Below are 114,296 nucleotides of genomic sequence, written 5' to 3'. Positions count from 1 at the left end.
CAGCGCCAGGTCGTTACCGATGACTTGGAACGCCACCTGGTTAACGGCTTCCGGGATCACCGGGTTGACCTTGCCGGGCATGATCGAGCTGCCTGGCTGACGCGCTGGCAGGTTGATTTCGTTGATGCCGGTGCGTGGGCCGCTGGACAGCAGGCGCAGATCGTTGCAGATCTTCGACAGCTTGACTGCGGTGCGCTTGAGCATGCCGGAGAACAGCACGAAGGCGCCCATGTCGGAAGTCGCTTCGATCAGGTCGGCCGCCGGCACTACCGGTTGACCGCTGATCAGGGCCAGACGCTGTACCGCCAGCGCTTGATAACGCGGGTCGGCGTTGATGCCGGTACCGATCGCGGTGCCGCCCAGGTTCACTTCAGTCAGCAGTTCCGGGGCCAGCGACTTCAGACGCGCCAGGTCTTCGCCCATGGTGGTGGCGAACGCGCGGAATTCCTGGCCGAGGGTCATCGGCACGGCGTCTTGCAGCTGGGTACGGCCCATTTTCAGGACGTGATCGAATTCTTTGCCCTTGGCCGCGAACGCCTGAATCAGGCTGTCGAGGCTGGCCAGCAGGGTGTCGTGACCGAGCAGCAGACCCAGGCGGATCGCCGTTGGGTAGGCGTCGTTGGTCGACTGCGCCATGTTGACGTCGTCGTTCGGGTGCAGGTACTGGTACTCGCCTTTCTGGTGACCCATTGCTTCGAGCGCAATGTTGGCGATCACTTCGTTGGCGTTCATGTTGGTGGAAGTACCGGCGCCACCTTGAATCATGTCGACCACGAACTCTTCGTGGAAATCACCGCGGATCAATCGGGCACAGGCTTCGCTGATGGCAGCGTGCTTGGCTTCGCTCAGGTGACCCAACTCGCGGTTGGCGTCAGCGGCGGCCTGTTTGACCATCGCCAGGCCGACAACCAGTTTCGGGTAATGCGAAATCGGAACGCCGGAGAGACGGAAGTTGTTCACCGCTCGCAGGGTCTGGATGCCGTAATACGCTTGAGCCGGTACTTCGAGGGCGCCAAGCAGGTCGTTTTCTGTGCGGAAAGATGCAGCGGAGGACATGATAGAAATCATCTCGATATGGACCCGGTCTGTGCCGGAACGCTGCGAATGCTAGGCTTGTGGGAAATTTTGGGCCAATGCTGTTCAGCACTGCCCTATGCACATTCGGCATAATGCCCGTGTGACGCCGCGTGCGCGGCAGACGTGTGACCTGTTTTGGTGCGTGTCCTGGAGGACGTGATGAATCTGGAAAGCAAATGGCTCGAGGACTTCAGTGCTCTGGCCGCCACCCGCAGCTTTTCGCAGGCGGCCGAACGGCGCTTCGTTACCCAGCCGGCGTTCAGCCGACGGATTCGCAGTCTGGAGGCTGCGCTGGGGCTGACCTTGGTCAATCGCTCGCGTACGCCGGTTGAACTGACGGCGGCGGGGCAGTTGTTTCTGGTGACCGCGCGCACCGTGGTCGAACAGCTCGGTGAAGTGCTGCGCCATCTGCATCATCTGGAAGGCGGGCAGGGCGAAGTGATGCAGGTCGCTGCCGCTCACTCCTTGGCGCTGGGTTTCTTCCCGCGCTGGATCGCTCAGTTGCGTAATGAAGGGCTGAACATCGCCACCCGATTGGTTGCAACCAACGTCGGCGATGCGGTGCATGCGTTGCGCGAAGGTGGCTGTGATTTGATGCTGGCGTTCTACGATCCGGATGCGGCAATGCAGATGGACCCGGAGATTTTCCCTTCATTGCATTTGGGCCAGACGGAAATGCTCCCTGTGTGTGCGGCGGATGCCGAGGGCAAGCCCCTGTTCGATCTCGAAGGTGATGCGAGCGTGCCGTTGCTGGCGTATAGCGCCGGTGCGTTTCTCGGGCGTTCGGTGAATGGTTTGCTGCGTCAGCGTCAGCTGCGTTTCACCACTATTTACGAAACCGCTATGGCCGACAGCCTGAAAAGCATGGCGCTAGAGGGGTTGGGCATCGCCTGGGTGCCGCAGCTGAGTGTGCGCGCCGAACTGGCTCGCGGCGAACTGGTGGTTTGCGGCGGCCCGCAATGGCATGTGCCGCTGGAAATTCGCCTGTATCGCTGCGCACTGGTGCGCAAAGCCAACGTGCGCCTGCTTTGGCGAAAACTAGAAGGCGGCGCCGCACAAGGTACGACCGTAACCTGAGGTTGATGAAAAACCCTGTGGGAGCTGGCTTGCCAGCGATGGCGGTGGGTCAGACACCGACTCTGTTTGCTGATGCGACGCCATCGCTGGCAAGCCAGCTCCCACAGGGATCGTGGGATGTCTATGCTCTGACCTTCAGGTCAATAAAACCGGGCCTTTCGCTCATTTGACAGATGGTCGTTTCGGGGGCTGTTTATTGCTTTCTTTGCGGTATACTGCGCGGCCTTCGGCCGGCACGTCCGGCCATTTTTCGTACAATCAAGCCACGCAACCTGCGTGGCTTGTTGTTTTATGACGCGCCTGCGGGCGCTCCAGAGAGAAGAGGCGCGACGATGAGTGCACTGGTTGGCGTGATCATGGGCTCCAAGTCCGATTGGTCCACCCTTAGCCACACCGCCGATATGCTGGAAAAGCTCGGCATCCCGTACGAGGTCAAAGTGGTCTCTGCCCACCGCACCCCGGATCTGCTGTTCCAGTACGCCGAAGAGGCTGAAGGTCGTGGCATCGAGGTGATCATCGCCGGTGCCGGTGGCGCAGCCCACTTGCCAGGCATGTGTGCGGCCAAGACCCACCTGCCGGTGCTGGGTGTGCCGGTGCAGTCGGCCATGCTCTCGGGCGTTGACTCGCTGCTGTCGATCGTGCAGATGCCAGCGGGCATTCCGGTCGCCACCCTGGCCATCGGCAAGGCCGGCGCGATCAACGCTGCCCTGCTCTCGGCGAGCATCCTCGGCGCCAAGCATCCGCAGTTCCACGCGGTACTGAAAACCTTCCGTGCCGAGCAGACAGACAGCGTCCTGGACAATCCAGACCCACGTATTGCCTGAGGTTGTTGAGATGAAGATCGGTGTAATCGGTGGCGGCCAGTTGGGTCGCATGTTGGCTCTGGCGGGTACGCCGCTGGGCATGAACTTCGCTTTTCTCGACCCTGCGCCGGACGCTTGTGCCGCTGCGCTGGGCGAACACCTGCGGGCCGATTACGGCGATCAGGATCATCTGCGCCAACTCGCCGATGAAGTCGATCTGGTGACCTTCGAGTTCGAAAGCGTCCCGGCCGAAACCGTGGCATTCCTGTCGCAATTCGTTCCGGTCTACCCGAGCGCCGAAGCCCTGCGCATCGCGCGCGACCGCTGGTTCGAAAAGAGCATGTTCAAGGATCTGGGCATCCCGACTCCGGCTTTCGCTGACATTCAGTCGCAAGCCGATCTGGACGCTGCGGTGGCTTCGATCGGTCTGCCGGCCGTGCTGAAAACCCGCACCCTGGGTTACGACGGCAAGGGCCAGAAAGTCCTGCGCAAGCCGGAAGACGTGGCTGGCACTTTCGCCGAACTGGGCAGCGTCGCCTGCCTGCTGGAAGGCTTCGTGCCGTTCACCGGTGAGGTCTCGCTGATCGCCGTGCGCGCTCGCGATGGCGAAACCAAGTTCTATCCGTTGGTGCACAACACCCACGACAGCGGCATTCTCAAGCTGTCGGTTGCCAGCACCGATCACCCGTTGCAGGCGCTGGCCGAAGACTACTCCAGCCGTGTGCTGAAGCAGCTCGACTATGTGGGCGTCATGGCGTTCGAGTTCTTTGAAGTCGACGGTGGCCTCAAGGCCAACGAAATCGCCCCGCGCGTGCACAACTCCGGGCACTGGACCACTGAAGGCGCCGAGTGCAGTCAGTTCGAAAACCATCTGCGCGCCGTTGCCGGCCTGCCGCTGGGTTCGACGGCCAAAGTCGGCGAGAGCGCGATGCTTAACTTCATCGGTGTTGTACCGCCGGTTGAGAAAGTCATCGCTATCGAAGACTGCCATCTGCATCACTACGGCAAGGCCTTCAAGGCCGGGCGCAAGGTCGGTCACGCCAATCTGCGTTGCGCCGACATGGCTACGCTGCAGGCGCAGATCGTCAAGGTCGAAGCGCTGATCGCCGAGTAACGACAGTTTCATTTGGCAGCGGCGGAACCATTCAGGGGCCGCCGTTCTCTGATTGCAGGATGCCAAAGTCTGACTAGGCTTCGCATATCTACTATTCAGAGGGAAATGCCATGGGAATTATCGGAACCATCTTTATCGGCTTGATCGTCGGCCTGCTGGCGCGGTTCCTGAAACCGGGCGATGACAGCATGGGCTGGATCATGACCATCCTGCTCGGTATCGGCGGTTCGCTGGCAGCCACCTACGGCGGCCAGGCTCTGGGCATCTATCACGCAGGCGAGGGCGCAGGTTTCATCGGCGCACTGGTCGGCGCTATCGTGTTGCTGGTGATCTACGGCCTGATCAAAAAGAACTGATCCAAAGCGACAAAGCCCTCTCTGCCAAAGTGGCCGGGAGGGCTAGAATGCTCGGCGATTTACTGTTCTTTCCTTTCTATACCGAGCACCTTCATGCGCCGTCTTCTGTTGACTCTCCTTTTCCTGGGCAGCGGTTTGGCCCACGCCGGCGAACTGCCGGAAACCGACTGGCTCGAATTGATGCCCAAGTCGGACCAAAAGGCCCTCGAGGCCATGCCTGAAATCGACCACAACTCCCCGGAAGCCACCGGTACCTTCACTGAGAAGGGCGGGATGAAGCAGGCCAAAGGTCTGCCGGCGGTGATGTATTCGACCAAAACCGTGGCGTCGATGAACGACAAGCACATCCGCATCGGTGGTTACCCGGTGCCGCTGGAATCCGACGCCAAGGGTCGCAGCACGCTGTTCTTCCTCGTGCCGTATCCGGGCGCATGTATCCACGTGCCGCCACCGCCGCCGAATCAACTGGTGCTGGTGCGTTATCCGAAAGGCTTGAAGCTGGATGATATCTACACACCGCTGTGGGTGACCGGCACGCTGAAGGTCGAGAAGGTCAGCAATGATCTGGCCGATGCGGCGTATGCGCTGGAAGCCGACAAGGTGCGGGTGGTGCAGGAGTCCGATCTCTAACAATCACCACGAAGCAACTGTGGGAGCGAGCCTGCTCGCGAAAGCGGTGTATCAGACATTTGAATGTTGACTGATACAACGCCTTCGCGAGCAGGCTCGCTCCCACATTTTGTATTGCGGTGCTGGTTAGAGCGGTTTGCTGGCGACGCTGACGCCCATGGTATGGCTCGCCCCCGGCGCCAGCGTGACGATGTCATCCATCACATTCGCCGTCTCAATGCACAGCATGCGCTGCCAGCCATCGTTATCCATGTCGGCCAGCGCGGCGGCGCGGTCGATCCACGGGTTCCAGATCACCGCCGTGCGTGAGCCGGTAGCCGTCAGCACAATGCGTCGTTCCCAGGCCGGGTCGATGATGCTCAGTTGTGGTGGAGCATCGAGATAGATGCGGTCGGTTTCACCGGCAAAATGCAGGTCGCCTTGCTGACTGTGGGTTTTCCAGTCGTCCAGCGTCTCGATGTAATTCAAACCATCCACGCCATCGACATGCACATTGCGCACGTCACTGACCGCGAAGTAAGTGTGCAGCGCCTGGCTCAGGCTGACACTGTCACTGCCACGGTTATGGCTGGTCAGGCTGAAACTCAGTTGCTCGGACAAATGCAGGGTCAGGGTCAGATCGACCTGATGCGGCCAGCCCGGCAGGCCACCTTCGGGGTAAGGCAGCTTGAATTCGACCTTGACGCCGTCAGCCTCTGATTCGATGCCGCCCAGCTCCCAATCCATCGCCCGCACCAGACCGTGCGCGGGTGCCGGTTGCTCACCGGTATACATGGCCTGCACGCTCTGCGGGTTGCGCTCGAACTTGCCGAACCACGGCCAGCACACCGGTACACCGGCGCGGATGCTTTTGCCGGTCTTGAACTCGGCCTTGTCGTTGAGCCAGATGATCGGCGGCTGGCCATCGATCTGATAACTGAGGATGTGCGCGCCTTGCTGGGCCACCAGCACTTCGGCCTGACCGTGGCGGATGCGCCAGCAGTTCAGTTCATCCAGTTTCACGGCTTCAACGTTGGGCGTGTTCATGGGACAGCTCTCGATCAGTAACAAGGACAACTATCGACCGTAAAACGGCGACGATGTTTAACGCGCGCGTGGTGGAACCGAGCGAGTGCGGCCGCTGCCGTCGATGGCGACGAAGACGAAGACCGCTTCGGTGACTTTACGCCACTCGCTGGACAACGGGTCGTCGCTCCACACTTCGACCATCATCTGGATCGAGCTGCGGCCGATTTCCAGGGTCTGGGTATAAAAGGACAATTGCGCGCCGACAGCCACAGGCACAAGGAACGCCATGCGGTCGATGGCGACGGTGGCGACGCGTCCGCCAGCGACACGGCTGGCCATTGCGGTGCCGGCCAAATCCATCTGTGCTACCAGCCAACCGCCGAAAATATCGCCAAAGCCGTTGGTTTCGCGAGGGAGTGCGGTGATTTGCAGGGCCAGGTCGCCTTGCGGGATTGGATCTTCTTGTTCGAGCTCTATCATGCCGGGGGTGCCTCTGACCCGTGACTCTTCGTTGGTATTGCTGGTGGTAGCCGTCTTCGGGAAAAACGATTCAGCACCGAACATACTACGTTCGTCACGTTTTCCATCAGGCGCCTAAGGAGAAACTCTGCGAAACCGGCTAATCCCGAGCAAAGGCCGGGCCAACGACGTTTTCGCACAGCAACCCCCTACAAACCGGAGCAGGTTGCGAGTATATCGGTCGGTAGACTCCACGACGACCATCCGGTTCTGATTTTGACCGTCAAATACGCACCTCTATGTGCTTTTTCGAACAATTTGCTATGGTGCCGAACCTGCCCAAGCCACCGCCAGCGTTGTTGTGGCGGCAGATCCGACTATAAGAGAAGCCCTTGCCATGACCACAGCGCCTTCGAGCCTCGCGCAGCCCGAGCAACCCGCACGACCGTTGACCCGCAATGACTACAAGACTCTATCGCTGTCCGCCCTTGGCGGCGCGCTGGAATTCTACGATTTCATCATCTTCGTCTTCTTCGCCACTGTGGTCGGCAAGCTGTTCTTCCCCGCCGACATGCCCGAGTGGCTGCGCCTGATGCAGACCTTCGGCATTTTCGCCGCCGGCTATCTGGCGCGACCGCTGGGCGGCATCGTCATGGCGCACTTCGGCGACCTGCTGGGGCGCAAGAAGATGTTCACCCTGAGCATTTTCATGATGGCCGTGCCGACCCTGATCATGGGTCTGCTGCCAACCTACGCGCAGATCGGCCTGTGGGCGCCAATCCTTCTTCTATTGATGCGGGTGATTCAAGGCGCGGCAATTGGCGGTGAAGTGCCGGGCGCGTGGGTCTTCGTTTCCGAACACGTACCGCAAAAGCACATGGGTTACGCCTGTGGCACCCTCACCAGCGGCCTGACCGCCGGCATTTTGCTCGGCTCGCTGGTCGCCACCGCGATCAACAGCATTTATACGCCTGTCGAGGTTGCCGATTACGCGTGGCGGATCCCGTTCCTGCTCGGTGGCGTGTTCGGCCTGTTCTCGGTCTACCTGCGTCGCTGGCTGCACGAAACCCCGGTGTTCGCCGAACTGCAATTGCGCAAGGCGCTGGCCGAAGAAGTACCGCTGCGCGCGGTGCTGCGTGATCATCGCGGCGCGATTGCGATTTCAATGCTGCTGACCTGGTTGCTGTCGGCCGGCATCGTTGTGGTGATCCTGATGACCCCGACCGTGCTGCAAACGGTCTATCACTTCACGCCGACCGAGTCGTTGCAATCGAACAGTCTGGCGATTGTGTTCCTGAGCATCGGCTGCATCATTTCCGGTGCACTGGCGGATCGCTTTGGTGCCGGTCGCGTGTTTGTGTTTGGCTGCCTGGGCTTGCTGATCAGCTCGTGGACCTTCTATCACAGCCTTGCCGATCACCCGAACTGGTTGTTCCCGCTGTACGCGTTGACCGGTTTTCTGGTCGGCACCATCGGTGCGGTGCCATATGTGATGGTTAAAGCGTTTCCACCGGTGGTGCGTTTCAGCGGATTGTCGTTCTCGTACAACGTGGCTTATGCGATTTTCGGTGGGTTGACGCCGATGGTGGTGAGTCTGCTGCTGAAAGAAAGCGCGATGGGCCCGGCCTACTACGTGGCAGTGCTGTGTGCGATGGGGATTCTGGTCGGGGCGTGGCTCTGGAAGAAGGGGCGCTGATTTTCTCTCCCGCCTGATCGTTCCCACGCTCCGCGTGGGAATGCATCCTGTGACGCTCCGCGTCACCTCTCAAATGCGGACGCAGAGCGTCCATGGCGGCGTTCCCACGCAGAGCGTGGGAACGATCTGTCGCGACATGCTGGCCTTTCATCCAATTGTCATATTTCAGCCATAGAGTGTTCACACGGCCTGCTGATACTTGGCCCCGACTTAACACACCCTATCTGCTAGGAGTAAGGCATGAAACTGAAGCGTTTGATGGCGGCAATGACTTTTGTCGCTGCTGGCGTTGCGACTGCCAACGCGTTCGCCGCTGTTGACCCTGCTATCCCGAGCTACACCAAGACCACTGGTGTGTCGGGCAACCTGTCCAGCGTCGGCTCCGATACCCTGGCCAACCTCATGACCCTGTGGGCTGAGAACTACAAAAAAGAATACCCGAACGTAAACATCCAGATTCAGGCCGCTGGCTCCGCCACTGCGCCACCTGCGCTGACTGAAGGCACCTCCAACCTGGGCCCGATGAGCCGCAAGATGAAGGACACCGAACTGGCGGCCTTCGAGCAGAAGTACGGCTACAAGCCAACCGCTATCCCGGTTGCCGTGGACGCCCTGGCTGTGTTCGTGCACAAGGACAACCCGATCCAGCACCTGACCATGGAACAGGTTGATGCGATCTTCTCGTCCACCCGTCTGTGCGGCGCCAAAGCCGACGTGAAAACCTGGGGTGACCTGGGCGTGACCGGCGACCTGGCCAACAAGCCAGTACAACTGTTCGGTCGTAACTCGGTATCCGGCACCTATGGCTACTTCAAAGAAGAAGCCCTGTGCAAAGGCGACTACAAACCAAACGTCAACGAACAACCAGGTTCGGCGTCGGTGGTGCAGTCGATCAGCTCCTCGCTGAACGGCATCGGTTACTCGGGTATCGGTTACAAGACCGCCAGCGTGAAAACCGTGCCATTGGCCAAGAAAGGCAGCACTGACTTCATCGAAGACACCGAAGAAAACGCCCTGAACGGCAAGTACCCGCTGTCGCGTTTCCTCTACGTTTACGTCAACAAAGCCCCGAACAAGCCTCTGGCTCCGCTGGAAGCTGAGTTCGTGAAGCTGGTGCTGTCGAAACAGGGCCAGGAAGTTGTGGTGAAAGACGGTTACATCCCGTTGCCAGCCAAGGTTGCTGCAAAAGCACTGGCTGACCTGGGTCTGCAGGAAGGCGGCGCTGTCGCAAAGAAGTAACAAATTGAGTCCAGGGTGAACCCCACCGGACTCAGGTAAAAGGCCGGACCTGCGCGCAGGCCGGCCTTTTCCACACCTCAAATTTTTGATCCTCTGCCAGTCCCGCTGGCGGTGGATTTGCTGCGTCACTGCATTGTCATCTTTCTGTCATACAGGATCGCTAGGGTGAGCGCATGAATGATCTGGCCAATTCCCAAATGACTACTAATCCTCCCAAGCGCATTGACTTCAATACGCCTGAGCTGCAACGCAAGCGCCGCATTCGTGCGCTCAAGGATCGCTTCACCCGCTGGTACGTCCTCGTTGGCGGTCTCGCGGTGCTGGCAGCCATTACCCTGATCTTTTTCTTCCTCGCCTACGTGGTCGCGCCGCTGTTTCAGGGTGCCGACCTCACCGCGAAAGACTCGATCACCCCGGCCTGGATGCAGGACGCCGGCAAGCCACTGATGATTTCGCTCGAAGAGCAGAATCAGGTGGCCATGCGCGTTTCCGACAAAGGCCAGGCATTGTTCTTTGATATCGACAGTGGCGCTGAACTGAAGCGCGTCGATCTGCCAGTGCCTGCCGGCGCAACCGTGACCTCGATTGGTGAAGACCAGCCGGGCCATCCACTGGTGGCCGTGGGTCTGTCCAACGGTCAGGCGCTGGTGTTCCGTCACACCTATAAAGTCAGCTACCCCGATGGCAAGAAAACCATCAGCCCGGCCATCGAGTATCCGTATGGCGAGACGCCGATCGCGCTGAACGAAGCCGGCGGCGCGCTGGAGCATGTCAGCCTGAACGCCACCGACACGACGTTGATGCTGGTCGGTTCGACCGGTTCGCAACTCAATGTGCTGTCGCTGACCAGCGAAGAAAACATGATGACTGGCGAAGTCACCAACGAGCAGAAGCGTATCGATCTGCCGCAAATGACTGAGCCGGTGAAAAACATCTTCGTCGACCCGCGCCAGCAGTGGCTGTACGTGGTCAACGGTCGCGCTCAGGCCGATGTGTTCAGCCTGCGCGACAAGAGCCTCAACGGTCGCTACAAACTGCTGGAAAACGCTGACGCCGAAGTCACCGCGACCACGCAACTGGTCGGTGGTATCTCGCTGATCGTCGGTGACTCCAAGGGTGGTCTGGCCCAGTGGTTCATGGCCCGTGACACCGATGGTGAGCTGCGCCTGAAGCAGATCCGCACTTTCCAGATGGGCACCACGCCGATCGTTGAAATCACCGCCGAAGAGCGTCGCAAGGGCTTCCTTGCTCTGGATGCTAGCGGCAAGCTTGGCGTGTTCCACAGCACCGCGCATCGCACCTTGCTGGTCGATCAAGTGGTAGAAGGCCAGGGCGTGTTCGGTCTTTCGCCACGTGCCAACCGTGTCATCGTCGAAGCCGACGGCAAGCTGCAACCGCTTCTGCTCGACAACCCGCACCCGGAAGTTTCCTGGAGCGCGCTGTGGAGCAAGGTCTGGTACGAGAACTACGACGAGCCAAAATACGTCTGGCAATCGACCGCCGCCAACACCGATTTCGAACCGAAACTGAGCCTGTCGCCACTGACCTTCGGCACTCTGAAAGCTGCGTTCTACGCCATGCTGCTCGCTGCTCCACTGGCCGTTGCCGCTGCGATCTACACCGCGTACTTCATGGCCCCGGGCATGCGCCGCAAGGTCAAGCCGGTGATCGAGCTGATGGAAGCGATGCCGACGGTGATCCTCGGTTTCTTCGCCGGTCTGTTCCTCGCGCCTTATGTAGAAGGGCATCTGCCGGGCATCTTCAGCCTGCTGATGTTACTGCCGATCGGCATCCTGGTCGCCGGCTTCACCTTCAGCCGCCTGCCTGAATCGATCCGTCTGAAAGTCCCGGATGGCTGGGAAAGTGCGCTGCTGATTCCGGTGATCCTGTTTGTGGGCTGGTTGTCGCTGTACATGAGCCCGTTCATGGAGAACTGGTTCTTCGGCGGTGACATGCGCATGTGGATCTCTCACGACCTGGGCATTACCTACGACCAGCGCAACGCTCTGGTGGTCGGTCTGGCCATGGGTTTCGCGGTGATCCCGAACATCTACTCGATCGCTGAAGACGCCGTGTTCAGTGTGCCGCGTGGCCTGACCCTCGGCTCGCTGGCGCTGGGTGCCACGCCGTGGCAGACCATGACCCGCGTGGTGATCCTGACCGCCAGCCCGGGGATCTTCTCGGCGCTGATGATCGGCATGGGCCGTGCGGTCGGCGAAACCATGATCGTGCTGATGGCCACCGGTAACACCCCGGTCATGGAAATGAACCTGTTCGAAGGCCTGCGCACCCTGGCAGCCAACGTCGCGGTGGAAATGCCCGAGTCGGAAGTCGGCGGCAGCCACTACCGCGTGCTGTTCCTCTCGGCGCTGGTGTTGCTGTTGTTCACCTTCGTCATGAACACCCTGGCAGAGCTGATTCGTCAGCGTCTGCGCAAGAAATACTCGTCGCTTTAAGCAAAGGTAGAAGTCTGTGAAACAGAACTCCCTGAAAGGATGGTTCAAGAGCGGCGCCCCGGGCGTCTGGATCAGCGGTGGCGCGGTGTCCATCGCGGTCATCATGACCATTGGCCTGCTGGCGGTGATTGCCGTGCGCGGTCTGGGTCACTTCTGGCCGGCGGATCTGGTGCATGCCAGCTACGACGTGCCGGGCCAGGCCCAGCATCTTGTGGTCGGCGAAGTGGTACAGAAAGAAGAAGTGCCGCGTGCTCGCCTGAAGAGCGCCGGATTGCCGGTGCCTGACGTCGGCCCGGAATTCATGACCCGCGAGCTGATCAAGGTCGGCAACCGGGATCTGAATGGCAACGACTTCACCTGGGTCGTCGGTGAGTGGCTGACCAACCAGACTACGCCGCCCGAGTTGATGGCGATCGAACGTCGCGAGTGGGGCAACTTCTACGGCTATCTGGTCAACGTCAAACAGGACGGCAAGGTCATCGCCGAAGGCGAGGCTGCGTGGCCAGAGCTGCAAGCGCGGATCAACCGTGTGAACGGTCTGGCGGCGCAACTGAAGTCGCTGGAAAAGACCGACATCGGTGCAATCAACGCAGGGCTGGAGCGCATCCGTCTGCACGGTCGCAAACTGGAACTGGAAGGCAAGCTCGACGCCACCGCGCAAGCGGACATGGAATCTGAGCGTGCCGAGCTGAATGCGCGTTATCAGGACATCGAAGCGCGTCTTGCCGATCTGCATGCACAGTTCAATCGCGATGCCTTGACCGCTCGCGATGCCAACGGCAAAGAGATTGAAATCGGTCTGGGCAAAGTGGTTCACGCCTACCAGCCAAACGCGATGAGCACCTTCACCAAGGTCGGTTTCTACTTCAGCAAGATCTGGGAATTCCTTTCGGACGACCCGCGTGAAGCCAACACCGAAGGCGGGATTTTCCCGGCGATCTTTGGCACCGTGATGATGACGCTGATCATGGCGATGATCGTCACCCCGTTCGGTGTGCTGGCGGCGGTGTACCTGCGTGAATACGCCAAACAGAACACCCTGACGCGGATCATCCGTATCGCGGTGAACAACCTCGCTGGCGTTCCGGCGATCGTTTACGGCGTGTTCGGTCTGGGCTTCTTCGTTTACGTACTCGGTGGTTCGGTCGACCGCTTGTTCTTCCCCGAAGCACTGCCGGCACCGACCTTCGGTACACCGGGTCTGCTCTGGGCCTCGCTGACGCTGGCGCTGCTGGCGGTGCCGGTAGTGATCGTCGCGACTGAAGAAGGTCTGGCACGTATTCCGCGCACCGTGCGTGAAGGTTCGCTGGCACTGGGCGCGACCAAGGCTGAAACCTTGTGGAAGATCGTCATCCCGATGGCCAGCCCGGCAATGATGACTGGCATGATCCTCGCCGTGGCCCGCGCCGCCGGTGAAGTGGCGCCGCTGATGCTGGTGGGTGTGGTGAAACTGGCGCCGTCGCTGCCGGTGGACGGCAACTACCCGTACCTGCACCTGGATCAGAAGATCATGCACTTGGGCTTCCACATCTATGACGTCGGCTTCCAGAGCCCGAACGTCGAAGCGGCGCGTCCGCTGGTGTACGCCACGGCGCTGTTGCTGGTGCTGGTGATCGCGACGTTGAACCTGTCGGCGGTGTATATCCGTAACCACCTGCGCGAAAAATACAAAGCTTTGGACAGTTAACACAAACCCTGTGGGAGCTGGCTTGCCAGCGATGCAGGCGACGCGGTGTTTCAGTTACACCGCAGTGATGCCATCGCTGGCAAGCCAGCTCCCACAGGGACCGCGACAAAAACTGAATTTGCGTTACCCGCTGGTTTGGCCAGCGGTTCAACAAACCGAATTTGTTAGCACAGGGAGCCTCCCATGCAGCACGAAACACATACCCACGGCATCAACATGTCCGCCCTGGGCCGCGACAAGCAGAGCCTCAATCTGGCGCAGGAAACCGTGGCCATCGAAGTACCCGGCCTGAGCCTGTACTACGGCGAGAAACAAGCGCTGTTCGACGTCAGCATGAACATCCCGAAGCAGCGCGTGACCGCGTTCATCGGCCCGTCCGGCTGCGGTAAGTCGACCTTGCTGCGCACTTTCAACCGCATGAACGACCTGGTTGACGGCTGCCGCGTAGAAGGCGCGATCAACCTGTATGGCAACAACATCTATCGCAAGGGCGAAGACGTTGCCGAGCTGCGTCGTCGCGTCGGCATGGTGTTCCAGAAGCCCAACCCGTTCCCGAAGACCATCTACGAAAACGTCGTTTACGGTCTGCGCATCCAGGGCATCAACAAGAAGCGCGTCCTCGACGAAGCGGTCGAGTGGGCGTTGAAGGGCGCGGCGTTGTGGGACGAAGTCAAAGACCGCCTGCATGAATCGGCACTCGGCCTGTCCGGTGGTCAGCAGCAGCGTCTGGTCATCGCCCGCACCATCGCGGTTGAGCCGGAAGTGCTGCTGCTCGACGAACCGTGCTCGGCCCTCGACCCGATCTCGACGCTGAAAGTCGAAGAGCTGATCTACGAGCTGAAGTCCAAGTTCACCATCGTTATCGTTACGCACAACATGCAACAGGCCGCGCGGGTGTCCGACTACACGGCGTTCATGTACATGGGCAAACTGGTGGAATTTGGCGACACCGATACCCTGTTCACCAATCCGGCGAAGAAGCAGACCGAAGACTACATCACCGGTCGTTATGGCTGACAGTTGCGGGTTATTCACAGAATTGACGCTGCGGCCCACCGCACCTTACCGGACGCTCCAAGGACGCCAACATGATTAGTAAAGAAGGCCTTACCCACCACATCTCCGCGCAGTTCAACGCTGAGCTTGAGGAAGTGCGCAGCCACCTCCTGGCCATGGGCGGGCTGGTCGAGAAGCAGGTCAACGACGCGGTCACCGCACTGATCGAAGCCGACTCCGGTCTGGCTCAGCAAGTGCGCGAGATCGATGACCAGATCAACCAGATGGAGCGCAACATCGACGAAGAATGCCTGCGCATTCTCGCCCGTCGTCAGCCGGCGGCGTCCGACTTGCGTTTGATCATCAGCATTTCCAAGTCGGTGATCGACCTGGAGCGCATCGGTGATGAAGCGACCAAGATCGCTCGCCGCGCCATTCAGCTGTGCGAAGAAGGTGAAGCGCCGCGTGGTTACGTCGAGGTTCGCCACATCGGCGACCAGGTGCGCAACATGGTCCGCGATGCGCTGGACGCGTTTGCCCGTTTCGACGCTGATCTGGCGTTGTCGGTGGCGCAGTACGACAAGATCATCGACCGCGAATACAAGACCGCCCTGCGTGAGCTGGCGACCTACATGATGGAAGACCCGCGCTCTATCTCGCGGGTCTTGAGCATTATCTGGGTGCTGCGTTCGCTGGAACGCATCGGCGATCACGCGCGCAACATCTCCGAACTGGTCATCTACCTGGTGCGCGGCACCGACGTGCGCCACATGGGCCTCAAGCGCATGAAAGAAGAAGTTGAAGGCACAAGCGGCGAAACCGCTAATGTTCCGGGCAATGCTGACGATAAGTAAGATTGCCTGAGAAAAGCGCCCGGCCCTTTGGCCGGGCGTTTTTGTTTGTGCTTTTCATGGGCAGATTCGATTAAAAAGCAGCACCCGCGAACGAAAAGTCCCGGCGTGACTGAAGAGTTTTGGCAATGTGCCATCAGCCAGCGTTATGCTTGCCGGGATTTTAATAGGGGTGTTGGATGAGCAAGATCAGTGTGTTGGTCGTGGACGATGCTTCGTTCATTCGTGACCTGGTGAAAAAGTGCCTGCGTAATTACTTCCCGGGGATCCGCACCGAGGACGCCGTCAACGGTAAAAAGGCTCAGGCTATGCTGGCCAGGGAAGCATTCGACCTAGTCCTGTGCGACTGGGAAATGCCGGAAATGTCCGGGCTCGAACTGCTGACCTGGTGCCGCGAGCAAGACAACCTCAAGACCATGCCATTCGTCATGGTCACCAGCCGTGGCGACAAGGAAAACGTCGTGCAGGCGATTCAGGCCGGCGTTTCCGGCTACGTCAGCAAGCCGTTCACCAACGAGCAACTGCTGACCAAGGTCAAACAGGCGCTGAACAAGGTCGGCAAGCTCGACACCCTGATGAACAGCGCGCCAACCAAAATGAACTCGGCGTTCGGCAACGATTCCCTCAGCGCCTTGACCGGTGGCAAGCCTGCCGTGGTAGGCGGCGCCCCGGCAGCTGCGGCGGTCAACCCGTTCGCCAAACCGGCTGCTGCCGCACCAGCGCCGGCTGCTGCGCCATCCCGTGGCCTGCTCAACAGCCCTCCGGTCAAGGCTCCAGCCGCCGCATCCGCTCCGGCCAGTGGTCGCGGTCAGGGCCAATTGCGTCTGCCAAGCGGTACTCAGCAATGCGTGATCAAGGCTCTGAGCATCAAGGAAGCGTTGTTGGTGGTGAAACGCACCGACACCCTGCCGCAGATCCTCGACAGCGCCGTGCTCGATCTGGAGCAGGGTGACAACGCTGAAATCGCCCGTCTCAATGGCTATTTGCACGCGGTTGTCGCTTTTGAGCCGAAACCGGACAGCGACTGGCTGCAACTGACCTTCCGTTTCGTCGATCAGGACGCGCAGAAACTCGACTACATCTCGCGCCTGATCGCCCGCGGCACGGCGCAGAAGCACTTCGTTCCCGGCGCGTGATCACAGCTTTACACTGATCGTTCCCACGCTCTGCGTGGGAATGCCTCAACCGGACGCTCCGCGTCCTCTCGCATGGGACGCAGAGCGTCCCGGGCTGCATTCCCACGCAGAGCGTGGGGACGATCATTTGAAACATCTGTCGACTAGCCTGGTCTGCTTCACCTGCTAGGCTCATTCCCAGGCCTTACTTCGACAGACTCTTGCCCATGCTCGCACGCCTGCTGTTTTTCTGTGGTCTCTTCGTGGCCTCCACATCGGCTGTGGCCATGACCATTTACAAATCCACCGATGCCAACGGCGTGGTCTCCTACAGTGACCGGCCGAGCAAAGGCGCGCAGGTGTTCGTCTTTCAAGACCGCATGGTCGAGCGCCTGGAGCGGCAGGTGTACCTCGACATCAAGAAGCAGAAGGGCACTGACGTGGTCTTCGTGCGCAACGATCTGTATGCGCCGGTCAAAATTGCCTTGGCATTCACCGGGCTGAGTAATGTGCGCGGTGCGCCGGCGCAAACCATCCACCGGGTGCTGCCGGCGCGTAGCAACACGCGGTTGGCGTTGCTGACGGCGATATCCGGCAAGCAGCCGCTGGTGTATACGCCGCAGTTCCATTACTCCCTCGGCGACCCCACAGGCATCGCGCAGGGCTATCGCTATCCACTGCCATGGCGTGGCGGGCCGTTTCGTCTGAGTCAGGGCGCCAACGGTCAGTACAGTCACTATGGGCCGAAGAATCGCTATGCGATGGACATCGCCATGCCGGTGGGCACGCCGATCATTGCCGCGCGGGCCGGGGTGGTGGTGAAGACCGAAAACTCGCAGAGCGGGCGCGGTTCGGATGCGTCCGGCAATTTCGTGCGCGTGCTGCATGACGACGGCACCATGGGCGTGTACCTGCACCTCAAGCAAGGCTCGGTGAGCGTACGCGAAGGGCAACGGGTGGCGGTGGGCAGTTCGCTGGCCTTGTCGGGCAACACCGGCAACAGCAGCGGCCCGCACCTGCACTTTGTGGTGCAGCGCAATACTAGCGAGGGGCTGGTGTCGATTCCGTATCAGTTCATCCAGCCGCTGGGGGCGTTGCCCAACTTTGCGTTGGGCAAGCAATAAGCCTCTAAAAGCAAAAGATCGCAGCCTGCGGCAGCTCCTACAGGGGGTTCACATTCCCATGTAGGAGCTGCCGCAGGCTGCGATCTTTTAGCAGGCAACGCGGTTTCCCGCATTGCACTCAATCCAGCATCAACACCTTCGCCAGCACAATCTTCGGCCCTTTCATCTTCTTGATGATGATGCGCAGGCCTTCGACTTCCAGCACTTCTTCCTCTTCCGGCACCCGTTTCAGGGTTTCGTAGACCAGCCCGGCGAGGGTTTCCGCTTCGATGTGATCAAGGTCGATGCCCAGCAGGCGTTCCACCTTGAACAGCGGCGTGTCACCACGCACCAAGAGCTTGCCCGGCTGATAGGCGAGGATCCCGCGCTCAGCCTTGCGGTGTTCGTCCTGAATGTCGCCGACCAGCACTTCCAGCACGTCTTCCATGGTCAGGTAGCCGATGATGTTGCCGTCAGCCTCCTCGACCACGGCGAAGTGCGAGCCGCCCTTGCGGAACTGCTCCAGCAACTGCGACAGCGGCATGTGCCGCGACACGCGCTCCAGGGGACGGGTCAGCTCAGCCAGGTTGAACGACTCGGGAATGTGGTCCAGCGCCGCCAGTTCCAGCAGCAGATCCTTGATGTGCAGCAGGCCGACGAACTCCTGGCGCTCGCTGTCGTACACCGGATAACGGCTGAACTTGTGGCGACGGAACATCGCGAGGATTTCTTTCAGCGGCGCGTTGAATTCAAGCGTGATCAGGTCTTCGCGGGAGTTGGCCCAGTCGACCACTTCCAGCTCGCCCATTTCCACCGCCGACGCCAGAACGCGCATGCCCTGATCGCTCGGATCCTGGCCACGGCTGGAGTGCAGGATCAGTTTCAGTTCTTCGCGGCTGTAATGGTGTTCATGGTGCGGACCGGGTTCGCCTTGCCCTGCGATACGCAGAATCGCGTTGGCGCTGGCGTTGAGCAGGTAAATCGCCGGGTACATCGCCCAGTAGAACAGGTACAGCGGCACCGCCGTCCACAGCGACAGCAACTCGGGTTTGCGGATCGCCCACGACTTCGGGGCCAGCTCACCGACCACGATGTGCAGGTACGAAATGATGAAGAACGCGGTGAAGAACGACACGCCTTTGACAATCTCAGGCGACTGCACGCCGACCGCGCTCAGCAGCGGCTCGAGAATGTGCGCGAAGGCCGGCTCACCGACCCAGCCCAGGCCAAGGGAGGCGAGGGTAATACCGAGCTGACACGCCGAGAGATACGCATCGAGCTGACTGTGTACGGTGCGCAGGATGTGCCCGCGCCAGCCGTTCTGATCAGCGATGGCCTCGACCCGGGTCGAGCGCAGTTTGACCATGGCAAATTCCGCCGCAACGAAAAAGCCGTTGAGCAAAACCAGGATCAGAGCGAAAAGGATCATGCCGAAGTCGGCGAAAATTGTAGCGAGGGACAAGCCAGGGGAAGGGTCCATGATGGAGTTTTGCGGGTTCCGTGTGATTCAAAAGAGAGAAAAGTCGCGCCTGAAAGGCAGGCACAAGTCAGCCAATGTAGCGGCTGACATGGCGATTGCCTAGTGGCGAGTGCCGGTCGGTCTTACTCGGCGGCGCTGATGGCTCGCGCCTGAGCCACCTGAGCCGGGGCGAAATGGCAGGTGAACGTGCTGCCGTGACCGGGCACGCTGCTGATCTCCATGCGCGCGCGGTGGCGCAGCAACACGTGTTTGACGATGGCCAGGCCAAGCCCGGTGCCGCCGGTATTGGAGTTGCGGCTGGAGTCGACGCGGTAGAAACGTTCGGTCAGGCGCGGCAGGTGTTTGCTGTCGATGCCGATGCCGGAATCCTGCACGCTCAGGTGTGCGCCTTGATCGTCACCCCACCAGCGAATGCGGATGTTGCCCTCGGCCGGGGTGTACTTCACCGCGTTGAACACCAGATTGGAAAACGCACTGCGCAACTCCGCCTCGCTGCCCTTGAGCAACAGGCCGGCATCGGCTTCGAGGCTGATGCGCTGGTTCTTCGCGCCGGACAATTGCTGCGCATCGCTCTTGATCGATTGCAGCAGGGTGTCGATCTGCACTGGCTGGTTGTCCGACGGGTAATCGGTGGCTTCGAGTTTCGCCAGCAACAACAAATCATTGAGCAGCGTCTGCATGCGTCCGCCCTGTTGCTGCATCTGCTGCAGCGCGCGACTCCAGCGCGGATTCACTTCCTCGACGTTGTCGAGCAGGGTTTCCAGGTAGCCGCAGATCACTGTCAGCGGCGTGCGCAATTCGTGGGAGACGTTGGCAATGAAATCTTTGCGCATCTGTTCCAGCTGATGGATACGCGTGACGTCGCGCACCAGCATCAAGTGTTCGTTGTTGCCGTAGCGGGTCAGGTACAGCTGAATGCGCACGCGATCGTTGGTTGGCGAGGGGATTTCCAGCGGCTCGGCGTAGCTGTCCTGCTCGAAGTACTCCTTGAAACGCGGATGGCGCACCAGGTTGGTCACCGGTTGGCCGCTGTCCTGGGGGGTCTTGAGGCCAAGCAAGGTTTCGGCGGCGCGGTTCCACCATTCCAGATTGCCGTCGCTGTCGAGCATGATCACCGCGTCTTTCAGCGCAGCGGTGGATTCCTGCACCCGGTCGATCACCGCTTGCAGGCGCCCGCGCACGCGCTGATCGCGGCGTTGCAAATGGTAGATGCTGTCGAACACTTCGCCCCACAGGCCATAGCCATCGGGCGGTGCTTCGTCGGGTTGATGCTGGCGCAGCCATTCGTGCAGACGCAGCAATTGCTTGAGCGTCCAGGCCAGATAAATCCCCAGGCCCGCGGCGAGGCTCCAGCCGTAATAGCCGGTGATCAGGCCGATCACCAGGCAGGCGGTGACCAACAGCAGCATGTGGCGAATCAGGGTGCCATGCCAGTTTTGATTCACGGAAAATACGGTCCTTGTCAGCGAGTCTGGCGGTCGGATCAGGCCTTGGTGGAAAACCGGTAGCCGGTGCCGCGCACGGTTTGTACCAGATTTTCGTAGGCGTCGCCGAGCGCCTTGCGCAGGCGCCGGATGTGCACGTCGACGGTGCGCTCTTCAACATAGACGTTGCCGCCCCAGACCTGATCCAGCAACTGGCCACGGGTGTAGGCGCGTTCCTGGTGGGTCATGAAGAATTGCAGCAGACGGTATTCGGTCGGACCCATTTCGGCGGGTTTGCCGTCGATGGTCACGCGGTGGCTGATCGGGTCGAGCAGCAGGCCGCCGACTTCGATCGGCGCTTCGCCGTCGGTCGGGCCGGCGCGGCGCAACACGGCTTTGAGGCGGGCGACCAGTTCGCGCGGGGAAAACGGTTTGGTGATGTAGTCGTCGGCGCCGACTTCAAGACCCTGGATCTTGTTGTCCTCTTCGCCCTTGGCGGTGAGCATGATGATCGGGATGTCCCCGGTCAGCTCGTCACGCTTGAGACGACGGGCCAGTTCGATGCCGGAGGTGCCGGGCAGCATCCAGTCGAGCAGGATCAGGTCCGGCTTGCGGTCGACGATGATGGCGTGGGCCTGCTGCGAGTTCTCTGCCTCGAGGCAGTCATAGCCGGCCATTTCCAACGCAACGGCGATCATTTCGCGAATGGGCGCTTCGTCGTCGACGATCAGAATGCTCCTGCCAACCATGCCTTAATCCTCTTGTCATTTAACTGTCTTGCGCCGCATTAGATAACGGAATTATTGCAGTCGTGTGACAGTATTTTAGTCCGGCGGCGATTGTGCAAATCCTCAACTAAGCTCTAAGTCCGAATCCTGACAACCACAAAAGAAGGTTTCCATGACTCAAATGACTGTTTCTTTCAAAGCCATGCTGATGGCTGCTGCCCTGACTCTGCCTGGATTTGTACTGGCCGCGGATCCTGCGATGGAGAAGGACGGCATGTACACCGATCACAAGGGCATGACTCTGTACACCTTCGCCAAGGACTCGGGCGGCAAGTCGATGTGCAACGACAAATGCGCAACGAACTGGCCTCCGTTGATGGCGACGGCGGGTGACAAGTCGATGGGTGACTGGACTGTCATCAAGCGCGACGACGGCTCAATGCAGTGGGCCTATCAAGGCATGCCGCTGTACACCTTCGTGATGGACAAGAAGGCCGGTGACATGACCGGTGACGGCAAAATGGACGGCGCCTGGAAAGTCGCCAAAGCCAAATAAACGCGGTCCCTTGTAGGAGTGAGCCTGCTCGCGATAGCGGTGTATCAGTCGGCATTTTCGTTAACTGATACACCGCTATCGCGAGCAGGCTCACTCCTACATTGATTTGCGTTTAGCGCAACGCGTAATCCAGCACGATCCCGACGAAAATCGCCAATCCAGCCCAATGGTTGTGCAAAAACGCCTTGAAACAACGCATGCGGTCGCGATCGCGGGTGTACCAGAACTCCCACGCATAACAGCCCGCAGCCACCAGCAAGCCAAGATGGAACCAGATTCCCAGCTCAAATTTGGATCCCGCCAGCATCAGGCAGCCCAGCGACAATGCCTGCAAACTCAGGATGATCACCCGGTCCGCCTCGCCAAACAGAATCGCCGTGGATTTCACGCCAATCTTCAAATCGTCATCGCGATCGGTCATCGCGTAATAGGTGTCGTAACCCACCGTCCACAGCAGGTTGGCGATCCACAGCAGCCACGCTGCCGCCGGCAGTTCACCGGTCTCGGCCGTGAACGCCATCGGCATGCCCCACGAAAACGCCGCGCCCAGCACCACTTGCGGGTAATAGGTGTAGCGCTTCATGAACGGATAAGTGAAGGCCAACGCCAGACCACCGAGCGACAGCCAGATCGTCGGTGCATTGGTGCACAGCACCAGCAGAAAACTCACGCCCATCAACAGGGCGAAGAACACCAGCGCTTCTTTCGAACTGATCTTGCCGCTGGCCAGCGGTCGTTGTGCGGTGCGTTTGACGTGGCCGTCGACCTTGCGGTCGGCCCAGTCGTTGATCACGCAACCGCCGGCGCGGGTCAGTACCACGCCGAGGACGAAAATCACCACGTTGGCCAGCGACGGCGAGCCTTTGCCGGCAATCCACAGGGCCCAAAGGGTTGGCCACAGCAGCAGATAAATGCCGATCGGCTTGTCCATCCGGGTCAACTGAATGAAGTCCCACGCGCGCGGGTTCAAGCGGTGCAGCGACTTGAGCAGGCTCTGATACATCAGCAGTTCTCCGGATGGGCGCGAGCGGTGCGCCACAGGCTCGGCAGGAAGATTTCCGCGACCAGTACGCTCAAAGCGCCACGGTCGAAACGCGAACGCCGACCCCACAGCTCAGGCGCCTTCACGTCTGGCGGCAACCATTGTTCAGGGTAGTGACAAACTTCGAGGGCGCGACGCTGGAACGCCTGATCGCAAAACAGCAATTCGCCCAGCGAACGGCTACCCAGTTCATCCATGTGCAAGCCGTCGCCTTGCAAGGCGGCGCGCGACGCGACGCTGCGGGCAAACACCCACGCCTCGCCGTGACCGCGCAAATACACCTCGCGCACCCAGCCTTCGCTGCTCTCGGCCAGATCCAGCGCCGCGCATTCATCGGCGCGCAGAGTGTCCCAGCCTTCGAACAACGGCGTGACGCTGAAGCCATCATCGGACAGCCGGGTCAGTCGGCGGGTGAGGGAGCCTTCGTCGAACAGCCAGTCGAGGGTCAACGAATCGGGGAGGGGCGTCAGTCGGCTTTGAGTCAGCCAGAGCGGGGCCGGGCAGGCATTTGAATGTTGCACAATGAGTCATTATTGGCCGCAAATGAGGCGGCGAGCTTAACATGGTGGCCGCCGATATTGATTGATCCGGGTCGCCGTTGCGCCGAACAGGCTTGCATCTGCCCGGCTCCATCAGTACAAAACGCCCTGAGCCGGATGGCAGCGCAACACCCATCGACCGTCCGCGCCGGCACCACGCCTGAACCCTGAGGAAGTACCTGAATGAAAAAGTGGCAATGCATCGTCTGTGGCCTGATCTACAACGAAGCCGAGGGTTGGCCGGATGACGGCATTGCGCCGGGCACCGCTTGGCAGGATGTACCGGCAGACTGGCTGTGCCCGGACTGCGGCGTCGGCAAGACGGACTTCGAAATGATCGAAATCAACTAAGCAAGAAAAACAAAGGAGTAAGGCATGAGCGCACCTGTCGTCATCGTTGGCACTGGCCTGGCGGGCTACAACCTGGCCCGCGAGTTTCGCAAGCTCGACAGCGAAACCCCGTTGCTGCTGATCACCGCTGATGACGGCCGCTCTTACTCCAAGCCGATGCTCTCCACCGGTTTCGGCAAGAACAAGGACGCCGACGGCCTGAGCATGGCCGAGCCGGGCACCATGGCCGAGCAGTTGAAGGCCGAAGTGCGCACACACACGCGCATCAGCGGCATCGACGCTGGCCACAAGCGCCTGTGGATTGGCGAGGAGGCGGTCAGCTATCGCGACCTGATTCTCGCCTGGGGCGCGGAAACCGTGCGTGTGCCGATTGAAGGCGATGGCAGCGATCTGGTGTTCCCGATCAATGATCTCGAAGACTATGCGCGTTTCCGCGCCGCTGCGGCGGGCAAGCGTCGGGTGCTACTGCTCGGCGCTGGCCTGATCGGCTGTGAGTTTGCCAACGACCTGATACTTGGCGGCTACGAAGTGCAACTGGTTGCACCCTGTGAACAAGTCATGCCGATGCTGCTGCACCCGGCCGCTGCGGCGGCGGTGCGGGCCGGGCTGGAAAGCCTCGGTGCGAAATTCCACCTCGGCCCGGTACTGACCCGCCTGCAAAAAGTCGCCGACGGCCTGGAAGCGCACCTGTCCGACGGCCAGGTCATTCCTTGCGACGTAGTGGTTTCGGCCATCGGCTTGCGCCCGCGCATCGATCTGGCGGCGGCCGCTGGCGTACAGGTCAACCGCGGCGTCGTGGTCGATCGCCATCTGAAAACCTCCCACGCCAATATTTACGCCTTGGGCGACTGCGCTGAAGTCGACGGGCTGAACCTGCTGTACGTGATGCCCCTGATGAGTTGTGCGCGAGCACTGGCACAAACCCTCGCCGGAAACCCGACCGCCGTGAGCTACGGCCCGATGCCGATCACCGTGAAAACCCCGGTGTGCCCGCTGGTGGTTTCGCCGCCACCACGGGGCAGCGAAGGTGTCTGGACCGTCGAAGGCCAGGGCGCCGACATCAAGGCGCTGTGCCACAGCGCCGACGGCCAATTGCTCGGTTACGCGCTAACCGGTGCAGCCGTGATGGAAAAACTCGCCCTCAACAAACAGCTTCCGGCCCTGCTGGCGTAAATACCGGTCGTTCTGTCGGAATCACCCCGCTTTTGCCCCTACAAAGGTCGCGTGGAGACTGGCGCCGCCGGTATCCGCGTGCCATTCTCACTCCCGTCTGCCGCAGAGTAGAGCCTGCGGCGCCTTGGGCGCTGTTCCAACGAGAACAGCACGGACATAACAACAAAAAACCGTCAAAGGGGCTTCACTAATGCGTAAACCAGAACTCGCCGCTGCAATCGCTGAAAAAGCAGATCTGACCAAAGAACAGGCCAACCGCGTACTCAACGCCGTTCTCGAAGAAATCACCGGCGCTCTGCACCGCAAGGACAGCGTGACGCTGGTCGGCTTCGGCACCTTCCTGCAACGCCACCGCGGCGCCCGCACCGGCAAAAACCCGCAAACCGGCGAGCCGGTTAAAATCAAGGCCAGCAACACTGTTGCGTTCAAGCCAGGCAAATCGTTGAAAGACAGCGTAAATCCTTAATTGCGGCGAACTCCTCGAATAACGGGGAGAACCGCTGAAAAAATGGGCACACCGATTGCGGTCGGGTGCCCATTTTTTATGCCTGCCTATTTGTTATGCACTGCAGCAATAATAAAGCCACGTAACCAATTGCATTGGTTGGCGATCGATCTGCCTCACACTTAAATCAATACCCTATATATAAAAGCCATCATAGTGATGGCACTTTTGCCATTGTTGGTTGTCTCGCTGTGAATTGTTGAAACAACACTGAAATCTTTCGGAATCATCCTACATCCGTTTTTTTCAAAACCCGTCATGCTCCGCGCCATTGTCGTCGGCCCCGGTTTTCGGTGATCACGGCAGATTGGAACGATCGCTCTAAATCAGGGTTTTCAGGTGTTTCGTGCGGCTGCGTATATATGAAGACGGCATCGGGGATTCCCTGACTAAATATAGGGAAACCTCCTACAACAAACAAAGAACAGTTCGTCTTGTTGTTTAATCAGATGCTTGCTAGTGGCCATCATAGTGATTACGATGCGCCCACTTGAAAGAGCACATCTCAATTGGATGAGTCGCTTCACCGCTCTTCGATACTGTCCCGCGCCGCGGTAACTCCAATAGGCGCCTGACTGTAATCCTTAATAAAGGCCATGGATGTCCTACTCAAGCAAACTTTCCGCCCATTACCTCGAACTCGCTAAAGTCTCTGTTTCCAAAGAGAATTTCGCGGGCGAAGACGTTCGTTTTTCGAGCGAATTCGAGGCCTTGGAAAGTGAGCTCGCCAAAGCCTCGTCGATGCACGAAAGCGGGCAGATCGACTGGCTGAAAATTCGCGAAAACAGCGAAAATCTGCTGCGTACCCAATCCAAGGATTTACGTGTCGGCGCCTGGCTGACCTGGTCGCTGTACCAGCGCGAATCCTTCCCCGGGCTGCTGGCCGGTCTCGGTCTGCTGCACCATCTGTCGGAAAACAACTGGGCCGACGTTCACCCGCTCAAACCCCGTACTCGTGCCGCCGCCATCGGCTGGCTGGTACCGCGTCTCGAGCAAGTCATCACCGAAAACATTGCGATCAAAGAGCAGTTGCCGATGTTCCGGCAGCTCTCCGAGCACCTGTCCGGCCTTGAAGCGGCGTGTGCTGAGCACCTGGGCGATGATTCGCCATTGCTGCTGCCGATCTCCCGTCGCCTGAAAACCATGATCCAGCGCGCGGCCGACAATCAGCCGGCCCCCGGTGTGGTCGGTGCGGCGGTGGCGCAGGTCAAGCAGGCGGCGAGCCAGTTGCTCACCCCCGGCGCACCGATCGACAACGAACGAGATGCACACAAAGCCCTGCGCGCCCAACAGGAAAGCGCGCGCCCGCTGTGCGCCTGGTGGCTCAAGCAGAAGGCTACTGACCTGCGCGCCCTGCGCCTGAATCGCACGTTGCTGTGGATGACCATCGACGCAGTACCCGAGCGCAACGCCGAACAGATCACCGTGTTGCGCGGCCTGCCACTGGAAAAACTCAAGCTCTACCAAGACCGTTTCGATCAAGGCAAATACGCTGACCTGCTGGTGGAACTGGAGGCGAGCCTGGCGAAGGCGCCGTTCTGGTTCGATGGCCAGAGGATGGTCTGGGAGTGTCTCCAGAACCTCAACGCCGAGTTGGCAATGCGCGAAGTGGAAATCCACTTCGCGCTTTTGATTCAACGGCTGCCCGGCATTGTCGAGTTGCGCTTCCATGACGGCGCGCCGTTTGCCGATCCGTCCACCAGGGCGTGGATCGCCGCCAATGTCATGCCGCACCTGCAAAGCGCCAGCGCGCCGCGCAAGGTCGAAAGCGAAAACGTCGAAACCCAGCCAGCCTGGGAAAAAGCCCTCGAAGAAGTTCTGCCGCTGCTGCGCAAGGAAGGCCTGAAGCCTGCCGTGCAGACGCTCAAGCAAGGTTTGCAATCGGCCCATGGCGGGCGCGAACGTTTCTTCTGGCAGTTCGCCCTCGCGCGGCTGTGCTTCATGGCCAAGAAATACGAACTGGCCAAGAACCAGCTGGAAACCCTCGATCAGACATTACAGGACTCAGGCCTGCACGCCTGGGAGCCCGATCTTGCATTGGAAGTGCTGCACCTGCTGCACAGTTGCTGCGAGTTGTTGCCGCAGAACCATGCCGTACGTGAACGCAAGGAAGAGATTTATCGCAGGCTGTGCCACCTCGACCTCGAAGTGGTACTCGAATAGGCCCCAGGGCCACAACCGCAAGGAGAAAAGCCATGGCCAAAGAAGGCTCGGTAGCCCCCAAGGAACGCATCAACGTCACCTTCAAACCCGCCACCGGCGGTGCTCAGGAAGAGATTGAACTGCCGCTGAAGCTGCTGGCAATCGGTGACTACACCCACCGCAAGGACGATCGCAAAATCGAAGATCGCAAGCCGATCAGCATCGACAAGATGACCTTCGACGAAGTGTTGGCCAAGCAAGAACTGGGTCTGACGCTGAGCGTGCCGAACCGTCTGCAGGAAGATGGCGAGGCCGACGAGCTGGCTGTGCAACTGCGCGTCAATTCGATGAAGGACTTCAACCCGGCCAGCCTGGTCGAGCAAGTGCCTGAGCTGAAAAAACTGATGGAACTGCGCGATGCGCTGGTGGCCCTCAAAGGCCCGCTGGGTAACGCACCTGCGTTCCGTAAAGCGATCGAAGGCGTGCTCGCCGACGACGAATCCCGCGGTCGCGTACTCGGTGAGCTGGGCCTGAACGCCGCAGCCCCGGACGCCTGAGACTCCAGCCAAGGAAGCCAACACAATGAGCACTAGCGCAGCACAAGAGAAGAGCGCCGCCAGCGGCGAATACAGCATTCTCGACAGCATCATCGCCGAAACCCGTCTGACTCCGGACGACGAAGCCTACGACATCGCCAAGCGCGGTGTGTCGGCCTTCATCGAAGAACTGCTCAAGCCGCAGAACAACGGTGAGCCGGTCAAGAAGGCCATGGTTGACCGCATGATCGCCGAGATCGATGCCAAGCTCAGCCGTCAGATGGACGAGATCCTGCACCACCCGGACTTCCAGGCTCTGGAGTCGTCGTGGCGTGGCCTGCAGTTGCTGGTCGACCGCACCAACTTCCGCGAAAACATCAAAATCGAAATCCTCAACGTCTCGAAAGAAGACCTGCTGGACGATTTCGAAGACTCGCCGGAAGTCATGCAGTCGGGCCTGTACAAGCACATCTACACTGCTGAATACGGCCAGTTCGGTGGTCAGCCTGTGGGCGCGATCATCGCTAACTACTACATGTCGCCAAGCTCGCCAGACGTCAAGCTGATGCAGTACGTGGCCAGCGTTTCGTGCATGTCGCACGCGCCGTTCATCGCTGCCGCCGGCCCGAAATTCTTCGGTCTGGAAAGCTTCACCGGCCTGCCGGATCTGAAAGATCTGAAAGACCACTTCGAAGGCCCGCAATTCGCCAAATGGCAGAGCTTCCGTACTTCGGAAGACTCTCGTTATGTTGGCCTGACCGTGCCGCGTTTCCTGCTGCGTAACCCGTACGATCCGGAAGAAAACCCGGTCAAATCGTTCGTGTACAAGGAAACCGTTGCCAACAGCCACGAGCACTACCTGTGGGGCAACACGGCTTACGCGTTCGGCACCAAGCTGACCGACAGCTTCGCCAAATTCCGCTGGTGCCCGAACATCATCGGCCCGCAGAGCGGTGGCGCGGTTGAAGACCTGCCGTTGCACCATTTCGAAAGCATGGGCGAAATCGAAACCAAGATCCCTACTGAGGTTCTGGTTTCCGACCGTCGTGAATACGAACTGGCCGAGGAAGGCTTCATCTCCCTGACCATGCGTAAAGGCTCCGACAACGCGGCGTTCTTCTCCGCAAGCTCAGTGCAGAAGCCGAAGTTCTTCGGCATCAGCGCAGAAGGCAAGGCCGCAGAGCTGAACTACAAGCTCGGCACCCAACTGCCGTACATGATGATCGTCAACCGCCTGGCTCACTACTTGAAAGTGCTGCAGCGCGAGCAACTCGGTTCGTGGAAAGAGCGTACCGACCTCGAGCTGGAACTGAACAAGTGGATCCGTCAGTACGTTGCCGACCAGGAAAACCCGAGCGCCGAAGTGCGTGGCCGTCGTCCACTGCGCGCTGCGCAAGTGATCGTCAGCGACGTTGAAGGCGAGCCGGGCTGGTACCGCGTGAGCTTGAACGTGCGTCCGCACTTCAAGTACATGGGTGCTGATTTCACCCTGTCGCTGGTTGGCAAGCTGGACAAAGAGTAAGAGCGACTCATGGACGGATACGGTAGCCTGTTCGAACGCCTCAACGGCGACGCGCAACTACGCAAGGGCAACAGCCTTGAGGCTTGCGCCATGGCGTCAGTGGCTGCCCATCTGGCCAAAATGCTCAGCACCCGGGCCGGCAGCGTGCAAACGCTGGCCGACTACGGGTTGCCCGATCTCAATGACATGCGTCTGAGCCTGCACGACTCCCTGAGTCAGGCCCGTCTGGCCATCGAAAACTTCATCGAAGCCTACGAGCCGCGCCTGAGCAACGTGCGTGTCATTTCCCTGCCGCGTGACCACGATCAACTGCGCCTGGCCTTCAGCATCGAAGGCCTGCTGGAAGTTGAAGGGTTCAAGCGTCAGGTCAGTTTTTCCGCGCGCCTGGATGGCAGCGGACAAGTGAAGGTCACCTAAGGAGATCCCCGATGTCTGGCAAACCAGCAGCACGCGTATCCGACCCCACCGCTTGCCCACTTCCAGGCCACGGTACCAACCCGATCGCCGCCGGTTCCGGCGACGTATTCTTCGACGGCCTCGCGGCCGCCCGCCAAGGCGATGCCTCGGCGTGTGGTGGTGCGATGGTCGGCGATCTGGCGACCACGGTTTTGATCAATGGCAAACCGGCCGCGACCGTGGGTTCGGTTGGTATTCACGGAAACAAGGTCACGGCAGGTTCCGGGACGGTGATTATCGGCAATTCGCCAGGGTCGAGCTGATGACTAAGAAACACCTGAGTGGCGTTGTTCGTTCATGGATAGTCGATAGCGGGGCGTTCTGTCCATGAAGCACATGTTCGGGTCGGCTCAATGAAACACAGAGCCTGGCAATGTCTTGTGGCTTTTCTCAGCTCGGTTGGTTTGCTGGCGATTTTGGTCGGCTTGACGCTGCTGCTGCGGATGGAAAGCTCGACCGAACCAAAGCTGTTCGCTCATCCCCACGCGTTGTGGATTGGCGCCGAGGATGGGGGGGTATTCGTCGAGATTACTAAGCACGAAGCGCCGGACTATTACGTGGAAATTCGTCACGAAAGTGGAGGGATGTGGACTGAAGGCTGGGTTCGATATGGCACCAGGGACAGCCATCCACTCAGCGCTGCGGCAATTGGTGGCTACGGCGGTGAAGAGCTCTATGTCTATACGGGTGTCGCGATCACGGCGCAAAAACAGGGAGTTGCGCAGCGATGAATAAATATGTGCCAGCGACCCCGGGGCAGGAGACGGACGCATGACCGACTCAGGTCGCTTCGCAATGATTTGGCTGCAGCGCTTGCTACTCGTGGTGGGAGCGTTCGCCTGCATGCTCTATTTTGCTGCGCACGCGCTTTCCAACGCTTTTATGTTGCTGATGGACCGCGAAAATTTTATCCCTGCGCAGTCGTCCATCTGGACATTCGAACCTTACGAAATCAATCAAGGCTCTTCGTCTTACTGGCTCTACGGTGAGGACAGGGACAACTATTACTTTTTTGCGTACGTCCCTGAACATTCATATCGCGTGATCGCAAAAGACAATGGGTGCGCAGGCTTCGACAAGCGCGATGTCCGCACATGGTGCATGGATCACGCTGTGGAGGTTCGCAGATGACCGACTCATCAAGCGAGATGCTTATGCTCAGTCGCACGCAACTGAGCTTCTTCATGGCTGCATTGTGGTGGCCATTGCTGGCGGTGTTGGCGATCAGTTCCTATGACCTGTGGAGTGGCGAGTATTCAACACCCGAGTCGTCCGGGATTTATTGGCAGTACCTGTTGTGGTGGGGAATTCCCGGGCTTTTGGGTTTTTCGCTATGGATGTCCCGATCGGCGCAGAGCCGCAACGAGCAGCAGGCATTGCGGATGGTTTGGTGGGCGCCGGTGAAGTTCATCCCGTTCTATGCCGTGCCATGGATGCTGTATGGCTTGCTCAGTCTGGCCGTCGGTCAGCTCAGTGATGCCTACATGGCGTACGGCTGGATCTCGATTGTGCCGTTTCTCCTGATTGGCGGTTACGTCTGTGCCGGCGTGACGGTCGCGCTCTACAGGATATTTTTTTGATGAGTTCCACTACCAGGCAGGTAACCCGTGTCATTTAACCACTACTACCAAAGCGAACTCACCGCACTGCGCCAACTCGGTCGCCGTTTCGCCGAGCGTAGTCCGGCGTTGGCGCCGTATCTGGGCCAGGCAGGGCGGGATCCGGATGTGGAGCGGTTGCTCGAAGGCTTTGCGTTTCTGACCGGGCGTCTGCGCCAGAAGCTCGATGACGAGCTGCCGGAACTCAGCCATTCGCTGATGCAGCTGCTGTGGCCGAACTATATGCGCCCGCTGCCGGCGTTCAGCATTTTGCAGTTCGATCCGCTCAAGCGTTCCGGGCCGGCGTTGCGCGTCGAGCGTGATACGCCGATTGAAAGCAAGCCGATCGAAGACGTGCGTTGCCGCTTCCGCACCTGCTACCCGACCGAAGTGTTGCCGCTGGATCTGGCCGCGCTGAATTACTCGGTGAAGGGCGACGGCTCGCTGCTCAGCCTGCGTCTGGAAATGAGTGCCGATGGCCACCTCGGTGAGCTGGAACTGAGCAAGCTGCGTTTGCACTTTGCCGGTGAGCGCTACATCAGCCAGATGCTCTACCTGAGCCTGCTGCGCAACCTCGAAGGCATCGAACTGATCCCGCTCGACGGTGCCGGCAAACCGATCGATGGCGTCAGCGGCAAGCCGATGGCGTTCAAGATTCCCGGTGATCGGGTCAAACCGGTGGGCTTTGCCGAAGAAGAAGCGTTGATCCCGTATCCGCTGAACACCTTCCGCGGCTATCGCTACCTGCAGGAATACTTCGCCTTCCAGGACAAGTTCCTGTTCGTCGACGTCAACGGCCTGGACATCATCAACGCGCTGCCGGAAGACACCCTCAAGCAGATGCGTGGCATCGAATTGCGCTTCGATATTCGCAAGAGCGGCATCATGCGCATGCGTCCGACCTTGGATAACGTGAAGCTGTTCTGCACGCCGATTGCCAACCTGTTCGCCCACGACGCACTGCCGATTCGCCTCGACGGCAAGCAGGATGAATACCTGTTGCTGCCGGCGGAATACGATCTGGAAAACTGCGGTGTGTTCTCGGTGGAAACCGTGACCGGCTGGAAGCCCGGCGGCCTCGGTTATCAGGAGTACGTGCCGTTCGAATCCTTCGAGCACGACCCGAGTTTCGACGTGCCCAACAGCCGTCCGCATTACAGCATCCGCCAGCGTTCGTCCTTGCTGCACGACGGCCTCGACACCTACCTGAGCTTCGGTATTCGCCATACCGAAGCCCACGAAACCCTGTCGATCGAGCTGATGTGCACCAACCAGAACCTGCCGCGCAAGCTCAAGCTCGGCGACATCTGCATGGCCAGTGAAGAGACGCCGGAGTTCTTGAGCTTCCGCAACATTACCCCGGCCACTTCCAGCTTCGCGCCACCGCTGAACCGTGACTTCCTGTGGAAACTGATCAGCAACATGTCGCTTAACTATCTGTCGCTGGCCGACGTCAATGCGTTGAAGGTGATTCTCGAAACCTACGACTTGCCGCGCTACTACGACCAGCACGCGGAGAAGGTCAGCAAACGCTTGCTCGGCGGCCTCAAGCACATCAAGCATCACCACGTCGACCGCTTGCACCGTGGGTTGCCGGTGCGCGGTTTGCGCACCGAACTGACCATCGACCCGGAAGGGTACATCGGCGAAGGCGACCTGTTCGTCTTCGCTTCGGTTCTTAACGAGTTTTTCGCGCTTTACGCCAGTCTCAATTCATTCCATGAGCTGCGCGTAAAAAGCACACAGGGAGAGGTGTACCAATGGACACCACGTATGGGCCTGCAGCCCCTGCTTTAAGCGGGCTGACCAAGGTAATACGCGAGTACTCGCTGTTTCAGGCCGTGCTGCTGGTGATCGACCGGCTGCGCGAAGCACACCCGTACCTGAGCGAAGACGATCTGTACGACCACGTGGAGTTCCAGGCCAACCCGAGCCTGGGCTTTCCGCGCAGCGACGTCGATCGCGTCGAGTTTTTCGAAGAGCACGGGCAGATGCGCGCGCGCATGCGTTTCAACCTGATCGGCCTGGTCGGTTCCGGCTCGCCGCTGCCGGCGTTCTATGGCGAACAAGCCCTGGGCGACAGCGAGGACGGCAACCCGACGCGCAATTTCCTCGACCTCTTTCACCATCGCCTGCAACGGCTGATGCTGCCGATCTGGCGCAAATATCGTTACCGCGCAAGCTTCCAGAGCGGCGCGATTGACCCGTTCTCCTCGCAGCTATTCGCCCTGATCGGTCTGGGCGGCGACGAGATCCGCAAGGCCAAGGAACTCAACTGGAAACGCCTGCTGCCGTACCTCGGCCTGCTCAGCTTGCGGGCGCACTCGGCGGCGCTGATCGAAGCCGTACTGCGTTACTACTTCAAGCACGAAGACCTGGTCATCGAGCAGTGCATCGAGCGCCGCGTAGAAATTCTCGAAGAGCAGCGCAATCGTTTGGGTCGTGCCAACAGCATGCTCGGTGAAGACCTGGTGCTCGGCGAACACGTGCGCGACCGCAGCGGCAAATTCCGCATTCACATCACCGAACTCGACTGGCAGCGATTCCATGAATTCCTGCCGATCGGTTTCGGTTACCAGCCGCTCTGCGCGCTGGTGCGGTTCACCCTGCGTGACCCGCTCGATTACGACATTCGCCTGGTCCTGCGCCAGGAAGAAATCCGCGAACTGCGCATCGGTGAGCAGAACGCCTGTCGCCTCGGTTGGACCAGTTGGCTGGGCCGCGAGAAAGCGGACGGCGTGGTGACCCTGGGCAGCAAAATTCATTAAGGACGTGAGCCATGATCAACGTAGACCTGCAACAACTCATCCAGGCGCTGGACGCCGAAACCCGTCGTGATCTGGAACGTTCTGCCGAGCGTTGCGTGGCCCGTGGCGGCAGCAAGATCCTCGTCGAAGACTTGATGCTCGGCCTGCTCGAGCGTCCGAACGGTTTGCTGTCGCGCGCACTGCAGGATGCCGACGTCGACGCCGGTGAACTCAGCGCCGCGCTGCAATCGCGGGTCGAACACAGCGCCTCTCGTAACCCGGTGTTCGCCCCGGAACTGGTGCAGTGGCTGCAAGACGCGCTGCTGGTAGCCAACCTCGAACTGGGCCAGACCCAGGTCGAAGACGCGGCGCTGATCCTCGCGCTGCTGCGCAATCCGATGCGCTACGCCGGCAGCCGTTATCAGCCGCTGCTCGCCAAGCTGAACATCGATCGCCTGAAGGAATTTGCCCTGTCGCAACAGGAGCAACCGGCGGCCAACGGCAAACCAGCGGCGCAGGGCGAATCGCTGCTGCAGCGCTTCACCCACAACCTGACCCAACAGGCCCGCGACGGCAAACTCGACCCGGTGCTGTGCCGTGACGGCGCGATTCGGCAGATGGTCGACATCCTCGCCCGTCGCCGCAAGAACAACCCGATCGTCGTCGGTGAGGCCGGTGTCGGCAAGACCGCCATCGTCGAAGGTCTGGCGTCGCGAATCGCCGCCGGTGAAGTGCCGCAAGTGCTCAAAGGCGTAGAACTGCTGTCGCTGGACATGGGCCTGCTGCAGGCTGGCGCCAGCGTCAAAGGTGAGTTCGAACGTCGTCTTAAAGGCGTGATCGACGAAGTCAAAGCCTCGCCAAAACCGATCATTCTGTTCATCGACGAAGCCCACACCCTGATCGGCGCGGGCGGCAACGCTGGCGGTTCCGATGCGGCCAACCTGCTGAAACCGGCACTGGCCCGTGGCGAACTGCGCACCATCGCTGCGACCACCTGGGCCGAGTACAAGAAATACTTCGAGAAAGACCCGGCGCTGGCCCGTCGTTTCCAACCGGTGCAACTGCACGAACCGACCGTCAGTGAAGCGGTGACCATCCTTCGTGGTCTGGCCCAGGTTTACGAGAAGAGCCACGGCATTTACCTGCGCGATGACGCGGTGGTTTCGGCGGCTGAATTGTCCGCACGTTATCTGGCCGGTCGGCAGCTGCCGGACAAAGCTGTCGATGTGCTCGACACCGCTTGCGCCCGCGTACGCATCAGCCTCGCCGCCGCCCCGGAAAGCCTTGAGCGCCTGCGTGGCGAACTGGCTGAAGGTGGCCGCCAGCGTCAGGCCCTGCGCCGCGATGCCGAAGCCGGTCTGCTGATCGACCACGAAGCGCTGGATGCATTGGAAGCGCGTCTCGACGAAGCCGAAACTGAAATGGTCGCGCTGGAAACCCTGTGGACTGAACAGAAGCAACTGGCCGAGCGCCTGCTGGAACTGCGTCAGCAACTGGCCAAGGCCCGCGAAGCTGCTGCGGTCGAGCCAGTGGTCACCGTTGAAGAAGACGCCGAAGGCACCGTGATCGAAACCGTCTCCGCTGAGGTTGAAGAAGGCCAAAGCGTCGAAGCGCTGGAAGCCCAGCTCAACGAAACCCACAGCGCCCTGACCGCCGCCCAAGTCAAAGAGCGTCTGGTCAGCTTCGAAGTCTGCCCGCGTCTGGTCGCCGAAGTGATCAGCGCCTGGACCGGCGTGCCATTGGCGCAACTGGCCCGTGAGCACAACGCCAAAGTCGCCAGTTTCGCCACTGACCTGCGCACGCGCATCCGTGGTCAGGAACAGGCCGTGCACGCACTGGATCGCTCGATGCGCGCCACCGCTGCCGGTCTGAACAAGCCTGACGCGCCGGTCGGTGTGTTCCTGCTGGTCGGCCCGAGCGGCGTCGGTAAAACCGAAACCGCGCTGGCCCTGGCTGACTTGCTGTACGGCGGTGATCGTTTCATCACCACCATCAACATGTCCGAGTTCCAGGAGAAGCACACCGTCTCCCGTCTGATCGGCGCACCACCAGGCTACGTCGGTTACGGCGAGGGCGGCATGCTCACCGAAGCCGTACGCCAGAAACCGTACTCGGTGGTGTTGCTCGATGAAGTCGAAAAGGCTGACCCGGACGTGCTCAACCTGTTCTACCAAATCTTCGACAAAGGCGTGGCCAACGACGGCGAGGGTCGCGAGATCGACTTCCGCAATACGTTGATCCTGATGACCTCGAACCTCGGTAGCGACAAGATCAGCGACCTCTGCGAAAACGGCGCACGCCCGACCGCTGAAGTCCTCGAAGAAACCATTCGCCCGGTACTCAGCAAACACTTTAAACCGGCGCTGCTGGCGCGGATGAAAGTGGTGCCGTACTACCCGGTCGGCGGCCCGGTATTGCGCGAGCTGATCGAGATCAAACTCGGTCGTCTCGGCGAGCGCCTCAACCGTCGTCAGCTGGATTTCAGCTGGTGCCAGAACCTCGTCGATCACCTGTCCGAGCGTTGCACGCAAAGCGAAAGCGGTGCGCGCCTGATCGACCATTTGCTCGACCAGCACGTTTTGCCGCTGGTTGCGGATCGTCTGCTCGACGCCATGGCCACCGGTGAAAGCCTCAAGCGTGTGCATGCCACGCTCGACGGCGAGTCCAGCGTGACGTGCGAGTTCGCCTGAGGTGGGTGTGATGTTCACTCAGGTGCCGCAGCCACTGGTCTATGCCGAAGCGTTGCTGGCGCAGTTCGCCAGTCTGTCGCGGGCGGCGGACGGTGCTGCGTTGCTGGGTGACTTCGTGCGTGGGTTGGCCGAGTTGAGCGGTTGCGAATTGACGCAGCTGTATCTGCTCGACGCCACCCACACGTGCCTGGGGATGAATGCCGAATACCTCGACGGCGCCTTGCAACCGCGTGAAGCGGCGAGCCTGCCGGCGGATTACAACGGTGAGCAACTGCTGCAATTCGCCCTGTGCCAGAACCGCGTGGTGTGCCTCGACGACTTGAGCGGCAGCCTGCACGAAACCAGTTTCCTGCCAGCGGCGACCTCGCCGTGGCAGTCGCTGTTGTGCGTGCCACTGGTCAATCAGCACAAAGCTGTTGAAGGTTTGCTGTTGTGCGCCAGCCGTCGTCGTACCAACCTGCAAGGCTTCGCCGATTCCCTCGGCCAGCTCGGCTCGTTCGTGCTTGGCCAATTGCATTTGTTGCAACGCCTGCGTCAACCGCTGGCGGAATCGGCAACAGTGGCGCGCAGCGTGCCGAGCATCAGTGGTTATGGTTTGATCGGCAAAAGCGCGGCGATGCGTCAGACCCATTCGCTGATCAGCAAAGTCCTGCACAGCCCGTACACCGTGTTGTTGCGCGGCGAAACCGGCACCGGCAAGGAAGTCGTTGCGCGGGCGATTCACGATTGCGGCCCGCGCCGTTCCCAGGCGTTTATCGTGCAGAACTGCGCGGCGGTTCCGGAAAATCTGCTGGAAAGCGAGCTGTTCGGCTATCGCAAAGGCGCGTTCACCGGTGCCGATCGCGACCGCGCCGGCCTGTTCGATGCGGCCAATGGCGGCACGTTGTTGCTCGACGAGATCGGCGACATGCCGTTGTCGTTGCAGGCGAAGATCTTGCGCGTGTTGCAGGAAGGCGAGATCCGTCCGCTGGGCTCCAACGACACGCACAAAATCGATGTACGCATCATCGCCGCAACGCACCGCGATCTGTCGACGCTGGTCAGCGAAGGCAAATTCCGCGAGGACTTGTACTACCGCCTCGCGCAATTCCCGATCGAGCTGCCGGCGCTGCGTCAGCGTGAAGGCGACATCCTCGAACTGGCCCAGCACTTCGCCGAGAAGACCTGCACGTATTTGCAACGCGATCCGGTGCGCTGGTCGAGTGCGGCGCTGGAACACCTGTCCGGCTACAACTTCCCCGGCAACGTGCGTGAACTCAAGGCATTGGTCGAACGTGCGGTGCTGTTGTGCGAAGGCGGCGAGTTGCTCGCCGAGCATTTCTCCCTGCGCATGGAGGCAATGCCGGAAGACAACAGCCACTTGAATTTGCGTGAACGCCTCGAGCAGGTCGAACGCACGTTATTGCTCGATTGCCTGCGCAAAAACGACGGCAACCAGACCCTCGCCGCCCGTGAACTGGGCTTGCCGCGACGCACGCTGCTGTATCGGCTCGGCCGTTTGAACATCAATCTGGGAGATTTCGATGGGTAGGCAAAACTTCATCGAAATCCCCACAAAAACCAATTTCAGCGCCGCCCGCAAGGGTCGGCGCTTTGTGCTTTGTCTACACCTGGAGACCCTCTGATGTCTGTTCGTCACTGGCACGCTGTCCTGCTGACCCTCGTCGTTCTATGCGGCCTTGGCGGCTGTAGCGGCAATTACAAATTCAACGACAACGACTATCGCCCGTTGGGTGATCCGCAAGCGGTCAATCGCGGCAAGTGACCGCAAGGAGCATCAAACATGGAATTGGTTTTCGAAATGCTGAACACCAAGCAGTTCGTGCCCACCGAGTTGTGCCAGAAGACCTTTAAACAGGCCGGCGGCGTGATCGGGCGGGGCGAGGACTGCGACTGGATCATCCCTGACCGCAAGCGTCACCTGTCCAATCACCACGCGATTGTCAGTTACCGCGAGGGCACGTTCTTCCTCACCGACACCAGCAGCAACGGTGTCCAGGACGGCGAGAGCGGCGCACGCCTGCACAAAGGCGAACCGGTGCGCATCGAACACGGCAGCACCTACGTACTGGGTGACTTCGAGATTCGCGCGCGCCTGGTGCGTGACCCGGCGACCTTCGACGGTGAAGTCGGCCGTCCACGCGCTGCCGGCAGCATCATTCCCGATGACGCATTTCTGGATCTCGATCCGCTCAATGCTCTCGAACAGCAAGAGCGTGTGTACTCGGAAATCGACGAACTGCTGGCGCCGAACACCAAGCCTGAGGATTCCCGTCAACGCGCCGACTACGCGCGCATCGACATGGAAAGCCTGATGGTGCCGGAGCTGATTGCAGCCCCCGTCGAACCTGAGCCCGCTCCGGCACCGAAAGCCGTTGAGCGTCAAAGCGAAGGTTTCTGGGATCATTTCGGTGCGGCGCTGGGTGTCGACGTCAAAGGCCTCAGCCACGACGAACGCGAAGCCCTGGCGTTGAACGCGGCGCGCTTGCTGCGCCAAAGCATCGGCGGTTTGCAGCAGAGCCTGCGCACTCGTTCGGAGCTGAAAAACGAACTGCGTCTGGCCCAGACCACCGTGCAAGGCACCAACAAGAATCCGCTGAAATTCGCCGTCGATCCGAGCGAAGCGTTGCAGATTCTGTTGCAGCCAAGCAAGCCCGGCCATCTGCCGGCCGAGCAAGCGATTTCCCGCGCGTTCCGCGATCTGCAGGCGCATCAAGTCGCACTGCTGACCGCCAGCCGCGCCGCCGTACGCGGCACGCTGGAGCATTTCTCGCCGGAGCAACTGACCCTGCGTTTCGAGCGTGACAACAAGCCGTTGATCGCGACATCGGGCGGGCGCTGGAGAGCGTTCGGCCGTTATCACCAGGCGCTGCGTCAGGACGATGACTGGAGCGAGCGTTTGCTGGCCCGCGACTTCGCCCAGGCTTACGAAGAACAGATTCGCCTGATCTCCACCCTCCACACCGACCACCAAGGATGATGCGCATGTCTCGCCGCTCGACCGCTTTTTTCAAGACGCTGACTGCGCTCACCGTGCTGGTGCTGCTCGCCGGTTGCTCGTCGCTGTCGCCGTACTCGAAAGTGACCAAGATCAACCTGAAGCTGACCGGCAGCGATCAGCTCAACCCGGACCTCAACGGTCGGCCGTCGCCGATCGTCGTGCGCCTGTTCGAACTCAAGCACCCGGTGACTTTCGAGAACGCTGATTTCTTCAGCCTCTACGAGCGCGCCAAGGAATCCCTCAATCCGGATCTGGTGGCCAGCGAAGAACTCGAACTGCGCCCGGGTGAAACCGTGGAGATGAAGCTCAAGGTGGAAGAGGGCAGCCTTTATGTGGGCGTTCTCGCCGCTTACCGCGACTTGCCGGACACCCAATGGCGCCACACCGTTCAGATCACTCCGCTGGAAGTCACCGAAGTCGATCTGACTCTGGACCAGACCGGCATCCGCAACACCAATCAAGTGCTCGCCAAGGCGGATGACTGATCATGAATACCCATAAAGTCATTTGGCAGGAAGGCATGCTGCTGCGTCCGCAGCACTTCCAGCACAACGATCGTTATTACGATCACCAGATGAAAACCCGCACCCAGTTGCTGGGTGGCTACACCTGGGGTTTCCTTAATCTGGAGATCGACTTGCAGTTCCTCAACATGGGCAAACTGGTGATCAGTGAAGCCTCGGGGATTCTGCCGGACGGCAGCCTGTTCGAACTCGGTGGCAACACCGAGCCGCTGGCGCTGGACGTACCGCCGAACACCGGCAACACGCCGATTTATCTGGCACTGCCGCTGGTCACCGGTAACCACATCGAGTCGCGCCGTCCGGAGCAGTCCGACGTGCTCGCACGCTATACCGCGTACGACGCTGAAGTGGCCGATTCCAACGCTGGCGACGATTCCGCTAGCCAGGTCAGCTGCGGTCGCCCGGACTTCAAACTGTTGCTCGGCGAGCAGCAGAGCGATCAGGCCTACGTGAAACTGAAGATCTGCGACGTGCTCGACACCACGCCCGACGGCGTGATCAGCCTCGATCCGGATTTCGTGCCGACCTACATTCAGGCCCACGCCTCCAGCTATCTGCTGTCGTGTCTGAAAGAAGTCATCAGCATGCTCAACCACCGTGGTGACACGATTGCCGAGCGCATCCGCTCCAACGGCAAGGTCGGCGGTGCCGAAGTCGGCGACTTCATGATGCTGCAACTGATCAACCGTACCGAACTGCTGCTGCGCCACTACCTCGGCCTGGAGCAGGTGCACCCGGAAGAGTTGTACCGCACGCTGCTGACCATGCTCGGCGATCTGGCGACCTTCTCCGGCGAAAGCAAACGCCCGCGTCTGGACAGCCGCTACTCCCACGCTGACCAGGGTGGGAGCTTCCGCAAACTGATGGAAGCAATTCGTCAGGTGCTGTCGATGGTGCTCGAACAGCACGCCATCGAACTGATCCTGCAAGCGCGTCAGTACGGCATCATCGTCTCGCCGTTGCACGACCACAAACTGCTCGGCTCGGCGTCGTTCGTGCTGGCAGCCAGTGCCAACTGCGACTCCGAAGAACTGCGCCACCGCTTGCCGGCGCACCTCAAGGTCGGCCCGGTGGAGCGTATCCGCCAACTGGTCAACCTGCACTTGCCGGGGATCAAGGTCAAACCGTTGCCGGTGGCCCCACGGCAGATCGCGTTCCACTCGAACAAAACCTATTTCATCCTCGAACTCAGTTCCGAAGACCTGGCACAACTCGAGCGCTCCGGCGGTTTCGCGTTCCACGTGTCCGGCGAATTTGCCGAGCTTGAACTGAAATTCTGGGCCATCAGGAACTGACCGACATGATCAAGGAAACGGATTACAACCAGGACGACAAAACCGTCCTGCTCGATCGTCAGGGCCACGGACCGGCATCGAGTCCGCTGACCGACTTCGCCGCGCCGCCGCGTTTCGAGCAACTGGAAGAACGCATGATCTACGCCGCGCGCCTGCGCCCGGCGGAAGCATTCAACATCAGCCTCAATTCGCTGGTCGCCGCCTCGTCCGAGCTGCTCTCGGAAGTGGTGCGTCTCAAGCACAGCGAAACCCGCGAAGACTTGTACGCACTCAACGAGCGTCTGACTGCCGGGCTGAAACTGTTTGAAGTACGCGCCCTGCACAACGGCGCCGAAAGCAGCCAGGTGATGGCCGCGCGTTACGTGCTCTGCACCGTGGTCGACGAAGCTGTCGTGACCACGCCGTGGGGCAACGAAAGCGAATGGTCGCAGATGAGCCTGCTGAGCAGCTTCCACAACGAGACCTTTGGTGGCGAGAAGTTCTTCCAGTTGCTCGATCGACTGTCGAAGAACCCGGTCAAGCACCTGCCGATGCTCGAGCTGATGTACCTGTGCCTGTCCCTCGGTTTCGAGGGCAAGTACCGCGTACAGGCACGCGGCATGCTCGAACTCGAAGGCATCCGTGACGCCCTTTACCGGCAGATCCGTCAGTTGCGTGGCGACGTGCCGCGCGAGTTGTCGCCGCACTGGGAAGGCTTGAACGATCAGCGCCGCAACCTGGTGCGCATCGTGCCGGCGTGGATGGTGGTGTTGTTCACTTTCGTCTGTCTGGTGGTGATGTATTCGGGCTTCGCCTGGGTCTTGGGCGAGCAGCGCGACACCGTTCTGCAACCTTATCAGCCGCTTGATCCGGCCGCGGTGCAACCGCAGTCGCAGCCGTAAACAGGGACGTGTGATGAAAAAGTTTTTCAAGAAAGTCGGCGCCTTCCTGCGCCAGACCTGGGTCTGGACCTTGCTGCTGGTGCTGTTCGTGGCGCTGCTGGTGTGGTTCGTCGGCCCGTTGTTGGCGGTTGATGATTACAAGTTCTGGGAGAGCGCGACTTCTCGCTTGCTGACCATCGCTGTGCTGTTCCTGATCTGGGGCCTGACCATGGTCTTCGTCAGCTGGCGCAGCGGTATCCGCAAGAAAGCCGAGGAAGAAAGCGAGGACGGCCAGGACCGCATTCGCCGCGAAGAGCTGATAGACGAAGAACAGAAGGAGTTGAAGGCGCGCTTCAAAGACGCGCTGAAAACCCTGAAGACGTCGAGTCTGTATCGCGGCCGCAGCGAACGCTGGCGCAGTGACTTGCCGTGGTACCTGTTGATCGGTCCGCAGGCCTCGGGCAAGACCAGCCTGCTGGACTTTTCCGGTCTGGAATTCCCGATCAACAAGATCGACCGCAAGCTGACCCGCGACACCCTCGGTACCCGTCATTGCGACTGGTACTTCGCCGACCACGGTGTGCTGATCGACACCGCCGGGCGTTACACCACGCAACCGGATGTGGAAGTCGACGGCGGCGCCTGGACGACATTGCTTGAGCTGTTGCGCAAGCGCCGTCGCGGTCGTCCGTTGAACGGCGTGCTGGTGACCATTCCGGTGGAAACCCTGCTCGGTGGCAGTGAGCAGGACATCGACACTCTCGCGCGCCAGATTCGCGGCCGTCTGCAAGACGTGCATCAGAAACTGCACGTCGACGTGCCGGTCTATCTGGTCCTGAGCAAGGCTGACAAGCTGCTCGGCTTCGACGAGTTCTTCGATCAACTGACCCGCGAAGAAAGCGATCAGGTGCTCGGCACCAGTTTCCGCAAGGATCAGGTCGGCACCGACGTCGCTGTGTTGCGCAATGAGTTCGAAGAGCTGCTGCGTCGCCTCAACAGCCAAGTGATCATGCGCATGCACTCCGAGCGCGATACTCAGCGCCGTGGCCGCATCCTCGACTTCCCGCATCAACTCGGGCAGATCGGCGAGCGCCTGTGCCTGTTCGTTGACATGGCGTTCACTGGCAACCGTTATCAGCGTGCCACGCAACTGCGTGGTTTCTACCTGACCAGCGCGCCACACCTGACCCAGGAAATGGATGCGACCACCGCTGGCATCGGCGCCAGCCTCGGCATGAGCGCCGGCGTGCTGCCGACCCTGCGCAGCGGTCGCTCGCGGTTCATCCATCATTTGTTCAGCCAGGTGATTTTCCCGGAATCCGACTTGGCCGGTCTGGACAAGCGCGAACGCAGCCGTATTCATTGGGGCCAACGTGCGTTGTACGTCGGCGCACTGGCGGCACTGGCACTGTTCGGTATGCTCTGGGCGGGCGGTTTCTCGGCCAACTACGAGCGCCTGGAAAACCTGCGCAATCTGGCGCAGAACTGGACGCAGCAACGCACGGCACTGTCGCCGCGTGATGACGCCATGGGCGTGCTGAAAACCCTCGACAGCAGCTACGCCGCGACGCAGGTGTTCCCGAAGAAGGGCGACGTTTCGTATCACGAACGCGGTGGTCTGTATCAGGGCGAAGACGTCAATCCAGTGGTCAAAGAGGCTTACGAGCGCGAGCTTGAAAAGCAACTGCTGCCACGGGTTGCAACCATGCTCGAAGGGCAGATCCGCGCCAACATGAAGGACCGCGACCGTCTGCTCAACAGCCTGCGCGCGTACCTGATGTTGAACATGAAGGATCGTCGCGATGCCGCGTGGCTCAAGGACTGGGTCGCCACTGACTGGTCGACGCGCTACACCGGCAACACCGCTGTGCAGAACGGTTTGAGCGCGCATCTTGAGCGTTTGCTGAAGCAGCCGTTTATCTACCCGCTGAACGATCAGTTGGTTACCCAGGCGCGTCAGGTCTTGCGCAGCGAATCGCTGGCCACCGTGGTGTACCGCATGCTCCGCGAGCAGGCGCGCAATCTGCCGGACTATCGCTTCAGCCAACACCTCGGTCCACAAGGCTCGCTGTTTATCGGCACCGAATACGTGATCCCGGGTTTCTACACGCAAACCGGTTATCAGCAGTATTTCTCGGTACAGGGTTCGGCGCTGGTTACCGACATCCTGCGTGACAACTGGGTGCTCGGCGAAGGTGCGGGCATCAGCGACATGGACTTGCGTCGCCTGATGGTCGAGCTGGAGCAGCTGTACTTCCGCGACTACGCCAACTACTGGAGCGAAGCCGTTGGCCAGGTTGCCCTGCCGCCGATCAGCGATGCCGGTGAAGGCGCCGAGCAACTGGCGGGCCTGACCTCGGCCAACTCGCCGGTGCTGGCATTGCTCACTGAAGTGCGTGAGAACACCCGCTTCCAGGCCGCTGCAGACCCTGTCGAAGAAGCTGGCGACGCTGCTGATGCGCTGGCTGGGCAGAAAGGCAAACTGGGTAAGGTTGGCAAACTTGCCGCCGCCGCCGCGGACAAGGCTTCGGCCCTGAACGTGGCGAAGACCCTGCCGGACACCGCGAAGAAGTCGCTGCAACGCCGCTTCGAACCGTTGCATCGTTTGCTCGATGACAACAACGGCCCGGCTGCGGACCTGACGCCTGCACTGAGCGCGCTCAACGACCTGCAACTGCAACTGGCCGGTCTGGCCCGTTCCAGCACGCCGGAACAAGCCGCGTTCGAAATGGCGAAAACCCGCATGAGCGGCCAGCGTGATGCGCTGACCAACCTGCGCAATGCGTCTGGCCGTCTGCCGCGTCCGCTCAGCGTGTGGTTCAACGTGCTGGCCGAAGACTCTTGGCGTCTGGTGCTTAACGATGCTTACCAATACCTGAACGGTCGTTATCAAAACGAGCTGTACAGCGTGTATGGCAAAACCATCAGCAAGCGTTATCCGTTCAGCGCCAGCAGCACCAGCGACGTAGCGATCAGCGATTTCCGCGAGTTCTTCCGCGCTCAAGGCACCGTCGACCGTTTCTTCGACAGCTACCTGCGTCCGTTCGTCAGCGGCGATCCGGGCAACTACCGCATGCGCAGCGTCGACGGTCACAGCCTGCCGGTATCGAAGATGTACCTGGACCAGATGGCGGCAGCGCTGACGATTCGTCAGAGCTTCTTCTCGATCAACCCGGCCGAGCCGACCGTGCAGTTCAAACTGGAGCCGTACACCCTCGACCCGGCCGTCAGCCGTTCCGAGTTCAAGTTCGGCGACAAGACCATGGAATACCGCCACGGTCCGATCCTGCCAATGTCGTTCAAATGGCCGACCGATGCTGAAGACGGTCGCACCAGCCTGGTCATGGACAAAATGGCCGGGCGTCCGATCGGCATCGAGAAGAACTCCGGTCCATGGTCGCTGTTCCGTCTGTTCGACCTGATGCAGACCGAGTACCTGAGCGGTCGCGACGTGCTGGTGCTGAAAGCCGACGTAGGTGGCCTGCGCGCCAACTACCTGCTGACCAGCCAGCGCACGCCGAACCCGTTCGACATGGGCGTGCTGCGCACCTTCCGTATGCCGGTGCAGCTCTGATGCTGGTGGCCAGTGCCTGGCGCAGCGCGGCGCGTACCGACCCGGGCAAGGTGCGGGCGCGCAACGAAGATGCCTTCCTCGACTCGCCGCAGCAGGGGCTGTGGGTGGTCGCGGACGGCATGGGCGGTCATCAGGGTGGCGACATCGCCAGCCAGTTGATCGTCGCCAGCCTGGCTGAACTGCCGCAACACGAGGACTTCGACGAACGCCTCAAAGCCATTCGCCAGTGCCTGCACTGGTTGAACCGGCGCTTGGGGCAGGAGTTGACGGTCACCGCCGGACGCCACGACAGCATCATGGGCAGCACCGTCGTCGCGCTGCTGGTGGAAGGCAATCGCGCGGCCTGCATCTGGGCCGGCGACAGCCGTTGTTACATGTGGCGCGGACAGCGGCTGTATCAGCTGTCCAAGGACCATTCGCTGCAACAGCAATTGATCGACGAACAGCAAATGAGCGTCGAACAAGCGGCGGCACACCCGGCGGCTCAGGCGTTGACCCGAGCTGTTGGCGCGGCCGAAACACTGACCCTGGATGTACTGGAACTCGAGGTCTATCCGGGCGATGCGTTTTTGCTCTGCAGCGATGGTTTGTATCAGGGCCTGAGCAGCGATGCCCTCGGCAACGCCCTCAGCCTCAGCGCGCCGCACGTGGCGCTGGAACGTTTGTTCGACGGCGCCCTGCGTGGTGCCGCGCGCGACAACCTGACAGCCGTGGTGATCCGCCAATGACTGAAATCGAATCCTCAGTCGATGACTTGCTGATGAGCGAAGAACAGGCCAACAACCTGACCTACTTCGCCTTCGCCAAGGAGAACAAGGCAGAACCTTTGCTGGCGCCAACCAAGGCCAGCATCGGTGCACTGCCGGACGTACTCGCCGGTCGCTACCACCTCGAGCGTCTGCTCGGGGCCGGTGGCATGGGCGCCGTTTACCGGGCGCGGGATCTGCTGCACGAACAGTTCGGTGATCCCGACCCTTACATTGCGCTGAAAATCCTCAGCGAAGAATTTGCCGAATCGCCGGACGCCAGTGCCTTGCTCTACAGCGAGTTCGCCCTGACCCGACGCCTGCGCCACGACAACGTCGTGCGTGCGCACACCTTTGAAGTCGACACCGACTGCCAGCGGGCCTTCATCACCATGGAATACATGCGTGGCCTGACCCTGGACAAATTGCTCTGCGAGCGGCCCCTCGGCCTGCCGTGGCAAGAACTGCGCGACATCGTCCTGCCGCTGCTCGACACGCTGGCCTACGCCCACGGTCGCGGCGTGCTGCACGGTGACATGAAACCGAGCAACGTCATGCTCAGCGAAGACGGCTTGCGCCTCTTTGACTTCGGCCTCGGTCAGGCAGAGGAGGGTGTGATGCCCGGCCTGCCGCATCTGAGTCGCGAACGCTTCAACGCCTGGACCCCGGGCTACGCCGCCCCCGAACTGCTTGAGGGCCAACCTTTGTCGGCCAGCGCGGACGTGTACGGCGTGGCCTGCGTGATCTACGAACTGGCGGGCGGCAAACACCCGTTCCGCCGCTTGCCCTCGACCCAGGCGCGCGATGAGCAGCTGGAGCGCGAACTGCAAGCCCCGGCGAACTTACCGAAACACGGCTGGCCAGCGCTGCGAACCGCGCTGAGCTTCAACCCGGCAGAACGCACCATCACTGCCCAACAATTGCGTGACGCCTTGGGCGCCACTTCGTCCTGGCTGCAACGTCTGCGACTTCGGGCGTAACGGATGACATTCGAACAGGGAGCACTTTATGTTCAACCCAGCTAACGAAACCCACTTCAGCCTCAAGGTCGAAGACTACGTCGGCGACCTGCAAGTGCTGTCGTTCACCGGCACCGAAGGCATCAGCCAGCCGTATCGCTTCGACCTCGAACTGGTCAGCGAAAACCCGGATCTGGACCTCGAACAACTGCTGCACAAGCAGGCGTTTCTCGCATTCGATCCACAAGGCTCGGGCATCCACGGCCAGATCTACCGCGTCGCTCAGGGCGATGCCGGCAAACGCCTGACCCGCTACAAAGTGTCGATGGTGCCGCAACTGCAATACCTGCATCACCGCACCAACCAGCGCATCTACCAGCAGATGTCGGCGCCGAAAATCATTGCGCTGATCCTCGAAGAACACGGCATCAAGGGCAACGCCTACAGCTTCCAGCTCAGCCAGCCGTGCCCGGACCGCGACTACTGCGTGCAGTACGACGAAACCGACCTGCACTTCGTCCAGCGCCTGTGCGAGGAGGAGGGGATTCACTATCACTTCCAGCACAGCGACAAAGGCCATCTGCTGGTGTTCGGCGACGACCAGACCGTGTTCCGCAAACTCGGTCAGCCTACCGCGTATGTGCAGGGCAGCGGCATGGTCGCCGAAGAACCGGTGATCAAAGGCTTCAAACTGCGCCTGGAAACCCGCACCAGCCGCACCACACGCCGCGACTACGACTTCGAAAAACCGCGCCTGCAAATGGAAGCCGCCTACAAACCCGAAGGCGAGAGCACTGAGCCGGATCTCGAAGACTACGACTACCCGGGCCGCTTCATCGACCGCGCCCGTGGCAAGTTCCTCAGCCAACGCGCCCTAGAACGCCATCGCGCCGACTACCGGCAGGCCGAAGGTCGCGGCGACCAGACCAAACTGGTCAGCGGCCACTTCATGGAACTGTCCGACCACCCGCGCAGCGAGTGGAACGACCTGTGGCTGCTCACCGAACTCTTCCACGAAGGCAAACAGCCGCAAGTGCTCGAAGAAGGCGTGACCAGCGACACCACCGACAACAAAGACGACTTCCACCAGGGCTACCGCAACACCTTCCTCGCCACCCCGTGGGACGTGTTCTACCGCCCGGCGCTGCAGCATCCGAAACCGCGCGTACTCGGCAGCCAGACCGCCATGGTCACCGGCCCCAAAGGCGAGGAAATCCACTGCGACCAGTACGGCCGCATCAAAGTCCAGTTCCACTGGGACCGCGAAGGCCAGGCCGACGACAAAACCAGCTGCTGGCTGCGCGTCTCCAGCTCCTGGGCCGGCGACCGCTACGGCGCCATCAGCATCCCGCGCATCGGCATGGAAGTCCTCGTCACCTTCCTCGAAGGCGACCCCGACCAACCGCTGGTCACCGGCTGCCTGTACCACAAGGAAAACCCGGTGCCGTACGCACTGCCGGCGAACAAGACTCGCAGCGTGTTCAAAACACTCAGCTCACCGGGTGGCGGTGGCTACAACGAACTGCGCATCGAAGACAAGAAAGGTGCGGAGCAGATCTACATTCATGCCCAGCGTGATTGGGATGAAAACGTTGAGCATGACCAGAAGATTCGGGTCGGTAATGAACGTCATGACACCGTGGTGAAGAACACCTACACCGAGCTGAAGGCCGAGGAACACCGCACCACGATTGCCGATCGCAAGGTTGAAGCGAAGCTGGATGATCACCTGACGATTGGGCAGAACCAGCATGTGAAGCTGGGGACTGCGCAGCTCACCAGCGTGGGGAAAGAGATTCATCTTAAGGCTGGGGACAAGATCGTTATTGAGGCCGGGACAGAGCTGACCATTCTTGGGGGTGGGAGCTTTATCAAGCTGGATGGCGGTGGGGTTACGGTGGTTGGGCCGGTGATCAAGATCAATGCCGGTGGGTCGGCTGGTTCCGGCACGGGGATCGGGATTAAACCGCCGGTGCTACCGGGGGCGGCGGATAAGGATAAGGCGGGGAGTTTGATGGATCAGGCGTTGGGGAATGCGGTGCCTGAGAAGGTTAAGCCGACAGTTGATTACCCTTTCTCGCTTTGAGCGGACGGACAAGCGTCAATATGAATAAGGAATTTTTTGAATGATCATTAGCCCTCCTTTTCTGCCGAAACCGAATGCGGGAGAAACTGACGATGCTTTCCTCTCACGCGCTATGGTCGGAGGTATCCCTGGCGATGGTGGCTATCCGCTAAGCTTTGACCTCAACTGGCATGGCGGCATCCATTTGACTGCACCTCAAGAAAGCGGAAAAGCTTTGCCGGTATGTGCAATCTCAGATGGAATACTGGTTTATTTTCGACAGCCGACCCAGGAAAGTGAGGCGGCGCCTGATCATGGCCTTAGGTATCGCGAAAAGTGGACAGATGATGGTTGTATTGTAATCAAGCACGAAACGGAGATAGGCGAAGGCGAAAAAGGAAAGATCGTCTTCTATTCAATCTATATGCATCTCACAAAAATTAGTTTGAGCGCGCCAGCTAAAGGAAAAAAGATATATCGAAAAGATATCATAGGTGAGGCTGGCAAAATTTACGGTGAGGAGAATAGGATTCATTTTGAAATTGTTGCTGACGACAGCAAAATCGAGAATATCGTTGGGCGAAAAGAAAAAGACCTGGCATTCAAAACTAGCGATGGTCGAAAGGACTGCTGTTGGGGGGATATTTTTTTCTTTATTCCTCCAGAAGTTTTTGGTTACGAGAGTCAGCCATCCAACCACTTATCCGCTCTAAATAACTCGCAGATTATTTATCGTTGCCCTGCTATGCCCGCAGGACCCGCGCCGATTGAGGAGGCGGGGGGCACTCCTGCAACTAATGTGTCAAATACAGTTGATGGTTATGAGTGGGCGCTGGCGACAGAGTTACAAGATGGGCTTTTTGTTAGAATGAGTTTCGTTAAAGGCTCATGTACGCTAACTACATATACCCGTTCTGGATTTGACTTGGGTGGGGTAGACGAGAAAAGTGAGTTTGAGTACTCGCTATTTAAAACTTCCAGCGAGCTATATCCCCAATCTCCCAGTGCGGGATTTGAACTGCTACGCTTTGGAAGAGTTATTGGTGAGGAGCGATTGCAGCCGACTGATGCTGCCCATTGGCGTAAAATAAAATTCCCCGCAAAAGTTGGCGAGGAAAGTAAAGTAGGTTGGATTAACTTAAACTCTCCTACGGTTGGGAAGTTCAGCGATGCAGATTTTCCTCATTGGCAGGGTTGGCAGTTGGTTGATGACGATAAGGATAAAGATAGCCACTGCCAGTCACCTTTTATTCGAGAACTACTAGCTTTGGATGTTGGAAAAGTAGTTTCCGATAACACCGATGCCATAGGGATAGCTACTTCTCCTGCTTACTCCTCTCTATCGGAAGAGGCAAAGCAGCAGCTTTCTGAACGCTATGTGAAGGAAAGAGATTTAAGTAAGCAAAAGCTTGAAAGTACAGATGCTCAAAATCGGATTAAGCGCTTGGTATGCATGTTTCCCAGCGAGTGGTGTAAAAACGATTTTGATGTTCGCTACGACTGGCTATTAAAAGTGGCTGAAAATGGACCGATGCCGCAAGAGGCTTATGATAAGTTGAAGAGGCATCAGGTTGCATTAGGCTTTTGGGAAGATGCCGCTATTGAAGGCATTGAAAGTAGGCACTGGCATTTTCCACCAAAAGAATTTATTGCGACATTTAGGAAATGTAGTTGGTTAAGCAGAAATGAGCTTGTCCAGTTGCTTCCAACGAACTCGTTGAGGAAGGCATCTACTTGGCAGTGGGAGTCAATCAGCTTACCGAATGCGGGCACCCTGCTTTCTAGTTCAAGTCCAGATGCTTTAACTCGTCGGAATGATCTTAATAAGGCTTTGCGTAAATTTCTGGTAGTTACCCCGGTGCGATTGGCATGTTTCTTTGGTAATGCTACACAAGAAACTCAGTGGTACCAAAAGTTTCATGAGGGTAGCCCATATTGGTATAAGCCGTGGGATGGCAGAGGCTTTCTTCAGTTAACACATGCCAGTAACTATATAAAGTACTGGGAATTTAAGGGTGAAGTAATAAGCTCGCAAGTTAAACAGGTTTTAGCTAGTCATACAACCATGGCGAACAATAACAGACCTGTAGTTAATGGTCACAAAACTATGTACGATCCAACAAACTCATTGAGCGATGCGTCTACTGGCATTCCACAAACGATCATCACAAAGCGTGACGCGGTAAAAGGTTCGTATGATGCAGCCAATAGTGCTGGCGCCTACTGGGCTTGGTCTGGGGCCTCCAAACAAGCTGATGGCTACTACACCAGTTCAAGCAGTACGTTAAAGGCTCTAACAACTAATGCTCAAACAAAACATTATTATGAGAATTCTGCTTTCGGAAATGTTGCCGCTACTGTAAATCTAGGCTCCCCTTCATCTAGCTTCAGCTCTATTTGGGGAGTGCAAGCAAGATTTCTCGCTTTTGCAAACGCACAAATGGTTTTAATGGATACCTTGAGCTTTCCAACGCCATCTGGATCTTCGTCAGGGACGCCGCAGGACTTTGTTTATCGGAGAGTCGATTAATGAAAAAAACATTTGGTTTTTACCTTGCATTGGTGGTGTGTTTGGCTTCAAGCACGGCGGTGTCTGCTGACAAGGAACAGGCTGACGGAGTTGTAAATGTCGGGAACGAGCCTAACGACTCTATATCTGCGTCTGGAATAGCAGTCGTTAATGTGCGCCAAGGTAGTTGTAAATACTCACTTGATATTAGTAAAGATCAATATATTAAGTTCAATACACCTGATGTTGTATTTCTAGAGTCAAAATCTCCTCCTAAGGATCAGGACTGGCCGCATCTTGAACAGGCTGAAATGGCTGTCGGTTATGATTGGAGCTTTAAAAAAGACTCCAATTTAGGAGCCAAGTGGTTTGGCATGATGTGCGATGGTGTGGACAATTTTGACCTAAAACAAACTGGGGAAGACTCTGGGAGCGAGGATGTTAGTCCAGAGCTTCAGGATGTTAGGCAAGCAAATGCTCTTAAGTGTCCTGCAACGTTAAGTGATGAGAGATGGCTGCCAAATAAAAGCGCTGGCAACTCCGAAGACTACATTTTTCAAGAGTTGAGAGGTTCTGGTTGGTCGGGATTCATCTTCGGGTTTAAGGATAAAACGGGCAAAAAAATTGCGCGTGTTAGTTTTTGTATCCTAGAGGGAGAAAACATGCTGGTAGGTGCAGCGGAAAATTATCCTGATACTTTGACTCTGGATGCAGAGACTTTTCAGGGGATAAGAGACGTTTTATCTTCTTTGCGATTTTCTAAATAGTTTCCAGTGGATTCAGAGTGAACCAAAGGAGCGGACTTTTTTCGTCCTCCCGTCGGGTAAAGGGTGCGGGTAAGGGGAACGGATTTATTTATCCAACTGATTTTATCGTTGAACTCAAATAAATCTGTTCCCTTCGTTGTCTTGAAGCGGCGGGCTGGTTTTGGACGAAAAACAAACTGCTGGGAATTGCCGACACTAATGACATACCCAAAATGACTCGACGTATTAGGGATGACGGTTCTTTAGTCGGGACCGATGCTGCTCACCCTTGGCCGGCTGCCGCGAACTTCTCGGCTCGTGAAATAATGATAAATAAGCTTCAAAGATTTTACTGAGGTCATTTGAATGATTCGCCTAATGGTGTTTTTGTTATCCATTTATAGTGGCGCTGCTTATTCGGCTTCAACTGAGCATAGCCTGATATGTAAAGAAGCTGATCAGAATGCCGATCCAGCTAGCTTGACTCTTTCTTTTGAAGGGGGAGTCTTCTCTCTTGATGATGCTGATCGCGGATGTCGCTCAAATTATGTTGCTAGAGAAGTGGCAGGGGCCGAAAACATAGCAATTATATTTTCTTATCCAACCAGTGATGATATGGGTCTAAACGCTCAGGTTATGATTTTTTCTGCTGTAGCTAAAGGTGGAAAGGCCACATATATCGGAGACATCCCTGCTAGTGCTTCGGAGTTGGAGGATGGTACCTATAAAGATATTCAACAGTCCGGTGATTCAATTTACGAGAACGTTTACCGTATTGAAAGCACAAAAGTTGTGACTTTGATTCCAGGTAAAGAGTTGGTCATTTCTGGCGAGCAATGTGTTTATAAGGAAGCGGGTAGCACTGTCTGTCAAAAGATGAAGGGCACCTTCAAAAAACCTGTGTGCGTCCTCAATAATGGTGAGCGCAAGGTCCTCGCGGATGCGAAGGAGTGCATGGACATGAGAGAAAATCTTTGAGGAAAAGAATCAAAGGGACGGATTTATTTGTTGCGCTCGACCGCTTTGAATTTGGTTGAAAACTTAAATAGATCTGGCCCGTTTGTCGGTTCTGACTCTATCTTCTGTCGCAGGCCCGTTCAGAATTGAACGGATCAATGAGTTTTTTACGGACGCCAAGGAATGCAGATTTTCAGATTCAGCCTCATTTTTTTACTTTCAATACTGTCGCCTGTGGTCATGGCTGAGGGCACGATGATTGCCACCATCCTTCAGGCCGACTTTTCCAAGGACCCGGAAGTCCGGTTGCTTGTCAGAGTCGTTGATGTGGGTGGCGGTTCGGATACCCCTTCCATGGCGGTTCGTAATCAATGCCTGGAGAGGAAGGCGTCCGCAGAACGTCCTGGGCCGGATCCGTGCTTTTCGATAGAGATCACTGAGAGCAAAAAGCAACGGGCCATTGTTCGGCAAACGCTATTGAATGATCCTCAGCGCACAACCGACCCTATCTATTTGGAAATTGTTTATCGCTCGGAGGTCAGCGAGAGCGATCCGACGAATCACCATCAGCGATCCGCCACACTGAAGATCGAAGAAAACGGCCTCTACAATTGGAACAATGAAAGCGAACAGGCATTGGCGGACGTTGAGTGGTTTCCCTCGGGAAATGGTGTTCTTGATCTGATGGTTCCTGACGCGGATGCATTGTTGAACTCTGTATATCGGGATCGTATGAGTCGGCTGGACGAAAGCGGTCAGAAAGCACTGAGGGAAATTCAAAGAGCCTGGATGAAATTTCGAGATGCGGAGTGCCAGTCCGACCCGAAATCGAGTAAATCAGTTTTCGGTGAGTGGTCCGATGCCTGCCTAATTCGCTCGACGATAGAGCGTGCTCGCCAATTGGCTTTGGCACCGGACAAGAGCAGACGTTGAAACGGACAAGCCAGAGCATTCGCGCGAAAGCGTCGACTTGGATGAGCATGAACAAACTTTTCTTTCTCTTTTTTGCGCTATTTCCTTTAGGCGCTCAAAGCGCAGTCACCACCGAATCACTTTGCTTCGAACTATCCCAATCGAGCCCGGTAAAGTTCGAACTCCGTACCTACTACGACGAAGCCAGCAAATGGTCCGGTGGCTTCGTCAAGTACGCCAAGTCCAGCGAACCCATTTCCATTGTGCTGACGGATTACGAGGACGAGATGCTCAGTCCCGATGCGCCTTGGCAGAGCACCACAACCTGGTCTGAAGTCATCAACGGCAACGGCAACGGCAACGGCAACGTCACTGGAACCTATCAGTTCGTGTCTCAAGGGACGCACATCGTCTCGATGTCTTACACGAAGAGGTCTAACGGCAAGGTTTTTCATTTCGGAAATAACACCAGCATCGACTCCTCTCTGGAGTCCGGATGCAAGTGGGAGTAGAGCGAGTACATGCAATTCAAAACTCTAGCGGTATCGCTGCTCGGCCTGATATGGACGATCCCGGCGTTGGCCGAAACCACCACGTTCAGTCCAACCAAAGGCGTCGACGCGACGCTGATTCTCGAAGGCTCCAAGCTGAACATCGTGGTTAAAAGCGAAACGCACAGCGAGTCGCGAACAATCGATTTTGAAGCCGAAAACGAACTCCATGTGCAGTTCGATGATTTCAATTTCGACGGCGCCCAGGATTTCGCGGTCTGGCAACTCGATGACGGCATGGGCACTTACCACTACTACCGGGTGTTCATTTACCAAGTCAAAACCGGCGCCTTCGAAGAGTTACAGCCGGACTGCGGCGATGGCTTCGTTAACCTGCGCGTCGACAAAAAGCGTAAAGCGTTGCTCAGCACCTACTGGGAAATGAACATACCCAAGCAATGCATCACGCGATTCACCAAACGCAAAACCTGAATGACTCAAGGATGAACACCGTGAAACGTTTTGTTTTTACCCTGCTGGCCGCGCTGCTGCTGCCAGTTTCTGCGGTCTATGCGCAGGACGATTGCAGCCAGGTCACCTCAAGCCTGGAAATGGTGCCGTGCTCGGAGGCGGCGAAGAAGGCTGCCGATGCGCAGTTGAATGTCAGCTACAAGCAGTTGATGACGCGGCTTGAGTCTGACTATCGAGCAGATCCGGCATTGGGCGCGGAGTACGCAGCGAAGGTCAAAGAGTCGCAACGTGCTTGGTTGAAATTGCGCGATGCGAACTGCCCCTTGGAGGCGTTCGAGATCGAGGCGGGGATGCCGGCGCATGTGTTCGCCGTCAACTCGTGCATCGCCAGAATGAGTCGCGAGCGCTCGGCGTATCTGGACAAGATCGTCCCTGCGCTTGCATCCGATGAGAGCGCTTCGACGGCTCCCACCAGCGACGCTTGCCCCTCGGAGGAGTTCGCGCCTTTCCTGACTGCGTTTTCCGCCAACAGCGAATCACAACGCCGTCTGACTGCGATGACGGTCAAGTCGCTGGTGTTGAAACCGGTAGCAGGAAAGGATCGAAGTACCTTTGAGCCTTCGACCTCGGGAGTCAGTGGAGCTACTTTCAACTATCCGCTGATGGCCGCCATCACGCCCGGCAAGACACCTGGAGTCGAGATCGAAGAGGTCGACGACAGTCACGTCAACGTTGTGGATAAAAGGGCAGGCAACAGCAATGTGAAAATCTTCAACTTCTCTCGTCAGGCGTGCTGGGTGCTTGAGGGGATTGAGGATTGGTCGATCAGTGAGAAGGATCTTGTCGCAACAGAGAACCCGGGAATGAGCCGCGCTGAGAACTTCTGTTATCAGCGTGCCGAAGCGTTGGGCGGGCTAGGGTTTCTTGAGCAATACCCGCTGACGGTGGAGTTGATTGAAGCGTCGCTGGAAAATTTTGTCTGTGCTGCAGAGTCGGGTGACGCGCAGGCGAGCCTGTCGGCGGCAAGCCTGAGCCTTTCGCAAATGGCGTCTCAGTTGGAAACGAGCAAGGTAGAGGCGTTGTTCAAAGCGGCCTCGAAAATACCAAGTGGCGCGCTGGCCTATGCCACGTTTTTTTGTGTCGGAAACTCCACCGACTATAGCGGCCCTTGCCTCCATCCCGAGCAAGCGAAAGAGCAGGTCATTCGGGCGATCACCATGGGTTCCACAGACGCGATGAATTATCTGGCCTCGACCTTTGAAGGTGGCGAGCTTGGAACGAAGGATATGTCCCGAGCGTTAGCCTGTTATCAAATGGCGGCTGACAAAGGTAATCAGTTGGGCATCTTCAACGTGGGGCGATTGGGATCGCAGGGCACTGAACCGATCAAGGCCAGTCACTGCATCTGAAATGCCGGGTCATGTTTGATGCGTTTTCGCAGTCGTTGAGTCTGAATCCGTCCGGTAAACGTTTAGTTTTTGAGCATCTGACGACCGCGATTTTCCTTTAAACTCCCCACCCCCAAGGAATGCGCTCAGGACACGGAATGCCAGTCCCCTCGAACTCCCTTCGCCAAGCGTTGGTGCTCTGGCTATACGCCGCCGCAATCGTGCACATTCTCGCCGGTATCACCCTGACTTGGGCTGGTCATTCCGGATTACTCGACGGCTATCTGCACGTTCTCGAACTGTCGTTCTGGGGCACCGACGCAGTACCCACCGCCGGCCACGAACAACAAGTCTGGTGGCTCGCGCTGTTCGGCGCGACGCTGCAAAGTTATTCGCTGTACATGCTCGCGCTGGTGCACTTGGGCAATCGCTCGAAAGCCCCGATGGTTTGGGGCTGGTTGATCGCCGGCATCCTGTTATGGGCGCCGCAGGACATGGGGCTCTCAGCGCAGCAACAGGTCTGGTCGCACCTGTGGCTCGACGGCTTTGCATTGCTGGTGTTGTTGCCGCCGTTGTTCTGGCTGTATCGGCATGACCGCCGAAAGTCTCCTGCAGTAAAGACTCCGAGCCAATCCAACCCGTTTGCCGACAGCGCTTTCAAACGCGTGCTGATCACTGGCGGCACCGGGTTTATCGGTGAAGCCTTGGTCAATCAATTACTCGACGCGGGCCATTCGGTCAGCGTTCTAACGCGCGATCCGTTGAGCGCGGCCAATCTATTCAACGGCCGCGTCCGCTGTGTGCATTCGCTCATCGAACTCAGTCATGACGAAGCCTTCGACGTAGTGATCAATTTCGCCGGCGCCCCTGTCGCCGGCCCACGCTGGACTCCCAAGCGTCAGGCTCAACTGCTCGCCAGCCGAGTCGGCACCACCGAGGCATTGATAATCTGGCTGAAGAACACCAAGCACAAACCAACGCTGTGGATTCAAGCCTCGGCCATCGGCTTCTACGGCGTACGCGATGCCAGCGAAAGCCTCGACGAACACGCCAGCAAGGGCGACGGCTTCATGGCCGAACTCTGTGCGCATTGGGAAGCCGCCGCGCAACCGGCCACTGAGTTTGGCGTGCGTCAGGTGGTGCTGCGCCTCGGCGTGGTGTTCGGCCCGGGCGGTGCGTTGACACCGTTGCTGATGCCGTTCCGTCTGGGCTTCGGCGGGCGCATGGGTGACGGTCGGCAGATCATGAGCTGGGTGCATCGCGACGATGTGCTTCAGGTAATCGCCCGTGCCTTCTACGATGAAAGTCTGGTCGGCACTTACAACATGGTCGCGCCCGAAACGGTCACTCAGGCAGCGTTCGCCGCCCATGCCGGTAAGGTCCTCAAGCGTCCGGTGTGGTTGCACATTCCCGCCGCGCCAGTGCGCGCATTGGCAGGCGAGATGGCGCAGTTGTTCTTCGACGGTCAGCGCGTGGTGCCGCAGCGTTTGACCGAGGCTGGCTACACATTCCGCTATCCAACCCTCGACGCCGCTCTGCGCGATCTGACCTGAGGATCGCTCATGAGCAAGCCGTTGATGTACCTGCTGGCCGGCAATGGCAGCGCTGCCGATTGGTGGGATGACGCGCTGCCGCACTTTCAGCGCTACGACGTGGTGCCGCTGGAGTTGCCGGGCTTCGGCGCCAATCCGCTGCCACCCTGCGAGGATCTGGCGGACTACGCGCAGACCTTGCTGGCGATGACGGCGCAAGGCAGCGCGATCATGGCGGTCGGGGTCAATGCATTGCTTGTGCTACATGCGTTGCAACGTCGGCCCGGGCACTTTTCGCGCAGTGTTCTGTTGGCGCCGGTTGGGGCATTTTTGTGGCAGCGTCGATTGCCGGCGCTGATGTCACCGCTGCCGATCCGCAAGACCATCCACTGGCTGCTGTCGAACAAACCCACGCTGTTCGCGCGCAAGTTTTCCAACCAGACCTGGACGCCCGCGCAGTACCAGCGCATGGGCGCCGGCTATGCGCGCTGCCGGGCATTCGTGCCGCATTGGGATCTGGTGCGGGCCGATACCGCGTTGCCACTGCTGGAGTGGATCACCGATCCGGTCGAGCTGGTCTGGGGCGATCAGGACGCGGTGCTCGGCATCGAGCAAGCGGCGGCGTGGTCGGCGATTCTCGCCCGCGCCGATCTGAGCATCAGCCTGAAACCCGGTTGGGGTCATTACCCGTGGATCGACTCGCCCGCCGAATTCGCGCAGTGGCTGGAGTCGGGCAAGCGAGGATTTGTCGCGCACACCAAGGGCGGGCGTTTGCGCCTGGCTGAACTGGCGCGGCAACCAGTGCCGGCGGCACTGACGCTCAACGATTGCGACGATCCGCGTCTGCCGGCATTTCTCGCCGCCCAACCTGATGTGACTTGGGCGGTGCGCTCCTCCAGTTATGGCGAGGATCAGGCCGATTCGGCGAATGCCGGTTTGAGCACCACCTATCTGCGCGAGCCGACCGTCAATGTGCCGAAACGCATTGCTGAATTGACGGCCGAGGGCGTCGAGGAAGTGGTGGTGCAGCGCTTCATCACGCCGGTAGTGTCCGGGATCGCTTTCGTGCGCCATCTCTCGGTAGAACTGGAATGGGTGGAAGGCCATCTCGAATCGCTGGCCGACGGTCACGTCAGCCCCTCACGGGCAACGCTTTCGCGGCTCGGTGATGCCTGGCGCAGCGGCACATTCACGCCATCCCACGGCTTGACCGAAGACTTGCTGTGGCGCTTTCTGCAAGACGTGCTGCGCGTGTTCCACTACGTGCCCGGCGACGTCGAGTGGGCCTGGGACGGCTCACAACTGTGGCTGCTGCAATACCGGCCGATCAGCGATTACGGCTGGCGCCGCCACCTGACCGCCGCCAATATCGCCGAGATCCTGCCGCCGCAACCGAGCGTGTTGGTGGAATACGCCCAACGCCGAGCCGCCGCGAGTATTCCGGCGATCATGGCGCGTTGGGATGCGCGGGTGTTGCAGGACAACGAGCCGTTCACCGCCGTGTTCGGCGGCGCGTCCTATATCAACAATGATCTGTTTCTCGCCCGGCTGGCCGACTGGGGCATTAGCGCCGCTAACTACGCCGGTGAAGTCGGCGGTGCGACGCCGCATCTGCCGTGGCAACCGCTGAAGATGCTGCGTTCGTTTCCGCTGTTTTTGCGTATGCAACGCAAGGCTCGCGGCCATTTGCTGAGCCTTGAAAATGGCTTGCAGCGCTTCGATCAGGAACTGGCCGAACTCGTCGCCCAGAGTGCCGATGGCCAACAACTCGCGGACTGGTTCACCCGGTTTTACGTGTTCGTGGTGCAAGGCAATCTTTGCATCGCTACAGCGCTGGCCAGCAGCGGCGGTGATTGGCTGGGCCGCCCGCCGACCGCTTACGACAACCTTGAAAACAGTCCGCATCGATTGCCGTGGGAAACCGATCCCGCTACGCCTCGACCTACGGCGATTGAGCTGCCGTTACAAGCATTCCCGCAATGGTCAGGGCTGATCCGCCTCGCGCATTCGACCGGCCTGCCGGGCCTGCGCGGCTACTACCTGCAAGTGCGCGAGTGGTATCGCGACAACCTCATGCGCATCTTCTTCCGGCTTCATCACGCCATGCCACTGGCGGACCGCGAGCATTGGTTCGCGCCGCATCCCGACGTGCGCACCCGCGATGGCAGCTTCTGGCAGGACGGCCGTGAAGGCACTGAGCAGGCGACTGGGTTCATGATTTATCCGGGGCAGGTGCAAGGCATCCTCGGCGCCGACATCCTGCTCGAAGACACCCTTGATCCGGGGCGACATGCGCATTACCAAACTGCGCGGGCAGTGATTGCGCGGATGGGCGGACGCTTGTCGCATGGCTCGACGTTGCTGCGGGAGCTGCGCAAGCCATCGGCGGTGATGCCGCAGGTGGATCCGGCGTGGGTGGGGTGTGAGGTGTTGTATCGGGATGGTGAGTTGCAATTGATTAATTCGAAGGATACGAAGTGAAACTACGATACCTCCGCGAATTGATCTTTGGTCTGGTCGCGTTTTTACAGGTGGAATATGTGACTGCCGCAGGTCCTGTATTGGTCGGTAACGAGCCCGGCCAGTCGCCGGTTGCGCAAGGCCCGACCGAGACAACTGTAGACATGGGTTCGTGTCGGTTCTCCATGCCACTGCTGCAGAACCAATGGCTGAAGTTCGACGATTTCTATTCGGTATTTATCGCAGCCAAACAACTGCCCAAACCGTCAAGCGCCCCCAGCTTGTGGCAAGCGCAGACGTCGAGTGGTGCCGACTGGCACTTCGAGAAACACGGTGAACTCAGCCAGCCGTGGTTTGGTTTGATGTGTGAAAACTCGGAGTACTTTTCGCTTCTCACCGACTGGAAACCCCCGGTAGACGATGCGTTTGCGGTGCAAGTCCTGCGTGACGACAACGACCGCAGGTGTCCGGCGACTCGTACCGATCAGGGCTGGGTGCCCAACTCTCTGGCGGGTCGTGCGAGCACCTACAACTTCGAACAATGGGGCGGGGAGAGCTCTTCGGGTTTCATCTTCGGTTTCCACGACAAATCACGACGGCACATTACCCGCATCGCTTTTTGCTTGCTGCGAGGTAAAGCTGTGCTGATCGGCTCGGCGGAATCAGGTTCATCCGCCCCGTTGGCGATCAGCAACGAAGGATTCGAACAAATCAAGAAAGCGGTGCGCGGCATTGCCTTCGAATGAACACACCCACAATGACTTGCGTCGATGGAGTTACAGCGTGAAAGGATTTTCGGTTCTTCTCGGCAGCCTGTTATTGGTTGCCGCGTCCATGGCATTTGCTGCCGATCCAACCTTCAAGGATTACACCGTCACGCCAGTTTTCAACGGCCCCAACCATAAACTGGTGCCGCAAGAAAACAGCAGCCCAATGATGGATCAGGCACGGGTGCAAGCCCTGAAAGGCAAGGTCAACTTCGCCGGCCATTACATCCTGCACAGGCTCGGCTGTGGCGGCAGCGCCATTTGCGGCGAAGTGCTGGATGCTCAGACTGGGGAAGTCGTTGGCGGTCTGCCGAATGCTTACGACGGCAGCACGTTCGGCATGGTTTACCAACCCGACAGCCGCTTGATCATCGTCTCCGGCGTCACGCTCGACGGTGAAGAGGACGCCCAAGGGAATGCGTTGGAAAGCGGTAACCGGGATCGTTACTACGAGTTTGTGAACAATGAATTTCGACTGCTGAGCGTGACCGACGTGGAATCGTCGCCGATGGATGAGGAGTGAGTGGATGAACCGTCTTCTCGCGGGCAGCCTTAAGCGGATGATGATTGTCATGAGCGTGTCAGCTTCAGCCGATGCCTTGTCTGAAAATATTCAGATCGTGGGGGTTGGCGGGCACTTAGTGACGCTGAAGGACAAGACATGGGGCAGGCCTGCTGCGGAGTCGGCGGTTGCCTCGTTTACCGCCAATGGAAAAACGTTTCCCCTCTATGTACCCGCGGTGGGTACCGAAACGCATGAGGCTTGGTTAAGTCCTGACAAGAAAACATTGCTCCTACTTCAGACTCTGTATGGCGTTGTCATTGGCCAGGAGGGTGAAGAAATCCCGACAGAGGAAACTGGTTGCGGGGTCATTTCAATGGAGACCGGTTGCGTGCTCAGTCAGCCGGCAGCCAGGTTTTGCTACGGCAAGTGGGAGGGCAATCGGTGGACTTCCGGGGAAGAGGATGCGCCTGACCTCGTCATGCAGACGCCGTCTCCAAAGGACTTATTGAAGCAGGTCTCAAATATTGAGATGCCGCAATCTCGCGTGGAAGAACTCGCATTCAATCTTCGCACTATAAGTCCAGAGTCCTATATGGCTTGTCACCCACCGGCGCGCAATGTTCAAGCTTTTAACGACTTGGCTTTCCACCTGGCCGAGGGCGGTAACGATGAGCTGGCGTTGAAGTTTTATCGCGGCGTTGAGGCTGTTGGTAAACGCACGGTACTGATGTTGAACATCGCCGATTCACTCTGGCGTCTCGATCGCAAAGACGAAGCGCAGCGCTATTACAGCCAGTACCGCGACGCGATGAGCGCCGACGGCAAGACGCAGAAAATACCTCAACGTGTCGTTGAGCGATCCGTCATTCAGGGAATGAAAAATTGAACATGTTTGCGCGTTTTATCGCGTTGTCCTTTGGATGCCTGTTTGCCTCCTGTGCGATGGCCGAGGACGACTGCAAAGAAATCACCGTGAGCGCCCAGGTCGATCGGTGTGTGGAGGCGGCCCGCAAGGAAGCCGACACGCTACTCAATGCCAGCTACAAGAAACTGTTGGGACGGTTTGAGGCTCAACAGCGGCGCGACCCTGAGCAGGGTAAGGCGCTGGTCGCCATGGCCAGAGAATCCCAGCGCGCTTGGATCAAGCTACGCGACACCACGTGCCCGCTTGAAGCCACGGAAATCGAGCCTGGGGTGGCAGCGCATGTCACGACGATCAACAACTGCATGGCAAGACTGAGTCTGGAACGTGCTGCTTACCTGGACACAATCGTCGCTGATGAGCCGGGTAATGTGGTCGATCTCAACAAGGTGTACCTGTCTGGCTCCCAACGCTTCGGCGATGTCGTGGCACGTTATGTCAGCACCTTTGGCAGCCCATGTCTGACGGTCCAAATACTGGCGCCCAACGGCGGTTGGAGGGTGCTGTCCTCCAAGCGGTTCTGCCGTTTCGAGGGCAAGGCATTTTGGACGGATTATGCCGATGCCGGGTTTGAGGATCATGTGTTTGCCGAGGATGGGTTGCACGTGACGCTCAGTTTGACGGAGCTTCGTGGGCTCGGAGAGAAGCGCCTTGCATGTGTGGTTCCGATTCAGAGTGAGCAAATCAAAGAGCTGAAGTGCGGCGCGCTTGAGCCTGGGGCATAACAGGCCAGAGTAATTTGCTGATACCCCTGAAACCGCTAAAGGAATGTTCGGTTTGAAATTTTCATCTGCATTGTTTTCCGCGTTGCTCGTTTTCGTTCCTCTGGCGGCTCATAGCGAGGTCACGACCGAGGTTTTTTGCTTCCGCTCCCACGAAGGCAAACCCATAAATTTTGAATTCCGAACCTATTACGACTCTGTCGCCAAATGGAGCGGTGCTGGCGTCAAGTACAGCAAGTCAAAAATGGCTATTGGGCTGGTTCATCGCAGTACTGAACAAGAAGAGCTCGTGTATGGCCGGCCCTACCAGTACACGACCACTTGGGTTGAAGTAGTTGATGGTGCACTGACAGGTGAGTATCAGATGGTCACTCAGGGTGGCCGGGTTGATGCGATGTCGTATACGAATTACAAATCCGCAAAGAAGTATTCGTTTGAAAACGATTACAACGTGGATTCGAAACCTGAAATAGGTTGCCAATGGTGAGGCAGAGAATATTCAGGAAGGGGACTTAACGTCCCTTTATTGGTAGTCAATCCCGTCTCGCCGATGCGTGATGAGTCACCGACAGGGATAGAGCCTGCGGTTTGCTTGGATCAGATAATCAATGTCGGAGTGTTTCCGGCGGCTATTCAAGACCTTTCAAATATCGCTACTCTCTCGACCTTCAAAATTGCCATTGATTATCCATGCCCAAGAATCAAGGGGGCGGGTGGCGCCGCCAGACAGGGCGATCCAGTCAAATTTCGAGACCCAAGAGGTTTCCATGAAAAAATCCAAACATGAACCTAAGCCTATGATGGCTGCTCGGTTCCAGGCCGAAGCTCGTGAAGTTTTGGCCAAGCGCTCCGGTAAGCGCAGCCGTTTTCTGGATGTTGCGTTGGCCAAGGGTTCTGATTTTGAGCCTGTCGGTCGACTCGCCGGCTGACGGTTTCGGATTCTCAAAAAAGCTGCCGTGATTGGCAGCTTTTTTTCGTCTGGATTTCTACAGACAGTTGCAGAAAGGGGACTTAACGTCCCCTTTTTTCATCCGCAAATCTCGCTACGGCTTGGCCGCCACGCTTCGCACTTCAATCTGGTCGAGCGTCCCTTCCACCATCAATCTCACCCCGTCCGCCATTCTGCTCAGGGCCAGTGCCACCGAGCGGCGGGAGCCGTGGAGGTCGTCGGCGAGGTCGCAGGCGATGACGCTGATGGACAGGAGGTCTTCGGAGGCGTTGGCCATGAGGGCTTCGGCGTCGGTGCCGGGGGAGAGTTTGAAGAGGCCGTTCTCGCGTTTGGGATGTGGTTCGACGGCTGGTTTGAAATGGTGGTCGAGGGCGCGCTCGGCGGCTTCGTGGAATTTCTTCGAATTGGGGGATTCGTAGGGCGAGGTTGCTTCCGCGCTGAATGTTTCATCGGTCATCGGTGTAAATCCTGAGCAGTTAATTGATTTCCCCGAGTTCGGACTTGCACATCCGGCCACCGATTTTGCGGCGACACACAAAGCCTATCTATAGCCAGCCAACTCGCCTAGTTCATGGACAGCACCGCACTTTGCAGGAAATTTCCCATAGATTCGCGGGGCGGAAGATCAAAAGATCGCAGGCTTCGCCGGCTCCTACAGGGATGTGTTTCAACAGGTGTAGGAACGGTGAGTGGTGAGACGCGGAGCGTCTCGGGATGCATTCCCACGCGGAGCGTGGGAACGATCAGTCGGCGAGCGCTGAATCGTGACTTGGCGGTCATCGTGCGGGAAATAGTCTGCATCATCCTCCAACAGAGTCAGATAGTGGCGTTATCGTCCGAATCCCTTACACTGCCCCGGCCGTTCATTTTCCTTTTGAGGCTGTGCGCATGAAATTTCGTTTTCTTCTGTGGATGATGGGTTTGTTGATGGGTAAGGCCAGCCGGACAAATCCTGCGTTCCAGCAGCAGTTGGGTGACAAGGATCTGGTGTTTCAGCTGCAGACGCTGGATGGGAAAGTGGCGCGGCATTTCGTGGTCAAGGATCAGCGCATCACCAGCAAGTCTGGCGTGGTGGCGGAGCCGGCGTTTGCGATTGCGTTTAAAGATGCCGGTTATGGCTTTGCGACGATGCAGGCGAAGAACAAGCAGTTGGCGTTTATGCAGGGCATTCAGGACAAGTCGATCCAGCTTAAGGGCAACCCTGCGCTAGTGATGTGGTTTCAAGGGTTGATGAAGTATTTGAAACCAAGAAAGGCGAAGGCTAAAGCTTAAGAAGTCGTTGACTTGAACAAACCCATGCACGCGCACTGAATAACGGTGCGCTTGTCTTGTAAGGCCATTACTCAGGCTCGCAAAGACAGCCGAACTGTCATTTCTATCAGGTGTTTCGTGCACAGGCGCGATGCTCTACTCAAGTTCCAGTTCCGGCATTAAGGGACTTAACTGACTTGATGGAGCAAGCTCATGACGCAGACACACAGTATTTCGATCCCTAGGTCTCTCGATCCGACATTTGCTCAGGATGGCGTGCTGACCTTACCGATACCTGGTATCGCGGGCGACGAAGCGGCGGCGGTCCTGGCGCTCCCCGATGCAAAATTACTCGTTGCGATACCTTTAACGGGAGCGAATGCCCCGGTTGCCATTGCGAGGCTGAATGACGACGGTTCGCTGGACGAAACCTTCGGTCCCGCGCGCAGAGGTTTTGTTGAAATAGCGTTGGAAGGGGCTCGGATCAGCTATGTATCCGGTCTCGATGCGCTTGAGGATGATGGTTGGCTGATACACCTTCAATATTCCTCGACTACCTCCAATGACGTTGGCCTTGCACTGGTCCGCCTGAAAAATACCGGTGAACTGAACGAGGCGTTCGGCACCAACGGCATGCGGTTTATCTCCCATTACGGCAATCCCCATCCCGCTAGCGTGCCGCGTGAGGCAAGTCACCCGAACACCGGATCCTCACAGACTGCCCACCTCCCATCACGATCAACGGCCCGGCAGGTGGATGGCAAAATCGTCCTGCTCCATTTCGTGTTTTTTGATGATGCACCACTGCCGGCGGGTGTTGTGATTCGTCTGCTAGCGGATGGGTCACTCGATCAATCATTCAACGGTTCGGGCTATGTGGTTGTGGATGTCGCCACATCGAATAACGTCTACGGCATCACCATTCAAGCCGATGGCAAGGTGCTGGTCTGCGGTTCATACCAGGACGGATCGGGAGGTCGTGGAGTTTTTCTGGCGCGTCTGGACGCAAGTGGCGCGCCGGACAGTCAATTCAACAACGGTGTGGCCGTGTTGATGCCCGATGATGAAGGCGAGAGTTTTCTGCAATCGATTTCGGTACGTGAAGGCGATGGCAGGATTATCGTCGCGGGCCAAGCTCTGCGTAATGGTCTCGACGGTGGGTTGATCGCTGCATTCACGACCAGCGGCGCGGCCAACCTTGTGTTCAATGGTGGCAAGCCGCTGTTTTCGCCGTTACTAAAAGGGTTGGCATGGACGCACACCTCACAGGTGGGTGGTTCGATCGTTGTTGTCGGTCAGGGTGAATCAGCCATGGTGACGGCGCGCTTCCTTGCTGATGGAAAACCGGATACGGCTTTCAACGGTACGGGGCATGCGCTGTTTGAAGACAGCGCAGGGGAAGCCTTTGCGCGAGGTTTGGCCGTCATGGGGGACAGCCGGATCGTGGTGTGCATCGAACTCTCCGTCCATTCTGATCTTCCCAACGTCCCTGGGCGTTTCGTGCGCTATCTGGCGGGCACGCCATCCTTGAATAACGATCCGACCTTCGGCGACGGTGGCATCCTCAGATTTCCATTCCCGGAATTCTCGGGATATGACGTCAGGGCGCTGCTGGCGCTGCCGCAAAACAAATTGTTGGTTGCCGTTCGCCTTTCAACGCCCGGTGCGCCTACGCGGATCGTTCGTCTGCTTGAAGACGGTGTTCTCGACTCAGCTTTCGGTGGAGAAGGCTCCGGCTACGTCGAGATCAGGCTGAAAGAAAATTTTTACATGAGCCGGATCCTCGGGTTTACACCGCTGAGCGATGGCGGCTGGCTGGTTCGTGCTCAGTACACGGAAGAGGGCGCGAATAACTCGACGGGTCTGGTGCTGGTCAGACAGCGCGAGGACGGCCAACTGCAGACGTCTTTCGGGGAACAAGGTGTGCTCTATCTTCCCTACGCGAAGATGGGCGGCGGCGGATATACCGGGGTGGTGCAAGCGTCTGCCAGCGGTGCCGCAGGGGCTGGCGCAGCAGGGATGGTCGCTCAACAACTGGACGAAAAAATCGTCGTGGTCAGTAACGTTGAGGATGCTTCCGGCCGGACAAAAGGTATCGTTCTGAGGTTCGAGCCGAATGGCTCACCCGATACGACCTTCAACGACACGGGCTTTGCGTTCTTAGAGCTTGCAGAGATTTCGCCTTCTGACATCGTTGCGCAAGCGGCCGCGACCCAGGCTGACGGCGCCGTGGTGATCTGCGGCAATTACTTTGCGGTGAGTGCGCATGGCGCCTTCGTTACTCGTTTCGACGCTACGGGTAAGGTTGACACAGGTTTTGGAATCAAAGGCGCGGTGGACGTGCCCCACGATCAATGGATAAGCCTGGACGTTGCGGCAATCGTCGACGACAAGATTGTTGTGGCCGGCGGTGCGGCGGTGGAGGGCGTCTCTCAGGGCTTGATTGCGGTGCTCAATCTCAGCGGCTCCTACAATCGGGTGTTCAATGATGGTCAACCACTGATTTCGTCACCTGTGTCCCAAGGCGTCAGATGGTTGCATTGCGTGCCGCGTACGGACGGTTCAGTCATCGTTTGCGGTAACAGTGGCACTGGCGCGCTTGATGAGAATCTCAGCGCGGTCACCGCACGCTTTCTGGCGGATGGTTCTCCAGACTCCTCTTTCTTTGGTTCGGGATTTACCGTTTTCAATGAAAGCGCGGGTTTCGAATACCCCCACGGCATGGCGGTAATGGACGATGGGCGCATCGTGGTGGGCGGAGTGTATTTCACCGACTCTGGGTCCGATAAAGGCTGGGTGATCCGTTACCTGGACAAGTCGGCTTAAGCCGCAGGTTGGCCCATCGCGGGCAAGCGTCGCTCCAACTGGAGGTCGCTTGCCCGCTTTGCATTCAGGCCTGGCTGAACTGCGAGGCCAGTTCACGCAGCAGCACTTCGGCTTCGAGGACTTTGCTGACGACGTCGTTGGCTTTGTCGCGAGTCAGGCCCACACGTTCAAGCAACGCATCCGGAATATCTTCATCCGGGCCAGAGCCAATCCCGCGGCTGCGCAGCAAGCGCACGGCCAGGCAGACGAGGTTCGGGTATTCGGCGTAGGCGCCGTCGTAGCTTGGGTCGTGCTGGAAGCGCAGGGCGGTGGCCAGCTCATCCGGCATGTCCCAGTAGCGCATCAGCCACGAGCCGATCTGTTCACGGCTGATACCGAGCAGATGTTGCTCGATGTAGCTGTGGCACAGGTGCGGGTTGACCTCCAGGTGGCGGCAGATCAGCGAGAAGTGCGGCGGAAAGACGTGGGCCAGCAGCAGGTAACCGAAGTTATGCAGCAGACCGGCCAGATACGTCAGGCCGGCTTCCGGGCGCTGGGCGCGCGGCATGGCACGGGTCAGACCTTCGATGACGGCGGCGGTGTAGATCGACTGCTGCCAGTACGGCGTGGTTTGTTGCGGATGGTCTTTCGGCAGGCTCAGGGTCTTGCCGAGGGCCAGGCCCAGCGCGAGGTTGATCACCAGATCGAAGCCGAGTACGCGAACGATCGCGTCTTCCACCGAACGGATCTTGCCCGGCGAGGCGTAGTACGGCGATGCCGCCCAGCTCACCACTTGCGCGGCCAGCGCCGGGTCGGTTTCAACGACGCCAGTGATGTCGTCGATGGTGGCGTTGGGGTCGACGCGCAGTTTGATGATTTTTTGCGCGGTTTCGGCCAGCGGCGGAATCTCGATGGTCGCTTCCAGACGCTGCTGAATGCGCCGCGCGGTGAACGCTTGCACGGCCTGGGTGATTTCCTCGCGGTCATCGTCCGGGCGGTCGAGGTTCGGGCGGATGCTGCTCAGGGCTTCGCCGAAGTTGGCGGCGCTGGCCTTGGTCAGCATGGTCTTGAAGTCTTCGCTGGCGATTTCCAGCAGCAGGCCCGGCTCGCCGGAGTTGATCAGCAACTTCGGTTCGCGCAGCAGGCTTTCTTCGTAGAGGCACGGCGAGCTGGTCAGCGCTGGCAGGCCCGGCAGCAGGCTCAGGCTGTGTTTGCCGAGCATCTTTTCCAGGCGCTCGGTGGACACGGCAGTCAGACGCCGGCCAGTGAGTTCGGCGAGGCGGTTGAGGTCGAGCAATTGGCTCTGCGGAAACAGCACCATCAGCGCGCCGACGGCGTCGTCCAGCAACACGGCTTGTACCTTGCGCGATGCATTGAGGCCGTGGTGGTCGAGCACTTCTTCGTAGGCGATGCCCAGCTTGCCTAGCAGCAGCCGAATAACAGACGGCGCGTGCGGGGATTCGGGGGCGAGAGCGGCTTCGGTCATGGTCTGTATCCGTTTTTGAAACAATGGCAGGAGTATAACCAGCTTGGTCGGAACGATCTGTCAGAAACTGCGACGGTGCTCACACTTGGCCGTATTGCTGCCCGTGACGCAACCAGCGATCGAGTAATGGGCTGACGTGGGTTGGCCAGCGTTCCAGCAAGGCTTGCGCGGCGTCGCGGACGGCGGGCAGCAGGTCGGCGTCGCGCATCAGGTCGGCGACTTTGAATTGCAGCAGACCGGTCTGGCGGGTGCCGAGCATTTCCCCGGGGCCGCGCAGTTCGAGGTCTTTTTCGGCGATGACGAAACCGTCGTTGGTTTCGCGCATGATGCCCAGGCGCTGGCGACCGATCTGCGACAGCGGCGGATGGTAGAGGAGCACGCAATGGCTGGCGGCGCTGCCCCGGCCAACGCGGCCGCGCAACTGGTGCAGTTGCGCGAGACCGAGGCGCTCGGGGTTTTCGATGATCATCAGGCTGGCGTTGGGCACGTCGACGCCGACTTCGATCACCGTGGTGGCGACCAGCAGTTGCAGGTTGCCGGCCTTGAACTCGGCCATGACGGCGGCTTTCTCGACGGGCTTCATACGCCCATGAATCAGCCCGACTTTCAGTTCGCCGAGGGCAAGTGTGAGGTCTTCAAACGTGGTTTCGGCGGCCTGACAGGTCAGCTCTTCGGATTCTTCAATCAGCGTGCACACCCAATAGGCCTGACGGCCTTCGGCGCAGGCACCGCGCACGCGTTCGATGACTTCGACGCGACGGGTGTCGGTGACCAGCACGGTGTTGACCGGGGTGCGCCCGGGCGGCAGTTCGTCGAGGATCGAGGTGTCGAGGTCGGCGTAGGCACTCATCGCCAGCGTCCGCGGAATCGGCGTGGCAGTCATGATCAGTTGATGCGGGCACATGCGCCCGCCGACGCCTTTCTGCCGCAGCGCCAGACGCTGCTGCACGCCGAAGCGGTGTTGTTCGTCGATGATCACCAGCGCGAGGTTCTTGAACTGCACTTCGTCCTGGAACAGCGCGTGGGTACCGACCACCATCGGCGTGCCGCTGGCGATCTGTTCCAGCGCGGCAACGCGGTTCTTGCCCTTGAGCTTGCCGGCCAGCCACGCGACTTCAATGCCCAGCGGTTCGAGCCAGCGCTTGAAGGTGATGAAGTGCTGTTCGGCGAGGATCTCGGTCGGCGCCATCAGCGCAACCTGATAACCGGCCTCCAGCGCTTGCAGTGCGGCGAGGGCGGCGACCACGGTTTTACCCGCGCCGACGTCGCCCTGAATCAACCGCAGCATCGGTTCGTGCTGGCTGAGGTCGTAGGCGATTTCGTTACCGACGCGCTGTTGCGCGCCGGTCGGGTTGAAACCGAGGTTGGCCAGGTATTTCGGCGGCAGCTTTTTCGCTTTCGGCATCGCTGGCGCGCGCAGCGAACGCATGCTTTCGCGCAGGCGTTGTTGCGACAGTTGGTGCGTCAGCAGTTCTTCGAAGGCCAGACGATGCTGGGCCCAGTGATGGCCGAGGGCGAGTTCGTCGACGTCGGCATCGGCGGGCGGGTTGTGCAGGTAGCGGATCGCATCGGCCAGTGGCGCCAGTTGGTAGTCGCGGGCCAGTTCGGTTGGCAGCCAGTCGGGCAAGGTGTCTGGCTTAAGCATTGTCAGCGTCTGCAGGCACAACTGGCGCAGACGCGCTTGGGTCAGGCCTTCGGTGAGCGGGTAGACCGGGGTCAGGGTTTCATCTACTGGCGGCGGTTCGTCACCGGTGATGGCGCGGTACTCCGGGTGGTAGATTTCCAGGCCGGACGCACCGGGCCGGGCTTCGCCGTAGCAGCGAACCCGCGTGCCGCGCTTGAGGCCTTCTTTCTGCGCGTTGCTGAAATGGTAGAAGCGCAGACTGAGACCGCCGGTGCCGTCCTGCAAACGCACGACGAGGCTGCGCCGGCGGCCCATGACCACGTCGGCGCCGCTGACGGTGCCTTCGACCACGGCGTCCTGCCCCGGCCGCAGCGCGCCGATCGGCACCACGCGGGTGCGATCCTGATAACGCAGCGGCAGGTGAAACAGCACGTCCTGAAGGTTCTCAAGACCGACCTTGGCCAGTTTCTCGGCCATGGCTTCGCCGACACCCTTGAGTGCCGTCACCGACACTTGCGACAGCTCCGTCATGACGCTCGCTTAACCGGCTGTAACCGGTGCCGCTGGCTTGGCCACCGAACACAGGCGAATGGAGTCGGCGAGGATCTCGATGGCTTTCGGCCGTGGGAAGCTCGCGCGCCAGGCAATGGCCACGGTGCGGAACGGCACCGGCGGCGACAGTGGGCGCACTTCGATCACGCCGGGGGCGTAGTGATGGCTGTCGACCGCCGACAGCGGCAGGATCGAGATGCCCAGACCGGACGCGACCATGTGGCGGATGGTTTCCAGCGAGCTGGATTCAACCGTGGTGTGCTTGGCGCCATCGTTGCCCTTGGTCAGGGTCGGGCAGGCTTCCAGCACTTGGTCGCGGAAGCAGTGGCCTTCGCCGAGCAGCAGCAGGCTCTTGTCGTTGAGCAGACCGGCGTCGATGGTTTCTTTTTGTGTCCACGGGTGCTGGGCCGGCATCAAGACGTAGAACGGCTCGTCGTAGAGCGGCAGGGTCAGCACGTCAGCTTCGTTGAACGGCAGGGCGATGATGATCGCGTCGAGCTCGCCGTTGCGCAGTTTGTCGCGCAGCACGTGGGTGAAGTTTTCTTCGATGTACAACGGCATCTGCGGGGCGACCCGGTGCAGTTGCGGAATCAGGTGTGGGAACAGGTACGGGCCGACGGTGTAGATCGCGCCGACTTTCAGCGGCGCGGTCAGCTGGTTCTTGCCGGCCTGGGCCAGTTCGCGGATGCCTTGCGCTTGCTCGAGGACTTTCTGCGCCTGGGCGACGATGCCTTCGCCGACCGGGGTCAGGCGCACGGCGCTTTTGCTGCGCTCGAAAATCAGCACACCGAGTTCGTCTTCAAGCTTTTTCACGCCCACCGACAGGGTCGGCTGGCTGACGTGGCAACGTTCGGCGGCGTGGCCGAAATGCTGCTCTTGGGCGAGGGTAACGATGTAGCGTAATTCTGTGAGGGTCATAGCAAGCGTCCATGAAGATGCGGGCCAAGCATACCGGCTGCAATCGATAGACGCACGTTATCAGACTGAGCGCTCAATGCGACTACTGCAAAAAGCAAAAGATCGCAGCCTTCGGCAGCTCCTACATTGGAATGCGATCCTTTGTAGGAGCTGCCGGAGGCTGCGATCTTTTGATCTTGCTACTTAGCGGCGGCGTTCGAGGGAGTAAACAAACGGCGCCACAATTTCAATCGAGCCATTGGTCAACATGTCGGCCGGTGGCTTGGGCAGCGGCTGCGCGCGGCGGATCATTTCCAGGGTGGCCCGGTCCAGATCGGCGTTGCCCGAGCGGCCCACCAGTTCGAACGACAGCACATTACCTTCGGCATCCACTACGAAGCGCAGGCGGTTCAAGCCTTCCTTGCCCCGTGCCTGTGCACTTTGCGGGTACTTTTTGTACTTGGCCAAATGCGCGAGCAGGGTGCCTTGCCAGCTGGCCTTGGCTGCCAACTGTGCCGGCGACGGGCCGGGCGCCGGTGCAGCGGATTTCTCCGTCGGTGCCGGGGTCGGTGGTGTATCGGCCGGTTTCTCCTCGGAAGGTTTTTCCTTCGGCGGATCTGGCAGCTTCTTCTCGACCGGCTTCGGCGGTTTAGGCTTGGGCTTTGGCTTGGGTTTTTGCACCGCGATTTCAGCTTTCGGTGCTTCGGCCAGTTTCGGAATCGGCAACTCTTCAACCGGAGCCGGTGGCTGCGGCGGTGTGACGACTTTCGGCGGAGCAGGCGGTGGCGGGGCCGGAACCGGGGCCAGCTCGACCATCATTGCCTGTGGGGGCAATTCGATGGGCGGGCGGGCGGTCCAGTTCAGCGCCAGCGCGATGGCCAGCGCGTGAACGCCCAGCACCACGGCCAGGCTACCGCTGTAACGCGTCAGCTTATGGCGCGTCGTGATCATTTCTTGGCTGCCGTCTCAAGTCCGACCAGACCGACCTTCAGGTAACCGGCGGAGCGCAGCTTGTCCATCACGCTCATGAGGTCGCCGTAATCCACGCCTTTGTCGGCCTGGAAGAAGATGGTGGTGTCTTTCTTGCCCTGAGTCTTGGCGTCGAGCACGGCGCCAAGGGTTTCGGCTTTCACTTCATCGTCGCCGATGTACAGGCGCTGGTCAGCCTTGACGCTGAGGAACACCGGTTTCTCTGGCCGCGGCGCCGGTTTGGCGGTCGAGGCGGGCAGGTCAACTTTGATGTCCACGGTGGCCAATGGAGCGGCCACCATGAAGATGATCAACAGCACCAGCATCACATCGATGAACGGCGTGACGTTGATTTCGTGGTTCTCGGCCAGATCGTCGTCTGCGCCTTCTTTCAAATGCAGGCCCATGGCCGATTACCCCACTTTCACCATGTGCGGTTGCGAGCTGCGCTCAGGCTGGTGATCGAGGTCGCGGCTGACCAGCAGCAGAACTTCTGCCGACGCGTCGGAAACCTGCGCCTTATAACCGGCGATGGAGCGGGCGAAGACGTTGTAGATCACTACCGCAGGAATCGCCGCAACCAGGCCCAATGCAGTGGCCAGCAGTGCTTCAGCAATACCGGGCGCTACGACAGCAAGGTTGGTGGTCTGGGTTTTGGCGATGCCGATAAAGGAGTTCATGATGCCCCACACGGTACCGAACAGGCCGACGAACGGCGCGGTGGAACCGATGGTGGCGAGGACGCCAGTGCCGCTGCTCATGTTGCGACCGCAGGCAGCTACCAGACGCTCGAGGCGGAAGCTGACGCGTTCCTTGATGCCTTCCTTCTCGCGGCTGTTGACCGACAGGCGCATCTCTTCGAGGGCGTCGTGCACCAGCAGGTTGGCGAGGGTGCCTTCCTTGCCGGCAGTGGTACTGGCTTCTTTAAGGGTGGTGGCTTTCTTCAGGGCGGCGATCTCGCCACGCAGGCGACGCTTGGCGCCCATCAGCTCGAAGCCTTTGGCGATCCAGATGGTCCAGGTGATGATGGAAGCGATGGCCAGACCGATCATCACGATTTTCACGATGATGTCGGCGTTCTGGTACATGCCCCACGGCGACAGGTCGTGGGCCATGCCCAGGCTGTTGTCGGCTTCGAGAACTTCAGGTACGTCGGCAGCGTCTACCGCTTGCACTGGATCAGTGGCAGCGGGAGCAGCGGCAGGCGCGTTGGCGGCCGCTGCGTGCTGTTCGGTCGCGGCCGGGGTAGCTGGCGCTTGTGCGTCGGCGAACGCGGCGGTCGGTGCCAGCATCATGCTGAGCAGCAGAGCCGCCAGCGCGCTCCAGGCGCGAGGTCGATTGGTTGGCGAAGCGGGGATTTGATTGCGTGTCATGCTGGCCGGACCTGAGATAGAAAAACGTTGATGCTCTTCCAGGCCTCGTGAGGCCGAGAACAAAAGTGAGGTGCATTATTGCAAGTAATTCTTGTTAACAAAAGTAATAGAGTATCTTTTTTTCCTTCATTGCTAGCCGCCCGTCCTTTGCCAGCGCTAGTCTGTGTCTTTCCGATAGGAGTTTTTTGATGTCCGCGCCTTCTGTTTTGATTGCCGGTTGTGGTGATGTCGGCAGTCGTCTGGCCAGGCAATTGCTGGCGGCTGGTTGGGAAGTTCATGGCTTGCGCCGGGATGTTTCGAAGCTGCCCGACGGGGTGATTGGCGTTGCCGGCGACTTGTTCAATGAGGACTGCCCGGCGACCTGGCCGGTGGGTGCCGTGGACTATCTGGTGTATTGCGCTGCAGCGACTGATCACGATGAGGCCGGTTATCGCGCGGCTTATGTGCAGGGTTTGCAGAATGTCCTGAGCTGGCTCGACGACTATGGGCAGGTGCCTGAGCGGCTGATCTTCGTCTCCAGCAGCAGTGTGTATGGGCAGCAGGAGGGTGAGTGGGTCGATGAGAACTCAGAGACCATCGCTGCCGGTTATTCCGGGCGATTGATGCTGGAGGCTGAGCAGGTCGCGCTCAACAGCGGTATTCCGGCAAGCATTCTGCGTTTGACCGGGATCTATGGACCGGGCCGCGAGTGGCTGCTGACTCAAGTGCGTCGCGGCTATCGCGTGGCGGTCGAGCCGCCGCTGTATGGCAACCGGATTCATGCTGACGACGCGGCAGGGTTGCTGGCGTTCCTGTTGGAGAGAGATCGGCAGGGCGTGAAGCTGGAGGATTTCTACATCGGCGTCGACGACGCGCCGGCACCCTTGGCCGAGGTAGTGGGCTGGTTGCGTGAGTATCTGGGCGTTACCGAATGGTCGGAAGACGCGAGCGTTCGGCGCACGGGCAGCAAGCGTTGCAGCAATGCCCGGGCTAAAGCGTTGGGCTGGACGCCAATGTACCCAAGTTACCGCGAGGGCTATGCCGCGATCCTAGAAGGTAAATGCTGACTTCCTGACACCCCAAAACAACTGTAGGAGTGAGCCTGCTCGCGATGAGGTCATAACATTCAACACTTGTGCTGACTGTTACACCGCTATCGCGAGCAGGCTCACTCCTACAGGGGATATCTGCGAATTCAGAAGCAGGTTACTGCTTCTCCAGCAACCACTTGCGCTCGCCCGGCGTGTACTGCGGCATTTCATCTGCCAGCGCCGTGTTCACCGCCTGGAAAATCTCTAGCTCCTTGCCCTTGCGCGCAAAGATGTAGGCATTGCCCTGACCGTTGAGCTGCAACCACATGTTGTCGTTGGTGCTGCTCATCGAAGCGCAATCACCTGCCAGGCACAAGGCATAACGGTCGGCTCCTGGCAGCCCGGAGACCTGGCCGTCAGCCTGAAACTGCACGGTGCCGCCTTCGCCCTGACCGCTGGCGATTGTCCAGTTGCCGCCCATGTAGGCGGAATACAGTGCACGTTCGAAACTGGCACCGATCGGTGCGCCTTCCGGCACCGGAATCTGTGCACGGTCGAAAACCTGCTCCGGTTCGTTATCGCTGGCGGCTTGCTGCAGTTGCCCGCCGTCGCGTTTCAGCTCACTGGCGGAGCTGCCATAGAAGTCGACTTTCCAGGCGCCGGACTGTTCACCCAGCAGCCGTCCTTCGACGTTCTCAAAACCGTTGGTGTAGCGGGCCTGACTGGCCTTGGTGTTGACGTCCCATTCCAGGTTCGGGCCGTAGGCCTGAAGCGCTTCGCGCAGGGGGCCGCCCTTGGCTGCGGCATCGATCGCCACCTGATTGATCCAGGTGCCGCTGATGTCACGGTCGGCAGGGTTGCTGGCGCAGCCGCCGAGGAAAATGGCGAGCAGCGGGAGAGCTAGCGCTTTGCGCATGGTGGAATCCTTTCAAAACCTTTTCTTGCAGAGCAGTCGGCGCGGCTTTGGAGGCCGCGCCGTGCGCATCACTCGATGACCAGAATGGCATCCATTTCAACCTGCGAACCCTTTGGCAGGGCAGCCACGCCGATGGCGGCGCGAGCCGGGTATGGCTGGTCGAAGTACTTGCCCATGATCTCGTTGACCTTGGCGAAGTGGCTCAGGTCGGTGAGAAAGATGTTCAGTTTGACGATGTCCTTGAACGAACCGCCAGCGGCTTCAGCCACGGCTTTGAGGTTCTCGAACACCTGGACGGTCTGGGCTTCGAAGCCTTCAACCAGTTCCATGGTTTTTGGGTCCAGAGGAATCTGGCCCGACATGTAAACGGTGTTGCCTGCCTTGATCGCCTGGGAGTAAGTACCGATGGCGGCCGGGGCCTTGTCGCTGGTGATTACGGTTTTGGTCATATATGACTCCTTGTAATAGGCAGGTTATGCACGCATGCGGGTGATGCGGATCACCCCGGTCAAGGCGCGCAGTTTCTTGATCACGCGGGCCAGGTGCACACGGTCGTGAACGCTGACCACCAACTGGACCACGCTGATGCGCCCATCGCGTTCGTCCATGCTGATTTTCTCGATATTGCCGTCGGCTGCGTTGACGCTGCTGGCCAGCAGGGCAATCAGGCCGCGCTGGTGTTCCAGCTCGACGCGCAGTTCGACGTTGAATTCGCCGGTGACATCCTTGGCCCACGAGAGCTGGATGCATTTTTCCGGATTGTGCCTGATTTCACTGATGTTGCGGCAGTTGTCCAGGTGCACGACCATGCCTTTGCCCGCGGACAGGTGCCCGACAATCGGGTCGCCCGGGATCGGCGTGCAGCATTTGGCGTAGCTGAGCACCAGACCTTCGGTGCCGCGAATCGCCAGCGGACCTTCCGGGCTTGGCAACTGTTCGCCTTCGCCGAGCAGGCGGCGGGCGACCACATAGGCCATGCGGTTGCCGAGGCCGATGTCTTCGAGCAGGTCTTCGATCAGTTCGAGGCGGTACTCGGTGAGCATCGCCTTGACGCGTTCGGCCGGGATCTTCTCCAGCGAACTGTCGAAACCGTTGAGCACCTTGTTCAGCAGGCGTTCGCCGAGGCTGATGGACTCGGAGCGACGTTGCAGTTTCAGCGCATGGCGGATGTGCGTGCGTGCCTTGCCGGTGACGACGAAATTGAGCCACGCCGGGTTTGGCCGTGCGCCCGGGGCGCTGACGATCTCGACTGTGGAGCCGCTTTGCAGTGGTTCGGACAGCGGTGCGAGACGGCGGTTGATCCGGCAGGCTATGCAGCTGTTGCCGACATCGGTGTGCACCGCGTAGGCAAAGTCGACCGCCGTGGAGCCTTTCGGCAGCTCCATGATCCGGCCTTTTGGCGTGAACACGTAGACCTCGTCCGGGAACAGGTCGATCTTCACGCTCTCGATGAATTCCAGCGAGTTGCCGGCACGTTGCTGCATCTCCAGCACGCCTTTGACCCACTGACGGGCGCGGGCGTGAGTGCCTTTTGGCTGCTCGTCACCGCTGGATTTGTACAGCCAATGGGCGGCGATGCCGTTGTTGGCCATCTCTTCCATTTCGCGGGTGCGGATCTGGATTTCGATCGGCACGCCATGCATGCCGAACAGCGTGGTGTGCAGCGACTGATAGCCGTTGGCCTTGGGAATCGCGATGTAATCCTTGAAGCGCCCTGGCAACGGTTTGTACAAATTATGCACAGCACCCAGCACGCGGTAACAGGTATCGACCTTGTCGACGATGATCCGGAACGCATAGACGTCCATGATCTCGTTGAAGGCCCGACGCTTGCCGCGCATTTTCTTGTAGATGCCGTAGAGGTGTTTCTGACGACCGCTGACTTCGCCCTGGATGCCGTCGATGGCAAGGCAGTGACCGAGGGATTCTTCGATCTTGTTGACGATTTCCTTGCGGTTGCCCCGGGCGCGTTTGACCGCTTGGTAGATCCGCGCGGAACGCATCGGGTGCATGGCCTTGAAGCCAAGGTCTTCAAATTCGATACGAATGGCATGCATGCCCAGCCGGTTGGCGATGGGCGCGTAGATTTCCAGGGTTTCCTTGGCGATGCGTCGGCGCTTTTCGCCGGACAGCACTTCCAGCGTGCGCATGTTGTGCAGGCGGTCGGCGAGTTTGACCAGGATCACGCGAATGTCGCGTGCCATGGCCATGGCCATTTTCTGGAAGTTTTCGGCTTGGGCTTCGGCCTTGGTCTCGAAATTCATCTGGGTCAGTTTGCTGACCCCGTCGACCAGTTCGGCCACGGTTTCACCGAACTGCGCTTGCAGCGCTTCTTTGGCGATACCGGTGTCTTCGATCACGTCATGCAGCATCGCCGCCATCAGGCTCTGATGGTCCATGTGCATGTCGGCAAGAATATTGGCCACGGCAAGGGGATGCGTGACGTACGCCTCGCCGCTGCGACGGCGTTGACCGTCATGGGCTTGTTCGGCGTAGAAATACGCTCGGCGGACCAGGTTGACCTGGTCGTTGCCGAGGTAGGTCGATAAGCGATCGGCGAGGGCGTCTATGCTCGGCATGATAATTCCTGCCGTAAGCTGTGATCCCGCGCCGTGCTACGTCGACCAGGCATAGGCTTAGACGGCCTCGTTGGACTCGTCCTCGAACGCTGCAAACAGCGGCTCATCCTGGACGATTTCCTGCTCGGCGATGAACTCGTAGCTCATCAGGCCTTCAGCGATTTCACGCAGTGCGACAACAGTCGGCTTGTCGTTTTCCCACTGGACCAATGGCTCTTTGCCGCCGGTGGCCAGTTGACGGGCACGCTTGGTAGAGAGCATGACCAGCTCAAAGCGGTTTTCCACGTGTTCTAGGCAGTCTTCAACGGTTACGCGGGCCATGGTATTCCTCGGAGCGAATGCAATATGCGCGCTGCCCGGTTGGGCGAGCGGACTCAACAGTTTAAAAAATCACCAGCGATTAGGGAAGCGCTGATTTTTTGACCAAGCCCTTCAACGCGCTGCAAGCACCAATGTAAAGCGCTTGCAGCTGTTTTGGGAAGTGCTGATTATCCGAGCAATTCGGCCAGCAATTTGCCGAAACGTACTTGCTGGCGTTTCTGCTGGAGTTGATTGGCGCGGAAAATCGCCTTCAGATCGTCCAGTGCGTGAGCAAAATCGTCGTTGATGATCAGGTAGTCGTATTCGACATAGTGACTCATCTCGCTGACCGCTTCGCGCATCCGCCCGTCAATGATCTCGTCGCTGTCCTGACCGCGATTGGTCAGGCGTTGGTGCAGGGCCTGAAGCGACGGCGGCAGGATAAAGATTGAGCGTGCTTGCGGCATCAGCTTGCGCACTTGCTCGGCGCCTTGCCAGTCGATTTCCAGAATCAGGTCGTGACCTTCGTCCAGCGTCTGCTGCAGGCGGCTTTGCGAGGTGCCGTAGAAGTTGCCGAAGACTTCGGCGCGTTCGAGGAAGTCGCCATGCTCGCCCATCTTCACGAACTCTTCGCGGGTCACGAAGTGATAGTTCACGCCGTCCACTTCACCCGGACGCATGGCGCGGGTGGTGTGGGAAACCGAAACGCGAATTTCCGGTATGGCATCGGTCAACGCCTTGACCAGACTGCTCTTGCCCGCGCCCGATGGCGCGGAAATGATGTACAGGGTGCCGGTGCTGTGGGTCATGTCGGGGTAGCCTTACTCAATATTCTGCACTTGTTCGCGCATCTGCTCGATCAACACCTTGAGGTTGACGGCGGCTTGGGTGCTGCGCGGGTCGAAGGCCTTGGAGCCCAGTGTGTTGGCTTCGCGGTTGAGTTCCTGCATCAGGAAGTCCAGGCGCCGACCAGCGGCACCGCCGGACTTGAGCACCCGGCGAACTTCGATGATGTGGGTGCTCAGGCGATCCAGTTCTTCGGCCACGTCGCTCTTTTGCGCGAGGATGACCATTTCCTGTTCCAGGCGCTGCGGATCCAGCTCCGCCTTCATGTCAGCGAAGCGATCGAGGACTTTCTGACGCTGGGTCGCGAGCATCTGCGGCACCAGTTCGCGCAGGGTCACGACGTCCTCTTCGATGGAGGTCAGACGCTCGTTGATCAGGCGTGCCAGCTCCGCGCCTTCGCGCTCGCGGCCGGCCTTCAGCTCTTTCAGGCCTTGATTGAAAAGCGCCAGTGCGTCGGCATTCAGCGCCTGCGGGTCGCTCGCATCGCCCACCAGTACGCCGGGCCAGGCCAGCACTTCCAGCGGGTTGAGTGCGGCAGGGTTTTTGATCAGCCCGGCAACGGTCTCGGCTGCAGCAACCAGCTGCGCGGCGCGCTCGCGATCGACTTGCAGGGTTTTGCCGGTGCTTTCTTCGGTGAAACGCAGGGTGCATTCGAGTTTGCCCCGCGATAGGCCCTGACGCAGCGCTTCACGCACCGCGCCTTCGAGGTCGCGAAACGACTCCGGCAGGCGCAGGTGGGGTTCCAGATAGCGGCTGTTCACCGAGCGCAGTTCCCAGCTCAGGGTGCCCTGTGCGCCGGCTTTTTCGACGCGGGCGAAGGCGGTCATGCTGTGCACCATGGCGGTGACCTCGCAAATGCAGATCGGCGCGAAACCTGTGTTCCGCAGGCGCGATATGTATGAATTTAAGCCGACTGGCAGCAAAGGCGCAGGATTGTAGCGCAGTGCGGCGAATGCGCCCAAACACACGGTGTGACAAAGGGCTGCATCCCGTCGGTAACGGGTGTTTCAGGGCCTTCGATCGTCGGGCTGGATTTTTAACGAGTGCCCACGCGCGGTGCAGCGCTCTATAATGCTCGGCAGTTTTCCGTCCCCAGTACAGGTATTCCCTATGAAACGTCCAAGTGGTCGCGCTGCCGATCAGCTCCGCTCGATCCGCATTACCCGCAACTACACCAAACACGCCGAGGGATCCGTACTGGTCGAATTCGGTGATACCAAAGTCATCTGCACCGTCAGCGTCGAAAACGGTGTGCCGCGCTTCCTCAAAGGCCAGGGCCAGGGTTGGTTGACCGCCGAATACGGCATGCTGCCGCGCGCCACTGGCGAGCGTAACCAGCGTGAAGCGAGCCGTGGCAAGCAGGGCGGCCGCACCCTGGAAATCCAGCGCCTGATCGGCCGTTCCCTGCGCGCTGCGCTGGACATGTCCAAGCTGGGCGATGTGACCCTGTACGTCGACTGCGACGTGATCCAGGCCGACGGTGGTACTCGCACGGCTTCGATCACCGGCGCCATGGTTGCACTGGTTGATGCGCTGAAAGTAATCAAGAAGCGTGGCGGCCTGAAGGGTGGCGATCCGCTCAAGCAGATGATCGGTGCCGTGTCGGTCGGCATGTATCAGGGTGAGGCTGTGCTGGATCTGGACTATCTTGAAGATTCCGCCGCCGAGACTGACCTCAACGTGGTGATGACCAGCACCGGTGGTTTCATCGAGGTGCAGGGTACGGCTGAAGGCGCGCCGTTCCAGCCTGAAGACTTGAACGCCATGCTGGAACTGGCCAAGCAAGGCATGAACGAAATCTTCGAACTGCAAAAGGCAGCACTGGCCGACTGAGCAGGTTCATAACCGCAAGGAGGACGCGATGAGTGACGAACAAGAGTTGCTGCCCAAACCGAGCCAGGAGGTTCGCCAGTGGGCGATGTTTTGTCATTTGTCGGCCTTGCTGGGGATCTGGATTCCGTTCGGCAATCTGATCGGGCCGTTGATCCTCTGGCAGATGAAGCGCGAAACGGACCCGTTCATCGACGCTCAAGGCAAGGAGGCGCTGAATTTTCAGATCACCGTCGCCATCGCCTCGTTGATCTGTTTCCTGCTGATGGTGCTGATCATCGGGTTCTTCCTGTTGGGGATACTGGCTATCGGTGCGCTCGTTTTGACCATCATCGCCGGTGTGAAGGCCAATGAAGGTTTTCCTTACCGATATCCGTTTACCTGGCGACTGATCAAATAAGGCGCTCGAAAAGTTTTAAAACAAATGCCCTGACCTGTCAGGGCATTTTATTAATGCAACAAAATTAATCGCTATTATGGGTAGGAATGATCTGATCGCGATGATCGGTCGATACTCTTTCTGTATATACACTTTTAGTCACAACTGCATCGGCTTAGTTCGGATTCATGGCCTTGGAATCAAAGGCGACGATTGTTAAAGTTGCTCGGATAATATTTCTCCTGAAATATTAAGATATATTCAAGCCATCGAAGGCTATTGAATTTCCGAGTAATCAGTGTTGAGACAATCAGCCGGTTCATGAGGTGCGTGCAGGTAAACAGCTCGCCTCTGAATATATAGCCAAGAATAATCCCAATGATTCAGCTCGATTTTTACGGAACACTTGTGGCCGCCTCCTTAGTTCTTTTGCTAGGGCGCGGGCTAGTTATGCGTGTTGGCTTCATGCGCAGTTACAATATCCCTGAACCGGTCGCGGGTGGCCTGGTAGTTGCCTTGATCTTGTTGCTGCTGCGAACGCTAAATATTGAAATTCGTTTCGATACTTCGCTGCAGACACCTTTGATGCTGGCCTTTTTTGCCACCATTGGTCTAAGTGCAGACTTTGCCAGCTTGAAGAAAGGCGGGCGCGTTGTCGGGATATTTCTGTTGGCAGTCACCGGATTGTTGGTGGTGCAAAATGCGATGGGGATCGGGCTGGCAACAATGCTCGGGCTCGATCCATTGATGGGACTGCTGACCGGATCGATCACCTTGGCGGGCGGTCACGGCACTGGGGCTGCGTGGGGTACGGTATTCAGTGAGAAATACGGTCTGGCCTCTGCCTCCGAGCTGGCGATCGCCTCCGCGACGTTTGGTCTGGTGCTGGGTGGTTTGATTGGTGGACCGGTTGCACGGTTGCTCATCAAGCGAGTGCAGGTGCCCGGTTGTCAGAATCAGCAAACGCCGCGGTTGCCAAGAGGCTTCGAGCAACCAAACAAAGAACGCTCGATTACCCCGTTTTCGTTTATAGAAACACTCGCCCTGATTGCAGTCAGCTTGTTGGCGGGCAATCTTCTGAATGGCTGGCTGCACGGTACTTCATTCGAGTTGCCGACGTTCGTTTGTGTTCTGTTTGTTGGCGTGGTCTTGCGCAACGGGCTTTCGGCGTTGGGTCTGTATCAGGTGTTCGAGCGTGAGGTGTCGGTGCTGGGTAATGTCAGCTTGTCGCTGTTTCTGGCGATTGCCCTGATGTCGCTCAAGTTGTGGGATCTGGCCGCACTGGCGTTGCCGATTTTCATCATTCTGGCTGTACAGGCGCTGGTCATGGCGTTGTTCGCGATTTTCGTGACATTCCGGATGATGGGGCGCAACTACGACGCGGCCGTGCTGGCGGCAGGGCATTGCGGTTTCGGATTGGGTGCGACGCCGACGGCGATTGCCAATATGCAGGCAGTGACGCAGCGTTATGGGCCGTCGCAGATTGCCTTTCTGGTGGTGCCGATGGTCGGAGCGTTTTTCATCGATATCATTAATGTCGTCGTGATCAAGCTCTACCTGACCTTACCGTTCTTCGCCGCTGTCTGAGTCCGAATCGGCTTGGCACTGACGCACAAAAAATGCCCGTATCTTGCGATACGGGCATTTTTAACTGCGAAACGACGCTTAGATGGTCAGCGTCCAGTCGTAGTCGACGATCAGCGGTGCGTGCTGCGAGAACCGTGGTTGACGCGGCAGGCGAGCACTGCGCACGAAGCGCCGCAGGCCCGGGGTCAGGATCTGGTAGTCAAACCGCCAGCCGAGATTGAGCATCTCGGCCTGTTCGTTGTCCGGCCACCAGCTGTACTGGTCGCCTTCGCGGCTGACTTCGCGCAGGGCATCGACATAGCCCATGTTGCCGACAATCTCGTCCATCCAGGCGCGTTCTGGCGCCAGGAAGCCCGGGGATTGCTGGCTGTCGCGCCAGTTCTTGATGTCGAGCTTCTGCTGCGCCACGTACAGCGAGCCACAATAAATGTACTCGCGACGTTTGCGCCGCTGTTTGTCCAGGTACTTGCCGAAGTCGTCCATGAGCTTGAACTTCTGGTTCAAGTCCTCATCGCCGTTCATCCCCGAAGGAAGCAGCAAGGTGGCAATACTGACTTTGTCGAAATCTGCTTGCAGGTAGCGCCCGTAGCGGTCGGCCGTCTCGAAACCGAGACCGCTGATGACAGCCTTCGGTTGCAACCGCGAATACAAAGCCACGCCGCCTTGGGCAGGGACTTCAGCATCGCAGGCATAAAGGAAGTAGCCATCCAGTTGGAAGGCTGGGTCATCCAGTTCAAAGGCGGAGGCACGGGTGTCCTGCAGGCAGATGACGTCGGCATTCTGTGCTTGCAGCCAACTGAGCAAACCACGCTCGACTGCAGCCTGAATACCATTGACGTTCACACTGATGATCCGCATAAATGGCCCCAAAAATCGCGTGCGTGTATGATACACGGCGTCAAGCTAATTAGCTAAATCCGTGGTATTTGGGGTTTTTTTCATGCAAGCGTATCAGCGCGATTTCATTCGTTTTGCCATCGATCGCGGCGTTTTGCGCTTCGGTGAGTTCACCCTGAAGTCCGGGCGCACCAGTCCTTACTTCTTCAACGCCGGCCTGTTCAACTCGGGTTCGGCCCTGGCGCAGTTGGGGCGTTTCTACGCTGCAGCCATTGCCGAAAGCGGTATTCCCTTCGACGTTCTGTTTGGACCGGCCTACAAAGGCATCCCGTTGGCAGCGACCACAGCTGTCGCGCTGGCCGAGCACCACGGCCGTGATCTGCCATGGTGCTTCAACCGCAAGGAAGCCAAGGCCCACGGCGAGGGCGGCAGTCTGGTCGGCGCTCCGTTGACTGGCGACGTGTTGATCATCGACGACGTGATCACCGCTGGTACGGCAATCCGCGAAGTGATGCAAATCATCGCTTCCCAGGACGGCGCCAAAGCTGCGGGCGTGCTGATCGCGCTGAACCGTCAGGAGCGTGGCAACGGTGAGTTGTCGGCGATTCAGGAAGTAGAACGCGACTTTGGCATCCCTGTCATCAGCATTGTTTCGTTGAACCAGGTGCTGGAGTTCTTGGCTGACGATCCGCAGCTCAAGCAGCACTTGCCAGCGGTGGAAGCCTACCGCGCCCAATTCGGCGTCTGACACACCTTCTCTGTAGGAGCTGCCGAAGGCTGCGATCTTTTGATTTTGGCATTTGCGAGCAAGATCAAAAGATCGCAGCCTTCGGCAGCTCCTACACAGGAGAGGTGCAGAAGTCTGAGGTTGCAGGCAAAAAAAGACCCCGCTCAGCCTGGCTGAGCGGGGTCTTTTTGTTTGCGTCTGCGCTTACGGACGCTTGCGATTGCTGATCAGCGTGCCCACACCGGTGTCGGTGAAGATTTCCAGCAGGATCGCGTTCGGCACGCGGCCGTCGATGATCAGCGAGCTGCCCACGCCGCCCTGAACCGCTTCCAGTGCACAACGGATCTTCGGCAGCATACCGCCGTAGATAGTGCCGTCGGCGATCAGGTCGTCGACCTGCTGCGTGCTCAGGCCGGTCAACACGGTGCCCGACTTGTCCATCAGGCCGGCAATATTGGTCAGCAACATCAGCTTCTCGGCTTTCAGTGCCTCGGCGACTTTACCAGCCACCAGATCCGCGTTGATGTTGTACGACTCGCCGTTCTCACCCACGCCAATCGGCGCAATCACCGGAATGAAGTTGCCTTTGACCAGCAGGTTCAGCAGTTCGGTGTTGATCCCGACCACTTCGCCGACCTGACCGATGTCGATGATTTCCGGCTGGGTCATCTCCGGGGTCTGACGGGTGACGGTGAGCTTCTTCGCACGAATCAGCCCGGCGTCTTTACCGGTCAGGCCGATGGCGCTGCCGCCGTGACGGTTGATCAGGTTGACGATGCTTTTGTTGACCTGGCCGCCAAGGACCATTTCCACCACATCCATGGTCGCGGCGTCGGTGACGCGCATACCATCGACGAAGTGGCTTTCGATCGACAGACGCTTGAGCAGATCGCCGATCTGCGGGCCGCCACCGTGAACCACGACCGGGTTGATGCCCACGGCTTTCATCAAGACGATGTCGCGCGCAAAGCCGGTTTTCAGCTCCTCACTTTCCATCGCGTTGCCGCCGTATTTGATCACCAGGGTCTTGCCGACATAACGTCGGATGTAAGGCAACGCTTCGGACAGGACCTGGGCGGTATGGGCGGCGGCTTCGCGTTCGAGGGTCATTCAGGGCTCCGGGTGGATCAGAACGGTAGTTGGAGATCAGGTGCAACACGTTTCAATTGGGCGTGGAATACGTCCTTGATACGCGCAAGTTCTGCCTCGTCATCGGCCTCGAAGCGCAGCACCAGCACCGGTGTGGTGTTGGACGCGCGCACCAGGCCCCAGCCTTTGGCGTAATCGACTCGCACGCCGTCGATGGTGGTCAGGTCAGCGCCTGCGCCCCACTGTGCGTCGTGCAGTGCATCAATGATGCTGAATTTGCTCTCTTCGGTCACATGGATATTGATTTCCGGCGTAGAAATATCGTTCGGGAAGGTCGCAAACAGCTCTTCCGCGGTGGATTTTTCCTTGCTGAGGATCTCCAGCAGCCGTGCGGCGCTGTAGATGCCGTCGTCGAAACCGAACCAGCGCTCCTTGAAGAAGATGTGCCCGCTCATTTCACCGGCCAATAGTGCACCGGATTGTTTCATTTTCTTTTTGATCAACGAATGACCGGTCTTCCACATTAGCGGACGACCACCGTATTCCTTGATCAGCGGCACCAGGCGGCGGGTGCATTTGACGTCGAAGATGATTTCCGCGTCCGGGTTGCGCGCGACCACGTCACGGGCGAACAGCATCAGCAGGCGATCGGGGTAAACGATGCTGCCGGTGTTGGTCACCACGCCGACACGGTCGCCGTCGCCGTCGAAAGCCAGGCCGATGTCGGCGTTGGTTTCTTTGACTTTGGCGATCAGATCGACGAGGTTTTCAGGCTTGCCCGGATCCGGGTGGTGGTTCGGGAAGTTGCCATCGACCTCGCAGAACAGCGGGATGACTTCGCAATTCAGCGCTTCGATCAGTTGCGGGGCGATCACACCGGCCGCGCCGTTGCCGCAGTCGACCACGACCTTCATGCGCCGCGCCAGTTTGATGTCCTGGACGATTTCGGTGTTGTAGCGGTCGAGGATCTCGACCTGAGTGACACTGCCGGTGCCGCTGCTCAAGTTGTTGGTCTTGAGGCGCTCGTGCAGGGCCTGGATCTGTTCGTTGGCGAGGGTGTCGCCGGCGATGACGATCTTGAAACCGTTGTAGTTCGACGGGTTGTGGCTGCCGGTGAGCATCACCCCGGATTTGCCGGCCAGGACGTTGGCGGCGTAGTACAGCGCGGGCGTTGGCACCAGGCCGACATCGCTGACGTGGCAGCCGCTTTCGGCGATGCCGCGAATCAGTTCTGCAACCAGCTCCGGGCCGGACAGGCGGCCGTCGCGACCGACGGAAACGTTCGGCTCACCTTGGGCCAGGCTCTGCGAACCGATGGCGCGGCCGATCCAGTAAGCGGTTTCGGCATTGAGGAATTCCGGCACGGTGCCGCGAATGTCATAGGCGCGGAAAATGCTGTCGGGCAGCTTCGGGGCGATCTTGGCTGGGGTGCTCATCTACGGAAATGCTCCATCTCGAAAGTGGCGGGACAGACCGACGAATCGTTCGACGGCAGGCTCAAACTGAAGGGTATGACGGCGTTTTCCACGGAGAGTTCGTGGTATGAAAGGGCCATGATGCCTCGGCGGGCGTGGCTTTCGGCCGGCAAAACCTTGATTTTCGGTGTTAAACCTTTCAGCTGATCTGCTGAAACTTCCCCCGTAGGAGCTGCCGCAGGCTGCGATCTATTGATCTTGATCTTAAAAATCAAAAGATCGCAGCCTGCGGCAGCTCGTACAGAAGATGGCTCCGGTTATTTGGTGCCGGTATGGCCAAATCCGCCAGTGCCGCGTTCGGTTTCGACGAACTCTTCAACCATTTCGAAATGCGCCTGTACCACCGGTACCAGCACCAGTTGCGCCAGACGTTCGCCGACGGTCATGGTGAAGTCGGTCTGGCCACGGTTCCAGCAAGACACCATCAGCGGGCCCTGATAATCCGAGTCAATCAGACCCACGAGGTTGCCCAGCACGATGCCGTGCTTATGGCCCATGCCCGAGCGCGGCAGGATCAGCGCGGCGAGGTTCGGGTCGCCGATGTAAACCGACAGACCGGTGGGGATCAGCACGGTTTCACCCGGCTTGATCACGATGTCCTGATCCAGCATGGCGCGCAGGTCGAGGCCGGCGGAACCCGGGGTGGCGTATTGCGGCAGCGGGAATTCGGTGCCGATGCGTGGGTCGAGGATCTTGGCTTGCAAAGCGTGCATGTAAATTAAACCTGGTTCAGACGTTCGGCGATAAAGGTGACCAGTTGGCGAGCGATCTTGCTCTTGCTGGTCTGGGCGAAAACCGTGGCGTGCAGCGCACGGTCAATCACGCTGCAGGCGTTTTCTTCGCTGTTGAAACCGATGCTCGGGTTGGCGACGTCGTTGGCGACGATCAAATCGAGATTCTTGTCCTTCAGCTTGCGTGCAGCGTAGTCGAGCAGGTGTTCGGTCTCGGCGGCGAAACCGACACTGAACGGACGGTCGGGACGCGTCGCGATGGTGGCCAGGATGTCCGGGTTACGCACCATTTGCAGGACGAAGCCGTCACCGCTCGTAGGATCTTTCTTGAGTTTTTGCGGGGCGACGACTTCCGGGCGGTAGTCCGCAACGGCTGCCGAGGCGATGAACACATCGCACGGGATCGCCGACTCGCAAGCCGCGAGCATGTCGCGGGCGCTGACCACGTCGATACGCGTGACGCGATCCGGTGTCGGCAGGTGCACCGGGCCGCTGATCAGCGTGACGCGGGCGCCGGCCTCAACTGCGGCTTCAGCGAGGGCGAAGCCCATTTTGCCTGAGCTGTGGTTAGTGATGTAGCGAACCGGGTCGATGTTTTCCTGAGTCGGGCCGGCGGTGATGACGACGTGTTTGCCGGTCAGCGCCTGGCGCTGGAAGCAGTCCGCCGCGCATTGTGCGAGGTCGGTGGCCTCCATCATGCGGCCCATGCCGACGTCGCCGCAGGCCTGGCTACCCGAGGCCGGGCCGAAGGTCTTCAGGCCACGACTTTCCAGGAGTTGCAGGTTGGCCTGGGTCGCCGGATCACGCCACATCGCCTGATTCATTGCCGGCGCGACTGCCACAACGGCGTCGGTGGCCAGCACCAGGGTGGTCAGCAAATCGTTGGCGATGCCTTGGGCCAGGCGGGCGATCAGGTCGGCGGTGGCCGGGGCGATCAGTACCAGATCGGCCCATTTCGCCAGCTCGATGTGGCCCATCGCGGCTTCGGCAGCCGGGTCGAGCAAGTCGAGGTGGACTGGGTGGCCGGACAGCGCTTGCATTGTCAGCGGGGTGATGAACTCGGCGCCGCCATGGGTCATGACCACGCGTACTTCGGCACCCTGATCGATCAGGCGACGAACCAGATCGGCGCTCTTGTAGGCCGCGATGCCGCCGCCGACGCCGAGCACGATGCGTTTCCGATACAGCCGCTGCATAGGTCTGCCTTTCATTTCGTGGGTGACATACGTGGCGAAACCCCCTCCCCAGGGTGAATTCGCCCGCAAAAAAGATGGGCTACGATATCACAGCGACCGCTACGGAACAGCGGCGCCCACAGACAGGGAAGTGCTATGAGTATTCGCGATTGGCCTGCGGCGGAACGTCCGCGGGAAAGGTTGTTGGAACACGGGGCAGCGAGCCTTTCAGACGCTGAGTTACTGGCGATTTTTCTGCGCACCGGGTTGCCCGGACTAAGTGCTGTGGATCTGGCGCGCAATCTGTTGACTCAATTCGGCAGCCTGCGTTTGCTGCTTGAGGCCGATCAGGACGAATTCAGCAAACAATTGGGGCTCGGGCCGGCGAAGTTTGCGCAACTGCAAGCTGCTCAGGAAATGAACAGGCGGCATCTGGCTGAGAAATCACGGCAGAAACCAGCCCTGGAAAACCCTCAGGTCGTTCGCGATTATCTGAAATCGATGCTGCGTCACGAACCGCATGAGGTGTTTGGTTGCCTGTTTCTCGACTCCAAACATCAAGTACTGAATTTCGAGATACTGTTTCGCGGCTCAATCGACAACACCAGCGTGCATCCACGCGAGGTTGTGAAGCGATGTTTGGCCAATAACGCCGCTGCGTTGATCCTGTGCCACAACCATCCATCGGGGAACACTGACCCCAGTCAGGCAGATCGGCTGCTGACCAAGCGACTGCAAAAGGCACTGGAGCTGATTGATGTGCGGGTGCTCGATCACTTCATCGTCGGCGATGGTGAGCCGTTGTCGATGGCTGAGTGTGGCTGGATGTAAAGTTCAGGGGAAAAACGCTAAACCCCTGTAGGAGTGAGCCTGCTCGCGATAGCAATTTTCCAGTCACCGAATGGGTTGACTGAAATGACGCCATCGCGAGCAGGCTCACTCCTACACGTTATGTGCAGGGCAGGTTATTTCAGGTTTACCTTCGAATAGTCCTGGCGGCCAAAGGGGCTTACCGAGTAACCCTGCACGTCCTTACGTGTCAGCGCATAAGCGGTCGGATGCGCCAGCGGCAACCACAACGCCTGCTGCTGAATCTGCGCCTGCGCCTGCTCGTACAGCTTGGTGCGTACACCTTGTTCGCTGGTGGTCTTGCCGGCGCTGATCAGCTTGTCCAGATCGGCATTGCAGTAGCGCGCGAAGTTGGTGCCCGATTTGACCGCGGCGCAGGAAAACTGCGGTGTCAGGAAATTGTCCGGGTCGCCGTTGTCGCCGGCCCAGCCCATGAACAGCAGGTCATGCTCGCCCGCCTTGGCGCGGCGAATCAGTTCGCCCCACTCGATCACGCGGATTTCCGCCTGAATACCGATTTCCGCCAGATCCGATTGCAACAACTGTGCACCGAGGCTTGGGTTCGGGTTGAGCAGGCTGCCTGATGGACGCGTCCAGATGGTGGTCTGGAAGCCGTCTTTCAAACCGGCCTTGGCCATCAGCGCCTTGGCTTTGGCCACGTCATGCGGGTAACCCGGCAGGTTCTTCGCATAACTCCAGGTGTTCGGTGGGTAAGGGCCATTGGCCGCTTCGGCGGTGTCTTCGAACACCGCCTTGATGTAGTTGGCCTTGTCGAAGGCGAGGTTGATGGCCTGACGCACCTCTGGCTTGTCCAGCGGCGGATGCTGGCTGTTGATGCCAACGAAAGAGGTCATGAAGGCGTCAGTCTTTTCGACTTTTAGTGTCGGCTCTTTCAGCGCGGCCTGTACGTCCAAAGGTTTTGGCGACAGGGCGATCTGGCATTCGTTGCGCCGTAGCTTTTGCAGGCGCACGTTGGCGTCCGGGGTGATGGCGAAGATCAACGGGTCTACCGAAGGCTTGCCGCCAAAGTAATCCGGGTTGGCCTTGTAGCGAATCGCCGCGTCTTTCTGGAAGCGGTTGAACACAAACGGGCCGGTACCGATCGGCTGGCTGTTGAGCTTGTCCGTGGCGTTGGCCTTCATCAATTTGTCGGCGTATTCGGCGGAGTAGATCGAGGCGAAGCCCATGCTCAGTGTCGCCAGGAAGGTCGAGTCCGGGTGATCAAGGGTGAAACGCACGGTCAGCGGATCGAGCGCGTCGATCTTCTTGATCAGCGCTGGCAACTGCATCGATTGCGCATGGGGGAAGCCGCTTTGGGCGACTTTGTGCCACGGGTTGGCCGGGTCGAGCATGCGGTCGAAGCTGAATTTGACGTCTTCTGCGGTCAGCTCACGGCTCGGCCTGAAGTAGTCAGTCGTATGAAACTTCACCTGCGGGTGTAGCTTGAAGACATACGTCAGGCCATCGGTGCTGACTTCCCAGCTGTCGGCCAGGCTCGGCACGACTTTGCCGCTGGCGGTGTCGAATTCAACCAGACGGTTCATCAGCACGTCGGCCGAGGCGTTGGTGGTGGTCAGCGAGTTGTACTGCACCACGTCGAACCCTTCAGGGCTGGCCTCGGTGCAGACGCTCAGCGCGGCGGCCTGGGCCAGGGGGCTCAGCAGGAGCGGGGCGAGCAACAGGGGTAGGGCAGCGAGGCGCATGGTCGGTTTCCTTTTACAGATCGAAGGCCCATCTGCAAGTGCAGTCTGGAAAAGGCCTACCCTAGAGGTCTGGATTACAAATGACTATCCCCTTTTTGCATTTTCGGGGCACAGTGATGGCGGTTTTTCAGACCGCGGTGCGCGGTAAAAAGTCTGAATCGCCCGCAAGGGTGGTTTTCTGCGACGAGTGGTAAAAATCGATGCCAGCCTTTATCCAAGCCGTTCGCAGGCTGAAAAAGCGCCTTTTTGTGGATTGTTTGCACACCGAATGTTGTTGCTCTGAAGTCTTTCTGGTATAAAGCAGCGCTCTTTTCTAGGGGCCCGGTTCCTTCACTGTAGGTGTAGCCGGTAAGACCTCTAAAGAAACGCGGCGCCTGGCGCCAAATGACTGAGAGATTAAGCGGCCAACCCATGCCGGGTTGGGCATGTGGTTTTAGAGGGCTGAGGCATGTCGAGAGTATGTCAAGTTACCGGTAAGGGTCCGGTGACTGGGAATAACATTTCCCACGCAAACAACAAAACCCGTCGTCGTTTCCTGCCGAACCTGCAGCATCACCGCTTCTGGGTTGAAGAAGAGAAACGTTTTGTGCGTCTGCGCGTATCTGCCAAAGGCATGCGTATCATCGACAAGCGTGGCATCACTGTCGTGCTCGCCGAACTTCGCCGCGATGGCAAGATTTAAGGGAGCTAATCATGCGTGAATTGATTCGTTTGATCTCGAGCGCCGGTACTGGTCACTTCTACACTACCGACAAGAACAAGCGTACTACCCCGGACAAAATCGAGATCAAGAAATATGATCCGGTTGTTCGCAAGCACGTGATCTACAAGGAAGGCAAAATCAAGTAATTGATTTTTCCCGACTTACGAAAAAGGCCCGTATCTCACGATACGGGCCTTTTTTGTTGCCTCGGATTTTGTGTTTCCTGTTCTGGCCCTATCGCGAGCAGGCTCACTCCTAAATTGGAATGCGGTCACCTGTAGGAGTGAGCCTGCTCGCGATAGGGCCGGATCAGCCAGCGAAAATCCTCAAGCCTTCTGTTCAAAGATCACATAGATCTTGCGGCAAGCCTCAAGCACTTCCCAAGTGCCCCGAAACCCTGCCGGAATCACAAACCGGTCGCCAACGCGCAACGTCTTGGCATTGCCCTCGCCGTCACGCAGCACCGAGACCCCCTGCAGGATTTCGCAGTACTCATGCTCGGTGTAATTCACCGTCCACTGCCCGATCGCACCTTCCCAAACGCCAACGCCCATCTGCCCACAGGGGCTTTCGTACTGATGGAACACCGCTTGCTCAGGATCTCCCTTCAGCACCTTCGCCGGGTCCGGGCGATAGCGTTCGGCTTCGCTGCTGGTCAGGCTGATGTCGACGACGTTCTGGATGTTCATTGTTGTTATCCCCCGTGAATACGGCGCGATTGGCTGGAAAGGGTCAAAGTCTATGTTGATTAAAATCAACACCGCAAGGCCGTATGACCACCTTATGTCAAATATATTGAAACAACCCCGGCCGCTGGTTTAGGGTGGCGGGTGCCTCTGGCCGAAAAACCGGCTGGCCGGGCAGAATTCCTGAGGACGCTGGCGAAGATCGCGCGGCGCTCGTATTCAACAAGCGGAGGACACTCGAAATGACCACCCTGACTCGTGCCGACTGGGAACAACGCGCCCGCGACCTGAAAATCGAAGGCCGCGCCTACCTCAATGGCGAATACACCGACGCCGTCTCCGGCGAGACCTTCGAGTGCATCAGTCCGGTCGATGGCCGTCTGCTTGGCAAGATCGCCAGCTGTGACGCCGCCGACGCCCAGCGCGCCGTGGAAAACGCCCGCGCTACTTTCAATTCCGGCGTCTGGTCGCGCCTGGCGCCGACCAAACGCAAAGCCACCATGATTCGTTTTGCCGGCCTGCTTAAGCAGCACGCCGAAGAACTGGCCCTGCTCGAAACCCTCGACATGGGCAAGCCGATCAGCGATTCGCTGTACATCGACGTTCCGGGTGCGGCGCAAGCGCTGAGCTGGAGCGGTGAAGCGATCGACAAGATCTACGACGAAGTCGCCGCTACGCCGCACGACCAGCTGGGTCTGGTGACCCGCGAGCCAGTGGGCGTTGTCGGCGCCATCGTGCCGTGGAACTTCCCGCTGATGATGGCCTGCTGGAAACTCGGCCCGGCGCTGTCGACCGGTAACTCGGTGATCCTCAAGCCATCGGAAAAATCCCCGCTGACCGCCATCCGTATCGCTGCGCTGGCTGTTGAAGCCGGTATTCCGAAAGGCGTGCTCAACGTGCTGCCGGGCTACGGTCACACCGTCGGCAAGGCGCTGGCCCTGCACAACGATGTCGACACGCTGGTGTTCACCGGTTCGACCAAAATCGCCAAGCAACTGATGATCTACTCCGGCGAATCGAACATGAAACGCGTCTGGCTGGAAGCCGGCGGCAAGAGCCCGAACATCGTCTTTGCCGATGCGCCGGATCTGCAAGCGGCTGCCGAATCCGCTGCCAGCGCCATCGCCTTCAACCAGGGCGAAGTCTGCACCGCCGGTTCGCGTCTGCTGGTCGAGCGTTCGATCAAGGACACATTCCTGCCGATGGTGATCGAGGCGCTGAAAACCTGGAAGCCGGGCAATCCGTTGGATCCGGCGACCAACGTCGGTGCGCTGGTCGACACTCAGCAGATGAACACCGTGCTGTCGTACATCGAATCCGGGCACACCGATGGCGCCAAACTGGTGGCTGGCGGTAAGCGCATTCTTCAGGAAACCGGCGGCACTTACGTTGAGCCGACCATTTTCGATGGCGTGAGCAACGCGATGAAGATCGCTCAGGAAGAGATCTTCGGCCCGGTGCTGTCGGTCATCGCTTTCGATACGGCTGAAGAAGCGATCCAGATCGCCAACGACACGCCGTATGGCTTGGCCGCTGCGGTATGGACCCAGGACATCTCCAAGGCGCATTTGACCGCCAAGGCACTGCGCGCCGGCAGCGTGTGGGTTAACCAGTACGATGGTGGTGATATGACCGCACCGTTCGGCGGCTTCAAGCAGTCGGGTAACGGTCGCGACAAATCGCTGCACGCGTTCGACAAGTACACTGAGCTGAAAGCGACGTGGATCAAGCTGTAAGCCGTTAGGAGGGTCTGTTCGCAAGAGCAGATCCTCCAGACGAGGCAGATCCCTGTGGGAGCGAGCCTGCTCGCGAAAGCGGTGTATCAGTCAGCCCATGTGCTGAATGTGCAGTCGCATTCGCGAGCAGGCTCGCTCCCACATTTGTTTGATGTGGCCTCTAAAAAAATAATCCACAGGAGCGTGGAACATGCGGTGGGCGACGTATTTCGCCGTGTTGGCGTCTGTCTTGAGTGTCGGCCTGGCCCTGGGGGTCAGCATGCCGTTGGTGTCGTTGCGCCTCGAAGGTTGGGGCTACGGCTCCTTCGCCATTGGTGTAATGGCAGCGATGCCAGCAATTGGCGTGTTGTTGGGCGCGAAGATTTCCAGTCATCTGGCGGCACGTTTCGGCACGGCGAACCTGATGCGCCTGTGCCTGTGGGCCGGGGCGCTGTCGATCGGTCTGTTGGCGTTGCTGCCGAGCTACCCGATCTGGCTGGTGCTACGGCTGATGATCGGGGTGATCCTGACCATCGTGTTCATCCTCGGCGAGAGCTGGATCAATCAACTGGTGGTCGAGAACTGGCGCGGGCGACTGGTGGCGCTGTATGGCAGCAGCTATGCGTTGAGCCAACTGTCGGGTCCGTTGCTGTTGGGCGCGCTGGGTACCGAGCATGATTACGGTTTCTGGGTCGGTGTCGCTTTGCTGTTGCTGTCGCCATTGCTCTTGCTGGGTCGCAGCGGTGCGCCGAGCAGTGAAGCCAGCAGCGTAACGTTCAAGGAATTGTGGGGCTTCGCCCGTGAATTGCCGGCGATTGCCTGGGCGGTGTCGTTGTTCGCCGCATTCGAGGCGATGATCCTGACGTTACTGCCGGTGTATTGCCTGCAACAGGGCTTCACTGCCGAGATTGCGCTGGCGATGGTCAGCACGGTGGTGGTGGGTGATGCGCTGCTGCAACTGCCGATTGGTGCGCTGGCCGATTATCTGTCACGGCGTACGCTATTCGCCGGTTGTGCGGTGGTGTTGATGGTGTCGAGTCTGGCGATTCCGCTGTTGCTCGACACGCTACTGATCTGGCCATTGTGGGTATTGTTCGGGGCGAGTGCCGGTGGTTTGTTCACTCTGTCGCTGATTCTGATTGGCGAGCGTTATCGTGACGATGCGCTGGTGCGGGCGAATGCGCACATTGCGCAGTTGTGGGGTGTCGGTTGTCTGGTCGGGCCGCTGGCCGCGGGGGCGGGCAGCCAGTGGATCAGTGGGCATGCGTTGCCGTTGTTGATGGCGATCGGAGCGTTCGGGTTGGTGATATTGCTGTTGCGCCAAGGTGCATTTGGCGCAGTTACTGAGCCTGCCTGACATCAAAAGATCGCAGCCTTCGGCAGCTCCTACAGGAGGAATACACTTCAACTGTAGGAGCTGCCGAAGGCTGCGATCCTTTGCTTTTTTAAAGCATTCGCTCAAGCCCTACCGTGGTGCTGAACCACGCATTGAACCGCCGCCACCAACTCCCCGGCTCCTTGGTCAGGGTGTGCATCTGGCCGTTGTCCTCAGTGATCCAGACGATCTGGCCATCCTGTAACTTCGCCTCGTAACTCAGCGCCGGCGCCATCCCCTGCAAGGCCAGCTCACGCACATGCTCGGCCAACTCCGGACTGTCGACCAAGACCCCAACCTCGGTGTTCCACAACACCGAACGCGGGTCGAAGTTGAACGAGCCGATAAACGACTTCTGCCGATCAAAGATCATCGCTTTGCTGTGCAAGCTTGAATCAGAGCCGCGAAACGATTTGCTGTAAAAAACATGCGGGCCACTGCCGTAGTTATCCCCAGGCTGACGGCGCAGTTCATACAGTTTCACGCCATGCTCCAGCAACGCTTTGCGATACGGCGCATAGCCGCCGTGCACCGCTGGCACATCGGTGGCTTCCAGCGAGTTGGTCAGAAGGCTTACCGAGACGCCGGCATCGGCACGACCGGTCAGGTAAACCAGCCCTGGCTGGCCCGGCACGAAATACGCCGAAATCATGATCAGTTCTTTGCTGACGCCGCGCAGCTCCGGACCCAACTGCGTGGTTAACAGCAATTGCGGATCCGGCTCACCCTTGGCCAAGACCTTGCTCGGCGCATCCCACAGCGCCTGATTCCATGCCCAGATCAGCTCTTTGCGCCAGATGTCCATGCGCGGTGCGGTCTTGAACGTCATCAACTGCTGGTACAGCGCGTGATTCTGTTTGCGGGTTTCCTCCAGCGATTCTTCCAGGCGTGTGCGGGTGTTCTCCAGGTCCTTGACGGTCGGTTGGCTGGTAAGGAATTCGTCGATCGGTTTGCTCAGGGCGCTGTTCCAGTACTGGTCGAAACTGTGCCCGAGCTGCTCGGCCACCGGCCCGACACTGAGCATATCGATGTCGGTGAAATTCAGGTTTGGCTCGGCGTCGAAATATTCGTCACCGAGATTGCGCCCGCCGACGATGGCCACGCTGTTATCCGCCAGCCACAACTTGTTGTGCATGCGCCGGTGTTGCAGCGACAGGTTGAACAAGCGGCCTGCCGCGCGGGTGACGCCGGTGCTGCGGCCCAGATGCAGCGGGTTGAACAGACGAATCTGGATCTGCGGATGCGCCGCCAGCGTGGCGATGATCTGGTCCAGACCGTCGCTGGTGGTGTCGTCGAGCAGAATGCGCACGCGCACGCCGCGATCGGCAGCCTTGAGCAGTTCCTCCACCAGCATTCGCGTGCTGATGCCGTCATGGACGATGTAGTACTGCAGATCAAGGCTGGTCTGGGCGTTGCGGATCAGTTCGGCGCGGGCGGTGAACGCCTCGCTGCTGTTGGACAGCAGGCGAAACCCTGAGCGGCCATGGTAGGGCGCCGCTTGCGCCTGAATCGAACGACCGAAGCTGGAATCGGATGCCGGCAACGCCTGACTTGGCTCGCGCGGGACATCGAGACTGGCACAGCCGCTCAGGAACGAGGCGAGTAACAGCGAAGCGAGTAGGGGCTGTCTGAAGCTCACGTAGGATCATTCCGGTTGGCGGCAAGGGTCGGCATATGGACGCGGTTCTCTGGAAAAAGGTCAGTCGGCTTCCGCCAGCAATCTGACAGCGGTCTCGCCGACCTTGCGCACCGCCTCTTCGATCTGCGCTGTCGGTTTGGCAGCGTAGTTCATCCGCAGGCAATTGCGGTACTTGCCTGAGGCGGAAAAGATGCTGCCGACGGCAATCTGTACGCCTTGGTCAAGCAACTCGCGATTGAGTTTCAGGGTGTCGAAACCTTCCGGCAACTCGACCCACAGCATAAAGCTGCCTTGCGGCCGGCTGGCGCGGGTGCCCGCCGGAAAGTAGCGGGTCACCCAATCGATCATCAGGTCGCGACTGCGCTGGTATTGCGTGCGCATGCGCCGCAAATGCGGTTCGAAATGGCCAGCCTTGAGAAATTCGGCGATAGCGATCTGCGGCTGCGGCGCGGTCGAGCCGGTGCTGATGTATTTCATGTGCAACACCCGCTCAAGGTATCGACCCGGCGCGACCCAGCCAATGCGCAGCCCCGGCGCAAGGGTCTTGGAAAACGAACTGCACAACAGCACACGGCCGTCTTCGTCGAAGGATTTGATCGTGCGAGGGCGCGGGTAGGTGTAGGACAGTTCGCCATACACGTCGTCCTCGATGATCGCTACGTCGAAGCGCTGCGCGAGGTTGAGCAGGGCGCGTTTGCGCGACTCCGGCATGATGTAGCCGAGCGGGTTATTGCAGTTGGGCGTGAGCTGGATGACCTTGATCGGCCATTGTTCCAGTGCCAGTTCCAGCGCTTCGAGGCTGATCCCGGTGAGCGGGTCGGTGGGAATTTCCAGGGCTTTCATGCCCAGGCCTTTGAGGGTCTGCATGGCGCCATGAAAGCTTGGCGAGTCCACCGCGACAATGTCTCCCGGTTCGCAGATCGCGTGGATGCTGGTAGACAGCGCTTCGTGGCAACCGGTGGTGATCACCAGATCGCTCGCGCTCAACTGGCAGCCGGAGTCGAGCATCAGTCGAGCGATCTGTTCGCGCAGTTCTAGAGTGCCGTGGATGTTGTCGTAATACAGACCGGGCATGTCCTGACGGCGGCTGATCCGCGCCAGCCCACGCAGCAAAGGCTTCATCGTCGGCGAGCTGATGTCCGGCATGCCACGACCCAGTTGCACGACATCCTTGCGCGGCACCGCACGAATCAACTCCAGCACTTGATCCCACTGCGAAATCTCCACCGGGCGCTGCGCCGGACGGCCGACGGCGGGCAGCTCCGGCAGTTCGCGGCCGACCGGCACAAAGTAGCCGGACTTGGGTTTCGGCGTGGCCAGGCCGCTGTCTTCGAGCACGCGATAGGCTTGTTGCACCGTGCTCAGACTGACCCCGTGTTCGACGCTCAAGGCGCGCACCGATGGCAGCCGGTCACCTGGGCGATAGAAGCCGTTTTCGATGCGCGTGCCGAGCAATTCGGCGAGGTTTACATAAAGGGTCATGGCGCTGCCTCGGTGCGGTGATTCGATAAACCAGTACAGATCTCGCAAAAATCGACAATTCAGTCGACAAAGCGGCAAATCTGTATGGAGTTAATACAGTGTCTTTGAATCTGTAATGGTTTTGCTCGCCCGCGCATCATGGAATCTCTGGCTACCCAAGTAAACAGGAGCATTGAAAATGAACGGCTTGAGCGATGTGCGGTTGACGTTACACGGTCAGGAACTGGCGGCAGGGCAGAATGACAGTGCGCGCAATGAGATCATGCGCAATGCGCCGTCCGGCCTGAGTCGCTGGAGTCTGTTGTGGCATCGTCTGCACACGCGCAAGGCGTTGCTGGCGCTGACGGCGGATCAGCTCAAGGACATCGGGCTGACGCGTGAGCAGGCGCAGGAGGAGGGGTTGAAGCCGTTCTGGCGGATCTGACAACCACTGATCGCTCCCACGCTCTGCGTGGGAGCGCCGCGCCGGACGCTCCGCGTCCGCTGTGACGCAGAGCGTCACTGGATGCATTCCCACGCAGAGCGTGGGAACGATCACTCAGACCAACTCTTTAAGGCGATGCCACAACATCCCCAACGCCAACAACGGCGAACGCAAATGCTTGCCGCCCGGGAAGGTGATGTGCGGCACCTTGGCAAACAGATCAAAGCCCCCGCTTTGCTGCCCGCTGATCGCTTCGGCCAATAACTTGCCCGCCAGGTGCGTGGCATTCACCCCGTGGCCTGAATAGGCCTGGGCGTAATACACGTTCGGCTGGTCCGCGAGCCGGCCAATCTGCGCCAAGCGGTTCGCGCCGATACCGATCATGCCGCCCCACTGATAGTCGATTTTCACGCCAGCGAGTTGCGGGAACACTTCGAGCATCTTCGGCTGCATGTAGGCGCCGATATCCTTTGGATCGCGTCCCGAATAGTGGCAGGCGCCGCCGAACAGCAAACGACGATCCGCCGAGAGTCGGTAATAATCCAGCGCGACACGTTGGTCGCAGACCGCCATGTTCTGCGGCAGCAGGTTATGCGCCTGTTCTTCGCTCAACGGCTCGGTGGCGATGATGTAGCTGCCCGCGGGCAGGACCTTGCCGCTGAGTTGCGGATTCAGATCACTGAGATACGCGTTGCAGCCAAGCACGAGGGTCTTGGCGCGCACCGAACCTTGAGCTGTATGGACTTTGACTTCAGGGCCGTAATCGATACGCGTCACTGCCGAGTGTTCAAACAGTTTAACGCCCAGTTGCTGCGCTGCTGCTGCTTCGCCCAAGGCCAGGTTCAGCGGATGCAGATGCCCGGAGCCCATGTCGATCAAGCCGCCGACATAGCGTTTGGAACCGACCACCGTGTGCATGTCGTGGGCTTGCAGCAAGCGGGTTTCGTAGCGATAGCCAAGGCCACGCAGTTCTTCGGCGTCTTCGGCAAAGCCTTCGAGGTCGGACGGTTTGTTGGCGAGGTCGCAATAGCCCCAGGTCAGGTCGCAGGCAATCTGAAAACGCTCGACGCGCTGGCGAACGATTTCCACTGCTTCCAGGCCCATCAGTTTCATCTCGCGCACGCCGTCGGCACCGATGACGTTGGTGAACTGATCGAGGCCGTGACCGACGCCGCGAATAAGCTGCCCGCCGTTGCGACCGCTGGCGCCCCAACCGATCTTGTGCGCTTCCAGCAACACCACGCTGAGGCCGCGTTCGGCCAGTTCCAGCGCCGTGTTCAACCCGGAAAAGCCGCCGCCGACCACACAGACGTCGGCCAGCACGTCACCTTGCAACACCGGGTGATCGGGCTGCGGCAGGCTGCTGGCGGCGTAGTAAGAGGCAACGTGGGGTTGGCTCGCGGAGGTAAAGGCGCGGGCAGTCATGGGCGTCATCCAACGGCTAAGTGTCGAGAAAATTTGACGGAGCATAAGCCGCACGCCCGAATGTGGGCAACATTGGTCGGCCTGCGGTGTCTGGATCTCGGCTTTTGCGGCACAATTGTCGCCTATTCCTCCTCGGTCATCGCTGCAATGAGCTGCAACAGCCAGAAAATCCGCACCTTGCGCCAGCAGATACCCTCGTTCGAGTGCGTGCCCGGCTGCCACGATTGCTGCGGCCCGGTGACCACTTCGCCGGAAGAAATGGCCCGCCTGCCACGCAAGACCCGCGCCGAGCAAGATGCGGCGATGGAAGAGCTGAACTGTGTGCACCTGGGGCCGAACGGCTGCACGGTGTATGAAGAGCGGCCGTTGATTTGCCGTTTGTTCGGCACGACCAAGACCTTGCCTTGCCCGAATGAGCGGCGCCCGGTGGAGCTGATTCATCCGAGAGTGGAGAAGCAGATATTCGAGTACATGGCGGCGAATCGGCAGGTGTTGGTTTAGCGCGTTCACTCGGAACCGAGTCGACGCCATCGCGAGCAGGCTCGCTCCCACATTTGGAATGCATTTCCCTGTGGGAGCGAGCCTGCTCGCGAATGGAGCGCCAGCGATCTTCAATCCGGAATAGGTAAGCTCAAGCTCTCTTTAACCTCTTCCATCACGATATAGCTCTTCGACTCGCGCACATGCGGCAGCTTCAGCAGAATGTCGCCGAGCAGCTTGCGGTAAGACGCCATCTCGGAAATCCGCGCCTTCACCAGATAGTCGAAATCCCCCGACACCAGATGACACTCCAGCACGTGCGGCAACTTCAGCACCGCGCGTCGGAACTCCTCGAAAGTGTCGCCGGATTTGTAGTCGAGGCTGATCTCGACGAACACCAGCAAGCTACCCTTCAAATGCTGCGGATTCAGCCGGGCGTTGTAGCCCATGATGATTCCTTCGCGCTCCAGACGCCGTACTCGTTCGGTGCAGGGCGTGGTAGAGAGGCCGACCTTTTCCCCAAGTTCGGTAAAGGAAATCCGCCCGTCCGCCTGCAGGATCCGCAAGATATTGCGGTCGATCTTGTCCAGCTCACGTTTGGTCTGAGTGTTGGTACGCATAGGGGATGCGCCTCCGTGAAAAGGGTTTTTGCCGAGAATTGTCGCCAAATATAGGCGCTTATATAGTGAAAAGCACTGGCATTTCTTTTTTACACTGCGCGCATCATTGCTCTAACAACAGACGTACGCGGCCCCGCCGCGATGAGGGATACAAAAATGCGCGTAATGGTCTTGGGTAGCGGCGTCATCGGTACCGCCAGTGCTTACTATCTGGCCCGTGCCGGGTTTGAAGTGGTGGTGGTCGACCGACAGCCAGCCGCGGCCATGGAGACCAGTTTCGCCAACGCCGGCCAGGTCTCGCCGGGCTACGCCTCGCCGTGGGCCGCGCCGGGCGTGCCGCTGAAGGCGATCAAGTGGCTGTTGCAGCGCCACGCCCCTCTCGCGATAAAAGCCACCGCCGACATCGACCAGTACCTGTGGATGGCGCAGATGCTGCGCAACTGCACCGCCAGCCGTTACGCGGTGAACAAGGAGCGCATGGTGCGTCTGTCCGAGTACAGCCGCGACTGCCTCGATGAATTGCGCGCCGAAACCGGCATCGCCTACGAAGGCCGCAGCCTCGGCACGACTCAGCTGTTCCGCACCCAGGCACAACTGGATAACGCCGCCAAAGACATCGCCGTGCTGAAAGAATCCGGCGTGCCGTTTGAAGTACTCGACCGCGCCGGCATTGCCCGCGTAGAGCCGGCCCTGGCGGGTGTCACTGACATCCTCGCCGGTGCCCTGCGCCTGCCGAATGACCAGACCGGCGACTGCCAGATCTTCACCACGCGCCTCGCCGAAATGGCCGTGAAACTCGGTGTCGAATTCCGCTTTGGCCAGGACATTCAGAAACTCGACTACGCCGGTGATCGCATCAACGGTGTGTGGATCGACGGCAAGCTGGAAACCGCTGACCGCTACGTACTGGCGCTCGGCAGCTACTCGCCGCAACTGCTCAAACCGCTGGGCATCAAGGCCCCGGTGTATCCGCTCAAGGGTTACTCGCTGACCGTGCCGATCACCAACCCGGCAATGGCCCCGACCTCGACCATTCTCGACGAGACCTACAAGGTCGCGATCACCCGTTTCGACAACCGCATCCGCGTCGGTGGCATGGCCGAGATCGCCGGTTTTGACCTGTCGCTGAACCCGCGCCGGCGCGAAACCCTGGAGATGATCGTCAACGACCTTTATCCTCAGGGCGGTAATCTGGCTGAGGCAAGTTTCTGGACCGGTCTGCGTCCGACCACCCCGGACGGCACGCCGATCGTTGGCGCCACACCGTTCAAGAATCTGTTCCTCAACACCGGTCACGGCACGCTCGGTTGGACCATGGCGTGCGGCTCCGGTCGTTTGCTGGCCGATCTGATGGCGAAGAAAAAGCCGCAGATCAGCGCCGAAGGCCTCGATATTTCCCGTTACGGCAACAAGACCCAGGAGTCCGCAAAACATGGCAATCCAGCGCCAGCTCACCAATGAGCGCATGAGTCAGATCGTCAGCCACAACGGCACCGTGTATCTGGCCGGGCAGGTCGGCGACGACTTCGACGCCGGGATTGAACAGCAGACTCGCGAGGTACTGGCCAATATCGAGCGCTTGCTCGATCTGGCTGGCACCGACAAACAGCATCTGCTCTCGGCGACGATCTACCTGAACGACATCGAGGCGCACTTCGCCGGGATGAACTCGGTGTGGGACCAGTGGCTGCCAAAAGGTGCTGCCCCGGCCCGTGCCACCGTCGAAGCGAAGATGGCCAAGCCGAGCATTCTGGTGGAAATTTCCATCGTCGCCGCGCTGCCGTAACCGTTGTAAAGATCCCTCTCCCGGCGCTGTTGGCGGTTCACGTCGTCAGTCGGCGCCGGTTTTTCTTCCCATGACCGCCTAGAAGTCTGCCGCCATGCGTCCTGCCCGTGCCCTGATCGACCTAGAAGCCCTGCGCCACAACTACCGAATTGCCCGCGAAGTCACTGGTGCCAAGGCGCTTGCGGTGATCAAGGCGGACGCCTACGGCCATGGCGCGGTGCGTTGCGCCCAGGCACTGGAAGCCGAGGCCGACGGTTTTGCCGTCGCCTGCATCGAAGAAGCGCTGGAGTTGCGCGCGGCCGGCATCAAGGCCCCGGTGTTGTTGCTCGAAGGCATCTTCGAAGCCGATGAGCTGGCGCTGGTTGTCGAGCATGATTTCTGGACCGTGGTGCATTCGCTGTGGCAGCTCGAAGCGATCGAGCAGGCGACACTGAGCAAGCCGATCACCGTGTGGCTGAAGCTTGATTCGGGCATGCACCGCGTTGGTCTGCATCCCAAGGATTACCCGGCAGCCTACCAACGGCTGCTGGCCAGCGGCAAAGTGGCGAAGATCGTGTTGATGAGCCACTTCGCCCGTGCAGATGAGCTGCACGCGCAGAGCAGCACCGAACAAGTCGCGGTGTTTGAAGCGGCGCGTCAGGGCCTGGCGGCGGAAGTCAGCTTGCGCAACTCGCCGGCTGTGCTCGGTTGGCCGCAGATTCACAGCGATTGGGTGCGCCCGGGCATCATGCTTTATGGTGCGACGCCGTTTGAAGAAGCCAACGCTGTGGCCGAGCGCCTGCAACCGGTGATGACCCTCGAATCGAAAGTCATCTGTGTGCGTGAGCTGCCCGCTGGCGAGCCGATCGGCTACGGCGCCAAATTCATCACCGACAAACCGATGCGCATCGGCGTGGTCGCCATGGGGTACGCCGACGGCTACCCGCGTCAGGCGCCGACCGGAACGCCGGTACTGGTGGCGGGTAAACGCAGCCGGATTCTCGGTCGCGTGTCGATGGACATGCTCTGCATCGACCTCACCGATGTGCCTGAAGCTGGCCTCGGTTCGAGCGTTGAGCTGTGGGGCAAAAACATCCTCGCCAGCGAAGTGGCGCAGTGGGCCGACACCATTCCGTACCAGATCTTTTGCAATCTGCGCCGAGTGCCAAGGCTCTATTCCGAGGGTTGACGCCGCTGCGGGGGCCAAGTGTTGTAAATACTGAACGCTGTCGCCATGATAACGCTCAATATTCTTACAACATCAGGAGGCTCCCGCCTTGGACGTCGGTGAACGACTGCAATCGATCCGCAAGCTCAAAGGGCTTTCCCAGCGTGAACTCGCCAAACGCGCGGGCGTCACCAACAGCACCATTTCGATGATCGAAAAGAACAGCGTCAGCCCTTCGATCAGTTCGCTGAGGAAGGTACTGGGCGGGATTCCCATGTCCATGGTCGAGTTCTTTTCCGAAGAAATCCTGCAGGAAGTCCCGACCCAGATCGTCTACAAGGCCAATGAGCTGATCGACATCTCCGACGGCGCCGTGACCATGAAACTGGTCGGCCGCGCGCACCCCAGCCGCGCCATCGCCTTCCTCAACGAAATCTACCCACCGGGTGCCGACACCGGCGAAGAAATGCTCACCCATGAAGGCGAAGAAACCGGGATTCTGGTGGAAGGTCGTCTGGAACTGGTGGTGGGTCTGGAAACTTTTATTCTCGAAGCCGGCGACAGCTACTACTTTGAAAGTACCAAGCCGCACCGTTTTCGTAATCCGTTCGACGCGCCTGCGCGACTAATCAGCGCAGCCACGCCGGCGAATTTTTAACAAAGAGGTGCCAAGCCATGATGGCAAAGGCATCCGGACCGTTTATCTACCGTGCGGTATAACCCCTTCGACTATGGGGTTGTTTCAGTGTGGCGGGCTACCCGCTATACTTCCGCCCGCCTGCGAACCGTGGCCGCAGGCGTGAATAGCCACCATTGAGGGTGAACGCGTGAACCTAATTATGAAAATGCTGGCCGCACCAGCAACCGTACTGGCCCTCTGGGCTGTCAGCGCTCAAGCTGCGACGAATGACGACATTGCCAAACGCCTGGAGCCGGTTGGCCAGGTGTGTGTACAAGGTCAGGAATGCAAGGGGACGGAAGTTGCCGCTTCCGCAGGCGGCGGTGGCGGGGCGAAAACCCCGGATGAGGTGATTGCCAAGCATTGCAATGCTTGCCACGGTACCGGGTTGTTGGGCGCGCCGAAGATCGGTGACACCGCAGCGTGGAAAGAGCGTGCTGATCATCAGGGTGGCCTCGACGGCATCCTGGCCAAGGCCATTACCGGCATCAATGCCATGCCGCCGAAAGGCACCTGCGCCGATTGCTCGGATGATGAGTTGAAGGGCGCGATCCAGAAGATGTCTGGCCTGAAGTAAGGCGCACTTCTGACGAAAAAAACCGTCTTCGGACGGTTTTTTTGTGGGCGCGATTCAAGAACCCCTCACCCCAGCCCTCTCCCGGAGGGAGAGGGGGCAGACCGAGTTGTCTTTCGTCCGACATCGACCTGAAACATCAAGTCGATTATGGATTCGGCAAAGCAGGTTCACGTCGGCGTACCTCTCCAATATCCCCCAATCAGTCCCCTCTCCCTCCGGGAGAGGGCTAGGGTGAGGGCAAACAATCTCCAGTCATAAAAAACTCCCGTGGCCGACAATCGTCCAGGAATTTGGGCTGTCCTTTGCAGCAAACTCAAGGCAAGCTCGGTCTACCCCTATTCACGGAACGGGCAGGAGGCTTCAGATGGTGCAGTTGTGTTCGATCGAACAGGCGGTGGACGACGTGCTGGCGCGGTTGCCGGCGCATATCCACATGGGCATGCCGCTGGGGTTGGGCAAGCCCAATCACTTCGTCAACGCCCTGTACCGGCGGATCAAAGGCCTGCCCGAGCGGCAACTGACGATCTACACTGCCCTGTGCCTTGGCCGTCCGAACCTGGGCGATGGTTTGCAGAAGCGCTTTATCGAACCCTTCGTCGAGCGCGTCTTCGGTGACTATCCGGAATTCGATTTCCTCGCCGACCTGCACCGCGACAGCCTGCCCGCCAACATCCGCATCGAACAGTTCTTCATGCAGCCCGGCAGCCTGCTCAACAGCGCGCCGGCCCAGCAGGATTACGTCAGCAGCAATTACAGCCACGCCGCCCGCGACATCAACGCCGCCGGGCTCAATCTGGTGGCGCAATTACTGGCCAGCAGCAGCGAGCATCCCGATCGACTGAGCCTGAGTTGCAATCCCGACATTACCCTCGACCTGTTGCCGATGATCGCCAAGCGCCGCCACGCCGGGGAGACCATTTTGCTGGTCGGTCAGGTGCACACCGATCTGCCGTACATGCCCGGTGATGCCGAAGTCGATATCGACACCTTCGACCTGCTGATCGACGCGAAGGACAGCAGCACGCTGTTTTCCACGCCGAACATGCCGGTGGGCTTTCAGGATCATTTCATTGGCTTGCACGCCAGCACGCTGGTGCGCGACGGCGGTACATTGCAGATCGGCATCGGCTCGATGGGCGATGCCCTGACCGCCGCTCTGCTCGCCCGTCAGGCAGATAACGCCGGATACACAGCGTTACTCAATGACATCAACCTCAGCCAGTGGGCGCAATTGATCGAACGCGAGGGCGGCACGGGGCCGTTCGCCAAAGGCCTGTACGGTTGCAGCGAAATGTTCGTCAACGGCCTGCTGGTGCTGGCGGATGCCGGGATCATCCGCCGCAAGGTCTACCCCGATGTGCCAACGCAGGAACAGGCCAACGCCGGCACCCTCGACGAGGCGGCGCAGACTGACGGCATCTCGGTGCACGGCGGTTTCTTCCTTGGCCCGCGCAGTTTCTACGAGCGCCTGCGTGAGTTACCGCAGAGCAAACGCCTCGAATTCAACATGACCCGCATCAGTTACATCAACGAGTTGTATGGGCAGGAAGAGCTCAAGCGCTTGCAGCGTCTTGACGCGCGATTCATCAACACCGTGTTCACCATGACTTTGCTCGGTGCCGGTGTGGCGGATCAACTGGAGGATGGACGGGTACTCAGCGGTGTCGGCGGGCAGTACAACTTCGTCGCGCAGGGCCACGCGCTGCACGATGCCCGATCGATTCTGATCCTGCGTAGCTGGCGCGAATCCGGTGGTGACGTCAGTTCCAACATCGTCTGGGAATACGGCCATTGCACGATCCCACGGCATCTGCGCGACATCGTCGTGACCGAGTACGGCATCGCTGATCTGCGCGGCAAAGCCGACGCAGTAGTGATCGAGTCGCTGCTGAACATTAGTGACTCGCGCTTCCAGCAGGGGCTGATCGAGCAAGCGCAAAAGGTCGGCAAGCTGCCAAAGGATTTCCGCCTCGACCCACGCTTTGCCGATAACACACCGCAGCGTCTGCAGGCGATCGCCGCACGGCATCCGAACCTGTTTCCGGAGTATCCGCTGGGCTGTGATTTCACTGCGATCGAACGGGATTTGCTGCGGGCGCTGAACTGGCTGAAGAGCAAATTCAAACTCACCGAAATCCTCGATCTCGGCAAAGCAGCCCTCGATGCGCCCGAGGCATCGCTATACCCCGAACACCTCGAACGCATGCAGCTGACAAACCCGGAAGGCCTGAAAGAAGACCTCTTCCAACGCCTGCTGCTCACCGGCCTCAAAGCCACCACCCAATAACTGCCTGACCCAAAACAACTGTAGGAGTGAGCCTGCTCGCGATAGCGGTGTTTCAACCGACGAATATATCGACTGACACTACGCTATCGCGAGCAGGCTCACTCCTACAGGGGGGCTGCGGTGTGGCTTTATTCGATGAAAGTGACCACGCCATCCTTCAGCGATTTCACCCGAGCCAGCGATTCAACGCGGTAGCCCTGCGAATCCAGTTCGGCGCGGCCGCCCTGGAACGACTTCTCGATCACGATGCCCAGACCGGCAACGGTTGCGCCCGCCTGCTTGATGATCGAGATCAGCGCTTGTGACGCCTTACCGTTGGCCAGGAAGTCGTCGATGATCAGCACGCGGTCGCTGCTGGTCAGGTGGCGCGGAGAGATCGCCACGGTGCTTTCGGTCTTTTTGGTGAAGGAGTAAACGGTCGCCGACAGCAGGTTTTCGGTCAGGGTCAGGGACTGTTGCTTGCGGGCGAAGATCACCGGCACGCCGAGGTTCAGACCGGTCATGATCGCCGGGGCTATCCCTGAGGCTTCGATGGTGACGATCTTGGTGATGCCCGAGTCCTTGAACAGCGAGGCGAATTCGTCGCCGATCAGCTTCATCAGGGCCGGGTCGATCTGGTGGTTCAGGAAGGCGTCGACCTTCAGGACCTGGTCGGAAAGCACAATGCCTTGTTCGCGGATTTTCTGGTGCAATGCTTCCATGAAGCTGTCCTCTTTTGGCGCTTTGTGCGCCGAAGGTCTAGTAAAAAAAGTGGTCAATTCTAGCGCTTTAACATCGCGCGTATATCAGCCAATGCGCTATTGCCACGCACGACTTTGACTTCGGTCGGTGTGTCGTCGTTGCCTTCCCAGGCCAGATCGTCCGGCGGTAGCTCATCGAGGAAGCGGCTCGGCGCGCAGTCGATGATCTCGCCGTACTGCTTGCGCTTGGCGGCGAAAGTGAACGCCAAGGTCTGGCGCGCGCGGGTGATGCCCACGTAGGCCAGTCGGCGTTCTTCTTCGATGGTGTCGGCTTCGATGCTGGAGCGGTGCGGGAGGATTTCCTCTTCCATGCCCATGATGAACACGTAAGGGAATTCCAGACCCTTGGACGCATGCAGCGTCATCATCTGCACGCCTTCGGCGCCATCCTCCTCTTCCTGCTGACGTTCGAGCATGTCGCGCAGGACCAGTTTGCCGATGGCGTCCTCGACGGTCATTTCGCCTTCTTCGTCCTTTTCAAGGGTGTTTTTCAACGCCTCGATCAGGAACCAGACGTTGCTCATCCGGTAATCGGCCGCCTTGTCGCTGGAGCTGTTGGTGCGCAGCCAGTTCTCATAGTCGATGTCCATGACCATGCTGCGCAGCGCCGAGATCGGATCCTCGCCGGCGCACTGCTCACGGACCTTGTCCATGAAGCGTTTGAAGCGCGACAGGCGATCGGTGAAGCGGCTGTCCAGATGTTCGCCCAGACCGATTTCGTCGGTGGCGGCGTACATCGAAATTTTGCGTTCGGTGGCGTAGTTGCCGAGTTTTTCCAGGGTGGTCGAGCCGATTTCGCGGCGTGGCACGTTGATCACGCGCAGGAAGGCGTTGTCGTCATCCGGGTTGACGATCAGGCGGAAGTAGGCCATCAGGTCTTTCACTTCCTGGCGGCCGAAGAAGCTGTTGCCGCCGCTCAGGCGGTACGGCACCTGGTGGTGCTGCAGCTTCAGTTCGATCAGCTTGGCCTGGTAGTTGCCGCGATAAAGGATGGCGAAATCGCTGTACGGACGGTCGGTGCGCAAGTGCAGGCTGAGGATTTCCATGGCCACGCGCTCGGCTTCGGCGTCCTCGTTGCGGCAGCGGATCACGCGGATCTCGTCGCCGTGGCCCATCTCGCTCCACAGCTGCTTTTCGAATTCGTGCGGGTTGTTCGAGATCAGCACGTTGGCGCAGCGCAGGATGCGGCTGGTGGAGCGGTAGTTCTGCTCGAGCATCACCACTTTCAGGGACGGATAGTCGTCCTTGAGCAGCATCAGGTTTTCCGGCCGCGCGCCGCGCCAAGCGTAGATCGACTGGTCGTCGTCGCCGACCACGGTGAACTGGTTGCGCTTGCCGATGAGCATTTTCACCAGCAAATATTGGCTGGCGTTGGTGTCCTGGTATTCGTCGACCAGCAGGTAACGCACCTTGTTCTGCCACTTTTCGAGGATGTCGGCATGTTCTTCGAAGAGTTTTACCGGCAGCAGGATCAGGTCGTCGAAGTCCACAGCGTTGAACGCTTTCAGCGTGCGCTGGTAGTGGGTGTAGACGATGGCGGCGGTCTGTTCCTTGGGATTGCGCGCGTTCTCCAGCGCCTGAGGCGGCAGGATCAGGTCGTTTTTCCAGGCGCCGATCATGTTCTTGATCTCGTCGACGCCGTCGTCTCCCGCGTACTCCTTCTGCATGATGTCGGTCATCAGGGCTTTGACGTCGGTCTCGTCGAAGATCGAGAAACCGGGTTTGTAGCCCAGCCGCACGTGTTCCTTGCGGATGATGTTCAGACCGAGGTTGTGGAACGTGCAGACGGTCAGGCCGCGACCTTCGCCGGCCCGCAGCAGGGTGCCGACCCGCTCTTTCATCTCGCGCGCGGCCTTGTTGGTAAAGGTCATGGCGACGATGTACTGGGCACGGATGCCGCAGTTCTGGATCAGGTGCGCGATTTTGCGCGTGATCACGCTGGTCTTGCCGGAGCCAGCACCGGCGAGCACCAATAGAGGGCCGCCGACGTAGTTCACGGCTTCTTGCTGCCGGGGATTGAGTCGGGACAT

Annotated in this window: 105 protein-coding genes and 2 pseudogenes (1 of these 107 running past the window's edge); 73 read left to right on the top strand and 34 right to left on the bottom strand. The window is 59.2% G+C overall.

The features are described from left to right. Positions 1-1,056, bottom strand: the 5' portion of a protein-coding gene (gene aspA, locus J0G10_RS00535) for an aspartate ammonia-lyase (protein WP_095049638.1). It extends 369 nt beyond the left edge of the window; only the first 1,056 of its 1,425 coding nucleotides appear in the window; the start codon lies at positions 1,054-1,056; the stop codon falls past the left edge of the window. A gap of 180 nt (positions 1,057-1,236) precedes the next feature. Here aspA and J0G10_RS00530 point away from each other — a divergent pair, with 180 nt between their 5' ends. The 5 genes from J0G10_RS00530 (at position 1,237) to J0G10_RS00510 (ending at position 5,057) form a co-directional block, all read left to right on the top strand. Then, entirely contained in the window at positions 1,237-2,154 is a 918-nt protein-coding gene (locus J0G10_RS00530; RefSeq protein ID WP_095049639.1) for a LysR substrate-binding domain-containing protein, read from the top strand. A 332-nt stretch (positions 2,155-2,486) separates the two neighbouring features. After that, positions 2,487-2,978: a 5-(carboxyamino)imidazole ribonucleotide mutase gene (gene purE / locus J0G10_RS00525; protein ID WP_007954291.1), complete on the top strand. Its 492-nt coding sequence runs from the start codon at positions 2,487-2,489 to the stop codon at positions 2,976-2,978. Between the two features lie 10 nt (positions 2,979-2,988). Further along, entirely contained in the window at positions 2,989-4,071 is a 1,083-nt protein-coding gene (locus J0G10_RS00520) for a 5-(carboxyamino)imidazole ribonucleotide synthase (RefSeq protein ID WP_220557191.1), read from the top strand. Positions 4,072-4,181: 110 nt separating this feature from the next. Next, entirely contained in the window at positions 4,182-4,427 is a 246-nt protein-coding gene (locus J0G10_RS00515; protein WP_007920223.1) for a GlsB/YeaQ/YmgE family stress response membrane protein, read from the top strand. Between the two features lie 93 nt (positions 4,428-4,520). Beyond that, positions 4,521-5,057: a DUF3299 domain-containing protein gene (locus J0G10_RS00510; RefSeq protein WP_007920225.1), complete on the top strand. Its 537-nt coding sequence runs from the start codon at positions 4,521-4,523 to the stop codon at positions 5,055-5,057. Between the two features lie 126 nt (positions 5,058-5,183). Here J0G10_RS00510 and J0G10_RS00505 read toward each other — a convergent pair whose 3' ends face one another. Continuing rightward, a complete protein-coding gene (locus J0G10_RS00505) occupies positions 5,184-6,083 on the bottom strand; it encodes a D-hexose-6-phosphate mutarotase (protein ID WP_095125046.1) in 900 nt (299 codons plus the stop codon). A 57-nt stretch (positions 6,084-6,140) separates the two neighbouring features. Further along, on the bottom strand, positions 6,141-6,545 hold the full coding sequence (locus J0G10_RS00500) for an acyl-CoA thioesterase (RefSeq protein ID WP_003229628.1): 405 nt from the start codon (positions 6,543-6,545) through the stop codon (positions 6,141-6,143). A 376-nt stretch (positions 6,546-6,921) separates the two neighbouring features. Here J0G10_RS00500 and J0G10_RS00495 point away from each other — a divergent pair, with 376 nt between their 5' ends. From J0G10_RS00495 to J0G10_RS00460, 8 genes are all read left to right on the top strand, one after another. After that, a complete protein-coding gene (locus J0G10_RS00495; protein ID WP_095049641.1) occupies positions 6,922-8,220 on the top strand; it encodes an MFS transporter in 1,299 nt (432 codons plus the stop codon). A gap of 240 nt (positions 8,221-8,460) precedes the next feature. Further along, positions 8,461-9,459 carry a phosphate ABC transporter substrate-binding protein PstS gene (locus J0G10_RS00490; protein WP_038359380.1) on the top strand — a complete coding sequence of 333 codons (999 nt, stop codon included), beginning with the start codon at positions 8,461-8,463 and terminating at the stop codon, positions 9,457-9,459. Positions 9,460-9,881: 422 nt separating this feature from the next. Next, the gene (locus J0G10_RS00485; protein WP_176471262.1) at positions 9,882-11,915 is read left to right on the top strand and encodes an ABC transporter permease subunit; all 2,034 of its coding nucleotides are present in this window, start codon (positions 9,882-9,884) and stop codon (positions 11,913-11,915) included. 16 nt (positions 11,916-11,931) lie between these two features. Continuing rightward, positions 11,932-13,602: a phosphate ABC transporter permease PstA gene (gene pstA / locus J0G10_RS00480; RefSeq protein ID WP_095049643.1), complete on the top strand. Its 1,671-nt coding sequence runs from the start codon at positions 11,932-11,934 to the stop codon at positions 13,600-13,602. 183 nt (positions 13,603-13,785) lie between these two features. Further along, positions 13,786-14,619, top strand: a complete 834-nt coding sequence (gene pstB / locus J0G10_RS00475) for a phosphate ABC transporter ATP-binding protein PstB (RefSeq protein WP_095049644.1) — start codon at positions 13,786-13,788, stop codon at positions 14,617-14,619. Positions 14,620-14,690: 71 nt separating this feature from the next. After that, complete coding sequence (gene phoU, locus J0G10_RS00470; protein WP_016985766.1) at positions 14,691-15,452, top strand: phosphate signaling complex protein PhoU; 762 nt, start codon at positions 14,691-14,693, stop codon at positions 15,450-15,452. 176 nt (positions 15,453-15,628) lie between these two features. After that, entirely contained in the window at positions 15,629-16,585 is a 957-nt protein-coding gene (locus tag J0G10_RS00465; protein WP_095049645.1) for a response regulator, read from the top strand. 206 nt (positions 16,586-16,791) lie between these two features. Beyond that, a complete protein-coding gene (locus J0G10_RS00460) occupies positions 16,792-17,688 on the top strand; it encodes a peptidoglycan DD-metalloendopeptidase family protein (protein ID WP_095049646.1) in 897 nt (298 codons plus the stop codon). Positions 17,689-17,806: 118 nt separating this feature from the next. Here the strand turns inward: J0G10_RS00460 and J0G10_RS00455 are convergent, their stop codons facing one another. The 3 genes from J0G10_RS00455 to phoB form a co-directional block, all read right to left on the bottom strand. Further along, positions 17,807-19,147, bottom strand: coding sequence for a hemolysin family protein (locus tag J0G10_RS00455; RefSeq protein WP_007920256.1), 1,341 nt, complete (start codon positions 19,145-19,147; stop codon positions 17,807-17,809). Positions 19,148-19,269: 122 nt separating this feature from the next. Further along, positions 19,270-20,556 (bottom strand): phosphate regulon sensor histidine kinase PhoR, encoded by a 1,287-nt coding sequence (phoR, locus tag J0G10_RS00450; RefSeq protein ID WP_245398065.1) that lies wholly within the window; start codon positions 20,554-20,556, stop codon positions 19,270-19,272. 74 nt (positions 20,557-20,630) lie between these two features. Then, positions 20,631-21,320, bottom strand: a complete 690-nt coding sequence (gene phoB / locus J0G10_RS00445) for a phosphate regulon transcriptional regulator PhoB (protein WP_007896474.1) — start codon at positions 21,318-21,320, stop codon at positions 20,631-20,633. A 151-nt stretch (positions 21,321-21,471) separates the two neighbouring features. Between phoB and J0G10_RS00440 the strand changes: the two genes are divergently transcribed. Beyond that, the gene (locus J0G10_RS00440) at positions 21,472-21,855 is read left to right on the top strand and encodes a COG4315 family predicted lipoprotein (RefSeq protein ID WP_095049648.1); all 384 of its coding nucleotides are present in this window, start codon (positions 21,472-21,474) and stop codon (positions 21,853-21,855) included. Positions 21,856-21,967: 112 nt separating this feature from the next. Here the strand turns inward: J0G10_RS00440 and ubiA are convergent, their stop codons facing one another. Both ubiA and J0G10_RS00430 read right to left on the bottom strand, forming a co-directional pair. After that, a complete protein-coding gene (ubiA, locus tag J0G10_RS00435; RefSeq protein ID WP_220557190.1) occupies positions 21,968-22,858 on the bottom strand; it encodes a 4-hydroxybenzoate octaprenyltransferase in 891 nt (296 codons plus the stop codon). Beyond that, positions 22,858-23,418, bottom strand: a complete 561-nt coding sequence (locus J0G10_RS00430) for a chorismate--pyruvate lyase family protein (RefSeq protein WP_220557189.1) — start codon at positions 23,416-23,418, stop codon at positions 22,858-22,860. The genes ubiA and J0G10_RS00430 overlap by 1 nt, the downstream gene beginning before the upstream one ends. Positions 23,419-23,619: 201 nt before the next feature. Between J0G10_RS00430 and J0G10_RS00425 the strand changes: the two genes are divergently transcribed. The 39 genes and pseudogenes from J0G10_RS00425 to J0G10_RS00235 all read left to right on the top strand — a co-directional run bounded on the left by J0G10_RS00425 (position 23,620) and on the right by J0G10_RS00235 (position 65,491). Then, positions 23,620-23,787: a rubredoxin gene (locus J0G10_RS00425; RefSeq protein ID WP_095049651.1), complete on the top strand. Its 168-nt coding sequence runs from the start codon at positions 23,620-23,622 to the stop codon at positions 23,785-23,787. Between the two features lie 24 nt (positions 23,788-23,811). Next, a complete protein-coding gene (locus tag J0G10_RS00420; protein WP_220557188.1) occupies positions 23,812-24,960 on the top strand; it encodes an NAD(P)/FAD-dependent oxidoreductase in 1,149 nt (382 codons plus the stop codon). A gap of 190 nt (positions 24,961-25,150) precedes the next feature. After that, positions 25,151-25,426, top strand: a complete 276-nt coding sequence (locus tag J0G10_RS00415; protein ID WP_003213368.1) for an HU family DNA-binding protein — start codon at positions 25,151-25,153, stop codon at positions 25,424-25,426. A 639-nt stretch (positions 25,427-26,065) separates the two neighbouring features. Next, the gene (gene tssA, locus J0G10_RS00410) at positions 26,066-27,628 is read left to right on the top strand and encodes a type VI secretion system protein TssA (RefSeq protein ID WP_095049653.1); all 1,563 of its coding nucleotides are present in this window, start codon (positions 26,066-26,068) and stop codon (positions 27,626-27,628) included. Positions 27,629-27,660: 32 nt separating this feature from the next. After that, positions 27,661-28,164 (top strand): type VI secretion system contractile sheath small subunit, encoded by a 504-nt coding sequence (gene tssB / locus J0G10_RS00405; RefSeq protein ID WP_003229587.1) that lies wholly within the window; start codon positions 27,661-27,663, stop codon positions 28,162-28,164. 25 nt (positions 28,165-28,189) lie between these two features. After that, complete coding sequence (gene tssC / locus J0G10_RS00400; protein WP_016772499.1) at positions 28,190-29,665, top strand: type VI secretion system contractile sheath large subunit; 1,476 nt, start codon at positions 28,190-28,192, stop codon at positions 29,663-29,665. A gap of 9 nt (positions 29,666-29,674) precedes the next feature. Continuing rightward, positions 29,675-30,082: a type VI secretion system baseplate subunit TssE gene (gene tssE, locus J0G10_RS00395; protein WP_007920274.1), complete on the top strand. Its 408-nt coding sequence runs from the start codon at positions 29,675-29,677 to the stop codon at positions 30,080-30,082. Positions 30,083-30,093: 11 nt separating this feature from the next. Continuing rightward, positions 30,094-30,369: pseudogene (locus J0G10_RS00390) on the top strand (PAAR domain-containing protein); the annotation flags it as partial. Positions 30,370-30,474: 105 nt separating this feature from the next. Next, positions 30,475-30,852, top strand: coding sequence for a hypothetical protein (locus J0G10_RS00385; RefSeq protein WP_095049654.1), 378 nt, complete (start codon positions 30,475-30,477; stop codon positions 30,850-30,852). 40 nt (positions 30,853-30,892) lie between these two features. Then, positions 30,893-31,252 (top strand): hypothetical protein, encoded by a 360-nt coding sequence (locus J0G10_RS00380; protein ID WP_007920282.1) that lies wholly within the window; start codon positions 30,893-30,895, stop codon positions 31,250-31,252. Beyond that, positions 31,249-31,701 (top strand): hypothetical protein, encoded by a 453-nt coding sequence (locus J0G10_RS00375; RefSeq protein ID WP_220557187.1) that lies wholly within the window; start codon positions 31,249-31,251, stop codon positions 31,699-31,701. Before J0G10_RS00380 ends, J0G10_RS00375 begins: the two co-directional genes overlap by 4 nt. A gap of 27 nt (positions 31,702-31,728) precedes the next feature. Beyond that, positions 31,729-33,516 carry a type VI secretion system baseplate subunit TssF gene (gene tssF, locus J0G10_RS00370; RefSeq protein ID WP_220557186.1) on the top strand — a complete coding sequence of 596 codons (1,788 nt, stop codon included), beginning with the start codon at positions 31,729-31,731 and terminating at the stop codon, positions 33,514-33,516. Next, positions 33,480-34,487: a type VI secretion system baseplate subunit TssG gene (gene tssG, locus J0G10_RS00365; protein ID WP_095049657.1), complete on the top strand. Its 1,008-nt coding sequence runs from the start codon at positions 33,480-33,482 to the stop codon at positions 34,485-34,487. The genes tssF and tssG overlap by 37 nt, the downstream gene beginning before the upstream one ends. A gap of 11 nt (positions 34,488-34,498) precedes the next feature. Then, positions 34,499-37,156, top strand: coding sequence for a type VI secretion system ATPase TssH (gene tssH / locus J0G10_RS00360; protein WP_095049658.1), 2,658 nt, complete (start codon positions 34,499-34,501; stop codon positions 37,154-37,156). 10 nt (positions 37,157-37,166) lie between these two features. Further along, positions 37,167-38,687: a sigma-54 interaction domain-containing protein gene (locus J0G10_RS00355; protein ID WP_095125041.1), complete on the top strand. Its 1,521-nt coding sequence runs from the start codon at positions 37,167-37,169 to the stop codon at positions 38,685-38,687. 93 nt (positions 38,688-38,780) lie between these two features. Continuing rightward, complete coding sequence (locus J0G10_RS00350) at positions 38,781-38,921, top strand: hypothetical protein (protein WP_003229566.1); 141 nt, start codon at positions 38,781-38,783, stop codon at positions 38,919-38,921. An 18-nt stretch (positions 38,922-38,939) separates the two neighbouring features. Continuing rightward, positions 38,940-40,136, top strand: a complete 1,197-nt coding sequence (gene tagH / locus J0G10_RS00345) for a type VI secretion system-associated FHA domain protein TagH (protein ID WP_034152083.1) — start codon at positions 38,940-38,942, stop codon at positions 40,134-40,136. A 5-nt stretch (positions 40,137-40,141) separates the two neighbouring features. Beyond that, positions 40,142-40,642, top strand: coding sequence for a type VI secretion system lipoprotein TssJ (gene tssJ, locus J0G10_RS00340; RefSeq protein ID WP_007920299.1), 501 nt, complete (start codon positions 40,142-40,144; stop codon positions 40,640-40,642). Between the two features lie 2 nt (positions 40,643-40,644). Next, on the top strand, positions 40,645-41,976 hold the full coding sequence (gene tssK / locus J0G10_RS00335; RefSeq protein WP_007920300.1) for a type VI secretion system baseplate subunit TssK: 1,332 nt from the start codon (positions 40,645-40,647) through the stop codon (positions 41,974-41,976). A 5-nt stretch (positions 41,977-41,981) separates the two neighbouring features. Continuing rightward, positions 41,982-42,857 carry a type IVB secretion system protein IcmH/DotU gene (gene icmH, locus J0G10_RS00330; RefSeq protein ID WP_016985783.1) on the top strand — a complete coding sequence of 292 codons (876 nt, stop codon included), beginning with the start codon at positions 41,982-41,984 and terminating at the stop codon, positions 42,855-42,857. A gap of 13 nt (positions 42,858-42,870) precedes the next feature. Next, on the top strand, positions 42,871-46,410 hold the full coding sequence (tssM, locus tag J0G10_RS00325; protein ID WP_220557185.1) for a type VI secretion system membrane subunit TssM: 3,540 nt from the start codon (positions 42,871-42,873) through the stop codon (positions 46,408-46,410). After that, positions 46,410-47,138, top strand: coding sequence for a PP2C family protein-serine/threonine phosphatase (locus J0G10_RS00320; RefSeq protein ID WP_007920303.1), 729 nt, complete (start codon positions 46,410-46,412; stop codon positions 47,136-47,138). The genes tssM and J0G10_RS00320 overlap by 1 nt, the downstream gene beginning before the upstream one ends. Next, positions 47,135-48,136 (top strand): serine/threonine-protein kinase, encoded by a 1,002-nt coding sequence (locus J0G10_RS00315; protein ID WP_220557184.1) that lies wholly within the window; start codon positions 47,135-47,137, stop codon positions 48,134-48,136. The genes J0G10_RS00320 and J0G10_RS00315 overlap by 4 nt, the downstream gene beginning before the upstream one ends. Positions 48,137-48,164: 28 nt before the next feature. Then, on the top strand, positions 48,165-50,201 hold the full coding sequence (locus tag J0G10_RS00310; protein ID WP_220557183.1) for a type VI secretion system Vgr family protein: 2,037 nt from the start codon (positions 48,165-48,167) through the stop codon (positions 50,199-50,201). A gap of 40 nt (positions 50,202-50,241) precedes the next feature. Continuing rightward, positions 50,242-52,710, top strand: a complete 2,469-nt coding sequence (locus tag J0G10_RS00305; RefSeq protein WP_220557182.1) for a M23 family metallopeptidase — start codon at positions 50,242-50,244, stop codon at positions 52,708-52,710. Continuing rightward, positions 52,710-53,456, top strand: coding sequence for a hypothetical protein (locus tag J0G10_RS00300; protein WP_220557181.1), 747 nt, complete (start codon positions 52,710-52,712; stop codon positions 53,454-53,456). The genes J0G10_RS00305 and J0G10_RS00300 overlap by 1 nt, the downstream gene beginning before the upstream one ends. Before the next feature lie 345 nt (positions 53,457-53,801). After that, on the top strand, positions 53,802-54,413 hold the full coding sequence (locus tag J0G10_RS00295) for a hypothetical protein (protein ID WP_220557180.1): 612 nt from the start codon (positions 53,802-53,804) through the stop codon (positions 54,411-54,413). A 162-nt stretch (positions 54,414-54,575) separates the two neighbouring features. Then, a complete protein-coding gene (locus J0G10_RS00290; protein WP_245398009.1) occupies positions 54,576-55,325 on the top strand; it encodes a lysozyme inhibitor LprI family protein in 750 nt (249 codons plus the stop codon). A gap of 47 nt (positions 55,326-55,372) precedes the next feature. Beyond that, positions 55,373-55,816 (top strand): hypothetical protein, encoded by a 444-nt coding sequence (locus J0G10_RS00285; RefSeq protein WP_220557179.1) that lies wholly within the window; start codon positions 55,373-55,375, stop codon positions 55,814-55,816. A gap of 9 nt (positions 55,817-55,825) precedes the next feature. Beyond that, positions 55,826-56,287, top strand: a complete 462-nt coding sequence (locus tag J0G10_RS00280) for an XAC2610-related protein (RefSeq protein WP_220557178.1) — start codon at positions 55,826-55,828, stop codon at positions 56,285-56,287. A 20-nt stretch (positions 56,288-56,307) separates the two neighbouring features. Then, on the top strand, positions 56,308-57,675 hold the full coding sequence (locus J0G10_RS00275) for a lysozyme inhibitor LprI family protein (RefSeq protein ID WP_220557177.1): 1,368 nt from the start codon (positions 56,308-56,310) through the stop codon (positions 57,673-57,675). A 137-nt stretch (positions 57,676-57,812) separates the two neighbouring features. Continuing rightward, entirely contained in the window at positions 57,813-59,207 is a 1,395-nt protein-coding gene (locus tag J0G10_RS00270; protein WP_220557176.1) for a TIGR01777 family oxidoreductase, read from the top strand. A gap of 9 nt (positions 59,208-59,216) precedes the next feature. Continuing rightward, entirely contained in the window at positions 59,217-61,667 is a 2,451-nt protein-coding gene (locus tag J0G10_RS00265) for an alpha/beta fold hydrolase (protein ID WP_220557175.1), read from the top strand. A gap of 20 nt (positions 61,668-61,687) precedes the next feature. Next, the gene (locus J0G10_RS00260; RefSeq protein ID WP_245398008.1) at positions 61,688-62,392 is read left to right on the top strand and encodes a hypothetical protein; all 705 of its coding nucleotides are present in this window, start codon (positions 61,688-61,690) and stop codon (positions 62,390-62,392) included. A gap of 88 nt (positions 62,393-62,480) precedes the next feature. Then, on the top strand, positions 62,481-62,936 hold the full coding sequence (locus J0G10_RS00255; RefSeq protein ID WP_220558819.1) for a hypothetical protein: 456 nt from the start codon (positions 62,481-62,483) through the stop codon (positions 62,934-62,936). 4 nt (positions 62,937-62,940) lie between these two features. Further along, positions 62,941-63,804, top strand: a complete 864-nt coding sequence (locus J0G10_RS00250; protein WP_220557173.1) for a tetratricopeptide repeat protein — start codon at positions 62,941-62,943, stop codon at positions 63,802-63,804. A gap of 2 nt (positions 63,805-63,806) precedes the next feature. Further along, positions 63,807-64,565, top strand: coding sequence for a lysozyme inhibitor LprI family protein (locus J0G10_RS00245; protein ID WP_220557172.1), 759 nt, complete (start codon positions 63,807-63,809; stop codon positions 64,563-64,565). Positions 64,566-64,608: 43 nt separating this feature from the next. Beyond that, positions 64,609-65,049, top strand: coding sequence for a hypothetical protein (locus J0G10_RS00240; protein ID WP_220557171.1), 441 nt, complete (start codon positions 64,609-64,611; stop codon positions 65,047-65,049). A 280-nt stretch (positions 65,050-65,329) separates the two neighbouring features. Continuing rightward, the gene (locus J0G10_RS00235; RefSeq protein ID WP_163012154.1) at positions 65,330-65,491 is read left to right on the top strand and encodes a hypothetical protein; all 162 of its coding nucleotides are present in this window, start codon (positions 65,330-65,332) and stop codon (positions 65,489-65,491) included. A gap of 114 nt (positions 65,492-65,605) precedes the next feature. Here the strand turns inward: J0G10_RS00235 and J0G10_RS00230 are convergent, their stop codons facing one another. Beyond that, positions 65,606-65,968, bottom strand: a complete 363-nt coding sequence (locus J0G10_RS00230) for a DUF6124 family protein (protein WP_095049317.1) — start codon at positions 65,966-65,968, stop codon at positions 65,606-65,608. Between the two features lie 431 nt (positions 65,969-66,399). On the opposite strand from J0G10_RS00230, the gene J0G10_RS00225 reads away from it, so the two are divergent. Both J0G10_RS00225 and J0G10_RS00220 read left to right on the top strand, forming a co-directional pair. Beyond that, the gene (locus J0G10_RS00225; RefSeq protein ID WP_007920327.1) at positions 66,400-66,783 is read left to right on the top strand and encodes a hypothetical protein; all 384 of its coding nucleotides are present in this window, start codon (positions 66,400-66,402) and stop codon (positions 66,781-66,783) included. Positions 66,784-66,975: 192 nt separating this feature from the next. Continuing rightward, positions 66,976-69,588 carry a hypothetical protein gene (locus J0G10_RS00220; protein WP_220557170.1) on the top strand — a complete coding sequence of 871 codons (2,613 nt, stop codon included), beginning with the start codon at positions 66,976-66,978 and terminating at the stop codon, positions 69,586-69,588. Positions 69,589-69,652: 64 nt separating this feature from the next. On the opposite strand, the gene J0G10_RS00215 is transcribed toward J0G10_RS00220, so the two are convergent. The 6 genes from J0G10_RS00215 to exbB all read right to left on the bottom strand — a co-directional run bounded on the left by J0G10_RS00215 (position 69,653) and on the right by exbB (position 76,468). After that, positions 69,653-71,053, bottom strand: a complete 1,401-nt coding sequence (locus tag J0G10_RS00215; RefSeq protein WP_220557169.1) for an aminoacyl-tRNA deacylase and HDOD domain-containing protein — start codon at positions 71,051-71,053, stop codon at positions 69,653-69,655. Positions 71,054-71,132: 79 nt separating this feature from the next. Then, a complete protein-coding gene (gene recG / locus J0G10_RS00210) occupies positions 71,133-73,208 on the bottom strand; it encodes an ATP-dependent DNA helicase RecG (protein ID WP_016985805.1) in 2,076 nt (691 codons plus the stop codon). Between the two features lie 9 nt (positions 73,209-73,217). After that, entirely contained in the window at positions 73,218-74,147 is a 930-nt protein-coding gene (locus J0G10_RS00205; RefSeq protein WP_007920331.1) for a hydrogen peroxide-inducible genes activator, read from the bottom strand. Between the two features lie 183 nt (positions 74,148-74,330). Next, positions 74,331-75,077 carry an energy transducer TonB family protein gene (locus J0G10_RS00200; protein WP_093429658.1) on the bottom strand — a complete coding sequence of 249 codons (747 nt, stop codon included), beginning with the start codon at positions 75,075-75,077 and terminating at the stop codon, positions 74,331-74,333. Further along, on the bottom strand, positions 75,074-75,502 hold the full coding sequence (exbD, locus tag J0G10_RS00195) for a TonB system transport protein ExbD (protein WP_007920333.1): 429 nt from the start codon (positions 75,500-75,502) through the stop codon (positions 75,074-75,076). Before exbD ends, J0G10_RS00200 begins: the two co-directional genes overlap by 4 nt. 6 nt (positions 75,503-75,508) lie before the next feature. Next, on the bottom strand, positions 75,509-76,468 hold the full coding sequence (exbB, locus tag J0G10_RS00190) for a tonB-system energizer ExbB (RefSeq protein WP_095049321.1): 960 nt from the start codon (positions 76,466-76,468) through the stop codon (positions 75,509-75,511). 188 nt (positions 76,469-76,656) lie between these two features. Here exbB and J0G10_RS00185 point away from each other — a divergent pair, with 188 nt between their 5' ends. Beyond that, complete coding sequence (locus J0G10_RS00185) at positions 76,657-77,514, top strand: SDR family oxidoreductase (protein WP_220557168.1); 858 nt, start codon at positions 76,657-76,659, stop codon at positions 77,512-77,514. Between the two features lie 139 nt (positions 77,515-77,653). Here the strand turns inward: J0G10_RS00185 and J0G10_RS00180 are convergent, their stop codons facing one another. The 6 genes from J0G10_RS00180 to J0G10_RS00155 form a co-directional block, all read right to left on the bottom strand. Further along, complete coding sequence (locus tag J0G10_RS00180) at positions 77,654-78,394, bottom strand: putative periplasmic lipoprotein (RefSeq protein WP_095049323.1); 741 nt, start codon at positions 78,392-78,394, stop codon at positions 77,654-77,656. A gap of 68 nt (positions 78,395-78,462) precedes the next feature. Then, positions 78,463-78,843, bottom strand: coding sequence for a RidA family protein (locus J0G10_RS00175; RefSeq protein WP_003229509.1), 381 nt, complete (start codon positions 78,841-78,843; stop codon positions 78,463-78,465). A 24-nt stretch (positions 78,844-78,867) separates the two neighbouring features. Beyond that, positions 78,868-80,973, bottom strand: a complete 2,106-nt coding sequence (spoT, locus tag J0G10_RS00170) for a bifunctional GTP diphosphokinase/guanosine-3',5'-bis pyrophosphate 3'-pyrophosphohydrolase (protein ID WP_007920338.1) — start codon at positions 80,971-80,973, stop codon at positions 78,868-78,870. Between the two features lie 57 nt (positions 80,974-81,030). Further along, entirely contained in the window at positions 81,031-81,294 is a 264-nt protein-coding gene (gene rpoZ, locus J0G10_RS00165) for a DNA-directed RNA polymerase subunit omega (protein WP_008030604.1), read from the bottom strand. Between the two features lie 167 nt (positions 81,295-81,461). Continuing rightward, positions 81,462-82,082 (bottom strand): guanylate kinase, encoded by a 621-nt coding sequence (gene gmk / locus J0G10_RS00160; RefSeq protein ID WP_008078609.1) that lies wholly within the window; start codon positions 82,080-82,082, stop codon positions 81,462-81,464. A gap of 12 nt (positions 82,083-82,094) precedes the next feature. Then, entirely contained in the window at positions 82,095-82,958 is an 864-nt protein-coding gene (locus J0G10_RS00155) for a YicC/YloC family endoribonuclease (RefSeq protein WP_093429970.1), read from the bottom strand. A gap of 271 nt (positions 82,959-83,229) precedes the next feature. Between J0G10_RS00155 and rph the strand changes: the two genes are divergently transcribed. The 3 genes from rph to gltS all read left to right on the top strand — a co-directional run bounded on the left by rph (position 83,230) and on the right by gltS (position 85,915). Continuing rightward, positions 83,230-83,952, top strand: a complete 723-nt coding sequence (rph, locus tag J0G10_RS00150) for a ribonuclease PH (RefSeq protein WP_016985814.1) — start codon at positions 83,230-83,232, stop codon at positions 83,950-83,952. A 28-nt stretch (positions 83,953-83,980) separates the two neighbouring features. After that, positions 83,981-84,349, top strand: coding sequence for a DUF4870 domain-containing protein (locus J0G10_RS00145; protein ID WP_007920344.1), 369 nt, complete (start codon positions 83,981-83,983; stop codon positions 84,347-84,349). A 357-nt stretch (positions 84,350-84,706) separates the two neighbouring features. Next, on the top strand, positions 84,707-85,915 hold the full coding sequence (gene gltS / locus J0G10_RS00140) for a sodium/glutamate symporter (RefSeq protein ID WP_095049324.1): 1,209 nt from the start codon (positions 84,707-84,709) through the stop codon (positions 85,913-85,915). Positions 85,916-85,993: 78 nt separating this feature from the next. On the opposite strand, the gene J0G10_RS00135 is transcribed toward gltS, so the two are convergent. Then, positions 85,994-86,773: an exodeoxyribonuclease III gene (locus J0G10_RS00135; protein WP_007920349.1), complete on the bottom strand. Its 780-nt coding sequence runs from the start codon at positions 86,771-86,773 to the stop codon at positions 85,994-85,996. Positions 86,774-86,855: 82 nt separating this feature from the next. On the opposite strand from J0G10_RS00135, the gene pyrE reads away from it, so the two are divergent. Further along, positions 86,856-87,500, top strand: coding sequence for an orotate phosphoribosyltransferase (gene pyrE / locus J0G10_RS00130; protein WP_186619259.1), 645 nt, complete (start codon positions 86,856-86,858; stop codon positions 87,498-87,500). 183 nt (positions 87,501-87,683) lie between these two features. Here pyrE and argB read toward each other — a convergent pair whose 3' ends face one another. The 4 genes and pseudogenes from argB to coaBC form a co-directional block, all read right to left on the bottom strand. Next, positions 87,684-88,589 carry an acetylglutamate kinase gene (gene argB, locus J0G10_RS00125; protein ID WP_003229488.1) on the bottom strand — a complete coding sequence of 302 codons (906 nt, stop codon included), beginning with the start codon at positions 88,587-88,589 and terminating at the stop codon, positions 87,684-87,686. Positions 88,590-88,606: 17 nt separating this feature from the next. Then, positions 88,607-89,983 (bottom strand): annotated as a pseudogene (locus tag J0G10_RS00120) (phosphomannomutase/phosphoglucomutase); the annotation flags it as partial. A gap of 317 nt (positions 89,984-90,300) precedes the next feature. After that, positions 90,301-90,756: a dUTP diphosphatase gene (dut, locus tag J0G10_RS00115; protein WP_095049326.1), complete on the bottom strand. Its 456-nt coding sequence runs from the start codon at positions 90,754-90,756 to the stop codon at positions 90,301-90,303. A 5-nt stretch (positions 90,757-90,761) separates the two neighbouring features. Further along, positions 90,762-91,970, bottom strand: a complete 1,209-nt coding sequence (gene coaBC / locus J0G10_RS00110; RefSeq protein ID WP_007920365.1) for a bifunctional phosphopantothenoylcysteine decarboxylase/phosphopantothenate--cysteine ligase CoaBC — start codon at positions 91,968-91,970, stop codon at positions 90,762-90,764. Between the two features lie 135 nt (positions 91,971-92,105). Between coaBC and radC the strand changes: the two genes are divergently transcribed. Further along, positions 92,106-92,780, top strand: coding sequence for a RadC family protein (gene radC, locus J0G10_RS00105; protein WP_093429665.1), 675 nt, complete (start codon positions 92,106-92,108; stop codon positions 92,778-92,780). A 134-nt stretch (positions 92,781-92,914) separates the two neighbouring features. Here radC and J0G10_RS00100 read toward each other — a convergent pair whose 3' ends face one another. Then, positions 92,915-94,501, bottom strand: a complete 1,587-nt coding sequence (locus J0G10_RS00100) for an ABC transporter substrate-binding protein (protein WP_095049327.1) — start codon at positions 94,499-94,501, stop codon at positions 92,915-92,917. Positions 94,502-94,949: 448 nt separating this feature from the next. On the opposite strand from J0G10_RS00100, the gene rpmB reads away from it, so the two are divergent. Continuing rightward, on the top strand, positions 94,950-95,183 hold the full coding sequence (gene rpmB, locus J0G10_RS00095; RefSeq protein ID WP_007920377.1) for a 50S ribosomal protein L28: 234 nt from the start codon (positions 94,950-94,952) through the stop codon (positions 95,181-95,183). An 11-nt stretch (positions 95,184-95,194) separates the two neighbouring features. Beyond that, positions 95,195-95,350: a 50S ribosomal protein L33 gene (gene rpmG, locus J0G10_RS00090; RefSeq protein WP_003177274.1), complete on the top strand. Its 156-nt coding sequence runs from the start codon at positions 95,195-95,197 to the stop codon at positions 95,348-95,350. Positions 95,351-95,530: 180 nt separating this feature from the next. Here the strand turns inward: rpmG and J0G10_RS00085 are convergent, their stop codons facing one another. Continuing rightward, positions 95,531-95,893 (bottom strand): cupin domain-containing protein, encoded by a 363-nt coding sequence (locus J0G10_RS00085; RefSeq protein ID WP_095049328.1) that lies wholly within the window; start codon positions 95,891-95,893, stop codon positions 95,531-95,533. A 239-nt stretch (positions 95,894-96,132) separates the two neighbouring features. On the opposite strand from J0G10_RS00085, the gene J0G10_RS00080 reads away from it, so the two are divergent. Both J0G10_RS00080 and J0G10_RS00075 read left to right on the top strand, forming a co-directional pair. Continuing rightward, on the top strand, positions 96,133-97,626 hold the full coding sequence (locus tag J0G10_RS00080; protein WP_016985821.1) for an aldehyde dehydrogenase: 1,494 nt from the start codon (positions 96,133-96,135) through the stop codon (positions 97,624-97,626). Between the two features lie 190 nt (positions 97,627-97,816). After that, on the top strand, positions 97,817-98,962 hold the full coding sequence (locus tag J0G10_RS00075) for an MFS transporter (RefSeq protein WP_095125019.1): 1,146 nt from the start codon (positions 97,817-97,819) through the stop codon (positions 98,960-98,962). 88 nt (positions 98,963-99,050) lie between these two features. On the opposite strand, the gene J0G10_RS00070 is transcribed toward J0G10_RS00075, so the two are convergent. Together J0G10_RS00070 and J0G10_RS00065 are read right to left on the bottom strand one after the other, a co-directional pair. Continuing rightward, complete coding sequence (locus J0G10_RS00070; protein WP_095049330.1) at positions 99,051-100,619, bottom strand: phospholipase D family protein; 1,569 nt, start codon at positions 100,617-100,619, stop codon at positions 99,051-99,053. A gap of 60 nt (positions 100,620-100,679) precedes the next feature. Further along, complete coding sequence (locus J0G10_RS00065) at positions 100,680-102,101, bottom strand: aminotransferase-like domain-containing protein (RefSeq protein ID WP_095049331.1); 1,422 nt, start codon at positions 102,099-102,101, stop codon at positions 100,680-100,682. A 178-nt stretch (positions 102,102-102,279) separates the two neighbouring features. On the opposite strand from J0G10_RS00065, the gene J0G10_RS00060 reads away from it, so the two are divergent. Further along, positions 102,280-102,525, top strand: coding sequence for a DUF1127 domain-containing protein (locus J0G10_RS00060; protein ID WP_220557167.1), 246 nt, complete (start codon positions 102,280-102,282; stop codon positions 102,523-102,525). A gap of 114 nt (positions 102,526-102,639) precedes the next feature. On the opposite strand, the gene J0G10_RS00055 is transcribed toward J0G10_RS00060, so the two are convergent. Beyond that, positions 102,640-103,950: an NAD(P)/FAD-dependent oxidoreductase gene (locus J0G10_RS00055; protein WP_220557166.1), complete on the bottom strand. Its 1,311-nt coding sequence runs from the start codon at positions 103,948-103,950 to the stop codon at positions 102,640-102,642. 147 nt (positions 103,951-104,097) lie between these two features. Between J0G10_RS00055 and J0G10_RS00050 the strand changes: the two genes are divergently transcribed. After that, on the top strand, positions 104,098-104,451 hold the full coding sequence (locus J0G10_RS00050) for a YkgJ family cysteine cluster protein (RefSeq protein ID WP_064389779.1): 354 nt from the start codon (positions 104,098-104,100) through the stop codon (positions 104,449-104,451). Positions 104,452-104,561: 110 nt separating this feature from the next. Here the strand turns inward: J0G10_RS00050 and J0G10_RS00045 are convergent, their stop codons facing one another. Further along, positions 104,562-105,050: an Lrp/AsnC ligand binding domain-containing protein gene (locus J0G10_RS00045; RefSeq protein ID WP_003177284.1), complete on the bottom strand. Its 489-nt coding sequence runs from the start codon at positions 105,048-105,050 to the stop codon at positions 104,562-104,564. A 156-nt stretch (positions 105,051-105,206) separates the two neighbouring features. Between J0G10_RS00045 and dadA the strand changes: the two genes are divergently transcribed. The 6 genes from dadA (at position 105,207) to J0G10_RS00015 (ending at position 111,526) form a co-directional block, all read left to right on the top strand. Continuing rightward, positions 105,207-106,511: a D-amino acid dehydrogenase gene (dadA, locus tag J0G10_RS00040; RefSeq protein ID WP_095049334.1), complete on the top strand. Its 1,305-nt coding sequence runs from the start codon at positions 105,207-105,209 to the stop codon at positions 106,509-106,511. Next, positions 106,483-106,836 carry a RidA family protein gene (locus J0G10_RS00035; protein ID WP_042561737.1) on the top strand — a complete coding sequence of 118 codons (354 nt, stop codon included), beginning with the start codon at positions 106,483-106,485 and terminating at the stop codon, positions 106,834-106,836. The genes dadA and J0G10_RS00035 overlap by 29 nt, the downstream gene beginning before the upstream one ends. Positions 106,837-106,930: 94 nt before the next feature. Then, positions 106,931-108,004: an alanine racemase gene (alr, locus tag J0G10_RS00030; protein ID WP_220557165.1), complete on the top strand. Its 1,074-nt coding sequence runs from the start codon at positions 106,931-106,933 to the stop codon at positions 108,002-108,004. 88 nt (positions 108,005-108,092) lie between these two features. Then, positions 108,093-108,641 (top strand): cupin domain-containing protein, encoded by a 549-nt coding sequence (locus tag J0G10_RS00025; protein ID WP_007920393.1) that lies wholly within the window; start codon positions 108,093-108,095, stop codon positions 108,639-108,641. Positions 108,642-108,822: 181 nt separating this feature from the next. After that, complete coding sequence (locus J0G10_RS00020; protein ID WP_220558818.1) at positions 108,823-109,239, top strand: c-type cytochrome; 417 nt, start codon at positions 108,823-108,825, stop codon at positions 109,237-109,239. A 364-nt stretch (positions 109,240-109,603) separates the two neighbouring features. Continuing rightward, positions 109,604-111,526 (top strand): acetyl-CoA hydrolase/transferase C-terminal domain-containing protein, encoded by a 1,923-nt coding sequence (locus J0G10_RS00015; RefSeq protein WP_220557164.1) that lies wholly within the window; start codon positions 109,604-109,606, stop codon positions 111,524-111,526. Between the two features lie 128 nt (positions 111,527-111,654). Here the strand turns inward: J0G10_RS00015 and J0G10_RS00010 are convergent, their stop codons facing one another. Beyond that, complete coding sequence (locus J0G10_RS00010) at positions 111,655-112,227, bottom strand: xanthine phosphoribosyltransferase (RefSeq protein ID WP_007920398.1); 573 nt, start codon at positions 112,225-112,227, stop codon at positions 111,655-111,657. A gap of 59 nt (positions 112,228-112,286) precedes the next feature. Next, positions 112,287-114,296, bottom strand: a complete 2,010-nt coding sequence (gene rep / locus J0G10_RS00005; RefSeq protein WP_220557163.1) for a DNA helicase Rep — start codon at positions 114,294-114,296, stop codon at positions 112,287-112,289.

The organism is Pseudomonas germanica (genome assembly GCF_019614655.1).
Classification (GTDB): domain Bacteria; phylum Pseudomonadota; class Gammaproteobacteria; order Pseudomonadales; family Pseudomonadaceae; genus Aquipseudomonas; species Aquipseudomonas neuropathica.
Note: the sequence above shows the minus strand (reverse complement) of the source record. Positions and strands in the feature narration are given on the sequence as shown.

Coding starts and splice junctions, on each gene's coding strand:
- J0G10_RS00530 (WP_095049639.1), top strand. CDS start 1,237: ATGAATCTGGAAAGCAAATGGCTCGAGGACTTCAGTGCTCTGGCCGCC.
- purE (WP_007954291.1), top strand. CDS start 2,487: ATGAGTGCACTGGTTGGCGTGATCATGGGCTCCAAGTCCGATTGGTCC.
- J0G10_RS00520 (WP_220557191.1), top strand. CDS start 2,989: ATGAAGATCGGTGTAATCGGTGGCGGCCAGTTGGGTCGCATGTTGGCT.
- J0G10_RS00515 (WP_007920223.1), top strand. CDS start 4,182: ATGGGAATTATCGGAACCATCTTTATCGGCTTGATCGTCGGCCTGCTG.
- J0G10_RS00510 (WP_007920225.1), top strand. CDS start 4,521: ATGCGCCGTCTTCTGTTGACTCTCCTTTTCCTGGGCAGCGGTTTGGCC.
- J0G10_RS00505 (WP_095125046.1), bottom strand. CDS start 6,083: ATGAACACGCCCAACGTTGAAGCCGTGAAACTGGATGAACTGAACTGC.
- J0G10_RS00500 (WP_003229628.1), bottom strand. CDS start 6,545: ATGATAGAGCTCGAACAAGAAGATCCAATCCCGCAAGGCGACCTGGCC.
- J0G10_RS00495 (WP_095049641.1), top strand. CDS start 6,922: ATGACCACAGCGCCTTCGAGCCTCGCGCAGCCCGAGCAACCCGCACGA.
- J0G10_RS00490 (WP_038359380.1), top strand. CDS start 8,461: ATGAAACTGAAGCGTTTGATGGCGGCAATGACTTTTGTCGCTGCTGGC.
- J0G10_RS00485 (WP_176471262.1), top strand. CDS start 9,882: ATGCAGGACGCCGGCAAGCCACTGATGATTTCGCTCGAAGAGCAGAAT.
- pstB (WP_095049644.1), top strand. CDS start 13,786: ATGCAGCACGAAACACATACCCACGGCATCAACATGTCCGCCCTGGGC.
- phoU (WP_016985766.1), top strand. CDS start 14,691: ATGATTAGTAAAGAAGGCCTTACCCACCACATCTCCGCGCAGTTCAAC.
- J0G10_RS00465 (WP_095049645.1), top strand. CDS start 15,629: ATGAGCAAGATCAGTGTGTTGGTCGTGGACGATGCTTCGTTCATTCGT.
- J0G10_RS00460 (WP_095049646.1), top strand. CDS start 16,792: ATGCTCGCACGCCTGCTGTTTTTCTGTGGTCTCTTCGTGGCCTCCACA.
- J0G10_RS00455 (WP_007920256.1), bottom strand. CDS start 19,147: ATGGACCCTTCCCCTGGCTTGTCCCTCGCTACAATTTTCGCCGACTTC.
- phoR (WP_245398065.1), bottom strand. CDS start 20,556: ATGCTGCTGTTGGTCACCGCCTGCCTGGTGATCGGCCTGATCACCGGC.
- phoB (WP_007896474.1), bottom strand. CDS start 21,320: ATGGTTGGCAGGAGCATTCTGATCGTCGACGACGAAGCGCCCATTCGC.
- J0G10_RS00440 (WP_095049648.1), top strand. CDS start 21,472: ATGACTCAAATGACTGTTTCTTTCAAAGCCATGCTGATGGCTGCTGCC.
- ubiA (WP_220557190.1), bottom strand. CDS start 22,858: ATGTATCAGAGCCTGCTCAAGTCGCTGCACCGCTTGAACCCGCGCGCG.
- J0G10_RS00425 (WP_095049651.1), top strand. CDS start 23,620: ATGAAAAAGTGGCAATGCATCGTCTGTGGCCTGATCTACAACGAAGCC.
- J0G10_RS00420 (WP_220557188.1), top strand. CDS start 23,812: ATGAGCGCACCTGTCGTCATCGTTGGCACTGGCCTGGCGGGCTACAAC.
- J0G10_RS00415 (WP_003213368.1), top strand. CDS start 25,151: ATGCGTAAACCAGAACTCGCCGCTGCAATCGCTGAAAAAGCAGATCTG.
- tssA (WP_095049653.1), top strand. CDS start 26,066: ATGTCCTACTCAAGCAAACTTTCCGCCCATTACCTCGAACTCGCTAAA.
- tssB (WP_003229587.1), top strand. CDS start 27,661: ATGGCCAAAGAAGGCTCGGTAGCCCCCAAGGAACGCATCAACGTCACC.
- tssC (WP_016772499.1), top strand. CDS start 28,190: ATGAGCACTAGCGCAGCACAAGAGAAGAGCGCCGCCAGCGGCGAATAC.
- tssE (WP_007920274.1), top strand. CDS start 29,675: ATGGACGGATACGGTAGCCTGTTCGAACGCCTCAACGGCGACGCGCAA.
- J0G10_RS00385 (WP_095049654.1), top strand. CDS start 30,475: ATGAAACACAGAGCCTGGCAATGTCTTGTGGCTTTTCTCAGCTCGGTT.
- J0G10_RS00380 (WP_007920282.1), top strand. CDS start 30,893: ATGACCGACTCAGGTCGCTTCGCAATGATTTGGCTGCAGCGCTTGCTA.
- J0G10_RS00375 (WP_220557187.1), top strand. CDS start 31,249: ATGACCGACTCATCAAGCGAGATGCTTATGCTCAGTCGCACGCAACTG.
- tssG (WP_095049657.1), top strand. CDS start 33,480: ATGGACACCACGTATGGGCCTGCAGCCCCTGCTTTAAGCGGGCTGACC.
- tssH (WP_095049658.1), top strand. CDS start 34,499: ATGATCAACGTAGACCTGCAACAACTCATCCAGGCGCTGGACGCCGAA.
- J0G10_RS00355 (WP_095125041.1), top strand. CDS start 37,167: ATGTTCACTCAGGTGCCGCAGCCACTGGTCTATGCCGAAGCGTTGCTG.
- J0G10_RS00350 (WP_003229566.1), top strand. CDS start 38,781: ATGTCTGTTCGTCACTGGCACGCTGTCCTGCTGACCCTCGTCGTTCTA.
- tagH (WP_034152083.1), top strand. CDS start 38,940: ATGGAATTGGTTTTCGAAATGCTGAACACCAAGCAGTTCGTGCCCACC.
- tssJ (WP_007920299.1), top strand. CDS start 40,142: ATGTCTCGCCGCTCGACCGCTTTTTTCAAGACGCTGACTGCGCTCACC.
- tssK (WP_007920300.1), top strand. CDS start 40,645: ATGAATACCCATAAAGTCATTTGGCAGGAAGGCATGCTGCTGCGTCCG.
- icmH (WP_016985783.1), top strand. CDS start 41,982: ATGATCAAGGAAACGGATTACAACCAGGACGACAAAACCGTCCTGCTC.
- tssM (WP_220557185.1), top strand. CDS start 42,871: ATGAAAAAGTTTTTCAAGAAAGTCGGCGCCTTCCTGCGCCAGACCTGG.
- J0G10_RS00320 (WP_007920303.1), top strand. CDS start 46,410: ATGCTGGTGGCCAGTGCCTGGCGCAGCGCGGCGCGTACCGACCCGGGC.
- J0G10_RS00315 (WP_220557184.1), top strand. CDS start 47,135: ATGACTGAAATCGAATCCTCAGTCGATGACTTGCTGATGAGCGAAGAA.
- J0G10_RS00310 (WP_220557183.1), top strand. CDS start 48,165: ATGTTCAACCCAGCTAACGAAACCCACTTCAGCCTCAAGGTCGAAGAC.
- J0G10_RS00305 (WP_220557182.1), top strand. CDS start 50,242: ATGATCATTAGCCCTCCTTTTCTGCCGAAACCGAATGCGGGAGAAACT.
- J0G10_RS00300 (WP_220557181.1), top strand. CDS start 52,710: ATGAAAAAAACATTTGGTTTTTACCTTGCATTGGTGGTGTGTTTGGCT.
- J0G10_RS00295 (WP_220557180.1), top strand. CDS start 53,802: ATGATTCGCCTAATGGTGTTTTTGTTATCCATTTATAGTGGCGCTGCT.
- J0G10_RS00290 (WP_245398009.1), top strand. CDS start 54,576: ATGCAGATTTTCAGATTCAGCCTCATTTTTTTACTTTCAATACTGTCG.
- J0G10_RS00285 (WP_220557179.1), top strand. CDS start 55,373: ATGAACAAACTTTTCTTTCTCTTTTTTGCGCTATTTCCTTTAGGCGCT.
- J0G10_RS00280 (WP_220557178.1), top strand. CDS start 55,826: ATGCAATTCAAAACTCTAGCGGTATCGCTGCTCGGCCTGATATGGACG.
- J0G10_RS00270 (WP_220557176.1), top strand. CDS start 57,813: ATGCCAGTCCCCTCGAACTCCCTTCGCCAAGCGTTGGTGCTCTGGCTA.
- J0G10_RS00265 (WP_220557175.1), top strand. CDS start 59,217: ATGAGCAAGCCGTTGATGTACCTGCTGGCCGGCAATGGCAGCGCTGCC.
- J0G10_RS00255 (WP_220558819.1), top strand. CDS start 62,481: ATGGCATTTGCTGCCGATCCAACCTTCAAGGATTACACCGTCACGCCA.
- J0G10_RS00250 (WP_220557173.1), top strand. CDS start 62,941: ATGAACCGTCTTCTCGCGGGCAGCCTTAAGCGGATGATGATTGTCATG.
- J0G10_RS00245 (WP_220557172.1), top strand. CDS start 63,807: ATGTTTGCGCGTTTTATCGCGTTGTCCTTTGGATGCCTGTTTGCCTCC.
- J0G10_RS00240 (WP_220557171.1), top strand. CDS start 64,609: ATGTTCGGTTTGAAATTTTCATCTGCATTGTTTTCCGCGTTGCTCGTT.
- J0G10_RS00235 (WP_163012154.1), top strand. CDS start 65,330: ATGAAAAAATCCAAACATGAACCTAAGCCTATGATGGCTGCTCGGTTC.
- J0G10_RS00230 (WP_095049317.1), bottom strand. CDS start 65,968: ATGACCGATGAAACATTCAGCGCGGAAGCAACCTCGCCCTACGAATCC.
- J0G10_RS00225 (WP_007920327.1), top strand. CDS start 66,400: ATGAAATTTCGTTTTCTTCTGTGGATGATGGGTTTGTTGATGGGTAAG.
- J0G10_RS00220 (WP_220557170.1), top strand. CDS start 66,976: ATGACGCAGACACACAGTATTTCGATCCCTAGGTCTCTCGATCCGACA.
- J0G10_RS00215 (WP_220557169.1), bottom strand. CDS start 71,053: ATGACCGAAGCCGCTCTCGCCCCCGAATCCCCGCACGCGCCGTCTGTT.
- recG (WP_016985805.1), bottom strand. CDS start 73,208: ATGACGGAGCTGTCGCAAGTGTCGGTGACGGCACTCAAGGGTGTCGGC.
- J0G10_RS00205 (WP_007920331.1), bottom strand. CDS start 74,147: ATGACCCTCACAGAATTACGCTACATCGTTACCCTCGCCCAAGAGCAG.
- J0G10_RS00200 (WP_093429658.1), bottom strand. CDS start 75,077: ATGATCACGACGCGCCATAAGCTGACGCGTTACAGCGGTAGCCTGGCC.
- exbD (WP_007920333.1), bottom strand. CDS start 75,502: ATGGGCCTGCATTTGAAAGAAGGCGCAGACGACGATCTGGCCGAGAAC.
- exbB (WP_095049321.1), bottom strand. CDS start 76,468: ATGACACGCAATCAAATCCCCGCTTCGCCAACCAATCGACCTCGCGCC.
- J0G10_RS00185 (WP_220557168.1), top strand. CDS start 76,657: ATGTCCGCGCCTTCTGTTTTGATTGCCGGTTGTGGTGATGTCGGCAGT.
- J0G10_RS00180 (WP_095049323.1), bottom strand. CDS start 78,394: ATGCGCAAAGCGCTAGCTCTCCCGCTGCTCGCCATTTTCCTCGGCGGC.
- J0G10_RS00175 (WP_003229509.1), bottom strand. CDS start 78,843: ATGACCAAAACCGTAATCACCAGCGACAAGGCCCCGGCCGCCATCGGT.
- spoT (WP_007920338.1), bottom strand. CDS start 80,973: ATGCCGAGCATAGACGCCCTCGCCGATCGCTTATCGACCTACCTCGGC.
- rpoZ (WP_008030604.1), bottom strand. CDS start 81,294: ATGGCCCGCGTAACCGTTGAAGACTGCCTAGAACACGTGGAAAACCGC.
- gmk (WP_008078609.1), bottom strand. CDS start 82,082: ATGACCCACAGCACCGGCACCCTGTACATCATTTCCGCGCCATCGGGC.
- J0G10_RS00155 (WP_093429970.1), bottom strand. CDS start 82,958: ATGGTGCACAGCATGACCGCCTTCGCCCGCGTCGAAAAAGCCGGCGCA.
- rph (WP_016985814.1), top strand. CDS start 83,230: ATGAAACGTCCAAGTGGTCGCGCTGCCGATCAGCTCCGCTCGATCCGC.
- J0G10_RS00145 (WP_007920344.1), top strand. CDS start 83,981: ATGAGTGACGAACAAGAGTTGCTGCCCAAACCGAGCCAGGAGGTTCGC.
- gltS (WP_095049324.1), top strand. CDS start 84,707: ATGATTCAGCTCGATTTTTACGGAACACTTGTGGCCGCCTCCTTAGTT.
- J0G10_RS00135 (WP_007920349.1), bottom strand. CDS start 86,773: ATGCGGATCATCAGTGTGAACGTCAATGGTATTCAGGCTGCAGTCGAG.
- pyrE (WP_186619259.1), top strand. CDS start 86,856: ATGCAAGCGTATCAGCGCGATTTCATTCGTTTTGCCATCGATCGCGGC.
- argB (WP_003229488.1), bottom strand. CDS start 88,589: ATGACCCTCGAACGCGAAGCCGCCGCCCATACCGCCCAGGTCCTGTCC.
- dut (WP_095049326.1), bottom strand. CDS start 90,756: ATGCACGCTTTGCAAGCCAAGATCCTCGACCCACGCATCGGCACCGAA.
- coaBC (WP_007920365.1), bottom strand. CDS start 91,970: ATGCAGCGGCTGTATCGGAAACGCATCGTGCTCGGCGTCGGCGGCGGC.
- radC (WP_093429665.1), top strand. CDS start 92,106: ATGAGTATTCGCGATTGGCCTGCGGCGGAACGTCCGCGGGAAAGGTTG.
- J0G10_RS00100 (WP_095049327.1), bottom strand. CDS start 94,501: ATGCGCCTCGCTGCCCTACCCCTGTTGCTCGCCCCGCTCCTGCTGAGC.
- rpmB (WP_007920377.1), top strand. CDS start 94,950: ATGTCGAGAGTATGTCAAGTTACCGGTAAGGGTCCGGTGACTGGGAAT.
- rpmG (WP_003177274.1), top strand. CDS start 95,195: ATGCGTGAATTGATTCGTTTGATCTCGAGCGCCGGTACTGGTCACTTC.
- J0G10_RS00085 (WP_095049328.1), bottom strand. CDS start 95,893: ATGAACATCCAGAACGTCGTCGACATCAGCCTGACCAGCAGCGAAGCC.
- J0G10_RS00080 (WP_016985821.1), top strand. CDS start 96,133: ATGACCACCCTGACTCGTGCCGACTGGGAACAACGCGCCCGCGACCTG.
- J0G10_RS00075 (WP_095125019.1), top strand. CDS start 97,817: ATGCGGTGGGCGACGTATTTCGCCGTGTTGGCGTCTGTCTTGAGTGTC.
- J0G10_RS00065 (WP_095049331.1), bottom strand. CDS start 102,101: ATGACCCTTTATGTAAACCTCGCCGAATTGCTCGGCACGCGCATCGAA.
- J0G10_RS00060 (WP_220557167.1), top strand. CDS start 102,280: ATGAACGGCTTGAGCGATGTGCGGTTGACGTTACACGGTCAGGAACTG.
- J0G10_RS00055 (WP_220557166.1), bottom strand. CDS start 103,950: ATGACTGCCCGCGCCTTTACCTCCGCGAGCCAACCCCACGTTGCCTCT.
- J0G10_RS00050 (WP_064389779.1), top strand. CDS start 104,098: ATGAGCTGCAACAGCCAGAAAATCCGCACCTTGCGCCAGCAGATACCC.
- J0G10_RS00045 (WP_003177284.1), bottom strand. CDS start 105,050: ATGCGTACCAACACTCAGACCAAACGTGAGCTGGACAAGATCGACCGC.
- dadA (WP_095049334.1), top strand. CDS start 105,207: ATGCGCGTAATGGTCTTGGGTAGCGGCGTCATCGGTACCGCCAGTGCT.
- J0G10_RS00035 (WP_042561737.1), top strand. CDS start 106,483: ATGGCAATCCAGCGCCAGCTCACCAATGAGCGCATGAGTCAGATCGTC.
- alr (WP_220557165.1), top strand. CDS start 106,931: ATGCGTCCTGCCCGTGCCCTGATCGACCTAGAAGCCCTGCGCCACAAC.
- J0G10_RS00020 (WP_220558818.1), top strand. CDS start 108,823: ATGAAAATGCTGGCCGCACCAGCAACCGTACTGGCCCTCTGGGCTGTC.
- J0G10_RS00015 (WP_220557164.1), top strand. CDS start 109,604: ATGGTGCAGTTGTGTTCGATCGAACAGGCGGTGGACGACGTGCTGGCG.
- J0G10_RS00010 (WP_007920398.1), bottom strand. CDS start 112,227: ATGGAAGCATTGCACCAGAAAATCCGCGAACAAGGCATTGTGCTTTCC.
- rep (WP_220557163.1), bottom strand. CDS start 114,296: ATGTCCCGACTCAATCCCCGGCAGCAAGAAGCCGTGAACTACGTCGGC.